This is a genomic window from Microbacterium panaciterrae, from assembly GCF_039541635.1.
In the GTDB taxonomy this organism is placed as follows: Bacteria; Actinomycetota; Actinomycetes; order Actinomycetales; family Microbacteriaceae; genus Microbacterium; species Microbacterium panaciterrae.
On record NZ_BAABGP010000008.1, the window covers coordinates 449,111 to 560,528 of the forward strand.

Consider the following 111,418-nt stretch of genomic DNA (forward strand, 5'->3'; position numbering starts at 1 on the left):
GAGTCGCTCACGGACGCCCGCACGTCCAGACCCAGAGCCGCGCTGGTCGCGGAGCGCTCCGCCGCCGTGGCGAGGGGTTGCGCGCCGAGCGCCAGCGTCACGGAGGCGGAGGCGAGGGCGAGGCACAGGATCGCGACGGCCACGAGCTCCGCCCGCCGCGCGATCCGTCGCAGCGGAAGCACGGGCATGATCCCGCGGCTGCCCCGCGCGGCGCGTTCGGCGATCGCGGCCAGGATCACGGCGAGCACCGGCACGGCGAGGGCCGCCGCGAGCATCGCCGCCGCGCCGGCGGAGGATGCCACGGGGTCGGCCGACCCGTCCGGCGCGAGCACTCCGTGCTGCGCGACGAGCTGCCACACGGCGAGACCTGCGATCACGAGCGCGATCGCGAGCGGCACGAGCAGCACGGCGAGGATCCCCCGACCCGCGTCGGACCGTCCGGCGCCGCGCGGATCCGATGCGCGCACCGCCGTGACACCGGCGGCTCCCCCGGCCACGCAGACCAGGACGCCCGCGGCGAGGAACGCCGCCGTCCCTCCGGCGCGCGCGGACACCAACAGGAGCAGGGCCAGCGCCGCCCCCGCACCGACGAAGCTCGCCGCCTCCCCGGCTGCTGCCGTGGCGATCTGCGTGCCGGACGAGCCCCGCGCGCGCCGCAGCGCCAGCTCCTCCCGGCGGGCACCGGTGAGCGCGGCGAGGATCACCGTCACCGCGATCGCACCGAGCGTCAGGATGATCGCGGCCGGAACGATGAGGGTCCCGCGGGCGATGGTGACGGTGCGGGTGAGCCGATCGAGCAGACCGTCCAGGCCACCCCCGATCCGGGTGCTCGACCGGCTGTCCGGGTCGACCTTCTCCGGGAGGTCCGTGAGAGCTCCGACCCCGGCCCGGTAGGCGTCGAGCGTGCGGGCGCTCAGCCCGGCCGGCTCGATCGTCCAGGTCACGGTCGCCGTGGTGCCCAGACGCGCCATGTCCGCATCGCGGATCAGCACCGGGCCCGCGGCGCCCTGCGAGTCGCCGGATCCCACCGCGGGGTTTCCCGCCCAGACCGGATCGGCAGGATCCTTCGCACGCCAGATGCCGACGACCGTCACGACCACGTCCCCGCCAGCGGTTGCGGAGCCGAGGCGGATCCGGTCGCCGATGTGCCAGCCGCGACGCGCGGCGGCCGCCGCCAGCACCGCGGCGTCCCCGGCCCTCGTCGGCCACGCGCCGTCCTCCAGGGCCCCGGCGTCGTGCGCGGCGCGCCCGGCGATCGCCTGCACCGCCTCGGGGGTGCCCAGGGAGATCTCGCTGACCGCGATGCGTCCGACCTCGATGGGCGCGCGCCCGAACGCACGCCCGATCGCCGCGCGCACCGCCTCCTCCTGAGCCGCCGGATCCGCGGCGCTGAGCGCGCTGACGGTCGCGGCCCGCGAGGCCGGATCCGCTGCTGTCGCGATCCGATGCAGGCCGTCGTCCACGAGACGTCCGGAAAGCGCCGCCGTCCCGCCGACGCCGGCGACCACGAGCAGGCCGGCGAGCAGGACGAGCAGAAGCCTCGCGATCTGCTGTCGCGCCCGCTTCACCGCAAACGTCATCGTCCTCATCCCACCGGTCACTGCGGCTCGCCTGCGGAATCGTCACCGATCCGAACAAACGCACCGCTCCCCATCCTGAACGGCCGCACCCCTCGGGCGCAACGTCCGCCGCGGATGCCCGCTCACCGGGCGTCGGGCGCGGGCGCGACCTCGTTCTGCACGCCGTTCGCCACCGCGGGCACCCGGCGTTCGAGCACGAGGGCGAGCAGGCAGATCAGCACCGGTCCCGCCACCATCGCGACGATGAACCAGATCTGGCGCCCCTCTCCGAGCAGCAGCCCGGCCGCGATCGGGCCGGCGATCGCGCCGCCCTGGAAGGCGGCGGAGTTGATCGCGTTGTAGCGGCCGCGGTTGCGCTCCGAAGCGAGATCGTTGTAGATCGCCGGCACGGTCGGCTGCAGCATGGTCTCGCCGAACGCGAAGACGCCCATGAAGGCGAGCACGCCGATCGCTGCGGCCAGGCTGCGCGGCAGCAGCCCGGTGAGCCCCAGCAGCACCCAGGAAACGCCCCAGATGAGCGCCATCAGCTGCATCACCCTGGTGCGGCGCCGCCCCGCGATCAGCTTCAGCACCGCGAACTGCAGCAGCACGATGACGGCCGTGTTCACCGCGAAAGCGAAGCCGATCACCTGGGTCGACACTCCGGACACCTGGCGTGCGAAGGCGGGGAATCCCGCCTCCATCTGGCCGTAGCCGATGAAGACGGCGAGGAAGGTCAGCAGCGTGAGCCACAGCACGGCCGGCCGGCGCAGGATCGCCCGATATCCGTCGACCGGCGCGTCGCCCTCCTCGGGATCGGCATGCGTGCGCACGTGTCGCAGCGGACCGAGCAGCAGCGCCATCGGGATGAGCGAGCTCGCCGCGTCGATCAGGAAGATCGCCGTGAACGTCTCGGGCCGGTGCACGTCGACGAAGAAGCCGCCGAAGATGCCGCCGACCCCGATGCCGAGGTTGATCAGCGCGAAGTTCACCCCGAAATACTGCTGGCGCACCTCTCCGTCGACGATCGTCGCGATCAGGGCGTTGAACCCCGGCCAGGAGACGCCGAAGTTGACACCCATCAGCACGAGAGCGACAGCAGCGACGACCGGCGAGGTCGCGAACGCGAGCAGCGCGCAGCCCGCGATCATCGCCGCGAGGCCGACGAGCAGCACGCGCCGGGCGCCGTACCGGTCGATCAGCGTGCCGCCGGGGCCGGTCACGACCAGCCCCGTGATCGCGATGACGCTCATCAGCGCTCCGGCCAGCCCCAGGTCGAAGCCGCGCACCTCATGCAGGTAGATGATCGTGAACGGCAGCGTCATGCCGCGGCCGAGCGTCTGGATCGCAACGGTCGACAGCAGCCAGCGACCCGGGGTGGGCAGCGCTGTCCAGAAGGTTCTCATGCCGGTCACCGCACAAGTCTGTCTGAGGCCTCCGACATTCGTGTCCCGCTCCGCCGGGAGCAGCACGGGTCGTCCCGGTTCAGCGCACCGCCGCGGTCACCCGGCTCAGCGCCTGGGCGAGGTCGCCTATCAGATCGTCCGGATGCTCGAGCCCGATCGAGAGCCGCACGACGTCGGCGCCCGGGCGGGCCTCGGCCGCGACCGGCCGATGCGTGAGCGCGGCCGGGTGCTGCACCAGCGAGTCGACCCCGCCGAGCGACACGGCGTGGGTGAACAGCCGCACGGAGCCGGTGAGAGCCTCCGCGGCGGCGTATCCGTCACGGAGCCGGATCGCGATCATGGCCCCGCCCCCGCGCATCTGCCGCGGGATCAGGCCGCGTCGATCCGCGATGCCCGGGTAGAACACCTCGGCCACCTCGGGCTGCTCTGCGAGCCAGGCGACGATCCGCTCGGCCGACTGCTGCTGCCGCTCCAGCCGCACCGGCAGCGTCGCCAGTCCCCGGTGCAGCAGATAGGCGCCCAGGGGGTGCAGCAGGGCGCCGGTGATGGCGCGCACCCGGCGCAGCGCCTGCGCCGTCTCCTCGGAGCAGGCGATGACTCCGGCGATCACATCGCCGTGCCCTCCGATGTACTTCGTGGCGCTGTGCAACGACATGCGCGCGCCGAGATCCAGCGGGTTCTGCAGCAGCGGCGTCGCGAAGGTGTTGTCCACGAGCACGGGCACCTCCCCCGCCTGCGCGACCACGCCCGCGATGTCGACGAGGTCGAGTGTCGGGTTTCCCGGGGTCTCCACGACGACGAGCCCCGTGTCGGGGCGGATCGCGCCGTGCACCTCGTCCTCGGCGCAGAACGTGATCTCGGCGCCCAGCAGGCCCGAGTCGAGCAGGTGGTCGGTGCCGCCGTAGAGCGGGCGCACCGCGACGATGTGACGGAGGCTCATCGCGCTCGTGTGCGAGAGGATCGCGGCCGTCATCGCCGCCATGCCGGAGGAGAACGCGACCGCGGCCTCGGCGTGCTCCAGTTCCGCGAGCGCCTCCTCGAACCGGGCCACCGTCGGGTTCCAGAGCCGCGCGTACACGTTGCCGCCGTCTGGCAGCGGATGCCCGCCGGTCGCCATCGCCTCGTACGAGTCGCCGCCGTGCAGGATGTCCGGCAGCGGGTTCGTGGAGGACAGGTCGATCGGCGCGGCATGCACGCCCAGTGCGGCGAGGTCGGCGCGCCCGGCATGCACGGCGACCGTGTCGGTGTGCTGCGGCCGATCGGACAGCGGGACGTCGTGCGACGGGTCATCGATCATGGCTCCAGGATCCCTCGTCGCACAGGGGTTCGCAAGAGTTGTTGTTGCAAGGCTCGTTTGCACTTGCAATCATTGTTCCGTAACCAATTTGTCGCCCAGGAGAGGTGCACGACTTGACGCCCGCACAGAATCCCGTCGCCGACGCGCTCGATCTCCGGATCCTCGCCGCCCTCACGGACCACCCCGAGGCCTCGATCAAGGAGCTCGCCGCAGCGCTCGAAGTCCCCGCCTCGACCTGCGCGTTCCGGCTGCGTTCGATGCGCAACCGCGGCGTGATCGTCGGAACGCGGCTCGCCCTGGATCCGGCGGCGCTCGGCCGGCCGGTGCAGGCGGTGATCCGGGTGCGTCTCGGCAGTCACAGCAAGAGCGGCGTGGAGGCGCTGTTCGACGCGCTGCAGGCGACCCCTGGGGTGCTGCAGGTGTTCCACATCGCGGGCGCAGACGACTTCCTCGTGCACGTGGCGGTCGCCGACCCCGCGGCGCTGCGTGACATCGTGCTCGAGCGGATCACCGTGCACGCCGTGGTCAGGGCCACCGAGACCCAGCTCGTGTTCGAGCGTCGCGACGGCGCCGGCCTGCTGGCCGACGACTGACCTCGGGAGCCGCTACTCGTCGTGGCGGTTGTACTTGCCCTGCCGCTCGTGCGTCGAATGCTCCGCCGGTGCGCTGCCATCGGCATGCACGGCATCCGAATAGGTGCCTTCGGCGTCGGGATCCGGTCCGCCGCGTTCGGTGCGGGTGTACTGCCCGTGCACCGTCCGCTCCGGCTCCGGCTCCCCGTCGACCTCGGTGTACGTGCCCTCCAGCCCGTCACGCGGATCGCCAGTGCTCTCCGACTGCGGGCGCTCGTCTTCGTTCATGACCATTCCTCCCATCGGGAGATGACATCTCTCCTGTCCAGGATACGTCCGGGACGCACGGATGCGCAGGCCTGGCCGGATGTCGTCAGCGGGCCGAGGACTATAGTGCCCCGTAAACGCGCCGCGACACAGCGCCTCCCGGACAGGAGCTTCGATGACCTGGTTCTACAAGCTCAGTGTCATAGACGGCCCCCTGCCTCTGACGGTCTGGGGACTGACGATCGTCGGCGTCATCGTGCTGCTGATCCGGCGGCCCACTCCCGCCTGGCTGTGGCGCATCGTCATCGCCCTCGCGGTCGGCATCGGCGGAGGCGTCGCGGCCGTCGCGGTCGCGAACGCGACGGCCGCGTTCGGGCCTGCGCTGCCCTCCGCGTGCTGGCTCTGGGTTCCGGCGGGCTTCGGAGCGACCCTGCTCGGGATCGTGTCGCTGTGGGAGCGCGGGGTCTGGCGCAAGATCGTCGCGGTGCTGCTGGTGATCCTGGCACTGCTGTCGACCACTCTCGGCGTGAACGCCGCGTTCGGGATCAACCCGACCGTCGGCGCCCTGCTCGGCGCCTCCGCGCAGGACGACATCCACACGCTGCCGACGCCCGGCCCCACCCAGACCGCGTCCGGTCCGCTCTACAAGACGTGGAATCCCCCCGCCGACATGCCCGCGCACGGCACCGTCGGGCAGCTCGCCGGCGACAAGGCGATCCGATCGACCGCCGGGTTCGTTCCGCGCAGCGCCACGGTGTATCTGCCGCCCGCCGCACAGGTGAAGAACCCGCCGCGACTGCCGCTCGTCGTGATGATGATGGGCTTTCCGGGAAGCCCGGATCCGACCTTCATCGCCACGGCTCTGGACGCGCTGGCGGCGAAGAACAAGGGCCTCGCGCCGATCGTGATCGTGGCCGACCAGCTCGGCAGCGAGAGCCAGGATCCGGTGTGCGTCGACTCCCAGAAGTACGGCGGCGTCTCGACGTACTTCAACACCGACATCCCCGCGTACGCCACGAAGAACCTGAACGTCCTGCTCGACCACAGCGCCTGGACCATCATGGGCTATTCGAACGGCGGGGCGTGCGCGTTCACCTGGGCGACCCATCACCCCGACATCTGGGGCAACGTGATCGGCATCTCCCCGGACGAGTATCCCGGCGTGGAATGGCGCGCGGAGGCCACCAGGACGCTCTTCGACGGCGACGCCGCCGCGTTCGAGGCGAACATGCCCGCCGCCGGCGTCGCCGCCCACCCTGGCGCGTTCACCGGTCATCTGGCCGTGTTCACCGTGGGTGGGAACGACCCCGGATTCATCCCGGGAGCCCAGCGCAACACCACGCTCGCCGAAGAGGCGGGCTTCACGACGACCTTCCACGTGGTGCCGGGAGCCGATCACGTCGTCTCCGCCCTCAACGGGGGCATCCCGTTCGCCATGGACCTGCTGTACAAGCACCTGGGTCTTTCGGCACCCTGAACGCACACCCGAGCACCGACCGCGAATCGTCCCCGCAGAGAGAGCCAGCGTCATGACAGCCTCTGAGTCCCCCTCCTCCGCCCCCGCGTCGGCCCCGTCCACAGGGCCCGCGGCACCGCGCACGCCCCGGAAGGACGGCGCCGTGCTGAAGTACGTGCGCGCGAACCCGTTCAGCGTCGCGCTGGCCTTCGTCGTCCTGGTGACGGGGTTCGTGTTCGGCACGTTCTGGGGAGGATTCCCGCAGGAGCTCGCCGCCGGCATGATCACGACCGGGCAGCTCGCGTTCTGGTGGACGCCGTTCACCGCACTCGTCATCGTGGACTCCCTCATCGGCGGGATCATGGTCATCGCGCTCACGCTGACGGTCGGCGCCTACGCCGAGCGACGGCTGGGGACACTGCGCGCGATCGTGCTGTTCCTCGTGACGGGCGTCGTCGCGATCCTGCTCGGCGTCGGCCTGCAGGCGCTCCTGCTCACGTGGGGATCCGACTGGGGCGATCTGGCGAGCATCGACCTGGTGCTGGATCCCTCGGTCGGCGTCGTCGGGATGATCATGGCCGCGAGCGCCCTGGCCCCGGCGCTCTGGCAGCGCCGGATCCGCGTGATCGGGTTCACCCTGCTGCTCATGTTCGCGCTCTACGCCGGCGACAGCGACAGCATCTTCCGTCTCATCGCCGGGCTGCTCGGACTGCTGGCGGGCGCCGTCGTCTCCCGCGGAGCCGTGCTGGGCGCCTGGCATCGCAGCTCCTACCGGGAGGTCCGCGCGATCGTCGCGTCGATCGTCGCCGCGACCGGACTCGGGCCGATCATCGTGCTCATCTCCGGATCCGTGGCGGCGCCGCTGAGCGCGGTCGTCGCCGGATTCGCGCCGATCACCGAGACCGAACTGCCCGTGTCGTGCACCCAGCACTACACCGCCGACTGCCTGCGACAGGCCGACGCGATCCTCACCGCGGGCCCTGGTCCGTTCCTGGTCAGCATCGTGCCGCTGCTGCTGGCCCTGCTCGCCGCCTGGGGGCTGCGCACCGGGCGCCGTGCGGCGTGGATCCTCGGGATCGCGGTGAACGCCGCGATCGCGGTGCTCACCGCCGGGGTGCTCGGGGTCACGGAGCTGCTGGACGCGAAGACCCGCGACCTGCTGCGCGTCGAGGACGCGATCGCGATCGTTCTCGCCACGCTCGTGCCGATCCTGGTCGTCGGTCTCCTGCTCGTCACCCGGCGCCGCTTCCTGGTGCGGGCGCCGCATCGGGCGGGGCTGCAGTTCCTGATCACCGTTGCCGGCGCCTGGATCGTGCTGGCCGCGGTGTACGTGGTGATCGGCCTCGTCGACGGCGAGAACTACCTGGACGGACGACCCTCGCTCGGCGGTCTGCTCGGCGACATCCTGCGCCCCTTCGTGCCCGCGGGGTTCCTGCCGCCCGCGACCGAGGAGGCCATCCCCGTCGACGGCATGGCCCTGGTCGTCTATCAGTGGATCGGCGTGCTGTTCTGGGGCGTGTTCATCCTGGCGATGGTGCGGCTCTACCGCGCCACCCGGATCGAGCGGAACGCCGAGGAGGAGGAGCGCTTCCGCGCGCTGCTGCGCGCGGGGAACGGCGGCACTCTGGGCTTCATGGGCACCTGGCCCGGCAACAGCTACTGGTTCAGCGCCGACGGTCGCGGAGCTGTCGCCTACCGGGTCATCAACGGCGTCGCGCTGACGACGTCGGATCCGCTCTGCGCCGCGGGCGAGGAGCGGGCCACGATCGAGGAGTTCGTGCACCACTGCGAGACGCAGGGCTGGTCGGCCTGCTTCTACAGCTTCCACGAGCGCTTCCTGCCGGTGTTCCAGGAGTTCGGCTGGCAGTACCTGTCCGTGGGCGAGGAGACGGTGCTCGACCTGCCCGGCCTGGAGCTGACCGGGAAGGCCTGGCAGAAGGTGCGCCAGCCGCTGAACCGCGGTGAGCGCGAGGGCATCACCACGCTGTGGTCGACCTGGGCGGATCTTCCGCCGAAGTACACCGCGCAGATCGTCGCCGTGAGCGAGGAGTGGGTCGCGAACAAGAAGCTGCCGGAGATGGGGTTCACCCTCGGCAGCACCCAGGAGCTCAAGGATCCCGACGTCGGCGTCTTCCTCGCCATCGACAAGGAGGGCACCATCCAGGCCACCACGAGCTGGCTGCCGAGCTGGACGGACGGGAGGATCACCGGCTGGACCATCGACTTCATGCGTCGGGGAGACGGATCAATGCCCGGAATCATGGAGTTCGTGATCGCCTCCGCCGCGCTGCATATGAAAGAGCAGGGCGCGCAGGTGCTGAGCCTCTCCGGGGCCCCGCTCGCCACCAAGCCGGGCCAGGAGAGCGCCGAGCCGACTGTCATGGACCGGCTGCTCGAGTGGCTCGGCCAGATGCTCGAGCCTGCGTACGGGTTCACCTCGCTGTTCCGGTTCAAGAGCAAGTTCAATCCGCGCTACGAGACCATCTACATGGCCTACGCGGACCCCGCGAGGCTGGCGGCGATCGGCATGGCGCTCGGCAACGCCTACCTGCCCAACGCCTCGCCGAAGGAGTATCTCGCGCTCGTGGAGACGATCACGAAGCGTGACGGAGGAGCCTGAACCGGTGCCGTTCGTCGCTGTCGGATCCGGTCCGTGACGCGCCGAACGTCATCGAATGTATGGAACTCTCAGGATCTGTCCGTATTATTACGGAGTTGTAACACCCTCCGCTGCCCGAGGAGCACATCATCCCTTCGCGATCACCCGAAACCGCGCCCCCCTCTGCCCAGATGCCGACATCGCCCTCCGCCACCCCCGGAACCGTCGTTCCCCGGTCGCGTCGAGAGCTTCGGGAACAGGCGGCGCTGCGCGACCAGACGTCCTCCGCAGGCACGACCGCACACGTCACAGCACCGGACCACTCGGCTGCTCGGCGATCCGCGACGCACGCGCCGAAGGCCGGACCACGCAGAACAGGCCACACCGCGAAGACCGAGACGAGCGTCGCGCCGGGCAGCGCGCGACCCCGTCGTTCGGCCAAGCACCTCAGTCGCACCACAGGTGCAGCCCTCGCGATCACTGCACTCGTGGTCGGCACGGCCCTCCCGGCGATCGGGCTGGTCCGCGCGCAGGACGGCAACGCCGCGACGACGACCGCCGCCGACATCCGCGCGCAGTCGTTCACGGCGGCCAAGGGCGTCCTCCCCGACGTCCAGGTGCACGGCACCTTCACCGCGACGACCCCCACCGAGCTCACGGCGATGCAGGCCGCCACCGCCGCAGCGGCTCGGACCGGCGTCTCCTCGATCGCCAAGCCCGGTCAGGTCATCTACCCCATGGCCGCCGGCTCCTACACCCTCACCGACGGCTTCGGCGCGGCGCGGACCGGTCGCAGTCACATGGGACAGGACTTCGCGGCGCCGGTCGGAACCCCGATCTACGCCGCCGCCGACGGCTGCGTCACGATGTCACAGGAGAGCTACCAGGGCTACGGCGTGTCCATCGAGATCGCCCACCCGGCCCTCAGCGGCACCAACGCCGTGTCGACCCTGTACGCGCACATGACCTACGGCACCCGCGCGGTGCAGGTCGGCGAATGCGTCACGGCCGGCCAGTTCATCGGACGCGTCGGCAACACCGGCTGGACGGTCGGGAGCTGCCTGCACTTCGAGGTGCACATCAACGACAGCGCGATCGACCCGCTGGCCTGGCTCGAGGCCAACGTGTTCTGACGCGCCTACCCGGTGAGGATCTCGACGAAGGCCCCTGCTCGCGGGGGCCTTCGTCGTCCGCAGGCGCGAACGTGCGCGGCTACTCCGTGAGGGCCAAGGAGACCTGCTCGATGTGGAACGCCACCGCACGGCGTGCCGCCTCCGCGGACCCCGAGGCGATCGCATCGAGGATCCGATCATGCTCGAGATCGGATGCCACCCGACGATCTCGCGTGAGGTTCAGGAACTCCGACTGCGGATCGAGTGCCTGGCGCATCAGTGTCACGATCGCGGCCAGCACGGGGTTGCCACTCGCCTCCGCGATCGCACGATGGAAATGCCCGTCCAGCCGAACCCACGCGCGGAGATCGACTTCCTCGCGCATCTTCTTCGTGTGTTCTTGCAGCAGCGCGAGCTGTTCGGGCGTGCGGCGTTCTGCGGCGAACCCGGCCGCGGGGATCTCGACCTGCAGCCGCGCTTCGATGAGATCTTTCGCCGAATAGCCCCCGAACGTGAGCTGCGGATGTTCGGTCTTCGACAGCACGAAGGTGCCGCTGCCGGTACGCGTCTCGACGAGGCCGAGAGTGGCGCACGCACCGAGCGCCTCTCGCAGGATCGAACGGCTGACGCCGAAACGCCGCGCCAGCTCGATCTCACCGGGGAGCCGATCGCCGATGGCGACATCGTCACTGGCGATCAGCGTCCTGAGAGCCTTGAAGACTGCCTCCGCGGCACTGATTCGCGGTACAGGTGCGGGGTGAAAAGAACCAGACACGACCGACCTCTGTTCCCTCTAGCGTCCGGATCCACTCTATTCGACCCTTCGGACATCTCGGCCTTGTGCGATCCCGCATCTTCTCTTAATCTGTAGGACAGCCCGACAGCCGGACAGAACGCGCACAGTCGGCACGACGAAAGACAGGACATGGATCAGAACAACGAGGTTCGGGCCACGGATGTGGCCTCACCCGGCGTCGTCGATGCCGGCGACAGCGGGTACCGGAAGTCGCTCAAGCGGCGGCACATGAGCATGATCGCGATCGGCGGCTCGATCGGGACCGGACTCTTCCTCGGCGCCAGCGGGCGCATGGAGATCGCCGGCCCCTCACTCGCGGTGGTCTACATCGTGTGCGGGTTCTTCGCCTTCATCGTGGTGCGCGCGCTCGGCGAACTGGTGATGTACCGCCCCTCCTCCGGCGCGTTCGTCTCGTACGCACGCGAGTTCATGGGCGAAAAGGGCGCCTTCTCCGTCGGCTGGCTGTTCTTCCTCGACTGGGGAACGACCGTGATCGCCGACATCACCGCGATCGCGCTCTATGCGCATTTCTGGTCCTTCTTCACGCCGATCCCGCAATGGCTGCTGGCGCTCATCGCACTGGTCATCGTGATGGCGATGAACATCACCTCCGCGGTGCTGTTCGGCGAGCTCGAGTACTGGTTCGCGCTGATCAAGGTCGGAGCGATCGTCCTCTTCGGCATTCTCGGGATCTACTTCATCGTCACGCAGACCCCGATCGCCGGGCACACCCCCGGTCTCGCCATGATCGCCGACAACGGGGGCTTCTTCCCCAAGGGCATCGCCCCCATGTTCGTCATCGCACTCGGCGTCGTCTTCGCCTATGGCGGGACCGAGATGGTCGGAGTCGCCGCCGGCGAAGCGAAGGATGCCCGCGCGGTGGTTCCGCGCGCCGTCAACTCCATCATGTGGCGCATCATGCTGTTCTACGCGGGCTCGGTCGTCCTGTTCACCCTGCTCCTGCCGTGGACCTCCTACAAGGCCGGCCAGAGTCCGTTCGTGACGGTCATGAACTCGATCGGGATCCCCTACGCCGGCGACATCATGAACCTCGTGGTGCTCACCGCGGCGATGTCGAGCCTGAACGCGGGCCTGTACTCCACCGGTCGCACGCTCCGCTCTCTCGCCGCGGCGGGGACCGGACCGAAGTTCGCGAACCGGATGAACAAGGCCGGAGTCCCGTACGGCGGCATCCTCATCACGACCGGACTCGGCGTGATCGGCGTGATCCTCAATCTCATCGTCCCCGGTCAGGTGTTCGAGATCGTGCTCAACCTGGCGGGCCTGGGCATCGTCGGCGTGTGGGGCTCCATCATCGTGTGCCATTGGCTCTTCGTGCGCAGGATGAAGAGCCAGGGGCGCGAACGCCCGAAGTTCCGGTTGCCGTGGGCGCCGGTGACCAACGGCATCACCCTCGTCTTCCTCGCCGTGGTCGTGCTGCTGATGGCGTTGGACCCGGGCGTCGGCCGCATCACCCTCGCGGCGTTCGTCATCGTGGTCATCCTGATGGTCGTCGGCTGGTACCGGGTGCGCGGACGCATCAACCCCGAGGCGCTCACCTCTACGATCGACATCACGGGAGAAGCCCCGTCGCCGGTCGAGGCAGATCAGACCTGACCAAGGGAACCAGCGTGAGTGACGGAAGCGGGACGATCCGGCACCGGATCGGCATCATCGCCGGTTCGGGGCCGGAGGCAGGCATCGACATGTGGCGCAAGGTGCTCGAAGAGCATCGTGCGCTGCTCGGCGATCGTTATCGCGGCGACATCGATGCGCCGGAGACCGTCATCGTCTCGCTTCCCGAGCTCGGCTATTCGATGGACCTGGAGAACGAGGAGGATCGCGTCTGGATCGCCCTCAGGAACGCGGCCGAACGGATCGCGGAACAGGTCGATGTGTACGTCATCGCGTGCAACACGCTCAACTACTTCGCGGATCGGCTGGAGGCGCTCGGCCTCCCGGCAGTCCTGCTCACGCCGGCGGAGGCGGCGCTCACCGAGCTACGGGCGCGGGGGGCCGCGTCCGTGGCACTGCTCGGGTCACGCCAGACGATGGATCTCGGCGGCTGGTCATCGTATGCGCGCCTGAGCGAGCACGTCGCCGTCGAGCTCCCCGAGGATCAGGACCGCGTGCATCGCCTCATCTCCGAAGTGAAGCTCGCGGGCGGCTCGACACCGGAGATCGAGGCTGAGTTCGCGCGCATCCGGTCGCGTATGCACAGCGATACGGTGCTGCTCGCCTGCACCGAGCTGCCGTTGCTGGAGGGCGCCGCTGCCCAGGAGGAGTCGGGAGCGATCGACGTGTCCCGGCTGCTTGCGCGTGCGGCCGTGCGCTGGCATCCGTCGCCTCCGCCGGAGAGAAGCGTGAGCGGCGACGCCACCCGCCCGGTCGCGGTGCTCTACACCGGCGGCACTTTCGGGATGGTGCCCACGGAGCACGGCCTGGCTGCGAACCCGCATCTGCACGCGGAGGTCGCGGGGCTCGTCGCCGGACTCGATCCCGGCGGTCCCGTGGTTCCGTGGACCTACGCGCGATCCGAGCCGGCGATCGACAGTGCCGAGGTCTCCCCCGCGACCCTCGGTGTTCTCGCCGACCGGATCCGCGCCGTCGCCGCACAGGACCGTGCGCGCGCGGTGGTGGTGATCCACGGCACCGACAGCATGGCGTACAGCGCCGCGTACGTCGCGTTCGCGCTGGCGGACCTCGAGGTCCCCATCGTGTTCACGGGAGCGCAGCGACCGTTCGGCACGGGGGGCAGCGACGCTCCGGACAACTTCGCGCAGGCGTTCGGCGCGGCCTCGGGCCGACTCGCGACGGGCGTCTGGATCGCCTTCGCAGGCCGGATCCTCCCGGCCGTTCGCACCACGAAGCGCTCCAGTGAAAGCCTTGACGCGTTCATCGCCCATCTCGGGCTGGCCGGCTCGCCATCAGGCGTGGCGCCGTCAATGGCATCAGCGCTCCGCGGCGCCGTCGGGCGCGCCAACCCGCGCATAGGCCTCATGAAGGTGTCTCCCGGACTCAGCGGCCGCCAGCTCGATGCCATGCTCGACGACTGCCCGGCCGGCGTGGTCCTGGAGTGCTACGGCGCGGGGACCGCGCCGATGGCGGCCGGGGAGCTGGTCGGAGCGGTGCAGCGAGCCACTGCCCGGGGCAGCGTGGTGCTCGCGGTCACGCAATGCGCCGACGGCGGCGTGGAACTCGGACGCTACGCCGTGGGGTCCGTCCTCGCCCGGGCGGGTGCACTGTCCGCGGGCGACATGACGACCGAGGCGGCGCTGGGCAAGCTCGGCGCGCTCGCGCGCGCCGGCTACGTCGGCGACGAACTGCGGGCGCTTCTGGCACGGAACCTGATCGGCGAACAGCACCCGGCCGCATCGGCGGGCTGAGCGCCGATGCTCACCTCGGGGGATTCGCATCCCTGCATGCTCATATGCGCATCGCACGAAGAGTTCACGTGTCGTTGTTGTGGGCGTCCCCGAAGCATGGTTGCATCGGGCTTCATGACAGATGAAACACATCTCCACCGCCACGCCGACGCCCCACAGCCCCGCTGGTGCTCCTGCGCCGTCCCCGACGATGTCGAAGCGGAGCGTCGCTCAGGGCTGAGCCGACGCGGATTCCTCACCGGGGTCTCGGCCGCGAGCGCCCTCGCCGCGGCCGGCTGGGTCGCGACGAACCCCGAGCCTGCCGCGGCCGCCGCGGGCGGCATCGGCAAGTCCGTGACGATCACGATCATGGGATCCTCCGACATCCATTCGCACGCCGTCAACTGGGACTACTACACCGACGCGGCCTACAGCGACAAGGCGGGCAACGTGGTCGGGCTGTCCCGGGTGTCGAGCGTCGTGAACCAGATCCGCGCCGACCGCGGACGCGACCGCACCCTGCTGTTCGACGCGGGCGACACCATCCAGGGGACGCCGCTCGGCTTCTACTATGCGACGGTCGATCCCATCACGAAGACCGGTGCGATCCACCCGATGGCCGCGCAGATGAACGCGATCGGCTACGACGCCGTCGCTCTCGGCAACCACGAGTTCAACTACGGCCTCGACTTCCTCGACACCTGGATCAAGCAGATGAACGCGCCCGTCCTGGGCGCCAACGCGGTGCACGCCGGCACCACCGTGCCCGCGTACACGCCGTACACGATCAAGACGCTCAACCCGAAGGGCGCAAAGCCCATCCGGGTGGGCGTGCTGGGCCTGACCAACCCCGGCATCGTCATCTGGGACAAGGCCAACGTGAGCGGCAAGCTCGAGGTGCTCGACATCGTCGAGACCGCCCGACGCTGGGTGCCGGTGATCCGCGCTCAGGGCGTGGACGTGCTCGTCGTGAGCGTGCACTCCGGCGACAGCGGCACCTCCTCGTACGGCACCGATCTGCCGAACGAGAACGCCGCCGCGCTCCTCGCCGAGCAGGTCCCGGGGATCGACGCGATCCTGTTCGGGCATGCGCACAAGGACATCCCGCAGCGCTTCGTCACCAACGCCAGCACGGGCCAGCAGGTGGTGCTGAGCGAGCCGATGTGCTGGGGGCAGCGCCTCAGCGTGTTCGACATCGAGCTGCAGCAGGTCAAGGGCCAGTGGACCGTCGTGTCGAAGAAGGCGACGAACGTCAACACGAACACGGTGCAGGACGACCCGGCCCTCGTCTCGGTGGTCCAGGCGCAGCACGACGCCGTGGTGGCGTACGTGAACAAGCCGGTCGCGACCTCCACCGAGGAGCTCTCCGCGGCAGAGTCCTGCTGGAAGGACACCGCGATCCTCGACTACATCAACAAGGTGCAGGTCGACACCGTGACCGCGGCGATCGCGGGGACGCCGGAGGCATCCCTGCCGATCGTGTCCATCGCGGCGCCGTTCAACCGCGCCGCCACCTTCCCCGCGGGGCAGGTCACGATCCGCGATGTCGCCGGGCTGTACATCTACGACAACACGCTCATGGCGTCGGTGCTCACCGGAGCCCAGATCAAGGACTATCTGGAGTACTCCGCGAAGTACTTCCAGCAGGTGGCCCCTGGCGCCCCCGTGAACCCGGCCGCCTGGACCAACGCGGGCCTCACCCCGGACTACAACTACGACCAGTTCTCGGGCGTCAGCTACGACGTCGACATCTCGCAGCCGCAGGGATCTCGGATCGCCAACCTGTCGTGGGCCGGGGCGCCGATCGCGGCGGACCAGAAGTTCGTCGTCGCGGTCAACAACTACCGTCAGTCAGGCGGCGGCGGGTTCCCGCACATCGCCACGGCGCCGGTGATCTACAACGCCCAGGTCGCGATCCGCGAGGCGATCGTGGCCTACGCGTCCGCGGCAGGGAAGATCAATCCGGCGGACTTCCACGTCGTGAACTGGCAGCTCACGCGCGCCGGCGTCCCCGTCTTCTGATCCGCACGGCAGCGCCCCTTCCTCCGCCGTCCTGCGGAGGAAGGGGCGCTGTCGTGAACAGACGGGTCACTTCACGGTCGGCGGCGCAGGGATCGCGTACCCCGAGGGCGCCACGTTCGCGTCGAGGGACTTCTTCCACGCCCCCGAGGAGATGTACTCCTTCAGCGCCGCCCGCACCTGGTCGAGACGGTTGTCGCCCTGCTTCAGCCCGATGCCATAGTTCTCGTCGGTGAAGCCCTTGCCGATCACGCGCAGCACCCCCTTGTACTCAGGCACGGCGGCGAAACCGGCCAGGATGAGGTCGTCCGTGGAGACGGCGTCGACCGTGCCGGCGGCGAGGTCGCGCACGCACTCCGACCAGGACGGTACCTTCACGACGGTGATCTTGCCGCGGTAGTTCGCGGTCAGGTAGTCGATCGAGGTCGTTCCCGCGGCCGCGCACACCTTCTTGCCGTCCAGGGTCTCCGGGCCCGTGATGGTGTCGTCGTTTCGACGGATCAGCAGATCCTGATGCGCCACGAAGTACGGACCGGCGAAGGCGACATCCTTCTCCCGCTCCGGCGTGATCGAGAAGGTCGAGACGACCATGTCGACCTTGCCCGAGGTCAGCGCGCTCACCCGCTCCGACTGGTCGATGCGCTGCCAGGTGATGTTCTTGGTGGGGATGCCGAGCTTGCCCGCCACGAAGTTCGCGGTGTCGATGTCGAACCCTGCATAGCCGGCGTCGGTCTTCAGGCTCACCCCCGGCAGGTCGTCGGCGATGCCGATCGTGAGGGTGCCGGTTCCGGTCGCGGCGTTGTCGCCGGTGCTGTTCGGCGGCGTGGACGAGCATCCGGCGACGAGCAGGGACGCGGCCAGCAGTCCGAGCGCGGCGGTGGTCAGACGGCGCATGTCACACCCCCCTGTCCTTGTTCGTCGGATCGGGGTCGGGCGGATTCTTGTCCGGTTCGTCGAGGTTGTCCCATTCGTGCATCTCGACCTGGACGGTGCCGAGCGCCGCGATGTCCTCCTCGTCGTCCTCCTCATCGAGGTTGTCCCACTCGCGCGCGTCGAACTGCACCGTGCCGATCGCCGCGATCGACTCGGTGCGCGGCCCGGCGGGCTGCGGCGGGTAGCGCAGCCCCGTGTCGGTCCACTTGCTCAGCATCCGTCCGTCCGTGTGCGCGGCGACCCGGCCCTTCACGAAGAACCAGCCGAGCTCGAAGATGATCAGCAGCGCGGGGATCCCGATGACCACCACGACGAACCCGGTCTTGTGCCAGAAGTACGGCGACGCCTGCCAGCCCGAGATCGCCATCCCGACGATCACGAACACGAGGAAGCCGAGCCCGATATAGCTCGTCCACGGAGTTCCCGGCGCACGGAACGAACTCGGTGGGAGCACTCCCCTGTCGGTGAGTTGTCGTAGCCGCAGCTGGCACACGAAGATCGTTCCCCACGTGAACACGACGGCGATGGAGGCGGCCTCCAGCGCGATCTCGAACGCGTCGGGGCTCACCGCGTTCAGGATCGAGCCGAGCACGTAGATCACGGCCGTCATGACGATCCCCGCCCACGGCACACCGGATCCGCTCATCTTCAGGGTGAAGCCCGGCGCCTGCTTCGCCATGCCGAGGCTGCGCAGCACCCGGCCCGTGGTGTACAGCCCGGAGTTCAGCGACGACATCGCCGCGACGATCAGGATCGCCTGGATGACGTTGGCCATCCACGGCATGCCCATCCGCCCGAACACCGTCACGAACGGGCTGATGCCCGGAGTGAACTCGCTCGTCGGCAGGATGCACACGAGCAGCAGCAGCGCGCCGCAGTAGAACACGGCGATCCGCACGATGACCGCGTTCACGGCCTTCGGCACCTCGCGCTTCGGATCCTCCATCTCGCCCGCCGCGATGCCGACCATCTCGATCGCGGCGTACGCGAACACGACCCCCGACATCACGATGATCGGGCCGTACCAGGCGAATCCGCCCCCGGTCGGCCAGAACCCACCGGGATTGGACCACAGGTTCTGTATGCCTGCGCGGTGCCCGCCGACGTCGAAGCTGAACGCGACCACGATGATCCCGATGACGAGGAACACGATGATCGCGGTGACCTTGAGCACCGAGGCCCAGAACTCGAACTCGCCGAACGCCTTGGCGGACAGCAGGTTCACGATGAGCACGACAGCGAGAGCGATGAGCACCGTCGCCCAGGTCGGCATCTGCGGCCACCAATACTGGATGTACAGGCCCACCGCGCTCAGTTCGGCGATGCCGGTGAGCGCCCAGTTCGTCCAGTACATCCAGCCCGTGTAGAAGGCCGCCTTCTCACCGAAGAACTCGCGCATCCACGACACGAACGCACCGGAAGTCGTCCGGTACAGCACCAGTTCGCCCAGCGCGCGCATGAGGAAATAGGCGATCACGCCGACGAGGGCGTAGCTGAGCACGAGAGCCGGGCCGTTGCTGTGCAGCCGCGACGCGGATCCGAGGAAGAGTCCGGTTCCGATCGCACCGCCGATGGCGATCATCTGCACCTGCCGGCGGTTCAGGCTCTTCTTGTAGCCGGCCTGCTCGGCGTCGTGCTCCGTGCCGTGCCCCTCTTCGAACTGCGGGCTCTGCGTGACATCCGTCTGCGACATTCGTTCCCCCTCTTCACCGTTTCTCGCCGGTGAGGCGGGTCGCAGTACGGCTCGGAGCATCGGCGCTGACGTGGTACCGAGAATGGCACGGATCTCGCATCGAGGGCAATGCATTCCCCGCGCGTTCTCGAACCGCGTCCGGATATTCGTGCACGTGAGAACGCCGACCGTGCGCGCACGGCATGATGGAGTACCGGGAGCCGAGGAGGGCCAGATCGTGGACAGCGACATCCTGCAGCACTGGGCCCGCGCGCGCGCCGAGGAGCTGCCCGGAGCCTACGCCGACCAGCCCTTCGGCCCCGAGGTCGACGTGTTCCGCGTGCGGGAGCGGATGTTCATGGCTCTGTCGCTGTCGACCGGCGCGGCGACGGTGACGCTCAAGGCCGCGCCGGAGGACGCGGAGGCTCTGCGCGCCGCGTTCCCGGCGATCATCCCCGGCTACCACATGAACAAACGGCACTGGATCACGCTCCGCCCCGACGGAAGCCTCGAACAGGACCTCGTCCAGGAGCTGGTCACGGAGGCCTACAGGCTCGTGGTCGCCGGACTCCCCCGGACGCGCCGCCCGGTGGATCCGGAGATCTTCGGACGGATCTGATCCGCGGCGCTACCTCTACCGCCTCACCCCAGCCGCAGCTCCTCCGGTTCCAGGACCAGATCGATCAGAGCGCCGTTGCGCAGCACCACCATCTCCATCCGCCGTCCGATCGCCCCCTCGACCATGACGCGCTGCAGTCCGGTCGGATCGAACACCGCGGTGCCGTCGATCGAGAGCACGATGTCTCCCGGATGGGCCCCTGCGAGTGCCGCCGGGCTCCCCGGAACGGTCGACATGACCTGCATGCCGGTCGCGGATCCGACCTTCGCGGCGGCCTCCGGGGCGAGCGGCACCTTCGCGCCCGCCACGCCGAGCCAGGCCCGGCGCACCCGGCCTGCCGTCGCGAGCGTGTCGATGATCGCGAGGGTGGTGGTGTTGATCGGCACGGCGAGCCCCAGTCCGACCCCCGCGACTGCGGTGTTCACGCCGACCAGTCTGCCTGCGCTGTCGGCCAGCGCTCCCCCGCTGTTGCCGGGGTTCAGCGCCGCGTCCGTCTGGATCACCTCATCGATCACGCGCCCCGACGCCGTCGGCAGCGAGCGGCCGAGCGCGGACACGATGCCCGCAGTGACGCTGCCGGCGAGCCCCCGCGGGTTGCCGAGGGCGACGACCAGCTGCCCCACGCGCAGCCGCCCGGCATCGCCGACCGGCACCGGATCCGGCGTCCGCCCGTGGGCGCGGAGCACGGCCAGATCGCTCAGCACGTCGGATCCGACCACCTCCGCATCGACGGCGCTGCCGTCGGCGAACGCCAGGCCGACCTCGCGCGCACCCGCGACCACATGCGCACTCGTGAGCAGCAGTCCGGCGCGGATCACCGTGGCACTGCCCGCACCCGCGCCGTCGGCCGTGCGCACGTTCACCGCGGCGACCGCGGGGAGCACAGTCTCGGCGACGCGCACCACGATCGTGGAGTACGCGTCCAGAGCTTCACCGTCGTCCATGCCCAGCAGTCTCCGCCCGCGCGGACCGGCTCCGGCCCGCGTTCGCCGACGGCTGACGGCCCGGCGAGTCCGGCCCCCGCGACGGCGGCCCGCGATCAGCGGCCGACAGCATCCTCGTCGAGCCCGAGGTGCCTGCGCACCGCTGCGGAGATCGCTTCGACCTGTGCGAGCTGCTCGGGAGTCAGCGCGTCCAGAAACAGCTCCCGAACGGCCCGCAGATGCGGGACGGAGCCGGCCCGGAACTCCTCCCTCCCCTCTTCCGTCGCGATCACATCCACGCCATGCGCACCGTCCGCGCAGGGCTGGCGCCGGATGAGGCCGCGCTTCTGCATGCGGCCCAGATGGTGCGAGAGGCGACTGCGTTCCCAGCCGATCAGTGCGGCCAGCTCCGAGGAGCGCATCGAGTGCCGCGGCGCCTCGGTGAGAGCGAGCAGCACCTGGTAGTCGCCGGACGAGAGCGTCGACTCGCTGGAGAGGCGGCCGGCCAGCCGCGCGCGCAGCGCCTCGGTCGTCTCGATGTGGTCGCGCCAGATGCGCAGCTGCTCCCGCGTCGGCATCGTCCGGGAGTGGGTTCGATCCATCGCGCCTCCTCGGGAATTGATACGTCAAGTCTATCGTTGCATCGGTATTGACACGTCAATACGACGGTCAGGATCCTCGGAGGACGCACGATGAGCACCCAGAGCACCCCTCTCGAGTTGGGGCTGAACTCGTTCGGAGATGTGGCGACCGACGGCGGGCGGGTGATGAGCGACGCCGAATCGCTGCGCCTGCTGATCGACGAAGCCCAGCTGGCGGAGTCGGTCGGGCTCGACGTCTTCAGCGTGGGCGAGCACTACAAGGAGGACTCGGTCGACTCCGCGACGCCGGTGCTGCTGGCGGCCGCCGCGCAGGCGACCTCGACCATCGGCCTCGGCACGTCGGTGACCGTGCTCTCGACCCAGGATCCCGTGCGGCTGTACCAGGAGTTCGCGACCGTGGACGGCATCTCAAACGGCCGCACCCAGCTGGTGCTCGGCCGCGCCTCCGCGATCGAGTCGTTCCCGCTGTTCGGCTACGACATCGCCGAGTACGAGGAGCTCTTCGAGGAGAAGCTCGAGCTGTTCGTCCGGCTGATGCGCGAGGACCGCGTGACCTGGTCGGGCACGTACCGCGCACCCCTCGACGAGGTGCGGCTGCACCCACGCATGCCCGAGGGCGGCATCCCCGCCTGGATCGGCATCGGCGGCAGCCCGGACTCCGTGATCCGCGCCGCCCGCTACGGGCTGCCGCTGATGATGGCGATCATCGGCGGCCGGCCCGAGCGCTTCGCCGGCCACGCCGAGCTGTATCTGCGGGCGCTCGCCCAGTTCGGCCACGAGGAGCTGCCGATCGGGCAGCACTCGCTCGGGCTCATCGCCGAGACCGACGAGGAGGCGAAGAACCTGCACTGGCGGTACTGGGAGCCGGTCGTCGCCAAGATCAGCAAGGAGCGCGGGTTCTACCCGCCGACCGCCGAGCGCTACGCCGAAGAGGTGGACACCGGCGCGCTGTACGTCGGTTCCCCCGAGACGGTGGCCCGCAAGATCGCCGGCATCGTGCGCGCCAACCACCTGTCCCGCTTCGACCTGAAGTACGACCTCACCCACTTGCCGCGTGACGTGCGCGAGCAGAGCATCCGCCTCTTGGGCGAGAAGGTGGCGCCCCGCTTGCGCGAGCTGCTCGACGAAGATCCGGACGCCTGGCACCTCACCGGCCGAGACACCGCGCAGATCGTCAAGGGCGGCAAAGCCGTCCATGCCTGAGACCACCCAGGAGAACACCATGATCAGTCACCACGGCCCCACCATCGGCATCCTCGGCGCGGGGAAGGTCGGCACGACACTCGCCCGCCTCGCCATCGACGCCGGGTTCCGCGTGCTGATCGCGGGATCCGGTGATCCGCAGCACATCGCACTGACCGTCGATGTCATGGCGCCCGGGGCCATCGCGGTGCGGCCGGAGTATGCGGCAGGCACACCGGACATCGTCATCCTCGCCCTTCCGCTGGGCAAGTACCGGAGCGTTCCGGCGGAGGAACTCGACGGCAAGCTCGTGATCGACGCCATGAACTACTGGTGGGAGACCGACGGCATCCGCGACGACCTGAGCGACCCGCGCACCTCCACCAGCGAGATCGTGCAGGAGTTCCTGACCGGATCCCGTGTCGTGAAGGCCCTGGACCACATGGGTTACCACGATCTCGAAGACGAGGCGCGCCCGGCAGGATCGCCGGGCCGCAAGGCGATCGCGATCGCCGGGGACCGGGACGACGATGTCGCACGCGTCGCCGAGGTCGTGGACGCCCTCGGTTTCGACCCCGTGCGCGTGGGGTCCCTCGCCGACGGCGTCGTGCTCCAGCCCGGCCACGCCACTTTCGGCGCCGACCTGCCCGCCGACGAACTGCGCGCGGTGATCCGCGCCGCCGAGGCGGAACTCACCCCGACCGCTCTCGTCTCCTGACCCCGGTGCTGGTGTTCGAGCTCACCCTGGTCACGGTCCATTCGGTGCTGCTACGCACCGCCGGTTGCGCGGTTGTCAGCGCGCCGCCGCGAGCCGGTCGTGCTCGAGCGCGAGCAAGGACACCAGATCGTAGGCGACGTGCGATGCCGCGACGCCGGTGATCTCGGCGTGATCGTACGCCGGCGCGACTTCGACGACGTCGGCTCCGATCAGGTGCAGACCGTCCAGGCCGCGCAGGATCTCGAGCAGTTCGCGACTGGTGATCCCCCCGGCCTCGGGCGTTCCGGTGCCGGGGGCGTGAGCCGGATCCAGGACGTCGATGTCGATCGACACATACAGGGGCCGCCCGCCGATCCGGTCGCGCAGCTTCGCGACCACCTCGTCGACACCCTGCCGGTAGACGTCTGCGCTGGTGACGATGCCGAACCCGAACCGGCGGTCGTCCTCGAGATCCTTCTTGCCGTACAGCGGTCCGCGCGTGCCGACATGACTGAGCGCCTCGGTGTCGATGATCCCTTCTTCGACCGCGCGGCGGAACGGCGTGCCGTGCGTGTACTCGGCCCCGAAATACGTGTCCCAGGTGTCCAGATGCGCGTCGAAATGCAGCAGCGCGACCGGGCCGTGCCGCTTCGCCGCGGCGCGCAGCAGCGGCAGTGCGATCGTGTGGTCACCGCCGAGGGTGACCAGCCGGGTGCCCGCGGCGGTGAGGTCGAACGCCGCTTGCTCGACCCGGTCGATCGCCTCGCCGATGTCGAACGGATTCACGGCGATGTCGCCCGCGTCCGCGACCTGTGCGAGCTCGAACGGCGAGACGTCCAGAGCAGGGTTGTATGGACGCAGCAGTCGCGACGCCTCGCGGATGTGGTTCGGCCCGAACCGCGCTCCCGGGCGGTACGACACGCCGGAGTCGAAGGGCACGCCCGCGACGACGACGTCGGCGTGGTCGACCTGATCGAGACGCGGCAGGCGGGCGAATCCGTCGCGTCCGGAGAAGCGCGGCGTGCGGGAGCTGTCGACCGGGCCGATGCGCGCGGTCATGCGAAGACCCCAGCCGGAACGTGCACGAGGTTCACGCCGCGCGCGGCGACGGCATCGCGGATGGTCGCGGCCAGCGCCTCGACGGTCCGCACCCTCCAGCCCCGTCCGCCGAAGGCGTCCACGAGCGCGGCCCAGTCGGGCTGTGCGAGCCGCACACCGATCGGCGGGATCCCGCGATCGCCCTCGTTCTGCTGGATCTCGGCGTAACCGCCGTTGTCGTAGCAGACGACAGTCAGGTCGAGGCCCTGTTCCACGGCGGTCGCGAACTCCTGCACCGCGAACATCAACGCGCCGTCGCCGAGGACGCAGACCACGGGCTGCGCCCGGTCGCCATGCACGGACTCGCGCGATGCCGGGCGTCACCGAGGTCGCGGTGATGCTCTACGAGCGGATGCTGCGCAGCTTCTTCCTCGGCGAGGAGCCCCGGCTGTTCCCGCACTCGCTGGACGAGGTGGAGCTGCAGATCATGGAGCTCCTCCAGGTCGACGGACGGCTCGGTTACGCGGAGATGAGCGAGCAGGTCGGGCTGTCCATCAGCGGCTGCCGCACTCGCATCGCCCGACTGATAGAGGCCGGGGCGATGCAGATCGGCGCCGTGCTACGTCGTGACCAGGCCGACTCAGACGGCATCGCGTTCGGCTTCGGGATCGTCCTGAACGGCGACGACACCGCCGCGCTCGCACTGCTGCTCGCCGAATCGACGTTGGAGTTCCTGGCCGCCGGCGTCGGCCGCTTCGACCTGGTGGCGACGATCACGTTTCACACGCTCCCCGAGTTCACCGCGCTGCTGCGACGACTGCGCACGACAATCGGCGTGAGCATCGTCGAGGAGTGGATGCACGCGCACATCCACCAGGAGCGGTACCAGAACAGCCTCAACCGGATCCGGGCCGCCCGCGAGGCCGCACCCGCCTGAACACGGCGCCTAACGTCTCGTCGGAAAGGCCGCCCCTCGAGACGAATCGAACGCAGTCGCTCAAACGCTGCGAGCGTTGCTCGGAGGGTCTTGAAGCGCACGCCGTCACCTAGAACAGGTGATCGTGACCGCACCCGTCTTGCTGATCTTCATGTCTTCGACGACGCCGTGCTTACCGCGATGCGTACCGGCGACGACCTCACAGCGGTCCTCGTTCGCGAGCTTCGATTCTTCGGTCATCCCTCAAGTATGGACAAGCGCACCGGAGATGTCGGACGAAGTCGAGCCCGGGACGACAGAGGCCCGGATCACTGATTTTCCTCAGTGTTTCCGGGCCTTCCCTGTTGGCTGGGGTACCTGGACTCGAACCAAGAACAACGGTACCAGAAACCGCCGTGTTGCCAATTACACCATACCCCAAGGGCGAAACCAGGGCCTCGCACCGAGAGTCAAGCTTACCCGAGCTCGCCTGGGGATCCAAACCGGAACAGGATCCCGCGCGCGTCGTGTGCGCCCGAGCTCACGCCGACTGCACTGCCGGTTGCCGAGTGCACGGACAGTTCACGTGAACGAGCGGTGCACTCGGCAAGAAGCCGTGCACTCGGCGACGGCCGCCGATTGCGGTGCCCCGCGCGAGCTCAGCCCAGGAACGCCGCCAGCGCCCGCAGGCGCCGCAGCGTCTCGTCCTTGCCGAGCAGCTCCATCGACTCGAACAGCGGCGGCGACACGCGGCGGCCGGTCAGGGCCACGCGGGGCGGACCGTAGGCGACGCGCGGCTTGAGCCCGAGCTCGTCGACGAGCGCGGCGGCGAGAGCGTTCTGGATCGCCTCGGGCGTGAACGTCTCGAGTGGCTCGAGCGCGGCGGCCGAGGCCGTCACCACCTCGGCGGCGTTCGCGGGCAGACCCTTGAGCGCGTCCTCCTCGTAGGAGACCTCGGACGCGAACAGGAACCCGAGCATGCCCGGCACCTCGCCGAGCAGCTGCACGCGCTCCTGCACGAGCGGGGCGGCGCGGAACGCCAGGACCAGCTGCTCATGCGTCGGCTCGCCGTCGAAGACGTCCGCAGCGGCGAGGTACGGCAGGATCCGCTCCGCGAAGTCCTTGCCCTCCAGCAGACGGATGTGGTCGCCGTTGATCGACTCGGCCTTCTTCTGGTCGAAGCGGGCCGGGTTCGGGTTCACGTTCACGATGTCGAACGCCGCGGTGAACTCGTCGAGCGAGAACACGTCGCGGTCCGCGCCGATCGACCAGCCGAGCAGCGCCAGGTAGTTCAGCAGCCCCTCGGGGATGAAGCCGCGCTCGCGGTGCAGGAACAGGTCGGCCTGCGGGTCGCGCTTGGAAAGCTTCTTGTTGCCGGTCTCCCCCAGCACGAGCGGCATGTGCGCGAAGCGCGGTACGAAAGTGGTGACACCGGCGTCGATGAGCGCGCCGTAGAGGGCGAGCTGCCGCGCCGTGGACGGCATCAGATCCTCGCCGCGCAGCACGTGCGTGACACCCATGAGCGCGTCGTCGACCGGGTTCACGAGCGTGTACAGCGGGGCGCCGTTCGGGCGCACCACCACGAAGTCCGGGAAGGATCCGGCGGGGAAGGTCACCTCGCCGCGGATCAGGTCGACGTAGGTGACGTCTTCGTCGGGCACGCGCAGGCGCAGCGCCGGCTGGCGCCCCTCGGCGCGGAACGCGGCCCGCTGCTCCTCGGTGAGCCGGCGGTCGAAGTTGTCGTAGCCGAGCTGCTTGGCGCGGCCGTTCGCCTCGTTGCGGGCGTCGATCTCCTCCGCGTTCGAGTAGCTCTCGTAGACGGATCCCGCCGCGACGAGCTTGGCGATGACGTCACGATAGATGTCGCCGCGCTCGGACTGGCGGTATGGCCCATGCGGGCCGCCGACCTCGACGCCCTCGTCCCAGTCGATCTTGAGCCAGGTCAGCGCGTCGACGAGCTGGCGGAAGCTCTCCTCGCTGTCCCGGGCGGCATCGGTGTCCTCGATGCGGAACACCATCTTGCCGCCGGTGTGCCGGGCGTACGCCCAGTTGTACAGCGCGGTGCGGACCATGCCCACGTGCGGCAGGCCGGTCGGCGAGGGGCAGAAGCGGACGCGGACGTCGGATCCTGAGGCGGTCGTGGTGCGGGGATCGGGAGTAGCCATAGCCCTTCGATTCTAGGCGGGAGTGGATCCCGGCCCGCACACGGGTCCGGGGCCGGGCGGAGGTTCCCGCCCGGCCCCGGACCGTTCTCTCACTGCGCGACGAGCTGTGCGACGTAGCCCGGAAGCCGGGGCGCGCCCCATCCGGTCGTCAGGTCGTACCCGCCCGTGGTCGGGTAACCGGGAACGACATTCGGCGTGAGGGATCCGTCGGCCGCGATGTCCCACATCCGGTTGCTGTCCAGCATCCCGCTCGGCGTCGTGCCGTACTTCTGCGGCACGACGTCGTCGAACGCCGCGGACTTGTCGAACGACGCGCTGTACAGCACCTTGTTGAGATCGCCGATCGGCGCCTTGCCGGCGGCAGCGCGCGCCTGGTTTCCGATCGCGGTCGCCGCTGCGGCCTGCGGAGACGCCGCAGACGTTCCGCCGAAGACTCCCCACGCCGGAGCACCCTGCGTGCTCGGGAAGTAGGTGTGATAGACGAGCACTCCGCCGTTCACGGCCGCGTTCCACGCGAGATCTGGCACGCCGCGAGCACCGCCCACGACCCCGGAGACGCCGTCCTGGAACGCCGGCCTCTGGTACACCGTCGACAGGCCACCGCCGGTGCCGATCGCGAAGCCGCCTTCATTCCACACGGCCTCGCTGTCACCGCCGGCGTTCCAGCCCCAATAGTCGGGGTTCCGGCTGCCGTCGGCGAGGTAGGGCACGTCCTGGGTCGGGTTCCACGTCCAGCCCGACTGCACCTGCGTGCCGCCGACCGACGTGACGTACGGCGAGACGTTCGGATAGCTCACCTCTGGGGTCGAGCCGACCGTCGTGGCGCGGTGCGAACGGACGAAACCGGTCGACCCGTTGTCGCCGGACGACGAGAAGAAGGTGTCGCCCTTCGCCAGGCCGCGCTGGAAGGTCTGATCGAACTTCGTGAACTGCGCCTTCGCCGCCGCTCCGGATCCGAACGTCTGCTCGTCGGTGCCGAACGACATCGAGAACACCGTGCCCGACGGATACTTCGTGACTGCCCAGTCGATCGCCTTCATCAGGTTGGGCAGGCCCTGCACGCCCTGCGTCTCAGCCGGCGGGGTCGACAGCAGCACGATGTGCGCCTTCGGAGCCATCGCGTACGCCCACTGCACGTCGAGGTTCGCCTCGCCGGCCCAGCTCGCCGCCGCGTTAGGCCCGGACTGACCGATGCCCTTCCCCGTCGGGTTCGTGTAGTCGGGCGCGCCCAGGGGGGACACCGCCTCGAAGTCGGGCGTCGGTCCGCCGAACGTCTGCGCGAAGAAGTTCACGTCGTTCGCGGCAGTCGGGCTGCCGTAGGCGTCGACGAGCACGATCGTCTGGCCGGCGCCGTCGTTGCTCGTCGCGAGCGGGCCGAGCCCGTAGTGCGCGCGCAGCTCGTCGGGCTTGTAGCAGTGGATCGTGGTGGACACGCGGCCGTCGGGTGCGGGTCTCCTGCAGGCCACAGCGCCGGTCGCGTCCGCCTGCGTCGTGAACGCCGAATCGGGTGCCTGCGCGGCATAGGGCACCACGTCGGCGGCTGCCGGGGGCGGTGACGAGACCGGGGAGAGAGCGAGAGCGGTAGCTCCGGCCATCGCCGTGACGCCGAGCAGGGCGCCGAGGGTCCTCGTTCGTGACATGCCAACCTCCTTGTTGACGGATAACCCGGACCACCGGATCAGCGGGCCGGGACCGTCCACGACGCTAGCACCGTGAGGGCACCCGGACCCAGGACACTCAGCCGTCTCATAAGGGACGGATCCCCTGGACCGCCCCGCGACGCCGCTTCAGACGTGCGAGCGCCGCTCAGCGCTTCCCGAGGGGCGAGAGCGCGACGATCGCGACGACCACGACGAGCGCGGCGATCGCGAGGCCCGCATAGGAGAAGGACTGCAGGATCACGCCGGCCAGCACCGCACCACCGGCGGCGCTCAGGCTCATCAGCGAGTCGCTGCGGCCCTGCCGACGCGTGCGCAGCTCCGGAGCGGACGCTTCCGTGAGCAGTGCGGCGCCCGCGACCGTCGCCGCGCTCCAGCCGAGGCCGAGCAGGATCAGCGCGACCATGACGCCCGCGGCGCTCTCCCCGGCGAACATCGCGAAGCTCAGCGATCCGACCAGCAGCACCTGCCCGAGCAGCACGGTGCGCAGCCGCCCCCAGCGATCGGCGAGGATCCCGAACACCGGCGACAGCCCGTACATCCCCGCCACGTGCATCGCGATCGTGACGCCGACCAGCACCGTGACATCCATCTCCATCGACGCGCCGGACATCCCGCTCATACCGCCCGTGCCGCTCATGGCCATGTGCGAGAGGTGCACCGGGGTCATCGCCATCACGGACGCCATGGTCACGTGCGACCCTGCGATCGCGAAGATCGCGTAGCGGGCGGCCACGGGGCGATCCACGCGCTGCAGGCCGGCGGCGACGGATCCGGTCTCCGGGAGCGTTCGCGAGACGAGCAGCGGATCCGGCCGCAGCGCGATCAGATACAGCGCGAACGCGGCGATCTGCGCGACCAGCGAGAACAGGTACGAGCCGGTGTGCACGGGCATCCCGATCGCGTGGCCGAGCTGCTCCCCCGGGCCCAGCAGCAGCGGCCCGGCGACCCCGCCGATCGTGGTCGCCCAGACCACGACGGAAAGGTCGCGTCCGCGATGCTGGGGCTGGGCGAGATCGGTCGCCGCGAAGCGGGACTGCAGGTTGCCCGCGTTGCCCATGCCGATCATGATGATCCCGACCAGCAGCAGCGGGAACACACGCACCGCCGCCGCGGCGATCACGACGAGGATTCCGACGAGCGCGAGCAGGTTGCCCAGCGTCAGCGCGAGCCGGCGACCGCGGAGCCCGGCGAGGCGGGCGAGCGGAATGGCGGCGAGGGCGGCGCCGAGCGTGACCGACGCGGTGGCGAGACCGGAGAGGGCGTCGCTTCCGGAGATGTCGGCCGCGAGCAGCGCCCCCAGCGAGACGGTCGCGCCGAAGGCGATCCCGCCGAGCACCTGGCCGAGCGAGAGGATCCCGACGGTGCGGCGCTGGATCCTGGTGCGATCCAGCGCGCTCAGCGTCACGCCGCTCACCCGGCGGGCAGCGCGTCGCGCACGGAGTTGCGCAGCGTTCCGATGCCCGAGATCTCCACTTCGACGGTGTCGCCGGCCTCGAACGTCCCGACGCCGGCGGGGGTGCCGGTCATGATCACGTCACCGGGCAGCAGCGTGAAGACGGCGGAGGCGTAGGCGATGATGTCGGCGACGGAGTGGATCATATCGCTCAGCGGCGCGTGCTGACGCACCGCGCCGTTCACGCGCGTGGTGAGCTCCGCCTCGTCCAGGGCGACATCCGTCTCGATCCAGGGGCCCAGCGGGCAGAAGGTGTCGAAGCCCTTCGCGCGCGCCCACTGGCCGTCCTTGCGCTGCAGGTCGCGGGCGGTGACGTCGTTGCCGACCGTGTAGCCGAAGACGTACTGATGCGCTTTCTCGGCGGGGACGTTCTTCGCGATGCGCCCGATCACGACGACGAGTTCGCCCTCGTGCTCGGTGCGGTCCGAGAGCGCCGTCGGGCGCACGATCGTGTCGCCCGGGCCGATCACGGCGGTGTTCGGCTTCAGGAACAGCAGCGGCTCTGCGGGCGCCTCGCCGCCCATCTCGGCGGCGTGGTCGTGGTAGTTCTTGCCGACGCACACGACTTTGGAGCGCGGGATCACGGGCGCGAGCAGTGCCGCGTCGGCGAGCGGCACGCGCTCCCCCGTCGTCTCGTACCCGGCGAACATCGGATCCCCGGCCAGCACGACCAGCTCGCCCTCGTCGAGGATTCCGTACTTGATGCCGTCGTCATGGCTGAACCGCGCGATCTTCACGGGTTCAGCCTATCGAGCGAGCTACCCCACCGGGCCCTTCGACAGGCTCAGGGACCGGGCTCAGGGACCGGGCTCAGACGTGCTCGGCCTTGTTGCCGCCGGCCTCGAGCACGTCGCCCGCGGGCAGCTCCTTGTGCCCGCCGAACTGCAGGCGCATCGCGGAGAGCACCTGATTCGCGAAGCGATCCTCGTCGCGGGAGGCGAACCGCTCGAACAGCGACGCGGCCAGCACCGGCACGGGCACCCCCACGTCGACGGCGGCCTTGACCGTCCAGCGGCCTTCGCCCGAATCGGAGACCCGCCCGGCGAGCCCCTCGAGCGTCGGGTTGCCCTGGAGTGCGGCGGCGCTGAGGTCGAGCAGCCAGGACGAGATGACCGAGCCCCGTCGCCACAGCTCGGTGACCTTCGGGGTGTCGATGTCGAACTGGTAGTACTCGGGCTCTTCCAGGGGCGCGATCTCGGCCGAGTGCTCGGCCTCGCGGATCCCGGCGTCGGCGTTCTCCAGCAGGTTCAGGCCCTCGGCGAGCGCCGCCATGATGCCGTACTCGATGCCGTTGTGCACCATCTTGACGAAGTGCCCCGCGCCCGACGGACCGCAGTGCAGGAAGCCCAGCTCCTCCGGGGCCAGGTCGCCGGTGCGGCCGGGAGTGCGCTCGATGTCGCCGGCGCCCGGGGCGATGGTCTCCAGGATCGGAGTGATCGTCTGGAACGCCCTGTCCGGGCCTCCGACCATCAGGCAGTAGCCGCGCTCCAGGCCGAACACGCCGCCGCTCGTGCCGACGTCGACGTAGTCCAGGCCCTTCTCGTGCAGCGCCTTGGCCCGGCGCACATCGTCGCGGTAGTTCGAGTTGCCGCCGTCGATCAGGATGTCGCCCGGCTGCAGCACTGCCGACAGCTCGTCGACCACGCCGCCGGTGAGGCCGGCCGGAATCATCAGCCAGACGACACGCGGCCCCTCGAGCTTCGCCGCGATGTCCGCGTAGTCGGTCGCACCGATCGCGCCCTCCGCCACCAGCGCGGCGACGGCGTCCGGGTTGACGTCGTAGACGACGCACTCGTGCCCTCCGCGCATGAGACGGCGCACGATGTTCGCGCCCATTCGTCCGAGTCCGACCATGGCCAGCTTCATAGCGGGTCCTCTCTCAAGCTTTGCAGGAACGGGGCCGGGCCCTTCGACAGGCTCAGGGACCGACGGTGGTATCGGGGCTCAGGGTCCGGCGGTGGCGGGTCAGGCGTCCAGGCGCACGAGCCAGCCGTGCGTGTCCTCACGGCGGCCGTACTGGATGTCGGTGAGCTCCTGACGCAGCGACATCGCGAGTTCGGTCGATTCCGGACCGGAGTGCACGATCTCGAAGTCGTCGGCCATGAGCGTGCCGATCGGCACCACCACGGCGGCCGTGCCGCAGGCGAATGCGCCCACGATCTCGCCCGAGGCGGCACCGTCACGCCACTCCTGGATCGAGAGCTTGCGCTGCTCGACGGTGAGGCCGCGATCCTTCGCCAGCTCCAGGATCGAGGCCAGCGTGATGCCCTCGAGGATCGAGTCGGACGCCGGCGTCAGCAGCCGGCCGTCGCGGGTGACGAGCACGAGGTTCATGCCGCCGAGCTCCTCGATGTATTCCCCGTCGAGGAACAGCACCTGCTGGCAGCCCTTCTTGTACGCCTCCTCCTGCGGAAGCAGGCTCGAGGCGTAGTTGCCGCCGGTCTTCGCCGCACCCGTGCCGCCGTGGCCGGCGCGCGCGTAGTCGCGGGACAGCCAGATGTTCACCGGCTGCACGCCGCCCGGGAAGTACGCCCCGGCGGGGCTTGCGATCAGGTAGTAGCCGACCTTCTTCGCGGCACGAACGCCCAGGAACGCCTCCTTGGCGAACATGAACGGACGCAGATACAGGCTCTCCTCGGGGTTGCTGGGCACCCAGGAGGAGTCGACCGCGACGAGCTGCTTGAGCGATTCGATGAACAGCTCGGTGGGCAGCTCGGGCAGCGCGAGTCGGCGCGCGGAGCGCTGCAGGCGCGCGGCGTTGCGGTCGGGACGGAAGGTCCAGACGGATCCGTCGGCGTGCCGGTACGCCTTGAGGCCTTCGAAGATCTCCTGCGAGTAGTGCAGCACCGCTGCGGCGGGGTCCAGCGGGATCGGCCCGTACGGCGAGACCCGCGGACGGTGCCAGCCGCCCTTGTCCGACCAGCACAGGTCGACCATGTGGTCGGTGAAGTACTGCCCGAATCCGGGGTTCTGAAGAATCTCCTCGCGCTGGGCGTCGGGGACCGCCTCCTCGTTGCGCGTGACCCGCCAGATGAGGCCGGCGGGTGAGGGAGCCTGAAGGGGAAGTTCGATGGTCATGATTCGTGTCCTGACAGGTCGTGGCGTTGGCGACTGTGCCGGATCCCAGGTTACGCCTGGAGCCGGGCGATGATCGCCGCGCCGGTCTGCTCTGTGGTGCGGGCGCCGGTGCGCGCCGCGATGTCCTCCTCGACCGCGCGCTGCACACGCGCGCCCTCGGCGCCAAGTCCCAGGTGGTCCAGGAGCAGGGCGACGGAGAGGATCGCCGCGGTCGGGTCGGCCTTCTGCTGACCCGCGATGTCGGGTGCCGAGCCGTGCACCGGCTCGAACATCGACGGGAACGCGCCGTCGGGGTTGATGTTGCCCGAGGCGGCGAGGCCGATGCCACCGGTGACGGCGCCGGCCAGATCCGTGAGGATGTCCCCGAAGAGGTTGTCGGTGACGATGACGTCGAAGCGCGAAGGGTGGGTGACCAGGAAGATCGTGGCCGCGTCGACGTGCAGGTAGTCTACGGCGACGTAGGGGTACTCGAGCGCCACCTCGTCGACGATCCGCTTCCAGATCGCTCCGGCGTGCACCAGCACGTTGGTCTTGTGCACGAGGGTGAGCTTCTTCCGGCGCTTCTCCGCCAGCGCGAAGGCGTAGCGGACGACGCGTTCGACGCCGAACGCCGTGTTCACGCTGGTCTCGTTCGCGACCTCGTGCGGCGTGCCCTTCCGGATGGCACCGCCGTTGCCGACATACGGCCCCTCGGTGCCCTCTCGGACCACGACGAAGTCGATCTCGCCCGGGTCTGCCAGCGGCCCCGGCGCCCCCGGGTACAGCCGGGACGGGCGCAGGTTGACGTAGTGGTCGAGCTCGAAACGCAGCTTCAGCAGCAGTCCGCGCTCGATGTTCGCGTCCTTCAGACGCGGGTCTCCGGGGAGCCCTCCCACCGCGCCGAGCAGGATCGCGTCGTGCGCGCCGATCGCGTCGAGGTCCTCGTCGGTGAGCGTGTCGCCGGTCTCGAGGTACCGCGCGGCGCCGAGCGAGAAACGGGTCTTCTCGAAGGTCACGTCCGATCCGGCGGTGACGGCGTCGAGCACCTTCTCCGCCTCGGTGACGACCTCGGGACCGATGCCGTCACCGGGGATGACGGCCAGCTTCACGACACGCGACATGGTGCTCCTTGCGAATGGTGCGGGTGCAGGTTCCCAGGCTATCGGGAGCCGGGGAACCTGCATGCTCGCGTGTCGGGCCCTTCGACAGGCTCAGGAGCCGAGACGGCGACCCAGGGTGAGCGCCGCGATCACGGCGGCGCCGATCACGAGGACGCCGCCGATGAGCGACGTCACGGTGACGCCCGTGCCGAAGGCGTCGGCTGCGGCCTGCTGCAGCGCGTGCGCGACGGATGCCGGAAGCCCCTCTGCCGCGGAGAAGGCCCCCGCGAGGGTCTCGCGCGCCCGGTCCGCGGCCGCTGCGGGAACCCCGTCCGGGATGATGAGAGAGCTGCGGTAGAACGCGGTGATGATGCCGCCGAGGATGGTGGTGCCGAGCACCGCGCCCAGCTCGTACGCGGTCTCGGAGACCGCACTCGCGGCTCCCGCCTTCTCCGCGGGGGCGGCGGCCAGGATCAGCTCGTTCGACACGGTCTCCGCGGCGCCGATCCCGGTTCCGAGCAGGACGAACGCGACGATCAGGGGCGCGACGCCGTGTGCATGCGTGGTGAACGCCACGACGAGGTAGCCGGCCAGCGAGAACACGAGCGCGGACGGCACCAGGATCTCGGGCCGCACCCGGCGGGCGACCGGCACGACGGCGAGACCCGCGACGATCATCATGCCCATCCCGGGGATGAGGGCGAGCCCGGCGTCGATCGGCTTCAGCCCGAGCACGAGCTGAAGGTGCTGGGACACGTAGTAGAGGAAGCCGACCAGGGCGATCACGCTGAGCAGGTTCACCAGGATCGCGCCCGTGAACATGCCCCGGCGGAAGAGCGCCATGTCGAGCATCGGGATCTCGGCGCGCAGCTGTCGGCGCACGAACAGGAAGCCCATCCCGACGCCGAGCACGAGCAGGATCACCACGAGCGGCGTGACGCCCTCGACCGCGAACTCCTTGATCGCGTAGACCACCGGCACCGTCGTTACCATGGAGGTCAGGATGCTGAGCGGATCGATCCGGCCGGGGTTCGGGTCGCGGCTCTCGGGTACCAGGAGCGGCGCGAGGATCAGCAGCGGGATCAGCACGGGCACGGCCACGAGGAACACGGCGCCCCAGGCGAAGTGCTCGAGCAGCAGCCCGCCGACGATCGGGCCGAGGGCGGATCCTGCCGAGAACGCCGCCGCCCAGACGGCGATCGCGAGGCGGCGCTGCTCCCGATTGCGGAACACCGAGCGCAGCAGCGACAGCGTCGACGGCATCAGCATGGCGCCGAAGAGGCCGAGCAGCGCGCGGGCGGCGATGAGCAGGCCGGCCGTCGGGGCGAACGCGGCGAGCGCGGAGACCAGCGCGAAGCCCGTGGCTCCGATGAGCAGCATCCTGCGCCGGCCGAACCGGTCGCCGAGCGTGCCCATGGTGACGAGGAGGCCGGCGAGCACCAGCGGGTAGACGTCGATGATCCACAGCTGCTGGACGCCGGTGGGGCTCAGCGCCGTGGAGATCTCGGGCAGCGCGAAGGACAGCACCGTGTTGTCGACGGAGACCAGCAGCACGGGCAGCATGAGCACGACCAGCGCCGCCCAGCCGCGCGCGCCGACGCGGGGGCCATCGGTCTCCTGCAGGGAGATCGTCGCGGTGGTGGGCATGGTGCACCTCTCAGCTTTCCGAATTACTTAACCGTCCAGATGGTACAGTAACAGACATGGCCAGACCTCCGCACGCCCGAGAGCGCGTCCTCGACGCGTTCGAGGCGCTCCTCATCTCCGACGGCGAGCGCGCCGCGACTCTCGACGCCGTCGCCCGTGCCGCGGGCGTCTCGAAGGGCGGTCTGCTCTACCACTTCGGGTCGAAGGACGACCTGGCTGCGGCGATGATCGCGCGCCTGGACCGCCTCGGCGCCGAGGACGTCGAACGGATCCGCTCCGCCGCCGAGGGACCGGTCGAGTACTACCTGCGCACCTCGGTCATGATGGACGACGCGCTCGACCGGGCGATCATCGCCGCCACCCGTCTGGCGCAGGGCGGCAGCACGGCCGCCACCGATGCGCTGCACCGCATGCGGGAGGATTCCGCGGAAGTGATCCGTCCGCACGTGCAGGATCAGGCCGCGCTCGACCTCGTGATGCTGCTCAGCGACGGCCTGTTCTTCAACAACACGCTGGACGCGGACGGCTCCGACGGGGTGGTCCCCGCCGGAGCCGCACTGGAGGCGCTGATCGCGCTGGTCAGCAGCGCCACGCGCCCGCGTCGCTCTCGGGACCGTTGAGCCAGGACGGAGCGCCAGCGACGTCCGCCTCCCGGGGTCGCAAGAGCGGGGCTCAGACCTCGACGAGCTCGATCTGGCGGAACAGGTCGGCGTCGATGGCCACGCGCACCTCGTCCAGGAGCGCCTCCGGGATCGGCGAGTCGAGCGTGAGCACGGACAGCGCCTGGCCGCCCGCGGTCTCCCGCGCGATCTGCATGCCGGCGATGTTGATCCCGGCCTCGCCGAAGCGCTGGCCGTAGACCGCCACGATGCCGGGACGGTCGGTGTAGAGCATCACGACGTGGTGCTTCTCGATCGGCAGCTCGACCGCGTGGCCGTTGATCGCGACGAGCTTCTCGATCTGCTTCGGCCCGGTCAGCGTGCCAGAGACCGAGACCTGACTGCCGTCGGCGAGCGCACCGCGCAGCGTGATGACGTTGCGGTACTCCTCGCTGATCTCGTCCTGCACCAGGCGCACCGCGACACCGCGCTGCTCGGCCAGCAGCGGGGCGTTCACATACGAGACCGTCTCGCTCACGATCGGGGTGAACACGCCCTTGAGCGCGGCGAGGCGCAGCACGCTCACGTCGTAGGCGTTCAGCTCGCCGTGCACCTCGACATCGAGGCTGGTGAGCGGCGACTGGGCGAGGAAGGAGAGGATCTGGCCGAGCTTCTCGGTGAGCGGGATGCCGGGGCGCACGTACGGGTCGATGACCCCGCCGGCGACGTTGACCGCATCCGGGACGAGATCGCCCCCCAGTGCGAGGCGCACCGAGCGGGCGACCGAGACGCCAGCCTTCTCCTGCGCCTCGTCGGTGCTGGCGCCGAGGTGCGGGGTGACGACGACGTTCGGCAGTGCGGTGAGGGCACGGGCCGAGCCCCCCTCGACCGGCGGCTCCGACGTGAAGACGTCGAGGCCGGCGCCGGCGATCTCGCCGTTCTGCAGGGCGACCAGCAGCGCGTCCTCGTCGATCAGCCCACCGCGGGCGACGTTGACGACGTAGGAGGTCGGCTTCATGGCGCGGAACTGCTCGGCGCCGATCATGCCCGTGGTCTCCGGGGTCTTCGGCATGTGGATCGTGAGGAAGTCCGCCTCCGCGACCAGCTCGTCGAGGCTCACGAGCTGCACGCCGAGCTGCTGCGCGCGGGCACTGGTGACGTACGGATCGAAGGCGATGACGCGCATGTCGAACGCCGCGAGGCGGGCCGCGACGAGAGCGCCGATCCTGCCCAGCCCGACGATGCCGACGGTCTTCTCGAACAGCTCGACGCCGGTGTACGAGCTGCGCTTCCACGCCCCCGCAGACAGCGAGCCGTGCGCGGCCGGGATGCGCCGGGCGAGGCTGAGGATGTGACCGACCGTGAGCTCGGCGGCCGAGACGATGTTCGAGGTGGGCGCGTTCACCACCATGACGCCGGCGGCCGTGGCGGCCTTGATGTCGACGTTGTCCAGGCCTACTCCCGCGCGAGCGACGACCTTCAGGACCGGAGCGTGCGAGAGCGCCTCCGCATCGATCTTCGTGGCGGAGCGGATCAGCACCGCGTCGGCATCGGCGAGGGCGGCGAACAGGGCCTCCCGGTCGGTGCCGTCGACCGAACGGACGTCGAAGTCGGGCCCGAGTGCATCCACCGTGGCGGGAGAGAGCGTCTCCGCGAGCAGGACGACGGGCTTCTTGGCGGACGTGTTCACGGCGTTCTCGGGCACAGAGATCCTTCGGGAGGGGAGGGGGCCGATGCGCCGCACCGTCGGGGCGCGAATGTGCGAACACTCTACCCGAGCGGCACAGGCGCCTCCTGCCGTGTGACGGCGTGCGACGTCAGCGCGGCGTCGCTCAGTGCCCGCCGCTCAGCGTGTAGCCCACGACGTCGAGCCAGAACACGGCGACGAGCCCGAGGCCGGCGACCAGCACGAGCGCCACGGTGCCGAGCCTGCGCCGCCGGGTCAGTGCGATCGCGGCCCCGTAGACCACCGCGGGCAGCACGATGGACAGGATCAGCGCCACCCACGTCGTCGCTCCGACCGGGAGGCCCACCAGCGGGACCATGTATGCGATCGCATTCCAGATCGCGTAGGCGTACAGGAGGCCGGTGAGGCCGAGGATCCCGTAGAGCACCCAGCGCGGGCGGCGCGGGTCGCCCTCCCCCGTCTCCGGTGTCGTCTCGTCGAGGCTCATGCTCCCACCGTCCCGAACATCACGAACGGCCACGGCACGAGCAGCACCACGCCGGCGATCAGCGCGACGATGCGGATCCAGGTCGCCCTGCCGCGGGTGAGCACCCAGGCCGCGGCGAACCACAGCACCGGCGCGAGCACGGCAAGCCACATCCACGGTAGATACATCCAGTCCGCCACGAGCAGCGAGGCGCGAGGGCGCAGGCGGAGGCCGCCGACCGCCCAGCCCACCGCGAAGAGCAGGTATGCGCCGCCGACGATGCCGTAGAACACCAGCGCGACGTTGCCGATCCCCGCGGGCTCCTCGTCCGCGTCGCGCACGGCGGCCGCGGCCGCTGTCGGTCCGGCCGGCGCCTCGGGCGACGCCGCGAACTCAGGAGCGGGAGACGGCTCCTTCGGCTCGGGTCCTGAGGGCGGGGTGGACGAGGGATCGGGATCGTCGCCGTCCCAGCGCAGAGCTTCATCCGGATCGGAGGTCATGTCACCAGCGTAGCGATCGGAAATCCCTGATCCCGCGGCCCCGCCCCACTATGCTCGGTGCCAGCATCAGCCGAAAGGACCACCGTGTCTGAGAACAGCAGCAAGAAGCCCGCGGCACGAGCGGCCTCCAAGCCGGCCGCGAATCCGGCGTCCGGCAGCGGGGACGCCCCGGCGGATCCTCCCGCCGGGTGGACGCCGACCCCCGAGTCGAAGAGCAGCGCCACGCGGCTCCGTTGGATCGCCGGGGTGCTCTGGGCCGTCGCGATCGCCGCCGAGGCCGTCGGCATCTTCTGGCTGCTGCGTCAGCGCCAGTTCGTCGGCAAGGACGGCCAGCTCGTCCGCAACCCCGACACGGGTCTGCTCGAGCAGCAGGGCGCGACCGCGACCTTCCCGCAGTGGGCGTTCATCACGCTGATCGTGCTGTTCGTCGTGATCGCGGCGCTGTCGATCACCGGATCCTTCCTGTGGAAGAAGGCGAACCGGCTGGATCCCGCCCGCCGCTCCGACACCGTGCGGTTCTTCGTGCAGAACCAGCTCGGCGCGATCATCGCGGTCATCGCGTTCGTGCCGCTCATCATCATGGTGTTCCTGAACAAGGACATGAGCAAGGGCCAGAAGACGACGGCCGGCATCGTCGGCATCGTCCTCGCCGCGCTCGCCGTCGTGCTGGGCATCGACTTCAACCCGCCGTCCGTCGAGCAGTACACCGCCGATCAGTCCACGGTCATCCAGCTCCTCGGCCAGGACAAGGTCGTGTGGGTCAACGGCGGGACGGTCTACCACGTCTGCGAGCAGGTGTCGGCGATCCAGACCGGCAGCAACAAGCTCACCGGCACCACCGCCGAGGCCGTCGCGGCCGGCAAGACCCGCCTGACGCTCGAGTTCGCCTCCGAGCTGCGCAAGTGCGGCCTCCCCGTGCCCGACAACGCCACCGCGATCGCGGATGCGCTGCGTGCGATCCGCGACGGCAAGACCGGCACCGCGCTCCCCGCCCCCGTGTGGGCTTCCGGAACCCAGGCGCCGATCACGATCCCGGACGCGTCCTCGTCGGGCTCGACGCCGGTGCCGACCACGACGCCTTAGCGGAGACGCCGTTGCTCGCTCAGCCCGCGTCGGCCACCATCAGCACAGCGACCGGCTCGCCCCGCAGCGCATCGGGGATCACGGCCTCCGCGGTGCCGTCCGCGCATCCGACCAGCGTCGCGGCGGATCCGTCGGCCCAGCGCGCCTCGCCCGCCATCGCCAGTTCGACGGGCAGCTCCAGCGTCCCCGTCGCGGGGTCGAGGGCGTGCACGTGCACGAGGCCCTCGGCGCGCGTGTAGGCGCGTGGTGCGCCGGTCCGCTCCCCCGCACGGATCCACGGCCGCGTGCCGTAGACCGCGTCGCCGTTGTCCTGAAGCCACGTGCCCAGCTCGCGCATGGCCCGGCGCTGCAGTTCCGGGATCTCCCCGGTCGCCGTCGGGCCGACGTTGATGAGCAGGTTGCCGTTCTTCGCCACGACGTCGACGAGCAGGCGGATCAGCGCCGCGCCGGAGAGCGACTGCCGCTCGTCCTCGGCCTGGTTGTACCCGAACGAGTAGCCGAGGCCGCGGGTGGACTCCCAGGGCGCGTCGATGATGTCCGGGATGTGCGTGTACTCCCGCGTCAGGAAGCCGTGGTAGGGCACCCCCCAGCGATCGTTCACCACACCGTCGGGCACCTGTGCGAAATAGCGGCGCAGCAGCGCCGCGACCGCGAAGTCGTCCGGGCCCTTGCCGCGATCCGGCCACTCGATGTCGTTCCAGAGCAGGTCCGGGGAGAACCGCTGCATGAGCTCGTCGAGCTGGGCGGCGGCGTAGCGGGAGAAGTGCTCGTCGTTGCGGCGGAACCGGAACAGATCCGTGTCCGACTCGATCGCCGGGAAGTCGCTCGCGTGCCAGTCCAGCGCCCCGGAGAAGTAGACCCCGAAGCGCGCACCGGCGCGCCGCGTGGCGTCGTGGAACTCGGCGATGAGGTCGCGGCGCGGTCCGCGGGCGACGGCGTTGAAGCCGGTCGTCTCGGTGCCCCAGAGGCAGAATCCCTCGTGGTGCTTGGTGGTCGGCACGATGTAGCGGGCGCCGGCACCCACGAGCTCGCTCACGAACGCGTCGGCGTCGAACGCCGAGGCGTCCCAGAGGTCGGCGAGGTCCTCGTACGAGGTGCCGGGACCGTAGAGCTCCTGGTGCCGCTGCCAGGTCGGGCTGCCGGCGATCCTCACGGTGTTGCCGTACCACTCCGCGTACTGGTGCCAGGCGTAGGCGTCCTCGGTGGGGATGTGCACGCCCGCGCCGTGCTGCACCGCCCAGGCCGGCACCGAGTACAGCCCCCAGTGCACGAAGAAGCCGAGCTTGGCGTCGCGGTACCAGTCCGGCACGCCCTGGGTCGGATAGACCGGCGCCGCAGTCCCGAAGTCGGGTCCGGTGCGCTTCTCGAAGTTCATCATGCGGGGATCCCCTCTCCGCGGCGGCTGACGTGCGCCGTGAGCGCCGGAGTGCCGGTGGTGTCGAACGGGTACACGCCGGGTGCGAGCCGGTGGTGGCCAAGGCGCAGCAGATCCTGGTCCACGCCGCCCGGAGTGAGCGCGAGCGTCCAGTCCGCGGCGAGGTCGTACAGCTCGGGCTCGAGATAGCCGATCTTCACGATCACCACATCGGCGCGGGCGGGATCGATCCCCAGCATGCGGAAGTCGTGGAGATGGTGGAACGGCTTGCGGCGCTCCGTGAGGATCGCGTGCACGCTGCCGGCGCGGATCACGACCTGGGTGCCGGCGGCAGGATCGCCCTCGGTGATGGAGAACACCTCGCCGGCGATCCGGACCGGGCCGCGCGGGCCGGGATCCACGCGCCCGCCGACGTCGAGCGTCACGATCGCGCCGACACCCGCGGCGACGGCCTGCGCCACCGCGTCCCGGTCGAACACGGACGCGTGCACGACGACCCGGCCGGCAGCGGCGAGGTCCTCGCGCGCGAGCAGCTCGCCCAGCGTCCACGAGACATCGCCCGCACCGCCGGCTGTGGGGTTGTCGCCCGAGTCCGAGATCACGTACGGGCGGGCGGCGCCCGCTGCGAGCGCACGATCGAGCGCCGCTCCGAGAGGCGCGGTCGGCCCCACGAAGACGAAGTCGCCGCGCGCGTCCCAGTACTGCCGGGCCAGGCGCTCCGCCTCGCGGGCGATGACCTCGCGGTCGTCGCCGGTGACCATCACGATCGCCATGTTGCGGGGCTCATCGGCCCATGCGTAGCCGACCCAGATCGCGGCGTCCATGACGCCGTCGAGCTCCTCGACGGCGGGGACCTCTGCGTAGATGCCCCGGGCGGGCTCCAGCCGGGTGCTGGTCTTCTCGCCCGGCAGCAGCACCGGCACCGGCACCCACGCCTTGTACGGGCGGCGGCGCAGCACATCGGATCCGTGCGGGCCGCGGAGCCGCACGAGCAGGTTCCACACCGCGCGCTCCTTGGTGTTCATCCAGTCCTCGTGCGGTGCCATCCGGTAGCAGGTGAGCAGGTCGAGCGCGTCGCGGAGCACCTCGGAGACATTGCCGTGCAGGTCCATCGAGGTCGACACCAGCACGTCGTCGCCGAGCGCCTCCCGCACCGCGGTGGCGAGGTCGCCCTCCGCGTCCTGCATGCCGACGACGCTCATCGCGCCGTGGATGTCGAAGAAGAACCCGTCGAACGGTCCTCCGGCAGCGATCTCGGCGCGGATCCCGCGCACGATCGCGTCCTTCATCCGCTGATAGGTCGCGGGGGCGACCGCTCCGCCGGGAAGCGAGCGCCCGTGGTGGATCGGCACCCACTCGACCGCGTCCCGCAGCTCGCGCCCCGCGTCCAGGAACGGGTAGTAGCCGAGGAGGTCCGCGCCCTCCCGGATCGTGAACGCCTCATCGCCGGAGATGTGCGGCGAGAATGTGCTCGACTCGATCGAGATCCCGGCGATCCCGATCCGCGGACGGGCGAGTCCGCCCTCGGCCAGCGGCGGAAGCGGGCCCATCCAGACGGTGTCGGCGTCGGGGCGGGCGGCAGGGGCTGCGGGCTCGGTCATGAAGCTTCGTTCCTTCTCAGACGGTGATGAGGGAGGTGGGCGCGGCGGCAGGATCCGCGACGCGCGCGGCGGCGAGCGCGGCCGCGCCCAGCGCGACGGCGTCGGCGGAGATCTCGGCTTGCACGACCCGGAGCGGGAATCCCGAGACCGGGGCGTCGGTGCGCAGCGTGTCGAGGATGCCGGGTTCGAGCAGATCCCAGGCGCCGTGCACGCCGCCGCCGACCACGACCATGCCGAGATCGAGCAGGGACGCCGTGGTGGAGGCGGCGAGCGCGGTCGCCCGTGCGGCGTCGGCGAACACCTGCCGCGCCTCGTCCTGCCCGGCGCGGGCGCGCTCGGCGATCTCGGGGGCTCCCGCGGTGATGCCGGTCGCCGCCTCGTAGCGCTTCGCGATGGAGGTCCCCGAGGCGAGCGTCTCCAGATGGCCGACCTGCCCGCACGTGCACATCAGGTCGCTGAAGCCCGGGGTGTGCCCGATCTCGCCCGCCGCGCCGTGCACGCCGTGATGCAGCGCGCCGCCCAGGGCGATGGCGCCGCCGACCCCGGTGCCGAGCATGATGCCGAGCACGTCGCTCTCGCCGCGCGCGGCGCCCCAGCGCAGCTCGCCGAGGAGGAACGCGTTCACGTCGTTCTCCACCCACACGGGCACGTCGAGGCGCGCGGACAGCTCCGCGGCGAGCGGGAAACCGCTCCAGTTCGCGAAGGTGGCCGAGGCGGCGACGACGACGCCGCGCTCCTGGTCGATCACGCCGGCGGCTCCGACACCGGCGCCGGCGAGGCGCACGCCGTGCTCGGCGCACAGCCGGCGCACGAGTGCGGCGGCGGCGTCCGCCATCGCGGGACCGCCCTCCCGTGCCGGTGCCGGCACGACGCCCCGGGCCAGAACGGATCCGTCCGCGTCGGTGAGCACGGCGGAGATCTTCGTCCCGCCGATGTCGATCCCGGCGATCGCGGGCGCGCTGGTCTCCCGGCGCTCGTCAGCGCCGGCTCCTGCGTGGTCGTTCATCGTCCGCCGAGTCCCGCCATCGCGATGCCCTTGACCAGGTGCTTCTGCAGCACGATCACCAGGACCGTGGTCGGCACCATGGAGATGATCGCCGCCGCCATCTGCAGATCCCATCGGGTTCCGGTGAGCCCGGAGAAGGTCGCGAGACCCACGGGGAGCGTGCCATGCGCGTTGTAGTCGACGGTCACGATGAGCGGCCACAGGTAACTGTTCCAGAACGAGAGGAAGGTGAAGACCGACAGCACGGCCACGGCCGACTTCGCGAGCGGCAGGATGATCTGCAGAAAGGATCGCACGGGTCCCGCGCCGTCGACGCGGGCCGCCTCTTCGAGCTCGTACGGGATCCCGCGGAAGAACTGCCGCATCAGGAAGGTGCCGAACGCGGTGAACGCGAACGGGAAGATGAGCGCCTGATAGGTGTCGACCCAGTTCAGCCACTGCATCACCTGGAACATCGGGATGACCAGCACTTCGGCCGGCACCATCAGCGTCGCCAGGAAGAGCACGAACACGGCGTCACGGCCCTTCCAGCGCAGCCGGCCGAACGCGTAGCCCGCCGTGGTCGACACGAACAGCACGACCAGGGTGCCCGCGATCGCGACGAAGAACGAGTTGCCGATGTACGTCAGGAACGGCCCGTAGGCGAACACGTCGGCGAAGTTCGACCAGCGCAGCTCCGAGCCGACCAGTTTCGGCGGCATCGAGAACATCTCGTTGTTCGGCTTCAGGGCCGAGAAGAACGAGTACACCAGCGGCGAGACGAAGATCAGCGCCGCGGCGTAGACGAACACGTGCGCGATGATCAGGCGGGTCCGCTCGCCCGCGGACAGCGGCGCCTTCGGGCGCCCCTTCCGATCTTCGAGCGGGGTCTCCTCGGCGGCCTCGGCGGTGACGGTCCCCGGCAGCAGGTCAGTGCTCATAGTGCACCCACTTCTTCTGCGCGCCGAACTGCAGCGCGGTGATGATGATGATGAGCGCGAACAGGATCCAGGCGCCGGCTGCGGCGATGCCGAGATCCTGGAACTTGAACCCCTGGTTGTAGATGAACTGCACGAGCGGCTGGGTGGCGTTGCCCGGGCCGCCGCCGGTGAGCAGCTGCGGCTGCGCGAAGACCTGGAGGGAGGTGATCATCGTCATGATCGTCGCGAAGAAGATCGACGGCGAGATCATCGGGACGACGATGCTCCACTGCATCCGCAGCCCCGAGGCGCCGTCGATGCGGGCGGCCTCGACGACCGACTCCGGCAGCTGCTCGAGGGCGGCCGAGAAGATGAGCATGTTGTAGCCGAGCCCCTGCCAGACGCTCATGATGATGACCATCGCCATCGCCCAGAACGGGTCGGCCAGGAAGTTCGGCAGCTTCATCCCGAACCAGCCCTGCGCGATCCCGTTGAACAGGCCCTGAGGTTGCAGCATCATCTTCCACACCAGCACGCTGGCGACCATCGGGGTCACGACGGGGATGAAGAACAGCACGCGCAGCGCCCCGCGTCCGCGGATCCGCGGTCCGAGCGACATCGCCAGCACCAGCGAGCAGACGATGCTGAGCGGCACGTAAACGAGCGTGAAGACGGCGGTGTTGCGCATGGCCGGCCAGAAGTCCGGGCTCGCGGTGAACAGCTTGACGTAGTTGTCGAAGCCGTTGAACGTCTTGTCTCCGAACGTGGGCCAGTTGTAGAAGCTCATCACGATCGAGAGCACCACGGGAACGACCGTGAAGACGGCGAGGCCGATCAGTGCGGGGCTCGCGAAGCCGAGCGCCTGACGGCCCTCGGCACGCGCCAGCGACCGCCGACGGCTCTGGGTACCGCGGCGGGGCTGGAGCCCGCGGCGGGATGCGGCGATGGTCACCGTTCCTCCTTCTGCTGCATGGATCCCCGGTCCGGCGGAGCGATCCGCCGGACCGGGGAGGTGATCACTTGCCGAACTGCTGCTGCGCGCTCTGCAGCACGTCGGCCATCTTCGCCTGGCCGTTGTACACGCTCACCAGCTGCGGCTGGACGTAGGTGCCGACCTTCGACCAGTTGTCGGTGACGTACTGGCCCTGCACGTGCGAGAACGCGGCCTTGAAGACCTCCTCGACCTGCGGGCGGAACTTCTCGTCGATGGACTGGAAGTACAGCGGCTGGCTCTCGGTGCGCGCGGGGTAGCTGCGGCCCGAGGAAGCGATGTAGTCCTGCGAGTCCTTGCTGAGCAGGGATCCGAGCACCTTGAGCGCCGCGTCCTTGTTCTTGCAGGTCTTCGAGATGCCGTAGCCCGAGCCGAGGATGAGGCTCAGCGATCCGTTGCCGTTGCTGGGCAGCGGCGCCATGCCCGCGGTGAAGCCGGCCTGGTTCTTCAGGTAGCTGACCGCGTTCCAGGTGCCGTCGACCGCCATCGCGGCGTTGCCGTTCGAGTACTGGTCCTCGCCCCAGCCGCCGTCCGAGGCGCTCGCGACGGGCAGCGCGACCTTCTGGTCGGTGACGAGGCTCGCGTACCAGGACGACGCGTCCTCGAACTTCTTGTCGGTGAGCTGCAGCTTGCCGTCCTGCGTGGCGGGCTGCACGCCGGCCTTCGCGATCGGCAGCGCCTGCCACTGGAAGTCGCCCATGCCGACGGCGAAGCCCTGCTTGCCGTCGCGGGTGGCCGCCTTGGCGGTCTTCTCGAAGTCGTCGAAGGTCCAGCCCGGCTTCGGGTCTGCGGCGCCCGCCGCCTTCAGCTGGTCCGCGTTGTAGTAGACGAGCATCGTGGCGGTGTCGAACGGCAGGCCGTACAGGTCGCCCTTGTTCTTCAGGATCTCTGTGGTGCCGGCGGCGAAGTCGCCCTCCTTGAGCCCCGCGGCCGTCAGGTCGGCGGCGGCGAGCTTCTGGAAGCCGGCCGTGTAGCTCGAGAGCATTCCGCTGTTCATGCCGGTGACACAGGCCATGTTGCCCGAGGCCATGTTGGTGGTGAGCTTCGTGAAGAAGTCGTTCCACGGCGACGTGCGCAGCTCGATCTTCAGGTCGGGGTTCTGCTTCTTCGCGATGTCGACCTGCGCCTGGAGCGCCTTGGTGTCATCGGCGGAACCCGCCCACATGTCGACCACGACGGTCTTGCTGTCGGCGCCGGCGCTGCTGCTCCCGGCACCGCATCCGGTGAGGACGAGCGCGGCGCCCACCGTGAACGCCGCCGCGGGGACGAGGTGAATCTTCTTCATTGAAATGCCTCCTCAGGCACGGAGAGAGATTCTTCGTTTGATGTCGAACGAAGAAGTTCGGGGTATGTGCGTTCATCCTGCCAGAAGTCGGATGAAGATGCCACACGAACATCCGATGTCTCCGTAGGATTGTGAGATTTCCGTGACAATGCCACACGAAACCGCCCGTGGCCGCTAGTGTTGTCTTCATTCGATCTCAAAGGAAGTGTCATGACGCCCTTGACTGACGGCGCGCCCTCCCCCGCTGACTCGCACGTCTCCGGTGACCACTCCCGGCAGATCGTCGAGTTCGTCGCCCGCGGCGAGGCGGCATCGCGCTCCGATCTCGCCCGGCTGCTCGGCGTCGCCCCGTCCACGGTGTCGCTGCGCGTGCAGGAGCTCGTGGAGGCCGGGATCCTGCGCGAAGACGGACAGGGGCAGTCCTCAGGAGGACGCCGCCCCCGGCGCCTCTCGCTCGGCCGCACGCAGCGCCGCGTGCTTGCCGCGGAACTCGGCGGGGAGCACGCGCGTCTCGGGATCCTCGATCTCGGCGGCCACCTGCACCGCACGAAGACGATCCCGATCACCATCGCGGACGGCCCCGACGCGACTCTCGCCCTGCTGGAGGCCGGCTTCCGCGAGCTCGCCGAGGGGGCAGACATCAGAGCGGTGGGCGTCGCTCTGCCGGGCCCCGTCCACTTCGAGACCGGCAGCGTCGATCAGCCGTCACGCATGCCGGGCTGGCCGGGCTTCCGGTTCGGCGACGCCCTCGCCGAACGCTTCGGCGTCCCGTCCGCGGTCGACAACGATGCGAACCTGATGGCGCTCGGCGAGCACCACCGCAGCCTCTCCCGCACCCAGCACAGCATCACGGTCAAGGCCGGAACCGCGATCGGCAGCGGGATCATCGTGGCCGGATCCGTGCATCGCGGCGCCACCGCCGCCGCCGGAGACATCACGCACACCCGCATCGCCGAGGCTGCGGACATCCCCTGCTCCTGCGGCAATCACGGCTGCCTCGAGACGATCGCCAGCGGCGCGGGACTCGTCCGGCAGATGCGTGAGCGCGGGATCGCCGTGACGGGTGCCGCCGACGTGCTGGACCGTGCGCGCAACGGCGATCCGATCGCGACCACGCTCGTCCGCACGGCGGGCACCCACCTCGGCCAGGTGCTGTCCGGCGTCGTCAACTTCTTCAATCCGCACGCCGTGTTCCTCACCGGCAGCATGAGCACGAGCGAGCCGTTCCTCGCCGCGGTGCGCAGCCGGGTCTACGAGGCGTGCCATCCGCTGGCGACCCAGACGCTGCGGATCGAGTCCGCACGCACCGGTCCGGACGCAGCGCTCTACGGCGCCGCCCGGATCGCTCTCGAGCGGATCGACCCGGTGGCCTGACCCCGGCCGCCGCGTCGCCCGGCCTCAGCCTGCGTCAGCCTGCGTCGGCGAGTGTCAGCTCGATGACGGGGATCAGCACGTCGGGCCGCCGCACGGGCAGGTGCACTGTCAGCGTCCCGGCGGCCTCTCCCGCCGGCGTCATCAGCGTCGCCGCCTGATCCGGGTCTGTCACGGACGTCCGCAGCCAGGATCCGTCGTTCAGGAGGCGCGCATACGTGACCCGCCCCGCCAGGCCCTCCAGGTGCAGGTGGCCGAGCGGCCAGGAGAACAGGTGCACGTAGAGCCGGTCGCCGCCCCGGGTGTACACGCCCTCGCGCGGTGCCGGGAACCCGGCATGGCCCGCCCCGACGATCGCACCGCGGTGCAGGCGCATCCATTCGCCGAGCTCCGCGAGCACGGCCTCGTCACGTGCGGCGATGCTCCCCCGCCCGTCCGGGCCGATGTTGAGCAGCATGTTGCCGTCCATGGACACCGAGTCGGCGAGCATCTGGGCGAGCAGCACGGCGGACTTCTGGTCGTGGTTGTCGCGGTGGTATCCCCAGGATCCGTTGATCGTCTGGCACGCCTCCCACACCTGCGGCACGCCGTCGACGACGATCGGCGACGTGGGCTGGTACTGCTCGGGGGTGACGAAGTCCGCCGGAATACCCAGGCGGTCGTTCACCAGCATCTGCGGCTGCAGTTCGCGGCACAGCGCGAGGAGCGCCTCCGCGTCCCAGTCCGCCGGTCCCTTGCCCTCCCAGCCGCCGTGGGACACGGGGTAGGTGAAGTCGAAGAACAGGTAGTCGATGTCGCCGTACCGCGTGAGCAGCTCGCGCACCTGGCCGTGCAGATAGGCACGATACCGGCCCATGTCGCGCTCGGCGTTGCGCGCCCGCTCCGCGTCGTCACCGCGCAGCGGATGGTTCGCGTCGACCGTGAAATCCGGGTGATGCCAGTCGATCAGCGAGTGGTAGAGGCCGACCCGCAGGCCCTCGGCGCGCAGCGCGTCCACGTACTCGCGGACCAGATCCCGCCCGCACGCCTGCACCGATGTGTAGTCGGTGAGCGCCGAGTCCCACAGGCAGAATCCGTCGTGATGCTTCGTGGTGAGCACGACGTAGCCCATGCCCGTGGCCTTGGCCCGCCGCGCGAGCGCTGCGGCGTCGAAGAGGTCGGGATCGAAGTGATCGAAGTACGTCCGGTAGTCCTCCGCGGACAGCCGCTCGTAGTTCTGCACCCACTCGTGCCGCGCCGCCCCGCTGTACAGACCGAAATGCACGAACATCCCGAACCGTGCCTCGTCGAACCACTGCTGCCGCATCGCGTCGCCTCTCTCTCCGTCGGAATCCATCCTGGCATAGACATCGGATGTCTGCCCGAGCGGGTATCGCGTGACAGCTCTGTGACGTTCTCGATTCGCATCTAAGGGTTGCCTTACCTATATTGGTGGTGTCCCCACTCCTGAACCGAAGGATCCCTCGTGAAGCGCCGCCTCCGTCTGATCTCCGCCGTCGCGGCCACCGCCGCCGCCGCTCTGACCCTCGCCGCCTGCAGCGGCTCCGGATCCCCCGCTCCGAGCGGCAGCGCCGGCGGCGACAGCCTTGCCGGCCAGACCATCACGGTCTACAACGCTCAGCACGAAGAGCTCACCAAGAGCTGGACCGACGCCTTCACCAAGGCGACCGGGATCAAGGTCCAGGTGCGCAACGGCGACGACACCGAGATGTCGCAGCAGCTGATCCAGGAGGGCAAGCGCTCCCCCGCCGATGTGTTCCTCACGGAGAACTCCCCCTCGATGTCCGCGGTCGAGAAGGCGGGCCTGTTCACCTCCCCCGGTGCCGAGGCGCTGAAGAACGTCCCGACCGAGTACCGCCCGTCCTCGGGCAAGTGGGTCGGCATCGCGGCGCGCTCGACCGTGTTCGCGTACAACACCGCCAAGCTCACCGAGGCGCAGCTGCCGAAGTCGATGATGGACCTGGCCGATCCGTCCTGGAAGGGCCGCTGGGCCGCATCGCCGTCCGGCGCCGACTTCCAGGCGATCGTCTCCGCCCTCGTGCAGCTGAAGGGCGCGACCGCGGCCGAAGACTGGCTCAAGGCCATGAAGACCAACTCGGTCGCCTACAAGGGCAACTCGACGGCGATGAAGGCCGTCAACGCCGGTGAGATCGACGGCGCGATCATCTACCACTACTACTGGTTCGGCGACCAGGCGCAGACCGCGGAGAACTCGAAGAACGTCGCTCTGCACTACTTCAAGAACCAGGATCCCGGCGCGTTCGTGTCGATCTCCGGCGGCGGGGTGCTCGCATCCAGCACGCACCAGGCCGCCGCGCAGAAGTTCCTCGCGTTCGTCACGGGCACCGAGGGCCAGAAGATCCTGCAGACCGGCACCTCGTTCGAGTACCCGGTCGGATCCGGCGTCGCCGCGAACCCGAAGCTCGTGCCGCTGAAGGATCTGCAGGCGCCCACCATCGACCCGGCTACGCTGAACTCGAAGCAGGTCACCGACCTGATGACTCAGGCCGGATTGCTGTAGGACGACGAAATCACCACCACAGCCACCACGCGAGGGGCGGACGGAGCTCGACCGCTCCGGTCGCCCTTCGCGGTATCCTCCTGGGGCGTGGTGGCCGCCGCCGTGGTCGTCGCCGCGCTCTCCCTGCTGCCGCTGCTGTTCGTCGCCGGCACGGCCGCCCAGATCGGATGGGAGCAGTCCGCGGCGCTGATCTTCCGCCCTCGCGTCGGCGAACTGCTGACGAACACCGTGCTGCTCGTGGTGATCACGGTGCCGCTGTGCGCGGTGCTCGGCGTCGGCGGCGCGTGGCTGGTCGAGCGCACCTCGCTCGCCGGCGCGGGCGCGTGGGGTGCGGTGCTGGCGATGCCCCTGGCGATCCCGGCTTTCGTGAACTCCTACGCCTGGGTGTCGGCGATCCCGTCGCTCGCCGGGCTCGGATCCGGGGTGCTGCTCGCGACGCTGTCGTACTTCCCCCTGGTCTACCTGCCCGTGCGCGCCGCGCTGGCCCGGCTGGATCCCGGGCTCGAGCAGGCCGCCGCAAGCCTCGGCCGGGGACCCGTGCGGGTGTTCTTCGGCACGGTGCTGCCGCAGCTGCGGCTGGCCCTGCTCGGCGGGGCGCTGCTGGTCGGGCTGCACCTGCTCAGCGAGTACGGCGCGTTCGCGCTGATCCGCTTCGACACGTTCACGACCGCGATCATGGACCAGTACCGCTCCACCTTCAACGGCGCGGCCGGCAGCATGCTGTCCGGGGTGCTGATGCTGCTCTGCTTCGCGCTGCTGCTGTTCGAGGGCAGGGCGCGCGGGCGGGCGCGATACGCGCGGATCGGATCCGGCACCGCCGCGCCGCCGCGCCGGATCCGCCTGCGGGTGTGGCAGGTCCCCGCCCAGCTGGCCCTGCTGGCGCTCGGGATCGCCGCCCTCGGCGTCCCGGCCGTCGTGATCGGCGGCTGGCTCGCGCACGGCGGCGCCGCGGTGTGGGAGGCGTCCGAACTGGCGTCCACGCTGCTGCAAACCCTCGGCCTCGCGCTCGGCGGCGGCCTCGTCACCGTGGTCGCCGCGTTCCCGCTCTCCTGGCTCGCGGTGCGCCATCCCGGGCCGCTCAGCCGCGTGCTGGAGCGGACGAACTACATCACCAGCTCGATGCCGGGCATCGTGCTCGCGCTCGCCCTGGTCACGGTGTCGCTGTTCTTCGTGCCGGCGGTCTACCAGACCACGGCGCTGCTGCTCATCGCCTACGCGCTGCTCTTCCTCCCCCGCGCGCTGGTGCCCCTGCAGGCCGGGATCGCGCAGGCTCCCGAGGCCCTGGAGGAGGCAGCGCAGGCGCTCGGGCGAAGTCCGCTGCGGGCCTTCGTCGGCGTCACCCTGCGCCTCGTGGCGCCCGCCACCGCGGCCGCCCTGGCGATGGTGTTCCTCGCCGTGGCCGGAGAGCTCACCGCGACGCTGCTGCTCTCACCCATCGGCGTGCAGACCCTCGCCACCCGGTTCTGGAGCCTGTCCAGCGAGATCGACTTCGCCGGCGCGGCTCCCTACGCGACGCTGCTGATCCTGCTCTCCGCGCCGATGACGTATCTCCTGTTCCGGCAGTCCACAAGAGCCTCCACGGCCACGGCCGCGCCCGCAGACGCTCTGGAATCGAAGGCGGAGTCCTCATGACCGCACGCAACCTCGGATCCTTCGGGGCTGTGCCCGCTCCCGGCACCGGTCCGCTTCCCACGGCCCATCTGCAGGTCGCCGGGGTGACCGCCTCGTACGGCGGCCGGCAGGTGCTGCACGGGGTCGATCTGGCCGTGCAGACCGGCGGCATCACCGCCGTCGTCGGCGCCTCCGGGTCGGGCAAGACCACGCTGCTGCGGATCATCGCCGGGTTCGAGCGCCCCGACAGCGGCGAGGTCGTGCTGGGATCCGCCACCGTCGCGGGGCCGGACGCCTGGGTGCCGGTGCACCGCCGCGACATCGGCTACGTCACGCAGGACGGCGGGCTGTTCCCGCACCTGTCCGTGGCGCGCAACATCGCCTTCGGACTGGACGGCACCCGGCGGGGCGCCCGCGAGCGCCGGATCTCCGATCTCCTGGATCTCGTCTCGCTCCCGCATGACGTCGCTGACCGGCGGCCCGACCAGCTCTCCGGCGGCCAGCAGCAGCGCGTCGCGATCGCCCGGGCCCTCGCGCGGGAGCCGGAGCTGATGCTCCTGGACGAGCCGTTCTCCGCCCTCGACACGGGCCTGCGCGCCGCGACCCGTGAAGCCGTCGCGCAGATCCTCACGGACGCCGGCACGACGACGATCCTGGTCACCCACGACCAGTCCGAGGCGCTCAGCTTCGCCGACCAGGTCGCCGTCATGCGCGACGGCCGCCTGGTGCAGACCGGGCACCCGTTCGTCGTCTACACGCGCCCGATCGATCGCGGCGTGGCGGAGTTCCTCGGCGACGCGATCGTCCTGGACGCGTGGCTGGACGGATCCCTCGCCTCCTGCGCACTCGGGTACGTGCCGGTGCGCAACCCGCCCGTGCAGGGCCGTGTGCGGCTCATGCTGCGGCCGGAGCAGGTGCGGCTCGTCACCGAATCGTCGATCCACGCGATCATCGAGGAGGGCGTGCACTTCGGCGCGGAGTCGTCGGTGCGGATCCGGCTGGAGCCGCGCGCCGACGCGGATCCGCGCCTGCCCGGCGATCCCCCCGCGATCACGATCCGGCACTGGAACGCCGCCCTCACCCGCCCCGGCCAGCGCATCGCGCTCCGCGTCGTCGGCGAAGGCGTGGTCTTCCCGGCGTGACACGACGCAGAACGGGCGCCCCTCGAAAGGGACGCCCGTTCTGCGTGCGGAAGAGGATCAGCGCGCGGCAGAGCCCTCGACGTAGTCCTCGTCGGACTGCTTCCACGCGAACAGGGCGCGCAACTCCTTACCGGTGACCTCGATCGGGTGCCCCTGCTCCTTCTCGCGGAGGGCGAGGAACTCGGTCGCGCCGTTGTCCTGGTCCTCGATGAAGCGGGTCGCGAACGCGCCGGACTGGATGTCCGTGAGGACGTCCTTCATGCGCGCCTTGACACCGGAATCGATGATGCGCGGGCCCGACACGTAGTCGCCGAACTCGGCCGTATCGGAGATCGACCAGCGCTGCTTGGCGATGCCGCCCTCCCACATCAGGTCGACGATGAGCTTGAGCTCGTGCAGCACCTCGAAGTAGGCGATCTGCGGCTGGTAGCCCGCCTCGGTGAGGGTCTCGAAGCCGGCCTGCACGAGGTGGCTCATGCCACCGCAGAGCACGGCCTGCTCGCCGAACAGGTCGGTCTCGGTCTCCTCGGTGAAGGTCGTCTTGATGACGCCGGCCCGGGTGCCGCCGATCGCCTTCGCGTAGGAGAGCGCGGTGGCCCAGGCGGTGCCGGACGCGTCGCGCTCGACGGCGATGATGTCCGGGATGCCGCGGCCCGCGACGAACTCGCGGCGCACGGTGTGGCCGGGGGCCTTCGGCGCGATCAGGATCACGTCGACGCCCTCGGGCGCGTCGATGTAGCCGAAGCGGATGTTGAACCCATGTGCGAACGCGAGGGTCTTGCCCTCGGCGAGGTTCGGCGCGATCGAGTCGCGGTAGATGCCGCGCTGGTGCTGGTCCGGCGCGAGGATCATGATCAGATCGGCCCACTGGGTCGCCTCGGCGACGGTCTTGACCTCGAAGCCCGCCTCGGTCGCCTTCGCGATCGACGCGGAGCCCTCCTTGAGGGCGATCGTGACCTCGACGCCGGAATCGCGCAGGTTCATCGCGTGCGCGTGGCCCTGCGAGCCGTAGCCGACGATGGCGACCTTCTTGTTCTGGATGATCGACAGATCCGCGTCTGCGTCGTAGAAGATCTCGGTGCTCACTTGTGTTTCTCCTTGTTGGGGTATGTGGAAATCTGAGGGTTCAGCTGCGCAGGACGCGCTCGGTGATGCTCTTGCCGCCACGGCCGATCGCGAGCAGGCCCGACTGGGCGAGCTCTTTGATCCCGAACGGCTCGAGAGCCTTCAGCAACGCCTCGACCTTGCCCTTGTCGCCGGTGACCTCGACCACCAGCGCCTCGGGGGCGTAGTCGACGACGGACGCGCGGAAGAGGTTCACGACCTCCAGCACGTTTGAGCGCGTGTTGTTGTCGGTGCGCACCTTGACGAGCATGTGCTCGCGCTGCACCGAGGCGTTCTGCTCCAGCTCGACGATCTTGATGACGTTGATCAGCTTGTTCAGCTGCTTGGTCACCTGCTCGAGCGGGAACTCCTCGACGTCGACGACGACGGTGATCCGGGAGACCCCCGGGACCTCGGTCACGCCCACGGCGAGGGACTCGATGTTGAAGCCGCGGCGCGCGAACAGGCCGGCGACGCGGGTCAGCAGACCAGGGGTGTCCTCCACGAGGAGGCTCAGGACATGCGTGGACATGGATCAGTCCTCCTCGTCGAAAGCGGGCGCGTGCTCGAGCGCGTACTGGATGTAGCTGTTGCTGACGCCCTGCGGCACCATCGGCCACACCATGGCGTCCGCGCTCACGACGAAGTCGATCACCACGGGGCGGTCGTTCGTCTCCAGTGCGAGCGTGATCGCGGCGTCGATCTCCTCTTCCTTCTCCACTCGGATCCCGAGGCAGCCGTAGGCCTCGGCGAGTTTGACGAAGTCGGGGATCCGGATCGTCCCGTGTCCGGTGTTCAGGTCGGTGTTCGAATGCCGGCCCTCGTAGAACAGGGTCTGCCACTGGCGGACCATGCCGAGGGAGGAGTTGTTGATGATCGCGACCTTGATCGGGATGTTGTTGATGACGCAGGTCGCGAGCTCCTGGTTGGTCATCTGGAAGCAGCCGTCACCGTCGATCGCCCACACCACGCGCTCGGGTTCGGCGACCTTGGCGCCCATGGCCGCGGGGACCGCGTAGCCCATGGTGCCGGCGCCGCCGGAGTTGAGCCAGGAGTTGGGTCGTTCGTACTTGATGAACTGCGCCGCCCACATCTGGTGCTGCCCCACGCCGGCCGCGTACACGGCCTCGGGGCCGGTCAGCTCGCCGATGCGCTGGATGACGTGCTGCGGGGAGAGCAGGCCGTCCTCGGGCTCGGAGTAGCCGAGCGGGAACTCTGCACGGAGGCCGTCGAGGTACGCCCACCACTCCTCGATGTCGCCCTTCGCGCCACCGAGGAGGCCGCGGAACGCCGCCTCCAGGTCGGTGATGACCTCCCGGACGCCGCCCACGATCGGCACGTCCGCGATGCGGATCTTGGAGATCTCGGCGGGGTCGATGTCGACGTGCACGACCTTGGCGTCCGGCGCGAACAGCTCCGCCTTGCCGGTCACCCGGTCATCGAACCGGGTGCCGAGGGCGATCAGCAGGTCGGCCTCCTGCAGCGCCAGCACCGCGGGCACCGTGCCGTGCATGCCGGGCATGCCGACGTGCTGCGGATGCGAGTCGGGGAAGGCGCCGCGCGCCATCAGCGTGGTCACGACAGGCGCGCCGGTCAGCTCGGCGAGCGAGAGCAGCTCCGCCGACGCGCGGCCGCGGATGATCCCGCCGCCGACGTAGAGCACCGGCTTCTTCGCCTCGGCGAGCAGGGTCGCGGCGGCCTGGATCTGCTTGCCGTGCGCCTTGGTCACCGGCCGGTACCCCGGCAGGTCGTACTTGGGCGGCCAGACGAACGGCGCGGTGGCCTTCTGCGCGTCCTTGGTGATGTCCACGAGGACGGGGCCGGGACGGCCGGTGCTCGCGATCTCGAAGGCCGCTGCGATCGCCCCCGGAATGTCCTCGGGGCGCTTGACCAGGATGGAGTGCTTCGTGATCGGCATGGTGATGCCGACGATGTCGGCCTCCTGGAACGCGTCCGTGCCCATGAGGGTGGAGAACACCTGGCCGGTGATCGCGACGATCGGGATCGAGTCCATGTACGCGTCGGCGATCGCGGTCACGAGGTTGGTGGCGCCGGGACCGGAGGTCGCGATCGTGACGCCGACTCGGCCGGACGCGGTCGCGTAGCCCTCCGCGGCGTGCCCGCCACCCTGCTCGTGCCGCACCAGGATGTGCCGGAGCTCGGTCGAGCTCATCAGCGGGTCGTAGACCTCCATGATCGCGCCGCCCGGGATCCCGAACACGTCGGTGACTCCGAGGAGCTCGAGGGAGCGGACGACGGCCTGGGCGCCCGTGAGGACGGGTGCCGACGCCGGACGGGCAGGCGGGCGGGGGACGGCTGGAGCGGTGTCAGCGGTCATGAAGGTTCCTTGCGATGATGAACGATCGGCGGAGACGGCGGGACAGCGCCCCGTCGTGGAAGACAGTCCGGCGGGGGCCGCGGGGTGCGGACCGTGCGAGCCGGAGATGCAGGGCTGGAACGCCTCGGGTGCAGCGCGGAGAGGTCGGCTCGCTGCGTCGAGAACGCCCTCGACGGCACAAGCCCGGCTCTGGCTCATCGACGAGTGGGTCGAGAGCGCGAGCCGCGATATCGACCCGAATCAGATCACCATCGCGCCCGGCGGTCATGGCGACGGCCGGAGCTCTGCGTCCGATCCGGGATCCGGTTGTGCCGATCACGGTGCGAACGTGCATCCAGCCTAACGCATCTTCCGGCACATCCCCGCCGTCCGCGCGCGCGGACGGCGGACGGTCGGATCCGTGCTGGGCGCGCATGCAAGCAGTCTATTGCCCGGCCGTGCGCAGGTCGGCGAGCCGGTCCAGGAGCACGGCGAAGGCCGCAGGATCCGGCACCCGCAGCCCGGCGGCGGTCTCCCCCGTGCCGATCCGCACCCCCAGATCCGCGCCCGACAGCGTGTGCATGCCGTCCTCGTCGGTGACGTCGTCGCCGGCGAACAGCACGGCAGAGGCCCCGACGTGCGCGCGCAGCCGGGCAAGGGCGACGTCCTTGCCCTCGGCCCGCCAGGAGAACTCGCGCAGGTGGTGCCCGGTGCGCCGCCGCCAGGACGGGATACGCTCCGGCGCCCACTTCTCCACGCGGACGAAGGCGAGCTCTTCCTGGCCGGGGGCCGCCGTGCGGGTGTGCACCCCGAAGCCGAACGTCTTCGGCTCGTAGACGACCCCGTCGAGGTCGGCGATCAGCGCGCGCAGCTCGTCGATCACCTCGGTGCGGTCAGCCGGTTCGGTGGACAGGTCGGTCTCCTCGCCGGAGTCGGGGAACCAGTACTGCGCGCCATGCGAGCCGGCGAGCAGGATCCGCGAGGTGTCGTCGTGCTCCGTGATCTCGCGCAGGTGGTCCAGGCTCCGACCCGAGACGTAGGCGACGAACGTGTCCGGCAGCGCGGCGAGCCGGGCGACCGCGGCGGCGGCTGCGGGGAGCGCCCGCGAGGCCATCGGGTCGTCGGTGTGCGGGGAGACCGTGCCGTCGAAGTCGAGCGCGACCAGCAGGCGCGGCTCCCGGGCGAGGGCGGCGAGCGCGGGGTCGTCGCCCGCTGGGGTCCAGGTGCGGGTCATCGATTGCTCCGTACATCGTCGAGGGCCGCGAGGAAGTCCCGCGACCAGGCGTTCACGTCGTTCTCCAGCACCCGCCTGCGCAGCGCCCGCATCCGCCGGGTCTGCTCGCGCGGCGGCATCTCGACCGCCTGCATGATGGCGTCCTTGAGTCCCTCGATGTCGTGCGGGTTCACCAGCACGGCCTGACGCAGTTCGTCGGCCGCGCCGGTGAACTCGCTGAGCACGAGCACGCCGCGGTGATCGTCCCGGGTCGCGACATACTCCTTCGCGACGAGGTTCATGCCGTCGCGCAGCGCAGTGACCAACATCGCGTCGGCCGCGAGGTACAGCGCGACCATCTCCTCGCGCGGGAAACCCTGATGCAGGTAGCGGATGGCGGTGTGGTCCATGGTGTCGTGGTCGCCGTTGATGCGGGCGACGGCGAGCTCGATCTCCTCGCGCAGCTGCACGTAGGCGTCGACGCGTTCGCGGCTCGGACTCGCGACCTGCACCAGGGTCACGTCCTCCACGGAGAGGCGGCCCTCCGCGAGCAGCTCTCCGAACGCCTTGATGCGATGCCCGATGCCCTTGGTGTAGTCGAGCCGGTCCACGCCGAGCAGGATCTTCTTCGGGTTGCCGAGGCCGGCGCGGATCTCGGCCGCCCTGGCGCGCACGTCGGGCCGCGCCGCGAGCTCGACGTACGGCACGGTGTCGATCGAGATCGGGAAGGCGCGCGCCGTCACCGTCCGCGGGCCGCCGTACGGCGCGACGACGGTGGAGCCCTTGACCTCCAGACGCAGCCGCCGGCGCACCGCGGCGAGGAAGTTCGTCGCATCCTGCGCGCGCTGGAATCCGACCACGTCGGCGCCCAGCAGCCCCTGCAGCACCTGATCCCGCCAGGGCAGCTGGGCGTACAGCCCGTGCGCGGGGAACGGGATGTGATGGAAGTAGCCGATCGTCACGTCGGGGCGCAGCTCGCGCAGCAGCGCCGGGACGAGCTGCAGCTGATAGTCGTGCACCCAGACCGTGCCGCCCTGGGCCACCGCGTCGGCCGCGCGCTCCGCGAAGCGCCGGTTCACCCGCACGTACGCGTCCCACCACTCGCGGTGATACTGCGGCGACGAGATCACGTCGTGATAGAGCGGCCAGATCGTGTCGTTCGAGAAGCCCTCGTAGTACTCCTCGACATCCGCGTCCGACAGGGTCACCGGAAGCAGCCGGATGCCGTCCTCACGGAAGGGCGCGAGTTCCAGGCCGGCCTGACCCGCCCAGCCGACCCAGGCGCCGTCGACGGCCTGCATGACGGGTTCCAGGGCCGCGACCAGCCCACCCGGCGAGCGCCGCCAGATCTCTTCGCCGTCGGGGCCCTGCACACGATCGACGGGTAGCCGGTTGGCGACGATGACGAAAGAGGCGGGAGGTGATGCTGCGGACATGGGGTGCTCCTCACTGCAGCGGGGGATGGCTCCTCCAGGCTAACGAACCTGTCGGCTCGCTATCGCACCACGTCGGCCCGCGGCTCCTGGGCCGGCCCCCTGCGCCCGGCCAGGGCGAGCACGGCGTTGCCCGCGCCTGCGAGGAGCACGAACCCCGCCGCCAGCACGGGCAGCACGAGGGCGGGCTGCGCCCCCGCGACCTGGGCGAGCTGACCCGTGGCCACGGCGCCGACCGCCTGGCCGACGATCAGCGCAGAGCCGAGCATCGTCATCACCGTGGCGGTGCGGTCGAGGGGGCCGAACGCGGCGCCGAGGCTGAACTGCGTCACCAGGGTCGGCCCGATCCCGAACCCCATCAGCGTCAGCGCGACGAGCATCGCCATCGCGTCGTGCACCGAGAGCAGCAGCAGGCTGCCACCGAAGAGCACGCCGGCGAACACGAGCCACCGCGCAGGCAGGGTGAACCGCGCAGGAAGGAAGGCGACGGCCAGCGCGAGCAGCGCGGATCCGACTCCCATCGCGCCGTACAGCAGGCCCGCCTCCTCGGCACGGCCGTGCTCGGTCATGAACGCCGTGAGCGCGGTGAGCATGGTGCCGAAGAACAGGCCCACTCCGAACATGCCGGCCACCACGATCAGCAGACGCGGCCGGAACAGCTCGGCGACGTTCGAGGCGGCGCGCCCGTCAGCGCCGCGCCGGGCCGACACGTGCGCGGCGCTCGGGTGCAGGGCGAAGGCGCCCACGAACACCAGGATCAGCGCGGCAGCGATCACCAGCGGCATCCACGGCGCGATCGCGGTGGCCAGCACGCCGACCAGGAACGGACCGAACACGAACACGGTCTCGTCTGCCGCCGACTCGTACGACATCGTCGACGAGACCGTGCGGGCCCGGCGCTCCGCAGGGATGCGCTCGGCGATGATCGTGACCAGCCGGGATCGCGACATGGGCGAGACCTGAGGTGCGGTGGCGCCGATCGCGAAGGCGCTGAGCAGCACGAGCGGCTCCGCCGCCGCCGAGTAGACCACCAGCGCGAAGCCGATCAGCGCTGCCGTGTTCGCCACCGCCAGCACGCCGAGCACCACGCGCTGCCCGTACCGGTCGGCCGCGGCTCCCAGCAGCGGGCCGAAGCACGCCGTGCCGATGCCGACGGCGGCCGAGGTGAGCCCGCCGAGCGAGAGCGACCCGCGGGCCGCGACCGCCACGGTGAGCACGCCGACCACCATCATCGCGAACGGGAGCCGTGCCACGAACGCGATCACGAAGTAGGGCAGCCCCGCCAGGCGGAACAGGCTCGGACCCGAGCCGGAGAAGGTGTGCGATGTCATAGCGGTTCGAGTCGCGCTTCTGCCGCGTACACGGACGCGGTTCGGGTGCCGCCGCTGTCCGCCGGAAGAGCCGACGGCCGGTAGGTGCACTGCTGTTCGGCCCATTCTACTGAGATGCCGTCTTCCGAGTAGCGTGGAGCCATGCGCAACTACGTCTTCGCCAGCGGTCTGTTCAGCGCTGTCACGAGCGGGATCGCGTTGCTGCGCGGCACGCGCGACGCGCCCATCACGTGGCGGGCGCTGCTGGCCTGGCTGAGCTGGGGGATCACGATCGCGCTCGCGATCGGAGCCATCACCGACATGCGCAAGGACGAGCGGGGCGAACTCGTCGCGCACGACTCCCCCGTCGCGCGCACCCAGCTCAAGCGCACGAAGAAGGAGCTGAAGGCGGTTCAGAAGGCCGAGCGCAAGGCGCAGAAGGCCTGAAGCCCGCCGGCCGGGATCAGGCTCCCTCGAGCCCGATCTCGTAGTGGATGAACCCGGTCCGCGTCGCCACCCGGTCGTAGAGCGCCCGCGCGGTCGTGTTCGTCTCGGCCGTGAGCCAGTACACCTTGTCGCTGCCGACGGCCCGGGCCGCCTCCGTCACGTGCGCGATCAGGGCCCGCCCGACACCGCCGCCGCGCACCGACGGATCCACGAACAGATCCTCGAGATAGGTGTACCCGCCCTTCGACCAGGTCGCGTGGTGCTCGAGCCAGTGCACGAACCCCACCGCCCGACCGGCGTCGTCCCGCGCGAGAGCGCCGTGCATCGGGACGGCGGTGTCCAGGAACCGCGCGAACGTCGACGCGGTGACATCGTCGGCGACCTCTGACTCGTAGAACTCGATGTAGGCGGCCCAGAGCGGCAGCCACTCGTCGCGGTCATCAGCGGTGAGCGCACGGATCGTCGTCATCCGCCGATCCTACGTGCGAAGCCGCCGCCGGGACCGCACTTCACCGTGTGAGGATCAGCGCTTCGCCCTGTCCTCCCCCGCCGCACAGGGCGGCGACGGCCGTTCCCGCGCCGCGTCGCGCCAGCTCGTGCGCCAGGTGCACGACGAGCCTGTTGCCGCTCGCGCCGATCGGGTGCCCGATCGCAATGCCGCCGCCGTGGATGTTGACGATCGCCGGATCCAGTCCGAGCTCGGTCGATGACCGGGCCACGACCGCGCCGAACGCCTCGTTGATCTCCACGAGGTCGAGGTCGGCGACGGTGATGCCCTGCTTCTGCAGCGCCCGCTCGATCGCCCGCGCCGGCTGGGCCTGCAGCGAGTTGTCCGGGCCGGCGGTCTGTCCGCTCGCACCGATCGCGGCGAGCACGGGCCACCCCTTCGCCTCGGCGTTCGCGCGCGTGGTGACGATGACCGCCGACGCGCCGTCGGAGATCTGCGACGAGTTGCCCGCGGTGATCGTGCCGCCTTCCGCGAAGGCGGGGCGGAGGGCCGCAAGCGTCTCGACCGTCGTCTCGGGACGGATCCCCTCGTCCGCCGTCAGCACGACGGGCTCCTGTCGCTTCTGCGGCACGCTGACCGGCACGATCTCTGCGTCGAACACGCCGGCGTCGCGCGCGGCGGCGGCGCGCTGATGCGAGCGGGCGGCGACTTCGTCCTGCGCCTCGCGGGTGAGCCCGAAACGCGGGTTGTGGCGTTCGGTCGACGCCCCCATGCTCTCCCTGTCGTAGGCGTCGGTGAGCCCGTCGTAGGCCATGTGGTCGAGCACGTCGACCGATCCGTACGCCCAGCCGTCGCGGGAGCCCATCAGCAGGTGCGGGGCGCGGGTCATCGACTCCATGCCGGCGGTGACGACCGTGAGCGCATCGCCCGTGCGGATCATCCGCGCCGCGTCGATCACGGCGGTGAGCCCGGACAGGCACACCTTGTTGACGGAGTGGGAGGGCACGTCCCAGCCGATGCCCGCACCGATCGCGGCCTGACGCGCCGCGTTCTGGCCGGATCCGGCGGCGAGCACCTGCCCGACGATGACGGCGTCGACCTCGGCCGGGTCGATCCCGCCCTGCTCCAGCGCGCCGCGGATCGCGAAGGAGCCCAGCTCGGGTGCCGTGAACGGCGCCAGCTGTCCCTTCAGCCGGCCCTGCGGCGTGCGCGCCGCCGCGACGATGACGATGTCTTCCGCAGCCATGTTCACTCCAGTCCCTCCGCGACGAGCAGCTCCGGCTCCGTCGCCTCCTTCACGTCCTGCACGCTCACGCCGGGCGCGAGCTCGACCAGCAGCAGTCCCTCCGGCGTCACATCGATGACTGCCAGATCAGTGATGATCCGGTGCACGACCCCGCGGCCGGTCAGCGGCAGCGAGCACTCGGCGACGATCTTCGCGGAGCCGTCCTTCGCGACATGCTCCATGAGTACGATCACCCGCCCCGCGCCGTGCACCAGGTCCATCGCGCCGCCCGGCCCCTTGACCATCTTCCCGGGGATCATCCAGTTCGCGAGATCGCCCCTGGCGCTCACCTGCATCGCGCCCAGGATCGCCGCGTCGATCTTGCCGCCGCGGATCATGCCGAAGCTCAGGCCGGAGTCGAAGAACGCCGCCCCGGGCAACGTGGTCACCGTCTCCTTGCCGGCGTTGATGAGGTCGGGGTCGACAGCGTCCTGGGTCGGATAGGGGCCGACGCCGAGGATCCCGTTCTCGGACTGCAGCACGACCGTCACGCCGTCCGGCACGTGGTTGGGCACCAGCGTGGGCAGGCCGATCCCGAGATTCACGTACGACCCGTCTGCGAGTTCCGCCGCCGCGCGTGCGGCCATCTCGTCCCGTGTCAGCGCCATGTCAGGCCTCCCCCGCCTCTGCATCGGCCGACGGGCGGACCGTGCGCCGTTCGATCCGCTTCTCGATGCCGGATCCGACCTCGACGATCCGGTGCACGTAGACGCCGGGCAGGTGCACCTGATCCGGATCCAGCTCCCCCGGCTCCACGAGTCGCTCGACCTGGGCGATGCAGACCCGCCCCGCCATCGCGGCGAGCGGGTTGAAGTTGCGCGCGGCCTTGTTGAAGACGAGGTTGCCGTGCCGGTCGCCGAGCGCCGCGTGCACGAGCGAGAAGTCGGTGGTGATCGCCTCCTCGAGCACGAACTCACGCGGCGCACCTTTCACGTCGAACGTGCGGACGTCTTTCGGCGGCGAGGCCACGGCGATGGTGCCGTCGGGTGCGTAGCGGCGGGGCAGGCCGCCCTCGGCGACCTGCGTGCCGACGCCGGTCTGGGTGTAGAACGCGGCGATCCCGGATCCCCCGGCGCGGAGCTTCTCCGCGAGCGTCCCCTGCGGCGTCAGCTCGAGTTCGAGATCGCCTTCGAGGAACTGCCGCTCGAACTCCTTGTTCTCGCCGACGTACGACGAGGTCATCTTGCGGATCCGCTGCGCGCCGAGCAGGATGCCGAGGCCCCAGTCGTCCACCCCGCAGTTGTTGCTCACCACGCTGAGCTCGGTGGTGCCCTGGGCGAGCAGCGCCTCGATCAGGGCGATGGGGTTGCCGGAGAGGCCGAACCCGCCGACCGCGAGCGATGCGCCGTCGGGGATGTCGGCCACCGCGTCGGCGGCCGAGGGCCATTGCTTGTCGATCACTCGCTGCTCCTTCGCATGGGACTCGATTCCAGGATGCGCCCGGCGGCCGTCGCGCTCAAGCACGGGCTTGCCATGTGGGCGCGGCGTCGGATAGCGTCCACATCATGGAACAAGCGGTTCCGAATCGACGCACGGTGCCCGGTGCGCAGGCGATCGCCCGGGCGTCCGCGCTGCTGCGCCTGGTGACGGCCTCCCCCGAGGGCGCCGCGCTGCACGAACTCGCCACGCGTGCCGGGCTCAGCCGCTCCACCGTGCACCGGCTGCTCTCGGCGCTGCGCATGGAGGGCCTGGTGGATCAGGATCCGCAGACCGCGCGATGGATGCCTGGCCCGGAGCTCTATCTCATGGGAACAGTGGCCGCGGCGCGCTATGACATCACCGAGCTCGCGAAAGACGTGGTGCGGTCGCTGGCCGTCAAGACCGAGGAGAGCGCGTTCCTCTCCGTCCGCCGCGCGGATGAGACCGTGTGCCTGCTGCGCGAGGAGGGCGCGTTCCCGATCCGCTCCTTCGTGCTCAGCGAGGGAGTGCGCTTCCCTCTCGGCGTGGCCAGCGCCGGGCTCGCGATCCTGTCCTTCCTTCCCGACCACGATGTGGATGCCTATCTGGCGCGGCACCCCGACCTCGGCGAGCGCTGGGGGCGGGTGCACGGGGAGAAGCCGCTGCGCCGCCGGCTCGCCGAGACCAAGGCCCGCGGCTATGCGGTCAATCCGGGGCTCATCGTCGAGGGCAGCTGGGGCATGGGCGCCGCGGTGTTCGATCGGGACGGGAGGGCGGAGTGGGCGCTGAGTCTCACCGGCGTCGAGTTCCGGTTCGGGCCGGATCGGCTGCCCGTGCTCGGACGCACCCTGCTCGCCCACGCGCATCAGCTCTCGGCACGGATCGCCGGGGCACGCCGCTAGACGGCTCGGCGCAGCGCCGAGCCGTCCGCGGAACCGGCCGGGGCCGACGGGGTCAGCGCATGCCGGGGCGGGTCGCGGGCACGAGCTCGGGGCCGGTCGGCTGCACGAATCGCACGGTGACCGTCCCGGAGACCGAGGAGTCGGCGAGTCCGTAGTCCATGACGACGCGGTTCCGGTTGACCTTGCCGCCGTCGGGCGTGATGGTGAGGTGCAGCGGCCGCAGCAGGTCGAGGAACTCGCGGGTCGCCTGCTCTCGTCCCGGCGCCCTGTCCGCCCACGCGTGGAACAGCCGTGCGGGCACCGTGCCCTCGCGGCGCAGTCCGTCCGCGATGGTCTGCCGGGCGAGGTCGTCGTGGAAGTCCAGGGCCTCGAGCGCGATGTCGACCTTGTCGATCACGCCCTGGTCGAGGCGATCCGGGAAGTCGATCTCGAGGCGCAGCGGCACTTCCACACCGCGCAGGGGCACGACCGCGTCCATGCGGCCGCCGCCGCTTCCGCCGTCGAGCTCGATCGGACCGAGGTGGCGGCTCTCGAGCGGGCCTCCGAGCGAGGTCGGCGCTGTTCCGGATCCGGGAAGCTGCGGCATCTTCGGCATCATCGCGGTCACCACTGGGTCGAGAGGGCTTCGCTGGCAGCGAGCTGGGCGACCTTCTTCGTCGCGTCCGCGTCGGTCTGGAAGTAGTCGGCGACCGTCGCGTTGAACAGCTCCCTTCCGAGGGTGTATTCGCTCGTGGTGTACGTCAGGCAGGTGGCCACGGTGGCGTACAGCGCGGCCGCGGAGCCGTGGGTGCCGTCTGCGCCCACGCCGACGCGACCGTCGCGGGGAGTCGGGCTCGACGCCGGCGCGGCGCCGAGCGAGGTCTGCGCGCCGCCGAGCGCGGTGATGATCCGCTGCATGTTGGTGGAGATCAGGTCGGCGTTGGCCTGCTGCATGCTGATCGTGCCGTCCGATCCGGGGTAGCGCCCGAGTGCGAACGCGTCGAGATCGAAGTCCGGCTTGTTGTCCAGGATGTACGTGTTGCTCTTGTCCATCATGTCGGTCAGCGACTGCTCCTGCTTCCGGATCCCGTCGCCGAGCATCATCAGCCCGTCCGCCAGCGACTGGAAGATCTCGAGATAGCTCCCGCCCGAGATCGACGCGCTCGCGGCGATCCCTGCGACGCCCGCGGTCGCGAGCGTGGAGATGCCGATGAGGGCCGCCACCGCCGGAGCCGCGGCGCCGGCCGTGGCGATCGTGGCGAAAGCGCCCACCACGGCTCCGACCACCGTCAGGGTGACGGTGCCGTAGGCGTCGGCGTCGAGGTCGGCCTGCTTCTTCCACGCGTTGGTCGCGTTCACGCAGAGATTCGTCACGTCGTCGCGCACCTTGTCCCACATGGTGTTCTCGACGTTGTAATTCACCTGGAGAATCGCAGTCGCCGCGCCCAGCCCGTATCCGACCATGGAGAACTGCGTGTAGTACTTGTCGTGGAACGGCGTGACGAATGAGCCCTTGATGTTGCTGATCAGGACGTCGCTGACGGTGTGGTTCGCGGTGGAGATCTCGCCGTTGTCCTGCACGGAGGGGCCGGAGCCGGACGCCCCGAACGCGGCGGCCGTCGTGGTCGTCGCCTGCAGCGGAGCTGTGCACGCCGAACCGTCGGGCAGTCCCTTCCACTGTGCGGTCCAGTCGTCCACATAGCCGCGGATCTCGTCGAACCGGGGTGCCCGGGATGGGTGGTTCCAGCTGATCCACCCGGTGAACTCGCCGCCGCCCTGGCCATCCGCTCCCGGACGTGAGTAGCTGTTGGCCGCGACGTATCCCCAGAGCGCATACGTGTCGTCGTAGGCGAAATGCACGCAGTAGTCGTCGTCGGCCATCCAGCAGTCGATCGCAGCCCGCTTCATCTCCCCGATGATCGTCGGGAACTCGTCGTAGGTGCGCATGATCCTCCTCGGTCGTGGGAGCCGGTGAACCGAATGGCCTTCCCCCCGGGCTTCCCTCTCCATCCTGGCTCACGGTAGGCGTGCGGGTAAGACCTGCGCAACGGGCAGAACTACCCATGCCGCGCACCGGTCCGGCGGCACCGCCGCGGGCTATGCTCTGACGCGTCGCCTTCCTTCACGGGGGTCGAGGATCGAGGAGATGACATGACGCACGCAGACGGATCCGCCCCAGCCGACCGGCTGGGCGCTCCTGATCCGCACCGGGCGCCCGGTCGCCGCGTCGGCACCACCGCGCTCTGGCTCGGGATCGCCGCGCTCGTGGTCGCCGCCGCGCTCGTGCCGTTCTTCCCCGGATTCGGACTGCTCGCGGTGCTCGTGCTCGCGGCGCTTGCCGGCCTCGCCGCTCTCGTGCTGGGCATCCGAGCTCGCCGGATCGGCGCCGGCGGAGGCGTCGCCCGCTGGGCTCTCGCCCTCGGCATCATCGGCATCGTGCTCGACGTCGTGATCATCGCCGTGCTCGCGGTGGGCGCCCTCGCCCACCTGCGGCGCGCCGATGTCGAGGTCAGGGCGCAGGGCGCCCCCACCTTCTCCGTGACGTACGCCGACGACTCGCAGTCGTACACCGAGGACTGGCTCGGCAGCGGCTGGAAGCGGTTCACCACGACGAAGTCGACAGCCGAGATCACCGTCACGCTGCCGAAGGACGCACCCTCGACCACGCTCAGCTGCCAGATCCTCTGGAACGGGACGGTCGTCGTGGACGAGAAGTCCGATTCCGGGTCCGTGACCTGCCGCTACGGCGCCCGCTGACGGAGCCCGTCGCTGCCGCGCCTCCGCGGCGTTGCATTTAGATACCAACAGTTATATACTTTTGGTATGAATCGCGGTGAGGTGCTCCAATCGATCATCTTCTCGACGCACACCCTCACCCGGATCGCGGCCCAGGAGGCCGGCAACGACGCCCCCGCGGCGCAGTGGCGGGCGCTCAGCCTGCTGGACGGCGCCCTCGGAGATCGTTCCTCCGGCGCGCCCCGGGGACGGCGCGTCGGCGAGCTGGCCAAGGCCAGCCGCACCACCCAGCCGGGCATGACCCGGCTGATCGGCCAGCTCGAGCACGAGGGGCTGGTGCGCCGCACGCCCGATCCGGACGACTCTCGCGCCACCGTCGTGATGATCACGGATGAGGGCACGAAGGCGCTGCAGGCGTGGCGGCAGGAGCTGCAGCGGATCCTCGCCCCCCGATTCTCGGATCTCGACGACGCAGACTGGGCGCATCTCGCCCGGGCCGCGGAGATCCTGCACACCCACTCTCTTCTGGAAAGGACAGCACGTTGAGCAGCATCGGTTCCGCACCATCCGTCTGGAGGCAGCCCGCGCAAGTCTGGGCCGTGGCTTTCGCCTGCGTCGTCGCCTTCATGGGCATCGGCCTGGTCGACCCGATCCTGCCCGCGATCGCGGACTCGCTCAAGGCGACGCCGGTGCAGACCGAGCTGCTGTTCACGAGCTACCTGCTCGTCACCGGCGTGGCGATGCTGTTCACCAGCTGGATCTCGAGCCGCATCGGCCCGAAGGCGACCCTGCTGCTCGGCCTCGCGCTCATCATCGTGTTCGCGCTGTTCTGCGCCCTGAGCGGCAGCGTCGACGCCATCATCGGCTTCCGCGCGGGATGGGGACTCGGCAACGCGCTGTTCATCTCCACCGCGCTCGCCACGATCGTGGGCGCTGCCAGCGGCGGATCGAGTTCGGCGATCATCCTGTACGAGGCCGCGCTGGGCCTCGGCATCGCGATCGGCCCGCTGCTCGGCGGCATCCTCGGCGAGATGAGCTGGCGCGGCCCGTTCTTCGGTGTCGTGGTGCTCATGGCGATCGGCTTCCTCGCCGTCCTCACGCTGCTGCGCGGGCCGTTCGGCAAGCGCGAACCTGTGGCGTTCTCCGCCCCGTTCCGCGCCCTGCGCCGCCCGGCGCTCGGAGTGCTCGCCGTCACCGCCCTGTTCTACAACATCGGCTTCTTCGTGCTGCTCGCGTTCTCGCCGTTCCCCCTCAAGTTCAGCGCGATCGGGATCGGCCTGACCTTCTTCGGGTGGGGCATCGCCCTGGCCGTGACCAGCGTCTGGGTCGCCCCGGTGCTGCTGCGCCGCTTGCCGATCACCCGCATCATCGTGATCGTGCTGCCCCTGCTCGCCATCGTCCTGTTCGTGGCCGGCATCCTGGTGGCGATCCCGGCGGCCCTCGTGGTGTGCATCATCGTCGGCGGTCTGCTGCTCGGCGTCATGAACACGGTGCTCACCGAGGCCGTCATGGAAGCGACGGATCTCCCCCGCTCCGTCGCGTCCTCGGCGTACTCGGCTGTGCGCTTCATCGGCGGCGCCGTGGCCCCGCCGCTCGCCGCGCTGCTCTCGCACCTGTGGGGCGACACCGTCCCTTACGTGTTCGCCGGAGTGTCCGTGCTGATCGCCGCGCTGGTGGTGCTGCTCGGGCGCAAGGCGCTCGCCCACATCGGCACCGGTTCGCACGACGCCGCGGAGGACGCGGAGGCGATCCTCATCGGCGACGCCGCCTGAGGGTCTGCGTCCGGCCCGAGGGCGCAACAGACGGCTCGTCCCGCACAACGGTGCGCGGGGCGGGCTTCGTCGGTGAAGCGCTCTACGCTGGAGGCATGCTGATCGGTATCGTCCGTCCCGTGGAATCGAAGACCGCCACCGTGCAGGCGGAGGAGCTGGACGAGATCCAGGATCTGCTGGCCGCACAGACCCCTCCCGGCTGGGAGCTCGCGTCCGCGCCGGTCGCGATGGCGAAGAAGGACACGGTCCTCACCGCCGAGGGCACGATCGTGCGCCGAGACGGGGTCGAGGAGATCGAAGCCGACGACATGGCCGCCCTGGAGGCGAAGGTGCCCGAAGGCTACCGTCTGCTCTCGGTGCGCACCGTCTGAGCCACCGACCCCGCACGTCACCAGGAGCGGTCACTCCGCGTCTGTCGGCGCGATCCTCGTGTAGCGCAGCAGGAGTTCGTCTCCTGCGCGCAGAGCGGACGCGAGCCGCATCTGCTGCGCCGCATCTCCTGCGCCGTGGGCGATGCGGCCGGACGACCCGCTCTCGAGCGTGGGGGCGAGCGTGAGACACAGCTCGTCGACGACGCCCTCCTCCAGGAAGGATCCGAACAGGCTCGGACCGCCCTCGGAGTGGATGCGCGTGAGCCCGCGCTCGACGAGGATCTCGCGCACCCGCCTCGGGTCGACGTCGTCGACGCCGGCGTCGATGACGGTCGCGACCTTGGCGAGCGCCTCGCGTCTCTGCGGCGACGCGGAAGCGACGGTGAACACGATCGGCCGCACCGGCGCATCGACGAAGATCGGCGAGGAAGGGTCGAGGTCGAGGCGCCGTGTCACGAGCGCCAGAGCAGGGTGCGGCGGCATGCCGCTCGCCACCCGCCATGCGGCGGCATCGTCGCCCAGGCGCATCCCGCCGTACTCCTCGATCCGGGCGGTGCCGGCGCCGAGGAGCACCACATCGGCCCAGCGCCGGAGCAGGTCGAACATCCGGCGGTCCGCGTCATCGCCCAGGCCACCGGATCGGCCCGCGCGGGTCGCCGCTCCGTCGAGGCTCGCGATGAAGTTCATCCTCAGCCAAGGCAGCGCCGGCGACTCGAGCCGCGCCAGCAGGGCCTCGTCGTCGAGATCGGAGGCGGGATCCGGCCAGAGCTCGTCGATGCGGGTCATACGTTCCTCGTCGGGTGCATGTTGTGCTCGAGCCGGACAGGATCCCGCCAGCCGAGGATGGCCTCCGTCATGCGCACCGCATCGACGGTCTCGACCACGTCGTGCATGCGCACGATGCGGGCGCCGTTCAGGATGCACGCCACCATGGCCGCGAGCGAGCCTGGCAGGCGCTCGCCGCGTGGCCGGTCCAGCGTCTCGCCCACGAAGTCCTTGTTCGATACCGCCACGAGCAGGGGCAGGCCGAGATCGGCGAACTCGCCGAGGCGCCGCGTGAGCTCGAGCGAGTGCAGCGTGTTCTTGTCGAGGTCGTGCCCCGGATCGATGATGATCCGATCACGCGCGATCCCGGCGCTCTCCGCGCGCGCGATCCGCTCAGCAAGGAACGCGTGCACGTCCGCGACCACATCGTCGAAGCGCGCGGGCGGCTTCTCCTCGCGCGGCGGTCCGACGCTGTGCGTGATGACGACGTGGGCATCGCTCCCGGCGATGACGCCTGCCATGTCCGGATCGCCGAGACCGCTCGTGTCGTTGATCACGGCGGCACCGGCGGCGATCGCGGCACGGGCGACGTCGGCCTTGTTGGTGTCGACGGAGATCACGACGTCGGACGCCGCCGCGATGGCCTCGATGACCGGGACCACGCGGTCGATCTCCTCCACGGTCGACACGACGGGTCCGCGGCCGAACGGCACCCCGCCGATGTCCACCCAGTCCGCGCCGAGATCCGCGGCGCGCACCGATGCCGCCACGGCGCGCTCCAGCGCGAACGTCGCGCCGCGGTCGTGGAACGAGTCCGGGGTGCGATTGACGACGGCCATCACCGCGACGCGCCGATCGAAGTCGAACTCGCGGCGCCCGATCCGGCGCAGGGGCGTGGAAGCTGTCATCTCTGTCCCCGATTCAATATCCGTAGCTGGTGAACACGCTCAACCGGCCCGAGGCGAGCCCGTCCAGCACGAGACGCTCATGCGGCGGGACAAGGTCGGGAAGGTCTGTGAGCCGGAACCAGGCGAGATCGGCGCACTTGAGCGGCTCCTTGATGGTGGGGCGCCCGTCCCAGACCCTCGCCGTGAAGAACCAGTCGACGCGCTGCTCCCGCGGGTCCGCGGTGCCGTCCGTGCGCTGCATCGCGGTGACCGGCGTGAGAGCTCCGGGGTGGAGCATGATCCCGAGCTCCTCGACCGCTTCGCGGCACGCCGTGGCGAGCGCGGTCTCACCGAGCTCGACATGACCGGCGATGGCGGCGGCCCACCGGCCGTCCATGAAGCCGGTGTTCTGCCTCAGCTGCAGCAGCACCCGATCCTCGTGGCGAAGGTAGACGTAGGCGGCGGGAACCACCGCGAAGGATCGCGCGTTCATGAGACCCCATCCTGCTCCGTCGCCGGACCGGTCAGATCTCCGCCGGGTGCGGACGGCACCGGGTGCACGACGACGCAGCAGTGACCGGCCCGGGGGCAGAGCTCCGCGCGACCCGGATCCTCTCCGGCTCCGGCGAGAGCGCCCTGCACGAAGGCGTGATTGAGAGAGCACACCAGGGCGGTGTGCTCCTGCACGACGCTGTGGAACGGGCAGTTGCGCAGCACGATGTCGCCCGCAGGATCGGTGACGGGCTCGTAGCCGGCGACGGTCAGCGCATCGGGCACCGTGTGCGACCGGCACCCCAGCGCCTCGCCCTCCTCCGCTGCGGCGCCCCGCAGCGCTGCGCCGACGCGGTCCGAGGCCGATCCTTCGACAGCCGTCGCCAGGATCCGCGCGAGGAGCGCGTAATCGCGCGGCGGGAGGGTGACCGAGAGCTCCCGGGAGCTGCGCGAGTACTGCTTCGCCGGCCGGCCAGATCCTGGTCCGGTGCGTCCCGGAGTGCGCGCGAACCCGACCTCGATGAGCCCCGCCTCGGCGAGCCGATCGAGGTGATATGCGGCCAGGGCGCGACCGACACCCGCCGCAGCGGCGGCCTGTTCGCGGGTGATCGCCTCGCTCTGCGCGACCACGACGTCGTAGAGGCGGCGCCGGACATCGTCTGCGAGCAGGCTCACCTCGTGAAGGTCCTGGTTCGATCCGGCAGTGCTCACGCGCGCCTCCTTCTAAAACAAATATATCTTGACGAAAGGTCGCGAGAGTGCCATTCTAAAAAACACAGAGGAAATTTATAGAAAGGTGCGGTCATGTCCGAGACGTTCTCGCTGCCGATGCTCGAGGCAGGCCCGGATCTGGCCCCGCCCCGGCGAACCGCTCCCCTGCGCGTGGGCGGTGGCGGCGCCGAACCTGATCTGGCACGGGCGGAGCTGGCGGCCGAAGACTTCCTGGACGCGCTGGGGGTCTCACTGGAGTCCGAGCACCTGCGCGCCACCCCCGCGCGGATGGCGCGCGCCTGGGCGGAGCTGCTCAGCCCCCGGCCCTTCGACCTCACGACCTTCCCGAACGAGGAGGGGTACGACGAACTGGTGATCGTGAAGGATGTGCCGGTGCGCTCGATATGCGAGCACCACCTGCTGCCGTTCACCGGCCGGGCCACGGTCGGTTACCTGCCGGGAGAGCGGATCGTCGGCCTGTCGAAACTCGCCCGGATCGTGGAGCACTTCGCGTGCCGCCCGCAGACCCAGGAGCGACTGACCAAGCAGATCGCCGACTGGCTGCAGGAGAACCTCGCGCCGCGCGCCGTCGGAGTGGTGATCACCGCCACGCACTCGTGCATGACCCTGCGCGGCGCGCAGGCGACCGGTTCGAGCACCGTCACCTCGACGCTGCTCGGACAGCTGCGCGAGGATCCGCGCTCCCGGCAGGAGTTCCTCGCCCTGTCCGGCATCACCGCATCATGACCGATCACACAGAGCATCAGGAGAGCCGCATGAGCACCACGGAGAACATCGTCATCATCGGCGGGGGCCTCGCCGGGGCCAAGACCGCGGAAGCGCTCCGCGACGGCGGGCACGCCGGCAGGGTCACCCTGATCGCCGCGGAGGATCACCTGCCCTATGAGCGCCCGCCGATGTCCAAGGACTACCTCGCCGGCAAGGCAGCTTTCGACAGCGCGGTCGTGCACCCGCAGAGCTGGTACGACGGTCACGACGTGACCCTGCGCCAGGGCGTGCGCGCGACCGCGATCGACACGGCCGCGCACCAGGTGACCCTCGACGACGGCACGACGCTCCCCTACGACAAGCTCGTGCTGGCCACGGGATCCACAGTCCGGAAGCTGCCGCTGGACGGAGCGGATGCCGACAACGTGCACTACCTGCGCACCGTGGAGGATGCCGACGCGATCCGCGCCGCATTCGGACCCGGCAGGCGACTGGTGATCATCGGCGGCGGGTGGATCGGCCTGGAGGTCACGGCCGCGGCGCGCGCCTCCGACACGACGGTCACCATCCTGGAGGGCGCTGAGCTGCCGCTGCTGCGCGTGCTCGGTCCGACCATCGCTCAGGTGTTCGCCGACCTGCACACCGCGCACGGGGTGGAGGTGCGCACCGGCGTGCAGATCGCGGGGATCGACACGGTCGACGGCCACGCCACCGGTGTGCGGCTGCAGGACGGCGAGGTCGTCCCGGCCGACGCGATCGTCATCGGCATCGGCGTGAGGCCCGTCACCGATCTCGCCGAGGCGGCCGGGATCGCGGTCGACAACGGCGTCCTCGTCGATGCCAGCCTGCGCACCAGCGACCCCGACGTGTACGCCGTCGGCGACATCGCGAACCACGACCACCCCGTTCTCGGTCACCGGGTGCGGGTCGAGCACTGGGCCACGGCGCTGAACCAGCCGGCGGCGGCGGTCGCCGCACTGCTCGGCGGGAGCACGCCGTACACGGAACTCCCGTACTTCTACACCGACCAGTACGACCTCGGCAGCGAGTACATCGGACACGCCTCCTCAGACGATCGCGTCGTCGTGCGGGGAGATCTGGCGACGCGCGAGTTCGTCGCCTTCTGGCTGGATGAGGAGGATCGGATCCTCGCGGCGATGAACGTGAACGTGTGGGACGTGATCGACCAGATCAAGCCCCTCATCGCGGAGCACCGCGTCGTCGATCCGGTGCTGCTCGCGGACCCCGCCGTGCCCTACGACCAGCTCTGAGGCACCCGCGCCGCCAGCGCCGCCGCGCACGAAAAAACCCCCGATCTGGCGAGAGATCGGGGGTTTGTGCACCCCCTGGGACTCGAACCCAGAACCCACTGATTAAGAGTCAGTTGCTCTGCCGATTGAGCTAGAGGTGCGCGGCAGACCGGTTGCCCGGCCGAGGAATCACATTACCAGCGGATCCGACGGATGTGAAATCCGGGCGGGGTGCCCGCGCATCCCTGGCGTGTCGTGCGTTCCAAGTGCGCCGCGAGCCCTCTCGCCCCAGAACCGACGGGTCCGGCACCGTATCCTTGGAGGCGTGACTGAGACCCGCGCCGAAGCCGAATTCCAGAGCGACCTCGACCTCGCCCTCCGCCTTGCCGATGCCGCCGATGCGCAGTCGCTGCCGCGTTTCGACGCCGCGGATCTGAGCGTCTCGCTGAAGGCCGACCACTCCCATGTCACCGACGCCGACCTCGCCACCGAGCGCGCGATCCGCGACATGCTGCAGTCCGAACGCCCGGAGGACGGCATCCTCGGCGAGGAGTTCGGGACCACCGGCGATGCGCAGCGGCAGTGGATCATCGACCCGATCGACGGGACAGCCAATTTCCTCCGCGGCGTTCCGCTCTGGGGCACCATGATCAGCCTGGCGGTCGACGGCGTCGCCCGGGTCGGCGTCGTGAGCATGCCCGCGCTCGGCCGCCGCTGGTGGGCGGCCCCCGGACTCGGCGCCTGGGCGTCGACCGACGCGGAGCCGCGGGCGATCCGGGTCTCCGACGTCTCCTCGCTCGACGATGCGAGCATCAGCTTCCAGAGCATCGCGCAGTGGGACGAGGCAGGGCACCTCGACCGGCTCGTGGCGCTGTCCCGCCGGGTGTGGCGCGACCGCGCCTACGGCGACGTGTTCGCGTACATGATGCTCGCCGAAGGCCGTCTCGACATGGTCGCCGAGTTCGGCGTCAAGGAGTATGACATCGCCGCGGCGTTCGCGATCGTGGCCGAGGCCGGCGGGACCGCGACGGCGTTCGATGGCAGCCCGACCCTGTCGGCGCGCTCGGCGCTCGCCACGAACGGCGTGCTGCACACGGCATTCCTGGAGCAGGTGCAGACGGCGGGGTGAGATGTGACGGACGATGCGCTCGCATCCGCCTGGGCGGACGTCGGCAGCGAGGATCGGGAGCGCATCGGCCGAGCCCTCGACGCCTTCCGGGCCCTGATCCCGCGGGCCGTGATGACCGAGGGCGAGGGCGGACCCACTCACCGCAGCGCTCTGCGCGGGCTCGCCTACGGACTCGATGAGCTGGAGCGGACCGCGGAGGCCCGCGAGATGTACCGCACACTCGCCGAGGTCTGCGAAACCGCACTGGCCGACCGTGCGCACCTCGACGCGTCACGCGAACAGCTGATCGACGATCGTCTGTACGCCCGTGCCGCGGAGCGCATCGTGGGGCAGGATCCGGACACCGTCCCGCCCGCGGTGATCGCGGACCTGGACGCGCTGATCGCGGAGGGCGAGCAGCAGCTCGGCGTGGCGCACGGCCGCGTGCTGTGGCTGCTGGAACGCCGGGCGCTCTGGCTGACCCGCCGGGACACCGACGAGGGCCTGCGGGCGTACGACCTGCTGATCGCCCGCGCGGCGGCGGACCAGGAGGGCGGCGGCAACCATCTCATGGCGCTCGCGGCGAAAGCCAGGGAGCTGTCGCGCCTCGATGAAGACGACGTCTCCGCCCTGCTGTGGGGGCACGTGCTGGACGGTCGACGCGTACTGCTCGGCCTGGACCATCCCGCGACGCTGGACGCCTGGTGGTGGCGCGCCAGGACGCGGTTCTGGTCCTCGGACGCGATCGGCGCGGAGGCGGACCTCGCCCTGCTGGTCCCGGCCCTGGGCCGGGTGCGCGGGGAGGACGATCCGCTCACTCTCGAGACGATGCGGTTCCGCGTCTCCGTGCTGCGCCTGCTGGCCCGCTCCGGGGCGCCTGCCGAGGATCCGCTGCCGCTGCTGCGCCGCATCACCGTCCTGGAGACGGCCCGGTTCGGCCCGACCAGCCGTCAGGTGCTGAACACCCGCATGGTCGCCGTCGAGGTGCAGCTGGACGGATCCGACCGCGCCGGCCGTCGAGGACTCGTCGACGAGGCCCGCGCGATCGTCGATGACGCCGCCGAGCATGGTCCGCTCGATCGGGTGGCGCTGAGGTCGCGGAACCTCGAGGCACGGGTTCTCCTGGACGCCTCCGCGGCGGACAGATCCGCCGCCCTGGCCGACCTGGCACGAGCACGGGCTGCGGAGCGCTGCGCGGCGATCGACGACGCCTGCGCGCAGCGCGCATCGGCCCGGGCGGACGACGGTCACGGCGGGGAGGGCGCACGGGCGTCGGATGACGAGCTGTTCGGCGAGCTGCGACGCGCCTGGGCGGATCGCGCCTCCGGGTTCGACCCGCTCTCCGCGGACGCCCTCGATCTCCTGCGTGCGGGTGCGGATCGCCTCCGCTCCTACGGAGGCGACGCCCGGCGTCACGAGATCGGTGTGCGCGACGAGCTGGGCGCGCGGCTGCGCGACGCGGGGCGGGGCGAGGAGGCGCTGGCCGACTACCAGCGCTCACTGGAACTGGAGCACGCACTGGCAGACGAGTCAGAGACGCCGGACGAACGCCGCGGTGCAGCGACACGGATCGCGCAATCCCGGCAGGCGATCGGCGTCACCCTGCGCGGCCTCGGGCGCACCGCGGAGGGCGAGGAGACGCTGAGCCGGGCGATCGCCGACGCGGAGCGCGACGGCGCGACCCGCTCCGCGATCGACGGCCTGCGCAACTCTCGCGCCCTGGCCCTGCAGGAGCTCGGCCGCACCGACGAGGCGTGCGCCGAGATGCGCGCACTGTACGACGCGTCCGGTGATGTGCACCGCGCGATCGACCTCGCCGCCGTGTATCTGAACAGCGACCGGCCCGCTGAGGCGGAGGCGCTGCTGCGACCGGTGCTGGAGGCGCTGGAGGCAGAGGGAGCGGGCGAGAGCGTGCCGGCGCTGCGCGTGCTCGGCAATCTCGCGCTCGCCGCCTGCCAGCTCGATCGCGACGCCGAAGCCGCGGCGTCCTACGACCGCCTGTACGAGGTGCAGGTCCGCGTGCTGGGGCCGGAGCATCGCGACACCCTGATCACGCTGCACAACCGGGCCCTCGAGGAGCGCCATCTCGGCCGGCCCGCGGAGAGCGCCCGGCGGTTCGAACACGCACTGGAGCACCGCACCGCGGCCCTCGGCGCCCGGGATCCGCACACGCTGAGCACCCTGGCGGCCCTGGCCGGTGCGGTGCAGGACGGCGGAGACCTCCCCCGCGCCCGTCTGCTCGCCGAACAGGCGGTCACGCTGTCCACCGAGGTGCTCGGCCCGACGCACCCGCTGACCCTGCACCGGATCCGCGACCTGGACGGGATCCTCGCCGCACTCGGCAGAGAAGAGGGCGAGCGCGAGACGCTCGCCTCCGCGACAAGGGCCGACTTCGCCGCCGAGGCCCCCTCGGGCGCAGAGGGCGAGACAGCGGGTCGGCAGAATTCGCTGAGGGCACGGGCCTCGAAGACCCGCTCCGCCCTCATCGGCGGGGTCGTCGTCGCCCTGATCATCGGCTACCTGATCTGGTCTCGGATGAGCTGACGCTCCGGATCCCCGGAGAACCCTATGAAACGCCGCGGGGCTCTTCTGCCGGGAGCCCGGACGCGGGATCCTCTGTGTGTGCCGCCACGATTCCGGCGGCGATCCGAACGCATCACCCGAGCACGAGGAGCATCCCATGACCAACTACCTGCTGATCTACCGCGCCGATCCGGCCGCGATGGCCGCGATGCCGGAGCCCACCCCGGAGCAGGGCGCCGAGATGATGAACGCCTGGAACGCGTGGGCCGAACGCGCCGGCGACGCGATCGTCAACTTCGGCGACCCCACAGCCCCGGTCTCCCCCGGCGCCGATCCGACCGTCGGCGGATACTCGCTGCTGCAGGCGGACTCATACGACGAGATCGCCGCGCTGCTCGACGGCCACCCGCACACCGCGATGGGCGGCACCATCGACGTGTACGAGACCCAGCCGGTGGTCATGGGCTGAATCCGCCCTGACACGACGAAGCCCTCGGGATCCTGCACAGGTGCGGGATCCCGAGGGCTTCTCGGCGACAGCGGCTTGGTTCTGACGAGCGGAGCTCGTGGTGGAGCTGGGGGGAATCGAACCCCCGTCCAACGCTGAGTCTCCACGCCTTCTCCGGGCGCATTCTGTGCAGACGTTCTACTCGGCTCCGACCTTTGTCACAGACACCTAAGTCGACAAGCCCAGCCTGGGAAGAGTCCCGCGTGACGTCCAGACGCCGTCACACAGCAAGATTCCTAGATGACGCCAGGATCCGTATCGGAATCACATACGGCCTGACGGACTATCGGGCTCGCTTACGCAGCGAGGGCGAAGTCAGTGCGCTTTGTGTTGGCACTTATTGTTTTGCAGGGAGCGTTCACGAGATAACCCTGCATCCTCGGCCCGCTTCTCGTGGATTCACAGGCGCTGTCGAAACCGATCAGCCCCGTGGTCCTTCTCTCGAAGGAGCCGCTGTCGCACTGTGGAATTGTCACCGGGTGCCGAAACACCCGAGCATCACAGACTACAACGGTTCGACGCCGCCCGCCATTCCGCGGCGCATCGGACCCGCCTCGTCGCGATGGCGGCGTGCCGTAGAGTCGCGACATGAGCGAGGTCATGATCACCGTCCGCGGCGAGCACGAGGTGCGTGTCGCGCCCGAGCGCGCCATCGTGAGCCTGTCCGTCTCATGGGAGGGACCGGACCGGGCGGACGTCGTCGAGCGCACGCTCGCGCTCGCCGCTCCGGTGCGTGAAGGGATCCAGACCCGCGAAGAAGAGGGTGCCGTCACGACCTGGTCCAGCAAGCGGCTGGCCGTGCGCTCGGAACGCCCGTGGAGCGGAGACGGCACCCGACTCGCGCTCGTCTACCATGCCGCGGTCGACTTCACCGCGACGTTCGTCCACTTCGCGGAGCTCTCCGGCTGGGTGGCCGAGATCTCCTCCTGGGACGGCGTATCGCTCTCCGCCACCGACTGGACGCTCACGCCGGAGACCCGCGCGCGCGTCGAGCAGGAGGTCGCCGCGGAGGCCGTGCGCACCGCGCTCACCCGCGCGGGCGCGTACGCCGCCGCCCTCGGACTCGCTCGGGTGGTGCCGGTCGAGATCGCCGACGCCGGCCTGCTCGCGGACAGCACTGCGACGCCGGGTCTGCAGGCGAAGGCGATGCGCGCCTTTGCCGCGCCCCCGGAGGCGGTCGGCGTGGAACTGCAGGGAGACGACATCGCGATCGCGGCGACCGTCGAAGCGCGGTTCCTGGCCGGCTGAGCCGGGAACCGCGCTCGGACCCTTTCGGGTGATCAAGCCCCGGTGACCGTCATTTCCCGATCATCGGCGGTGGGAAGGAACCGCGAATCAGCGCGTTCCGCTCGGGTTGCATGCCATCCCCGGTGACGGCACGACGTCCTTCAGTCCGGCCTTGACGAAGGACCCATAGGACTGCACCCCGTGGTACCGATCGACGCCGCCGGGGCTCTGGCTGCCCCGCACCGCGATCGCGTCGTCGTTGAACCCCGGAGGGTTGTTCTCGATCGAATCCGCGATGTCGAGGCCCGAATAGGCGCACTCGGACGCGGCGTGGGCGGGTCCTGAGGTCGGATCCCCATTTCCGGTGTATTCGCCCGCATAGGCTGCGGTGGATCCTGCTGCAACGAGCCCCAGCGCGATCGCACATCCGATCGCCAGTCGTTTCATCTGATGGTCCTCCTTCACGCATCAATCCTCGCCGAGGCGCGGAAATGCGCCGCGGTGCGCGAATTCTACGCGCGCGCCCGCGGCTGCGGGAAGAGCGGGCCGTCAGATCGCGAACGGGGTGAGCTCGGCGGCCAGACGCTCCGACACGTGCGCATGGATCCGGGTGCCGGCCTCCTCGTGCACGACGTCGAGCAGCAGCCCGCTCTCGTGCACGGCTGCCACCAGGTCGCCCCGGTCGTACGGAACCACGGCCACGATCTCCACGGCGGGCTTGGGCAGGATCGCGTCGATCGCCGCCCGCAGCTCCTCGATGCCCTCGCCGCTCCGCGAGGAGACGAAATACGCCCCGGGGACGAGCCCGCGCAGCACCATCCGCTCGTCCTCGTCGATCAGGTCGGCCTTGTTGAAGACCACGATCTCGGGAACCTCGCGCGCTCCGACATCGCCCATGACGTCGCGGACGGTCTTGATCTGCCCGGCCGGATCCGGGTGGGATCCGTCCACCACGTGCACGATGACGTCGGCGTCGCCGACCTCCTCGAGCGTGGAGCGGAAGGCCTCGACCAGCTGGTGCGGCAGGTTGCGGACGAATCCGACCGTGTCGGTGAGCGTGTAGACCCGGCCGTCGGCGGTTTCGGAGCGGCGAACCGTCGCATCCAGGGTGGCGAACAGGGCGTTCTCGACCAGCACACCCGCGCTCGTGAGCGCGTTCAGCAGGCTGGACTTGCCGGCGTTCGTGTACCCGGCGATCGCGACCGACGGGATCGTGTGCCGCTTGCGCTCGGCGCGCTTGGCCTCACGTGCGGGCTTGAAGTCACGGATCTGCTTGCGCAGCATGGCCATCCGGGTGCGGATCCGTCGCCGGTCCAGCTCGATCTTCGTCTCACCCGGTCCGCGCGATCCCATGCCCGCGCCGCCCGCGCCGACCTGGCCACCGGCCTGACGGCTCATCGACTCGCCCCACCCGCGCAGACGCGGAAGCAGGTACTCGAGCTGCGCGAGCTCGACCTGCGCCCGACCTTCCCGGCTCTTGGCGTGCTGGCTGAAGATGTCCAGGATCACGGTGGTGCGGTCGATCACCTTGACCTTGACCACGTCCTCCAGGGCGCGACGCTGAGACGAGCCGAGCTCGGCATCGGCGATCACGGTGTCGGCGCCGACGGCCGCGACGATGTCCTTGAGCTCCTGCGCCTTGCCGCGACCGAGATAGGTCGCGGGATCCGGATGCGGGCGGCGCTGCAGCAGCCCGTCCAGCACCACGGCGCCGGCGGTCTCCGCGAGGGCGGCGAGTTCGCGCAGCGAGTTCTCCGCATCGTCCTGCGCACCCTGCGGGTACACGCCGACGAGGACGACGTTCTCCAGCCGCAGCTGGCGGTATTCGACCTCGGTGACGTCCTCGAGTTCGGTGGAGAGACCGCCGACGCGCCGCAGCGCGTGCCGTTCCTCGAGATCCCACTGCTCGCCGTCGCCCGAGCCGTAACCGGCCGTCGCCGTGTCCTGCAGCGCCTGGGCGGCTCCGAACACGTGCGATTCTGCGCGCCGCTCCGCTGCTGCCAGAACGCGCTCGACCGCGTCGCCGTGCTCGTCATGTGTCGTGGACTGCGTCATCCGCACCTTTCTCGCACCCACCGAAATCGGTCGGGCGCCTTAACTTTAGCTGTGCGTGTCCGGTACGCTCGCTGCATGGGGTCGGACCACTACTTCACTGCGGCTCCCGCAAGCCCCGAGAACCTCCGCAGGATCAGGGTCACTCTTGCGGGCCGAGAGGTCGAACTCACCACCGCAGCCGGTGTCTTCAGCCCCGAACATCTGGACGTCGGCACCTCCGTGCTCCTCGCGAACACGCCGCCTCCCCCGCCCGGCGGTCACATTCTCGATCTCGGCTGCGGCTGGGGACCGATCTCGCTGTCCCTCGCCCTCGCCGCCCCGCACGCCACCGTCTGGGCGGTCGACGTGAACGAGCGGGCGCTCGACCTCGTACGCCGCAACGCCGCCGAACTCGGCCTCGACAATGTCAACGCCGTGACGCCGGGCGATGTTCCCGCGGACGTGTCGTTCCGGACGATCCGTTCGAATCCGCCCATCCGGGTCGGCAAGAGCGAGCTGCACGATCTGCTGGAGCAGTGGATCCCGCGGCTCGACGAACGCGCGGACGGCTGGTTCGTGGTGAGCCGCAACCTCGGCGCCGATTCCCTGCAGCGCTGGCTGGCGTCCACCTTCGATGACGGCTACAGCATCTGGCGCGCGACGACCGCCCGCGGCTTCCGGGTGCTCAAGGTGCGCCGGCACGGAACTCCGCGCACCGAGGTCATCGAACTGCCCTGAGCGCCCCTGAGAGGCAGTGACCGACCCCGCCCGTCAGGCCTCGCCCGTCAGGCGAGTTCGATCTCGCCCGAGAACGCGAGCTGGGCGGGACCGGACAGGAAGGCGTGCTCGCCATCGGCTCCGGGAGCCATGGTCACCCGCAGCGTGCCGCCAGGAACCTCGACGAGCCACTCGTCCGGGGCGCTCGCGCCCGCCCAGTGCCGCACGGCGAGCGCCGTGGCCACGACGCCGGTGCCGCAGCTGAGCGTCTCGCCCACGCCGCGTTCGAACACGCGCATGCGCACGCGGCCGATGCCGTCCTGCACGAGCGGTTCGGCGGGCACGACGAACTCGACGTTCGCGCCGTGCTCGGGCATCGGGGCGAGCTCGGGTCCCCGCGTCAGTTCGAGGCCGTCGAGCTCGGCATCCGAGGCGATCGCGACCACGACGTGCGGATTGCCGACGTCGATGCCGAGCCCCGGCCGGGGCACGCTCAGCCCGCCGGTCCGCGCGAGCGGGTCGTGACCGGACAGGCGCCAGGTGCCGATGTCGACGCGATATCCGTCGTCGCTGCGCGTGACTTCGCGCACGCCCGCTCGAGTGCCGATCGCCAGCGATGCACCCTCGTCGAGCGCGGCGAGCCCTGTGCGCAGCAGGTAGTGCGCGAACACCCGGACGCCGTTGCCGCACATCTCGGCGACGGATCCGTCCGCGTTGCGGTAGTCCATGAACCACTCGGCCGCGGGGTTCTCAGCGAGGGCGACGGCTCCTTCGGGGAGCGCGGCCGAACGGACCACGCGCAGCAGACCGTCCCCGCCGATGCCGAAGTGCCGATCGCAGAGCGCGGCGACCTGCTCCGCGCTGAACTCCTGCGCGCCGTCGGGGTCGGCGATGATGACGAAATCGTTGCCGGTGCCGTGCCCCTTGGTGAATGCGACCATGCGTCGATTCTACGGGCGCGGCCCGTCGCCGGGCTCAGGGGTCGAGCGCGCGGCTCTGCCCTGGGCGGATCCGCCGGGGGCAGATCCGCTCGCGGGACGCGCACCGAGGTCGCACGCTGAGGACATGACCGAAGATGCGCCTCGCAACCTGTTCGACGCCGACACCCGCCGCATGCTGTTCGCCCGCCGGGTCCTCGTCCTCGACGGGGTCCTTGACGACGACAACGGCGTCCTGCTCATGGCGCAGCTGCTCGCCCTCGCCGCGGAGGATCCCGCCGCCGAGATCACGCTGTGGATCCACTCCCCCGGCGGATCCGTCCCGGCGATGCTCGCGATCCGCGATCTCATGCGCACCGTCCCCTGCGACGTCGCGACGGTCGCGTTCGGGCTGGCCTGCAGCGCCGGCCAATTCCTGCTGTCGGCGGGGACGAAAGGCAAGCGACGCGCACTGCCGCACAGCCGCATCCTGCTGCACCAGGGATCGGCCGGGATCGGCGGCACGGCGGTCGACGTCGCCCTGCAGGCGGCGGACCTGAGGCACACCCGCGACACCGTGCTCGGGCTCATCTCCGAGGACACCGGCCAGCCGATCGAGCGGGTCTTCGAGGACTCGCTGCACGACCGCTGGTACAGCGCCGAGGAGGCACGGGAGTACGGCTTCATCGACGAGATCACCGCCGACTTCGCGGCGATCCTGCCCCCGCTCACCCGCCGCAGCATCGGCCTGACCGCAGAAGGAGCATGACATGGCCTCATTCCTCGTCCCCAACGTGATCGCGACCTCCCCGCGCGGGGATCGCGTGCTCGACGTGTACTCGCACCTGCTGTCCGAGCGGGTGATCTATCTCGGCACCCCGCTGGATGCGGATGTCGCCAACGTGCTCGTCGCCCAGCTGCTGCATCTGGACGCCACCAGCGCGGACCGCGACATCCAGCTGTACATCAACTGCTCCGGCGGCGATCCCAGCGCCATGCTCGCCGTGTACGACACGATGCGGTTCATCCGCTCCGACGTGGCGACGTTCTGCATCGGGCAGGCGGTGTCGGTCGGCGCGGTGGTGCTCGCCGCGGGCGCGCCGGGCAAACGCGCGGCGCTGCCGCACGCGCGTGTGATCCTGCATCAGCCGGCTGCGCAGGGGCGCGGCACGATCCCCGATCTCATCCTGCAGGCCGACGAGGTGGTGCGGGTGCGGGACGATCTGGAGCGGATCCTGGTCGCGCACAGCGGGCAGACGGCCGAGCGCCTGCGAACCGACACGGACCGTGATCTCGTGCTGACCGCCGAGGGAGCGCGCGACTACGGGCTGGTCGATCAGGTCGTCGTGCAGGTCCCCCCGGAGCACACATCGCCTGCCGGCACGAGCTCGTCGGGCGTTGTTCAGGCAGCCAGCGCGTAGGTTCCGCGGGCGGGCTGAGCGGCCTGCCGGATCGGCGCGGCGGAGCCCATCGTGATCCGCTCGGCGACACCGAGGGTCAGATCGAGCAGCGTCAGTTCGAGCGCGCCGGAGACTGCGGCCAGCATCTCACTGGACGCTTCTTTCCTGCCGCGCTCCATCTCGGACAGATACTGCGGGGAGACGCCGGCACGGCGTGCCGTCTCCGCGAGCGTCTCGCCGCGCCCGATGCGGGCATCCCGCAGCAGTTCGCCGACCATTTCGCGCCAGAGCCGCTCGGGCTCTGCCGTGGGGTGTTCCGTACCGGGGGTCTCGCGCGTCGAGGTCATGGCGCCATGCTAGGCAGGCCGTTCACGACGACGCGAGCGGATCCGCTCTGAGCAGAATCACCCGCCCCACGGTCGAGATGCCGAGAATCCGTCGTGGGGATCAGACGTCGTGGATGAGCCGTTTGCCGGTGTTGCCCACCTCGAAGCGCTCGTAGCCGAGAGCGTCGTAGAAGCCGAGCACCTGCTCGTTGCCGGTGCGGACCATGAGCTGCACCTTGGGGCATCCCATCGCCTGAAGCAGCCGCTCCGCCTCGGCGACGAGCGCGCGTCCGATGCCGGCGCCCCGGCGATCGGACGCGCTGGCGAGGTAGTACAGCCAACCCCGGTGCCCGTCGTAGCCGCCCATCACGGATCCGACGATCCGGCCGGAGGGATCACCGTCGGCCGGTTCCTCCGCGACGAGGAACAGCTCGGGCTGCACACGCAGCTTGCGTTCGATGTCGGCGCGGGGGTCGTTCCACGGACGGGTCAGGCCCGCGTCCTCCCAGAGCGCGATGACCGCGTCGGTGTCGCGGCGCTGGAACGCCCTGATCTCGAATGCGGCGGTCATTCGCTCTCCTCCACGATCCCGTGCACGTCGATCGGACTCCGCGCGTCGATCCACTCCGCTTCCGCGTAGCGGCGGAACCAGGACACCTGGCGTCGGGCGTACCGACGGGTGAGCGCCTGGGTCTCGGCGATCGCCTCGTCCTGGGTGAGCGTCCCCTCGAGCTGGGCGAGCGCCTGGGCGTAGCCGATCGCCCGGCGTGCCGTGGTCCCCCGTTCGAGACCGTGGGCGCGCAGCTGCGCGACCTCGTCCAGCAGGCCCGCCGCCCACATCCGCTCGACGCGGCAGTCCAGCCGCTCGACCAGCACGGCGCGTTCGACGCCGAGTGCGAGCACCCGGGTCCGCGGGGCCCAGAGCACGGGGCGCTCCGGAAGGGCGGCGCCGTGCGTCCGCTCCCCCTGCGCGAGCACTTCGAGCGCTCGGACGAGGCGGCGGCCGTTCTTCGGATCGACCCTGGCCGCCGTCGCCGGATCCTGCTCCTTCAGGCGTGCCAGCAGCGGCACGGGGCCGTGCTCCGTCAGCTCGGCCTCGAGCCGGGTGCGCAGCGCGTCGTCCCGCGGCGGGAAGCGGAAGTCGTACAGCACACTCGACACGTACAGGCCGGATCCCCCGACCAGGATCGCATCCGCGCCGCGGGCATGGATCGCCTCGATCGCTGCGCGCGCCCGCGGCTGGTACCCGGCGACCGCCGCATCCTCGCTCACGTCGAGCTCGTCGAAGAGGTGATGCGGGATGCCGCGGCGCTCTGCGACGGGGAGCTTGGCGGTGCCGATGTCCATACCGCGGTAGAGCTGCATGGCGTCGGCGTTCACGATCTCCGCGCCGCGGCCCACCGCGGTCAGTGCCTCAGCGAGGTCGAGCGAGAGAGCGCTCTTGCCCGTGCCCGTCGCGCCGACGACGGCCCACAGGCGCGCGGCGGCGTCTGTGGGCGGCGTCTCGCTCACACCCCGATGCGCAGGGTCGGCAGGCCCAGCGACACCGCCCGGGGTGCGCCATCAACGGCCGGCGCTGCGGGTACCGCGCAGGACTCGGATTGCGAGCGGTCCCAGGCGTCGCCGCCGCGCGTGCGCCGGATCTTCAGCGGAGCGCCGTCGGCCGAGTCAGCCAGCAGGTGGAACGGTGCCGCATGTGTGACCGTGACCGTGACGACGTCGCCGGGGCGCGGCCGGTCCGATCCTTCGGGCAGTTCGAAGTGCACGAGGCGGTTGTCCTCAGCGCGGCCAGTGAGGCGGTGGGTCTCGGCGTCCTTCTTGCCTTCTCCGACGGAGACGAGCACCTCGACCTCGCGACCGAGCTGACGCTGGTTCTCCTCGAGGGAGATGCGCTCCTGCAGGGCGATGAGCCGGTCGTAACGCGCCTGCACGACCGCCTTCGGGACCTGATCCGCCATGGTCGCGGCCGGGGTGCCCTCGCGGATCGAGTACTGGAACGTGAATGCGCTGGCGAAGCGAGCCTGCTCCACCACCCGCATCGTGTCCTCGAAGTCCTCTTCGGTCTCGCCGGGGAAGCCGACGATGATGTCGGTGGAGATCGCCGCGTTCGGGATCTTCGCGCGCACCCGGTCGAGGATCCCGAGGAACTTCTCGCTGCGGTAGGAGCGGCGCATGGCACGCAGGATCCGGTCACTGCCGGACTGCAGCGGCATGTGCAGCTGCGGCATCACGCTCGGAGTCTCGGCCATGGCATCGATGACATCGTCGGTGAAGGCCGCCGGGTGCGGGCTGGTGAACCGGATCCGCTCGAGTCCCTCGATCTCCCCCGCCGCGCGCAGCAGCTTGCCGAACGCCTGACGGTCGCCGAACTCGACGCCGTAGGAGTTGACGTTCTGGCCGAGCAGGGTGACCTCGATCGCACCGTCGTCGACCAGCAGGCGGAGCTCGTTCAGGATGTCACCGGGGCGACGATCCTTCTCCTTGCCGCGCAGGCTCGGCACGATGCAGAACGTGCAGGTGTTGTTGCAGCCGACGGAGATCGAGACCCAGCCGCTGTGCGCGGAATCACGCCGTGTGGGCAGCGTGGACGGGAAGACCTCGAGCGACTCCAGGATCTCCAGCTCGGCCTCGCCGTTGTGGCGCGCGCGCTCGAGCAGTCCCGGGAGGGAGCCCATGTTGTGAGTTCCGAAGACGACGTCGACCCAAGGTGCCTTGTCGAGCACGGCCTGCTTGTCCATCTGCGCCAGGCAGCCGCCGACGGCGATCTGCATGCCGGCGTGCTTGTCTTTACGGCTCTTCAGGTGGCCCAGCGTGCCGTAGAGCTTGCCGGCGGCGTTGTCGCGCACGGCGCAGGTGTTGATGATGACGATGTCGGCTTCGGCGTCCGCGTCGACGCGGACGTAGCCGGCGCTCTCCAGCGAGCCGGAGAGCCGCTCCGAGTCGTGCACGTTCATCTGGCAGCCGAACGTGCGCACCTCGTACGTGCGCGGACGTCCCGCATCATCGAGCGCCGCATCGGAGGCCGCGATGATCGTGGGTTCGCTGAGGGGAATGGTCATGATGTCAGCCATTCTACTTTCGGCGCACGGCCACCGGCCCCATCGGGCCTCACCGTCAGTCGGAGTCCTCGAACCGCACCCGGCCCCTGCCTGCACCCGACGGCGTCTCCCGCCACGCGGTACGCGCGGCGTTCATCGCGACCCCGCCACCGTAGCCGCGCCGGGAGAGCTGGCCCACGAGCCGGCGGATCGCGGTGTCTTCGTCGTACCTGCGGAGACCGGCGACCTTGGACCGCGCGTATTCCAGCGCGCGTTGCGCGTCGTCGTCCTCAAGGGCGGACAGCGCCTCATCCGCGATCTCCCGCGGGATGCCGCGCTGCGCGAGTGCACGGGAGATGGCGACTCGCCCCTGTCCCTTCCGCTCCGAGCCCGAGGTGACGAGGTACTCGGCCAGCGCCGTGTCGTCGAGGTAGCCCCGCTGCTCGAACTCGTCCACGATGAGCGCTCGGTCGTCGGCCGCAACGGAGAGTTCACGGAGGACGTCCGCCGCCTCCCGGCTCGTCAGCTGCTTCGTGCGGAGCTTGCGCACCAGCACTTCTCGCGCCTGATCGAGCGGATCACCCTCGTCCTGCTCGGCCACGCTGTGACGACCGACCGCACGGAGCCGGGACGGCCCGGCACCCGCGGCGCCCCTGCCGGATCGCTCCGGCCGCGGTGGCGCCGCCCCTTCTCGAGGCAGCGCCGCCGCGGCGGGGTGGCGCGAGCTCGGGCCGCGGAACAGCGGGGTCACGGGGGCGAGGCGTCCGCCTTCCGACGACACCCCGCCCTCGCTGTCGCCCGTCATGATCAGGCCGGACGCCGCTGCGTCAGCTCGTCGACCGCCTCAGCGGGGACCGACGCACCGCCGATGCCGAGCTTCTGCTTGATCTGAGTCTCGATCGTCGCAGCGATGTCGGGGTTCTTGAGCAGGAAGTTGCGGGCGTTCTCCTTGCCCTGGCCGAGCTGGTCGCCGTCGTAGGTGTACCAGGCCCCCGACTTCTTCACGATGCCGTGCTCGACGCCGAAGTCGATCAGGCTGCCCTCGCGGGAGATGCCGATGCCGTACAGGATGTCGAACTCGGCCTGCTTGAACGGCGGCGCCATCTTGTTCTTGACGACCTTCACGCGGGTGCGGTTTCCCACCGCCTCCGCGCCGTCCTTCAGGGTCTCGATACGGCGGATGTCGAGACGGACCGAGGCGTAGAACTTCAGCGCCTTGCCGCCGGCGGTGGTCTCGGGGGATCCGAAGAACACTCCGATCTTCTCGCGCAGCTGGTTGATGAAGATCATGGTGGTGTTGGTCTGGTTCAGACCGCCCGTGAGCTTGCGCAGCGCCTGCGACATCAGGCGGGCCTGCAGACCCACGTGAGAGTCGCCCATCTCCCCTTCGATCTCCGCGCGCGGCACCAGCGCCGCCACGGAGTCGATGACGATGAGGTCGATGGCACCCGAGCGCACCAGCATGTCGGCGATCTCGAGCGCCTGCTCACCGGTGTCCGGCTGGGAGACGAGCAGTGCGTCGATGTCGACGCCGAGCTTCGCGGCGTAGTCGGGGTCGAGCGCGTGCTCGGCGTCGATGAACGCCGCGATGCCGCCGGCGCGCTGCGCGTTGGCGATCGCGTGCAGGGTCAGCGTCGTCTTTCCCGAGGACTCAGGACCGTAGATCTCGACGATGCGGCCGCGCGGCAGTCCGCCCACGCCGAGGGCGACATCGAGGGCGATGGATCCGGTGGGGATCACGGCGACGGGGGCGCGCTCGTCGCTGCCCAGTCGCATGACCGAGCCCTTGCCGAACTGCTTGTCGATCTGAGCGAGTGCGGTCTCGAGGGACTTCTCGCGGTCTGCGGGTGAGGGCATGACGTGCTCCTTCGTGCTCGTGAACTGCCGCCTGTAGGCTGTCGCGACTGCTCCGGCTGGAGCGAGCTCTCCGACAAGGCGAATGACCTCGTGGTCATGTCGAACACGCTAGAAGGGGCCACCGACATTGTGGCGTCGGCCCCAGGAACCGTGGACGATCCGATCAGGAAACCATCTGTGCAGGACGATACCCGCTCATCGAACATGTCTTCGACGACACGCCGAGGATGTTCACGCACCGATCGAACACGAGCCGATCCACGCACCAGCGCGAAGCCCGCGCTCAGGCCCGCTTGGGCTCCATCCGGCCCGCGCCGTGCCAGCGCCCCTCGGGGACGTCCATCTCGGCGCAGAGCGCGAACCAGACCTCACGCGCCGGGACTCCGTCCGCCATCGCCTGCGCCGCGGTGCGGCCGCCCACCGTGCTCAGCACCAGATCCGCGACCAGCGCATCTCCGCGCACGCCGAACTCCGCATCCACCGCACGGAGGAACTCGCTTCGCCGCATCCGATCAGCGCAGCGACAGTTCGGACTCGACCGAGGCCACCAATTCGTCCGGGACCATGTCCGGGATGGGCTGCAGACCCTCGAGCTCCGCGATCCGATCGCCGACTTCGCGCATGATGGTCGAGATGGGCACGTCGAGCGCCTCGGCCACTGAGGCGAGGATCTCGCTGGACGCCTCTTTCTGACCGCGCTCCACCTCGCTGAGGTACCCGAGCGCGACGGACGCCTTGCCGGCGACCTGACGAAGCGTCCGGCCCTTCTGCAGACGGAAGTCCCGCAGCACGTCGCCGATCTCCTGTCGTACGAGAATCATCGGGACCTCCTCTCCCCTGTCGAACTGTTCGAGACGGCCGACCGGATGGTCAGTCTAACTCGCCCCCGTGGGTTCGACGCTAGTATTTCGATCTGTGCATTGAATGTGAGCACACACGACTCAACTTCGGGATCAAGCCTACTATTCCCGGGCTGAGGAAGCGCCGTCAGCGTCCGTCGTCGCGATCACATCCCCGACCAGGGCGAGCGCAGCCTCGACGGTCGACAAACGGATCGCGGCGCGGTCACCAGTGAACCGGAACGTGCGGCTCACCGTCGCCGCAGCAGTGCTCACGCCGATGTGCACGGTGCCCACAGGCCGGCCGCCCTGCGCGGTGGGCCCCGCGACACCGGTGGTGGAGACGCCGACATCGGCCGCGCGTCCGTCGACGGCGAGGGCGCGGCGAACGCCGTCCGCCATCTGCTCCGCCACCTCGGGATCGACCGGTCCACGCGCGGCGAGCAAAGCCGGATCCACTCCGAGCACGCTCGCCTTGACGGGAGTGGCGTAGGCGACGATCGCGCCGTTGAGCACCGCGGATGCGCCGGGGATCGAGACGATGTCGGCCGAGAGCGCGCCGCCGGTGAGGGACTCCGCGACGGCGAGCGTGAGACCGCGAGCCCGAAGAACATCGACCAGGGCCGCGGCGTCCGTCGGCGGCGGTGTCATCCGGCGGAGTTCCGGTCGGCGCGGGCCCCGCGGATCTGGGCGGCGATGTAGTCGATGCCGCTCGCGATCGTGAGGATCAGCGCCACGACCATCAGCACGGTCGTCGTGATGGCCCAGACGGGAAGCCCGATCCACACGTGCAGCGGCAGCAGCGCCCAGGACAGCGCCACGGCCTGCACCGTGGTCTTGATCTTCCCCATCCACGCCGCGGCGACGATGTGCTCCTTGGCGACGATGAAGCGGTGCACCGTGATGCCCCACTCACGCACCAGGATGATCAGCACGAGCCACCACCACACCTCGCCCAGGATGGCGAGGCCGATGAAGCCCGCTCCGGTCAGCAGCTTGTCGGCGATCGGATCCCACAGCTTGCCGAAGTCGCTCACCAGGTCGTACTTGCGCGCCAGATACCCGTCGACCCAGTCGGTCGAGATCGCCAGGATGAACAGTCCCGCAGCGACCCAGCGCAGCACGGGCTGGCCTGCTCCGTTCGTTCCGCCGAGCAGCAGCGCCACGAAGAAGACGACAGCGAGCGGGATCCGTGCGACCGTGATCGCGTTGGGGAGCTGACGGGGAATCGCCATCAGTCGCGCCCGGTGAGGCCCCAGGCGTCCTCGTCCGGCTCCGCCTCGACCTCGGGAAGGGCGCGGTACTGGGCCTCCAGCGGATCCTCTCCGTAGCGATCGTCCGCATGCCCCGTGGCGGGCACGGGCGGGGCGGGAAGAGGCGGCGCCGTCGGAATCGGCGGGGTGGCGGGAACAGGCCCGGCGGGCGCGGCATGGCTCGACGGCGGATCCTCGCCGCGCAGCTTTGCGAGGACTCCGGGCAGCTGCTCGGTAGTCACCAGCACGTCTCGGGCCTTGGATCCTTCGGACGGGCCGACGATCTCGCGCGACTCGAGCAGGTCCATGAGCCGACCGGCCTTGGCGAAGCCGACACGCAGCTTGCGCTGCAGCATCGACGTCGAGCCGAACTGCGAGGAGACGATGAGCTCGGCCGCCGCCAGAAGCAGCTCGAGGTCGTCGCCGATGTCCTCGTCGACCTCCTTCTTCCTGCCCTCGACGGCTTCGGCGACGTCCGGCCGGTACTCCGGGCGCGCCTGCCCTGTGACGTGCTTGACGACGGCGTCGATCTCGCTCTCGTCGACCCAGGCGCCCTGCAGACGGAACGGCTTGGAAGAGCCCATCGGCGAGAACAGGGCGTCGCCCTGGCCGATCAGCTTGTCGGCGCCGGGGCTGTCCAGGATGACGCGGCTGTCGGTGACGCTGGTCACGGCGAAGGCCAGACGCGACGGCACGTTCGCCTTGATCAGGCCCGTGACGACGTCGACGCTCGGGCGCTGGGTCGCGAGCACCAGGTGGATGCCGCTCGCCCGCGCGAGCTGGGTGATCCGGACGATGGAGTCCTCGACGTCGCGCGGGGCGACCATCATCAGGTCGGCGAGCTCGTCGACGACGACCAGCAGGTACGGATAGGGCTTGAGCACGCGCTCACTGCCCGCGGGCAGCACGATCTCGCCGGCACGGACCGCGCGGTTGAAGTCGTCGATGTGGCGGAATCCGAACGACGCGAGGTCGTCGTACCGCATGTCCATCTCCTTGACGACCCACTGCAGCGCCTCTGCGGCCTTCTTCGGGTTCGTGATGATCGGAGTGATCAGGTGCGGCACTCCCGCATAGCTGGTGAGCTCGACCCGCTTCGGGTCGATCAGCACCATGCGCACGTCGGCGGGGCGCGCGCGCATCAGCAGGCTCGTGATCATCGAGTTGACGAAGCTGCTCTTGCCGGATCCGGTGGATCCGGCGACCAGCAGGTGGGGCATCTTGGCGAGATTCGCGACCACGAAGTTGCCGCCGACGTCCTTGCCGACGCCGATGGTCATCGGGTGCGTGCTCTTCTGAGCGACCGCGGAGCGCAGCACGTCGCCGAGCGCGACCGTCTCGCGGTCGGCGTTCGGGATCTCGATGCCGATCGCGCTCTTGCCGGGGATCGGCGAAAGGATCCGCACATCGTTCGAGGCGACCGCGTACGCGAAGTTGTTGCTCAGCTGCAGGATCTTCTCGACCTTGACGCCGTGGCCGACCTCGACCTCGTACTGGGTCACTGTCGGTCCGCGGGAGAAGCCGGTGACCTTCGCATCGACGTTGAACTGGGTGAGCACGTTGGTGATCTGCTCGACCACCCGGTCGTTCGCCTCGGAGCGCGCGACCGACGGCGGTCCCGCCTTGAGCGCTCCCGGTGACGGCAGGATGTAGGGCGCGACGGGCGCCTGCGGGCCCTTCTGCCCCGGGCCCGCGGTGCCGAAGCCGTCGAATCCGGCGAGCTCCACCTCACCGGTGTCGCCGTCGTCGAGGAGCGCCGTGGTCTGGTGCTCGGCGAGCGCGTCGGCGACGGAGCGCACATCGGTGAGCACCTCGGTCACGTCGTCGTAGGCGTCCGCGTCGGTGATGACGGCCTGGTCGTAGGCGGTCGCCTGCGCGAGGGTCGGGGTGTCATCCTGCGCGGTCAGCAGCTCGGTGAGGTCCTGAGAGCCCAGACCGCCGTCCGGATCCTCCTCGCGCCCCGTCTTGTTGCGGCGCCACCAGGGCAGCACGTCGGGGTCGTCGACCTTGTCCGCGTCATCGACCGCCGCCGGATCCTCGACCTTCGCCGGCTTCTCGGCGCGTTCGGCGTCGAACATCCAGGCGTACAGGTCGCCCAGGCGCTGCCCGATCCGGTTCGGCGGCGTCTTCGTGAGGATCAGGATGCTGAGCGCGGCCAGCAGCGCCAGCACGATGTAGGCGGGGATCGCGGTGAGGTAGCTGAGCGGCTGCCCCAGCATCCAGCCGAACAGACCGCCCGCGGCGCTCAGCGCCACCATCCCCTGCTTCGGCTGCGGCAGCCCGCCCGCGACATGGCAGAACCCGGCGAGCGTGACGACGAACAGGCCGAAGCCGATCCCGATCCGCCCGTTGTCGTGCACCGACGACGGGTGCCGGAACAGCCAGCCGGCGAGCAGGAGCAACAGCACCGGCATCACGAATGCGGCGCGGCCGATTAGACCGCCCACCGAATAGGCGCTGATGTTCGCGGCCACGGCGTTGCCGATGAAGAACCATTCGTCCACGGCGCCGGCGACGGCCAGCAGCACGAGCAGGAACGGGAAGCCGTCGCGGCGCTGCTCCTTCTCCAGGTTCTCCGGCCCGAAGGCGCGGAACAGCCCGCCGACGCCGTGCGCGATGCCCATCCAGGCGCGCGCGATCATCGGCGGCTTGTCCGGCTCGTCGACGTACTTGCGCGGGGCGGGCGCCGCCTTGGCGCGCGGCTTCGCCCCGGACGCGGCTCCGGAGCGGGCGCGCGCCGAAGGCTTCTCCGCCGCGCTCTTGGTCGCGCTGGGACTCCTGGCCATGTCTCCACGCTAGGGCCGGGCACCGACATCGGCCCGCAATGACGCGGCTTTCCGCGGGATCGCGGGCCGACCCTTCGATAGGCTCTGGGACCGGCGAGGCCCATGGACCGGCGGGCTCAGGGTCCGGCGAGGCCCCGGGACCGGCGGGCTCAGGCCTCGATGACGAGGGGGACGATCATCGGGCGCCGGCGCAGCTTCTGGTTCACCCAGCGGCCGATCGTGCGACGGACGATCTGCGAGAGCGCGTGACTGTCGCGCACGCCGTTGCCCGCCGCCTCCTTGAGCGCGGCGACGATCTTGGGCGCGACGTCGTCGAAGACCGAATCGTCCTCGGCCACGCCGCGCGCGTGGATCTCGGGGCCGGAGATGATCCGCCCGGTCGTGGAGTCGACGACGACGATCACGGACACGAATCCCTCTTCGCCCAGGATCCGACGATCCTTCAGATCCGCGTCCGTGATCTCGCCGACGGTGGCGCCGTCCACGTACACGAAGCCGATGTCATGCTGCCCTGCGACGCGGGCGACACCGTCCTTCAGGTCGATCACGGTGCCGTTGGAGCCGACGATGGTGCGCTCCGCGGGGATCCCGGTGTCCTGCGCGAGCTTCGCGTTCGCGATCAGATGGCGGTACTCGCCGTGCACCGGCAGGACGTTGCGCGGCTTCAGGATGTTGTAGCAGTACAGCAGCTCCCCCGCAGCGGCGTGGCCGGAGACGTGCACGCGGGCGTTGGCCTTGTGCACCACATCGGCGCCGAGCTTCGTCAGGCCGTCGATCACGCGGTAGACCGCGTTCTCGTTGCCGGGGATGAGGCTGGAAGCGAGGATCACGGTGTCGCCGGGCCCCGGCTCGATCGCGTGGTCGAGGTTGGCCATGCGACTGAGCACTGCCATCGGCTCGCCCTGGGATCCGGTCGACATGTAGACGATCTTGTCGTCCGGCAGGTCGCGCGCCTTGCGGTAGTCGATGAGCACGCCGTCCGGGACCTTCAGGTAGCCGAGCTGCTCGGCGATCGTCATGTTGCGCACCATCGAGCGCCCGAGGAACGCCACCCGGCGGCCGTGCGCGTGTGCGGCGTCGATGACCTGCTGCACGCGGTGCACGTGGCTGGAGAAGCTCGCCACGATGACGCGTCGCGGCGCCTTGCCGATGATCTGGTCGAGCACCGGGCCGATCGAGCGCTCCGTCGGGGTGAAGCCGGGCACATCGGCGTTGGTCGAGTCCACCAGGAACAGGTCGACGCCCTCTTCGCCCAGGCGCGAGAACGCGCGCAGGTCGGTGATCCGCCCGTCCAGCGGCAACTGGTCCATCTTGAAGTCGCCGGTCGCCAGGACCATACCCGCAGGCGTGCGGATCGCCACGGCGAGCGCGTCGGGGATGGAGTGGTTGACCGCGACGAACTCGAGATCGAACGGGCCGACCTGCTCGCGCTGACCTTCCTTCACCGTCAGGGTGAAGGGCTTGATCCGGTGCTCCTTGAGCTTCGCCTCGACGAGCGCCAGCGTGAGACCCGAGCCGATCACCGGGATGTCGCCCTTCAGGCGCAGCAGGTACGGGACGGCACCGATGTGGTCCTCGTGCCCGTGTGTGAGCACCACCCCGACGACGTCGTCCAGGCGGTGCCTGATCGGCTCGAAGTCGGGCAGGATCAGGTCGACGCCGGGCTGGTGCTCCTCGGGGAACAGCACCCCGCAGTCGACGATCAGGAGCTTGCCGTCGAATTCGAAGACGGTCATGTTGCGGCCGATCTCCCCGAGTCCGCCCAAGGGGGTGACGCGGAGAGTGCCGGGAGCGAGCGCTTCGGGCTCGGCGAGGGGAATGGTCATGGATGCCTCCTAGGCGGGGCGCACTGCGCGCCCTGTGGTCTTGGTTCCCCGTGCCTGCCGAGCGGCACGACGTGCGGATACGCGCTCAGGTCGCATCGATCCGCACCAGCCCGGCATCAGCCACACCTCAGCGGGTCGTGCCGTGCACCTTGGGGAGTGCGCCGCCGGCGGCGGCATTGCGGTCGGGACGGAAGTCGGAGAAGTCCGCACCGGGGATGTTCGTGACGAGCGCGAGCTCGTCCTCGATCGCGGCGGCCTCCCACTCCTCCGGCCCCACCAGGGGCAGGCGGACGCGCGGGCTGTCGATGCGGCCCAGGCCGTGCAGGATGTACTTCGCCGAGACCGTGCCGGGGACGTGGGTCATCGCGGCGCGCACCAGCGGCTCGAGGCGCTTGTGCTCGGCGGTGGCGGCGGCGAGGTCGCCGCGGTTCACGGCGTCGACGATCGCGCGGTAGGGCGCCGAGGTGATGTTCGCCGTGACGCCGATGAGGCCGGTCGCACCGATCGACAGGTGCGGGAGCACGTTCGAATCGTCACCGGAGAAATACATCAGGTCGGTCTGATTGAGCACCCGGCTGACCTCGGAGAAGTCGCCCTTGGCGTCCTTGACCGCGAGGATGTTCGGGTGCTTGGCCAGGCGCAGGATCGTCTCGTACTTGATCGGCACGCCGGTGCGGCCGGGGATGTCGTACAGGATCACGGGCAGGTCGGTGGCGTCCGCGACGAGCCGGAAGTGCGTGAGGATCCCGGACTGGGTCGGCTTGTTGTAGTACGGCGTGACGATCATGATGCCGTCGGCGCCGGCCTTCTCGCTCGCCTTGTAGAGCTCGATCGCGTGCGCAGTCTCGTTGGATCCGCCACCGGTGATGATCTTGGCGCGGCCCGCGGCCACGTCCTTGCCGACCTCGACCAGCCGCAGCTTCTCCGCATCGGTGAGGGTCGAGGTCTCGCCCGTGGTGCCGGTGACGACGATGCCGTCGGCGCCATCGGCGATCACCCGGTCCATGTGCTTCTCGACGGAGGGCCAGTCGACCTCGCCGTCGGCCGTCATCGGAGTGATGAGGGCGACGAGCACCTGTCCGAAGGGATTGCCCGTATGCGTCATGCTCCCAGCGTATCGGTTCGGATGGTGCGCACGCTGTGCCCGATTAGGCTCGCGCCATGGCCTGGCAGACCCACGACTCCCGCACCGTGTACGACAACCGCTGGATCTCGGTCCGCGAGGACAGGATCACGGGTCCCTTCGGTGACGGGATCTACGGGGTCGTCTCGATGATGCACCCTGCGGTGTTCGTCGTGGCACTGGACGATGAGGAGCGCGTCTGCCTGATCACCCTGGACCGCTACACGACGGGCGTCTCTGTCGAGGTTCCGGCCGGCGGCAGCGACGGGGAGGATCCGCTGCGGGCAGCACAGAGCGAGCTCCTTGAGGAGACCGGGTTCGAGGCGGACGAGTGGACGTCTATCGGGCGCATGAATGCGTTGAACGGGATCGCGGTCGCCCCCGAGCACGTGTTTCTCGCCCGTGCCCTTCACCCCGTCGCCGACAGCGCGCACTCGAAGGCCGAGGAGGGCATCGACCGGGTGGACTGGGTGCCGTTCCCCGAGGCCCTCGAGATGGTCGCGGACGGGCGCATCACCGACGGCGAGACCGTCGCGGCCCTCGCCTACGCGGGCATCCACGTGGGGCGGTTCGGCTGAATCGCGCTGCTGAGGTCGAGCGGAGTCTCGGCCAATGTGCAGGGCGCGCCCGTGTTGTGCAGGGTGCGGCTCGTTCGATTCGGTCCGCTACCGACGGGAGCCCCGTGTTTCCGGCGCCCCTCTGCCGGACTCGGGTCACCCGCCCTGCAGAACGGCCGTGGCGCCCTGCGCAATAGCGCCGAGCGCGGTGAGGCGGCCCTGGATGGCGGCCAGCACGCGTGGCCAATCGTGCAGAATCATCGCGTAGTCGAAACGCAGCGTCTCGTAGCCCTGTGCGGCCGCGGCGGCATCGCGCATCAGATCCTTGTGCCTCATCGATGGGCCGTCGTGGTTGAGCCGACCGTCGACCTCGAGGATGATCCGCCCGCCGAGCACGAAATCGACTCGCCCGACACCGTCGATCTGCACCTGCGCGGACAGACTGATCCCGCAGAGGTGCAGACGGAACCGCAGCAGAGACTCCAGTCCGCTTTCGGACTGGTCGTCAGCGAACGCCAGCACCTCACGCAGCGCGAAGGACACACGCTCCGACAACCACCGCATCCCGGACGCGCCGATGAGGCCGAGGTGCAGGGCCGACTCGACGGCCACGAAGAATGCCTCGGTGGATGCACAGGCGGCGTAATGGAGCAGGGCGAGAAGCACGTCCGCGAACCCGAACCCCACTCCTCGGCTCCACCGATCATGGTGAACGCGGCACTGGCAGCCGGCGTGCGGATGCTGACGTCCGGACGGGCCGATCCACACGTGCGGCCCCGGGGACTCTTCGTGGTCGGAACGCCCAGACCCGTCCATCTCGTGACCCTGATCCCGCACGTCGTCCTCGTCGTGCACCCAGACACCGTGGTGACGAAGTGCTGCCGCGCACGTGACCTCGCCCCCATGTCTCGCCGCGGTGAGAACGTCCGAGTCCGCCCCGGGGACGGCATAGACGCCTTTGCGTACCAGGATGATCGCGCCGTGCACGAGAGCATCCTGGATGGCGGCTCGGCGGATCCCTCGTCGCTCCAGTTCGTTCCGGCGCGCCACTCCGCCGCGCTCGATCAGGAATCGTTCGATCGGTGACATGCATCGAGCCTGGTGAGGTCGAAGGGATCCGCGCCCTCGATTCACGGAACCGGTGCAGAACTCGGGCCGGCGGGTGACTGTGCGGGGTGATGGCATCCGGCGCCGGTCGAGCCGTTGTGCAGGGAGGCCGAGCCGTTATGCAGGGTCAAACGCGTCCCCGCGCGGCCGTAGGCCTCAGTTTGCCCCGAACCCGTGCCCGACGATCGCCCCCGGCCCTGCAGAACGGCGGCCCCGCCCTGCAGAACAGCCTGCGACCGGGCTCAGAGCCGTTGCGACGGGGCTCAGACCCGTTGCGACCGGGCTTAGACCCGTCCGCGCCGGGCCACCCCGGCGGTGAGCGAACGCGGCAGGACGCGGGAGACGGCGACGATGAGCTTGTAGCGCAGCGAGGGGATCGACACGGCCTTGCCGTGCGCGGCGTCGCGCAGGCCGACCCGGACCACGTCCGGCGCGTTCAGCCACAGGAACCGGGGCACGCCTTCGTCTCCGGACGCGAGCCCCATCCGTGCGTGGAACGTGGTGTGCACGAAGCCCGGGCAGACGGCGGTGACGGTCACTCCGTCGCGCGCGTACTCGGCGTTCGCCCAGCGGCTGAAGCCGATCAGCCACGCCTTGCAGGCCGAGTAGGTCGACCGCGAGATGAAGCCGGCGACGGAGGCGACGTTGATGATGCGACCGCCGCGGCCGCGCATCACGCCGAGCGCGGCGTGCATGAGCCGCATCGACGCTTCGACGTGCACCCTCAGATGGCGCACCTCGTCCTCGATCGGGTTGTCGGCGAACTGCAGCGGCAGGCCGAAGCCGGCGTTGTTCACGAGGACGTCGATCGGGCCCCGGGCGATGCGCGCCGCGACGCGGTCCACGTCGGCCTCGACCGCGAGATCCGCGGTCAGCACCTCGACCTCGATGCCCTGGCTCGCGCGGAGCTCCGCTGCGAGCGACTCCAGCGCGTCCCGGGAGCGGGCGACCAGCACCAGATCCGCGCCCTGGCCCGCGAGCTGGCGGGCGAACTCGGCGCCGAGCCCGGCGCTGGCACCCGTGATGAGAGCGGTCGGCATCAGCGCTCGTACCCCAGGAAGCGGTAGCGGATCCCGGTGCGGCTCGTCAGCCACTCCCCCGTGGACGCGAGGCGGAAGCCGTCGCGCGGCGGGGCGAACGCGTCGCCGGCGACGTCCAGATCGAGCTCGGTGACCTCCAGTCGGTCGGCGTCGCCGATCACCTCGCGGAAGATCTCCGCGCCGCCGATGATCCAGGCCGCGTCCAGCCCGCCGAGCCCGGCATCGATCGAGCCGACCCTGCGTGCGCCCTCGGCGGCCCAGTCGTCTTGGCGGGTGATCACGATGTTCTCCCGGCCGGGCAGGGGGCGGAATCGCTCCGGAAGCGAATCCCAGGTGCGCCTCCCCATCATGACGGGCGCGCCGAGCGTCACCTCCTTGAAGTGCGCAAGGTCTTCAGGCACGTGCCACGGCATCGTCCCGGACGCGCCGATCACGCCGCCGTGCGCCTCGGCCCAGATCAGCCCGAGACGGGTCATACGGCGACCGCGGCCCGGATCGCCGGGTGGTGCTGGTAGTCCTCGACCGAGAAGTCCGAGAACTCGTAGTCGAAGATCGACGCGGGCTCGCGAGTGATCCGCAGCGTCGGATACGGATACGGATCCCGCGTGAGCTGCTCGCGCACCTGGTCGAGGTGATTGTCGTAGATGTGGCAGTCGCCACCGGTCCACACGAAGTCGCCCGGCTCGAGTCCGGTCTGCTGCGCCACCATGAGCGTCAGCAGCGCATACGAGGCGATGTTGAACGGCACGCCGAGGAACAGATCGGCGCTGCGCTGGTAGAGCTGGCAGGACAGCTTGCCGTCGGCGACGTAGAACTGGAACAGCGCGTGGCAGGGCGCCAACGCCATGTCGGGGATGTCGGCCGGGTTCCACGCCGACACGATGATGCGGCGAGAGTCCGGGGAGTTCCGGATCTGGTCGATCACCTGCTGCAGCTGGTCGATGTGACCACCGTCCGGCGTGGGCCAGGAGCGCCACTGCACGCCGTAGACCGGCCCGAGGTCGCCATCGGCATCGGCCCACTCATCCCAGATGGTGACGCCGTGCTCCTGCAGCCAGCGCACGTTCGAGTCGCCCCGGAGGAACCAGAGCAGCTCGTAGGCGATGGATTTGAAGTGCACCCGCTTGGTCGTGATGAGCGGGAAGCCCTGCGAGAGGTCGAAGCGGATCTGCCGCCCGAACACGCTCGTGGTGCCGGTGCCGGTGCGATCGTCCTTGTGGGTGCCCGTGGCGAGGACGTCGCGGAGCAGGTCTTCGTACGGCGTGGGGATCGCGGCGCTCATGCGCTTCACGATACCGGGCGACGCCGACACCGAGGCCGGGACATCGTGACTTGATCCGTCATATCCGCCCGGTCGGGCGCACCACGGACGTAGCCTCTCACCATGCCCCTGCCGCTCGCGCTCCTCGCCGCCGCCGTGCTGCTCGCCGTCGCGACGCTGGCCGGAGTGCTGCTGCGCCGCCGCGACGGCCGCCGTGTCGCGGTGCATGGGGACCACGTGGTGGATCCGGCCGACCTCATGCAGCCCCTGGGCGCGCACGCGACCCTCGTACAGTTCAGCACCGAATTCTGCGCGCGGTGCCCGCAGGTGCGCCGCATGCTCGGAACCGTCGCCGCGGAGCGCGAGGGCGTCGTGCACGCCGAGGTCGATCTCACCTCCCGTGCCGATCTGGCCGCGCGCTACAAGGTGCTCTCCACGCCGACCACGCTGCTCGTCGACGCAGGCGGCCGGATCCGCTCGCGCTTCACCGGTGTTCCCACCCGTGCCGATGTCCTCAGCGCACTCGACACCACACTGCCCCTGGAGGCCCGCTCATGACCGCTCCCGCCGGCATCGATCCCCGAGGTCCCCGCTTCGCCGCCTGGATCACGTCCGTCCTGCTGCTTGTCGCGACCGTGCTGGGGATGGTCGGGATATCCACGCATCGCGGACAGCTCTGGTTCGAACCCGGCGGGGTGATCGTCGATCCGAACACGTGGACGCTGCCGACGACGACCGTGTGGCTGCGTCTGTTCGACCCCGCGTTCCTGCTCACGCTTCTGATCGCGCTCCTCTTCCTGTGGGGCGTGCTGTCCTCGCGCACGCAGCCGTGGAGCGTGCTGTTCCGCACGCTGGTGCGCCCGCGCCTCGCCCCGCCGAGCGAACTCGAAGATCCGCGTCCGCCCCGGTTCGCGCAGGGTGTCGGCCTGTTCGTCGTGACGGTCGGGCTGATCCTGCACCTGGCCGGCGTGCCCTGGGCGCTGCCGATCGCGACCGGGATGGCCTTCATCGCCGCGTTCCTGAACGCCGCGTTCGGGCTCTGCCTGGGCTGCCAGCTGTACCTGCTGCTGCAGCGCGCGGGCGTGCTGGGGCGCACGCCGCGACTTCCCTGAAAAGGGCGGCTCCGCCGCGGGCCGATCGATAGGCTGGCACTCACACCTACCCATCGGAGGATCCCATGTCCGTCACGAGCGAAGCCGCTGCCACCTGGACCGGAAGTCTCATCGAGGGCGAGGGATCCGTCTCCCTGTCCTCCTCGCACCTCGGCACCTTCCCGCTGAACTGGAAGGCGCGCTCGGAGGGATCCGAGACGACGACCACCCCCGAGGAGCTCATCGCCGCCGCGCACTCGTCCTGCTTCAGCATGGCGCTCTCGCACGCCCTCGCCGGCAACGGCACCCCCGCCGAGCGCGTGGACACCACCGCCTCGGTGACCTTCAAGCCCGGCACCGGAATCACCGGCAGCCACCTGAACGTGAACGCCAGCGTGCCGGGCCTGGACCCGGAGACGTTCCAGCGCCTCGCGCAGGAGGCCAAGGTCGGCTGCCCCGTGTCGGCGGCGCTCGCCGGCATCGAGATCACCCTCGAGGCGACGCTCGCCTGACCCGCACGTCAGCGCGATTTCGTCTTCGCAAGACGGATCGCCTCACGAATCGCGGCCCGGGCGTCTTTGCGGTGCCCGGCCGCGTCCTGCACCACGCCGAGCCGGTATCGCGCCCGCCAGTCATCCGGCGAGGCCGTCGCGACAGAGCCGTAATGCTCGAGCAGCCGGGTCGCGTCGTCCGGAAGCAGCCGCCCGTTCGAGCGCATCGTCTCGGGCGCCTCGGGCATCCCGCCCTCGGCGTCGAGCGTCCGCCCGAGCCGATCGGCGGCGACGCCGAACTGCAGCTCGCGCACGAGCGCCCAGGCGCCGATCAGCGCCAGCGCGATGAGTGCGACCCCCATCGTGACGGCGAGGGGCTGCCCGCCCGTGAACAGCGCGATCGCGTACCATCCGGCGACCGCGACGTAGAGGAGGAGAAGCGCCCCCATGACGATGACGCCGACGCGTGAGCCCATCCCTCCATCCTAGATCGACCCCGCGATGTGCCCGCTCGCAGGCCCGGGCCGACTCGGACAGCACGCGACAGCAGCACGACAGTGCCGTGACAGTGCCCGGGGTGACGATCGTGTCATGACGAACCCCACCACTGACTGGGCCCTCGAGGCCGACGGACTCGTGAAGGTGTTCGGCGCGAACCGCGCGGTCGACGGCGTCGACCTGCAGGTGCGCACCGGCACCGTCTACGGCGTGCTCGGCCCCAACGGCGCCGGCAAGACGACCACCATCAACATGCTTGCGACGCTGCTGCGGCCGGACGGCGGCACGGGCCGCGTGTTCGGCCACGACGTGGTCCGCGAACCGCACGTCGTACGTCAGCTCATCGGAGTGACGGGGCAGTTCGCCTCCGTCGACGAGACGCTGTCCGCGACCGAGAACCTCATGATCTTCTCCCGCCTGCTCGGCCTGAGCCGCAGTCGGGCGAAGGCGAAGTCCGCCGACCTGCTGGAGCGCTTCGGCCTCAGCGAGGCCGCGAAGCGACCACTGAAGGACTTCTCCGGCGGAATGCGGCGGCGCCTCGACCTGGCCGCCTCCCTGATCGCGCAGCCCCCGCTGATCTTCCTCGACGAGCCGACCACGGGGCTCGATCCCCGCACGCGCGGCCAGATGTGGGACACGATCCGCGAGCTCGTGCGCACCGGCTCGACCGTCCTGCTCACCACGCAGTACCTCGATGAAGCCGATCAGCTGGCCGACCGGATCGCGGTCATCGACCGCGGACGGGTCGCCGCCGAGGGCACCGCCGACGAGCTGAAGGCCTCCGTGGGCACGTCCTCGCTGCAGCTGCGCCTGCAGGACGCCGCCGACACCGAGGACGCACTGCGCGCCGTCGAGCAGGTGCTGGGCGTGCGCGGGACGCTCTCGCCCGAGGCCTCCCGGATCACCGCACCCATGGCGGATCCCGACCGGGTCGCGGATCTGCTCATCACGCTGCGCGAGGCGGGCATCCACCTCTCCGAGATGAGCGTGCAGAAGCCCACCCTCGACGAGGTGTTCCTCACCATCACCGGGCATGCCGCCGAGGGCGACGAGCCCGAACCCGCATCCGCCGCACAGAAGGAGGAGGTGCGCGCATGAGCGCTCTCGCCCCGACCACCACCCGCATCATCCCCGCCTCCGAGCGCGTCCTGCACGGTCGCGCCGGCCTCGGCCTCACGCTGCGCAACACGCTCACCATGGCGGGGCGCGGGCTCATCAAGATCCGCCGCACGCCCGAGCAGCTCATGGACGTCACGCTGCAGCCGATCCTGTTCACCCTGATGTTCACGTACATCTTCGGCGGGGCGATCTCCGGCGACGTCGCGAGCTACCTCCCGGTGATCATCCCGGGGATCCTCGTGCAGACGGTCATCACGACGTCCATCGTGACCGGCGTGCAGCTGCGCGAGGACATGGACAAGGGCGTGTTCGACCGGTTCCGGTCATTGCCGATCGCGCGCATCGCGCCCCTCTCCGGTGCGCTCCTGGCCGACACGATCCGCTACGGGATCGCGACCGTGCTCACCTTCACGATGGGCTGGATCATGGGGTTTCGCCCCGCCGGAGGGCTCGGCGCCGTGATCGTCGCGGGTGTGCTGGTCATCGTCTGCTCGTGGGCACTGAGCTGGATCTTCGCGTTCTTCGGCGTGATCGCGCGCACCGCGTCGAGCGTGCAGGGCATCTCGATGATCGTGCTGTTCCCGTTGACTTTCCTGTCCAACGCGTTCGTGCCGGTCAACACGATGCCCGGCTGGATGCAGTGGTTCGTGAACATCAACCCGGTGTCGCATCTGGTCTCGGCGGTGCGCGATCTGGCCAACGCCGGGGTCTTCGGCGCGGACGCCTGGATCTCCCTGCTCGGAGCCGCGGTCGTGGTGGCCGTCTTCGCACCGCTCACGGTGCGGGCGTACATGCGCAAGGCGTGATCCTCCGGTCGATGCGGGGTGTCTGCGAGGCGCAGGCACCCCGCATCGGCGTACCGGGCGCGAGGCATCCGCTGTACGTCCGCCCTTCCGGGATCAGTCAGGCGGGCAGGTGGCCGAGGGCCGCGAGCCCCCGCGTCACTCGCTCACCCGCACCACTCCGCGCTGCGTCCGCCCTCGCCCGGGCGACCGCATCCGCCCCGGCGATGCGCTCCGCGTCAGCGACGTGGCGGGCGAGGTTGAGCGTCGGCATGTTCTGCCGCCCGCCGAGCGCCTCGGCGAACGCAACCGCATCGACGCCGCGATCCTGCAGTCCTGCGGTGCGCAGTGCCCAGGCGGACCAGCCCAGCAGCGCCGTCCCGAGCACCGGCCGGTCCACGCCTTCGCGGCGCTGACGGCACACCGCGATCGTGCGGGTCCGGAGCCGCCGCTCCCAGATGCCGAGCTCCGCCACGGGCAGACCCAGCGACCGCGTGGCGGCGGAGAGGTAGCCGGAGAGCGCCATCAGATACCAGGGTGAGCGGCGCTGTACCGGATCGGCGAAAGACTGCATGGCGCGCGCGTACGAGGCCGCGGCGCCCGCGATGTCGCCGTCGAGCAGATCCGCCTCGGCGAGGCCGTACGCGCCGATCGAGGAGAGCTCGAGCCCGTCCTGACTCATCCCGCCGTCGTCGGCGAGGCGCTGGAAGAGCGTTCTCGCCTCCGCGGAACGGCCGAGGCACAGCAGCGCGCCGCCGCGCACCCACTCCTGCTGGCTGATCTGATCCTGCGCGTCGAACTCCTCGAAGACAGTCGTGGCACGCGCCATCCACGTCATCGCCTCGCCCGGACGATCCGACTGGGCGGCGAGCTGCGCGGCCAGATCCGCGGCCATCCCCTCGGCCCATCGCTCATCGAGAACGCGCGCCCGCTCCCATGCGGTGCGGGCCGCCTCCGCGGCGGTGTCGACCTCGCCGTCGTTCTCCGCGGCGTGAGACAGCAGGATGTCTGACGCGAGGAGTGCGCGGGGATCCGATCCCTCGGGTGCGGACGCGAAGGAGGCGCCGGTCGCGACGCCGCGTCCGGACGAGATCAGCGCGCCTGTGAGCACCTGCCAGGCGGGCGCGAGCAGATCGCCGACGGTCTCCGCGCGGATCCGCACCAGGGCGAGGCCGCGCGCGGCGATCGGATCTCCGCTGATCATGCAGCCGAGGGCGCCCATGGCGAGAGCGATGATCACGATGTCGACGTCCAGCGCGCCGTCCGGCACCGCCTCCGTGACCTCGATCATGGGCCGCGCGTATCCGATGAACTCCGTGAACGATCCGCGGATGAACCAGGACTGCCCGAGGACGGTGAACAGTCGCACCGCATCGGCATTCCGCCCGTCGGCGATCAGGTGGCGCATCACGTGAACCAGGTTGTCGTGCTCCTCGGTGATCGCCCGGTGGGCGTGGGAGGTCAGCCCGGCTGGGAAGGTCCTCGCCCCGAATCCGTGCCGGGTCGCGAACGCGACCGCCCACGCGATCACGGCCTCCCACGCCGCATCGACGCCGGCCGAGTCCTGAAGCCGGTCGTAGCCGAACTCGCGCACCGTCTCGAGCATCCGGAAGCGCATCTCCGAATCGTCGGCCGACGCGATCACGGTGAGGAGGGAATGCCCGGCGAGCCGGTCGAGGATGTCATCCGCGGCGGATCCTCCGAGGATCGCCGCCGCCGTCGCCGCTGAGAAGCCGCCGGGCAGGACGGAGAGCATCGCCAGCGCCCGCTGGGTGTCGGACGCCAGGAGATCCCAGCTCCACTCGATCACCGCCTCGAGCGTGCGATGGCGTGCCGGGGCGGATCGATCGCCCGTCGTCAGCAGCGCGAACCGGTTCTCCAGGCGCGCTTCGATCTGCGCCGGGGTCATGGTGCGCACCCGAGCAGCGGCGAGTTCGATGGCCAGAGGCAGCCCGTCCAGGCGTTCGCACAGCCGGGCCACCACGTCGAGGTCCAGACGTGCCCCGGGCCGCGCGGCGTGCGCCCGCTCCAGGAACAGCCGCACGGCGGGAGCCTCCGTGGTCGCGTCGATCCCGAGCGGGTCCAGCGCGAGCACGCGCTCGGCCGCGATCGACAGAGCGGTGCGACTGGTCGTCAGGATCCGTAGCGACGGCACGGCGGCGAGAAGCTCGGCCGCCCACTGCGCTGCACCGTCGATGACCTGCTCGCAGTTGTCCAGCACCAGGAGCGTGGCGCGGTCGCTCAAGGCGCCCGCGATCCGTGCACCGAGATCGGGGCGAGGCCGGGTGTCGCCCAGGCGCCGGCTCGCGGTGTTCTCGCTGATGCCGAGCGCAGCAGCGATCGCGACGGGGACGCCGGCGTCCGCGCGCACGCCTGCCAGCGCGACCACGATCACGACGGGAGCGTCGGACTCCCCCGCGAGAGCCTGCGCCACGCGGGTCTTGCCGAGGCCGCCCGCACCGACGATCGTCAGCAGCCGCGTCCTGCCCAGCAGCGCTCTGGCCTCCGCGAGCGCCTCGTCCCGGCCGATGAGCGCATTCGGCGCGGCCTGCACGCCGATCCGCACGCGCGGTCCGTCGTCCTGTGCGCGCAGCAGTCGGGCGTTGCGTTCGGTGATCGCTGATCCCGGCGAACTGCCCAGTGTCTCGCGCAGGGTCGTGCGCAGCCGGGCGAAGACCGCGAGGGCATCGGACGAGCGCCCGGCGGCGTCGAACGCTTCCATCAGCGCCAGATGGATGCCCTCGTCGATCGGATGCCCGGCCGCCAGCGCATCGAGCACGCTCGCCGCGCCCTGCGCATCCCCGATCGCGGTCAGCGCCTCCGCGCGACGCAGGTCGATGTCCGTGCGGAGAGCGGCCGCCGCGTGGGCGAGGTCCTCGGCGATGGGTGCCGCACCGAGATCCGCTCCCGGGTCGCCCCGCCACAGGTCTGCCGCGGCCGCGAGCATCTCGCAGCGCCGCGGATCCGTCTCCGCCAGAGTCGACGCGCGAGCCAGCATTCCTCGCGCATCGGCGAGGTCTGTGTCGTCCGTCCCGAGCGCATAGCCGCCCGGGACGCTCAGGATCGCATCAGCGCCGGCGAGCGCCCGCGCCCGGGACACGAGCGTCTGCAGCGCAGCCTTCGGGTGCTGCGGCCCGTCTTCCCCCCAGATGTCGTCGGCGAGGGTCGCCACCGAACGGGTCGCGCCTCGGCCCGCGATCACCAGTGCCGCGAGAAGCGCACGCATCGGCGCACCGCCCGCGTCGCGGTCCGCGATGCGGACCGGGCCGAGCACGCCGATGCGCGCCGTCATGCGCGCGGCCGGATCCCCAGATCGATCACGTTCTCCAGGCCCACGACCACACCGCGGAGGTCTCGCGCGAACGGCAGCGCGAGACGGATCCCGGGCGCGTAGGCGGACGCCGGCTCGACCGTGTCGTGCACGATCGAGAGCGTCTCTCCGGGCCCGGAGAGGATCACCTCCTGCTTGGCGATCACGCCCGGCCGGCGCAACGAATGCACGGGGACGCTCGCGACCTGCTGGCCGCGGGCGCGCTGATCGACGTGCGGCGCATCGACGGGCCCCTGCTCAGAGCGGGCGGCGGCGATGAGTTCGGCCGTGCGCACGGCGGTGCCGCTGGGCGAGTCGATCTTGGTGTGCTGGTGGGCCTCGATGATCTCCACGGATCCGAAGAACGGCGCGGCCAGGGTTGCGAGAGCGGTGCCGAGCACGGATCCGAGCGAGAAGTTCGGCACGAACAGCGCGCCGGTGCCTGCCTCGTCGATGACCGGCCGGATCTGCGCGATCCGCTCCGATGACCAACCGGACGTGCCGACGAGCAGGTTGATGCCGCGATCCGCCGCGGCGCGCACGACCTCCGCGCTGGATCCGGGGGTCGAGGCGTCCACGACGAGGCCGGCGCCGTCGAGCTCGTCCATGCTGCTGGAGGATCCGAGCATCGCTCCGACCTCGAAGCCGTCGAGCTGCTCGATCACGCGCCCGATGATGGTGCCGAGCTTGCCGGAGGCGCCCACCAGGGCCACGCGCGTCGTCATGGCTCCAGTCTATTCAGCGGGCGCGACGCGCTCCTCCGCGTGCCAGCCGGATCTGCACCACGGCGGGGCGTAGCGTCGGAGCGTGCCCACGTTTCGGATCGCGTCCCCGGAGGACGCCGACGCCCACGCCATGCTCGTCGACTACTTCACGCTCCG

108 protein-coding genes, 2 tRNA genes and 1 other RNA gene (2 of these 111 cut by a window edge) are annotated in these 111,418 nt (G+C 70.1%); 39 read left to right on the top strand and 72 right to left on the bottom strand.

The features are described 5' to 3' along the window. From ABD882_RS07130 to ABD882_RS07140, 3 genes are all read right to left on the bottom strand, one after another. Nucleotides 1-1,580, bottom strand: partial view of a hypothetical protein gene (locus ABD882_RS07130; RefSeq protein ID WP_345185593.1) — the 5' portion only. Its footprint begins 790 nt before the window's first position; only the first 1,580 of its 2,370 coding nucleotides appear in the window; its start codon is at nt 1,578-1,580; the stop codon falls past the left edge of the window. A 122-nt stretch (nt 1,581-1,702) separates the two neighbouring features. After that, entirely contained in the window at nt 1,703-2,965 is a 1,263-nt protein-coding gene (locus tag ABD882_RS07135; RefSeq protein ID WP_345185868.1) for an MFS transporter, read from the bottom strand. Between the two features lie 79 nt (nt 2,966-3,044). Then, nucleotides 3,045-4,262 carry a trans-sulfuration enzyme family protein gene (locus ABD882_RS07140; protein WP_345185594.1) on the bottom strand — a complete coding sequence of 406 codons (1,218 nt, stop codon included), beginning with the start codon at nt 4,260-4,262 and terminating at the stop codon, nt 3,045-3,047. Nucleotides 4,263-4,375: 113 nt separating this feature from the next. Here ABD882_RS07140 and ABD882_RS07145 point away from each other — a divergent pair, with 113 nt between their 5' ends. Next, on the top strand, nt 4,376-4,855 hold the full coding sequence (locus tag ABD882_RS07145) for an Lrp/AsnC family transcriptional regulator (RefSeq protein ID WP_345185595.1): 480 nt from the start codon (nt 4,376-4,378) through the stop codon (nt 4,853-4,855). Nucleotides 4,856-4,867: 12 nt separating this feature from the next. On the opposite strand, the gene ABD882_RS07150 is transcribed toward ABD882_RS07145, so the two are convergent. Further along, on the bottom strand, nt 4,868-5,122 hold the full coding sequence (locus ABD882_RS07150; protein WP_345185597.1) for a hypothetical protein: 255 nt from the start codon (nt 5,120-5,122) through the stop codon (nt 4,868-4,870). Between the two features lie 154 nt (nt 5,123-5,276). Between ABD882_RS07150 and ABD882_RS07155 the strand changes: the two genes are divergently transcribed. From ABD882_RS07155 to ABD882_RS07165, 3 genes are all read left to right on the top strand, one after another. Beyond that, the gene (locus tag ABD882_RS07155) at nt 5,277-6,578 is read left to right on the top strand and encodes an alpha/beta hydrolase (RefSeq protein ID WP_345185598.1); all 1,302 of its coding nucleotides are present in this window, start codon (nt 5,277-5,279) and stop codon (nt 6,576-6,578) included. Between the two features lie 52 nt (nt 6,579-6,630). Further along, nucleotides 6,631-9,177: a bifunctional lysylphosphatidylglycerol flippase/synthetase MprF gene (locus tag ABD882_RS07160; RefSeq protein ID WP_345185600.1), complete on the top strand. Its 2,547-nt coding sequence runs from the start codon at nt 6,631-6,633 to the stop codon at nt 9,175-9,177. A 170-nt stretch (nt 9,178-9,347) separates the two neighbouring features. Then, nucleotides 9,348-10,289, top strand: a complete 942-nt coding sequence (locus ABD882_RS07165; RefSeq protein WP_345185601.1) for a M23 family metallopeptidase — start codon at nt 9,348-9,350, stop codon at nt 10,287-10,289. A gap of 79 nt (nt 10,290-10,368) precedes the next feature. On the opposite strand, the gene ABD882_RS07170 is transcribed toward ABD882_RS07165, so the two are convergent. Then, the gene (locus ABD882_RS07170; RefSeq protein WP_345185602.1) at nt 10,369-11,043 is read right to left on the bottom strand and encodes a FadR/GntR family transcriptional regulator; all 675 of its coding nucleotides are present in this window, start codon (nt 11,041-11,043) and stop codon (nt 10,369-10,371) included. A 150-nt stretch (nt 11,044-11,193) separates the two neighbouring features. On the opposite strand from ABD882_RS07170, the gene ABD882_RS07175 reads away from it, so the two are divergent. The 3 genes from ABD882_RS07175 to ABD882_RS07185 all read left to right on the top strand — a co-directional run bounded on the left by ABD882_RS07175 (nt 11,194) and on the right by ABD882_RS07185 (nt 16,451). Then, nucleotides 11,194-12,681, top strand: a complete 1,488-nt coding sequence (locus ABD882_RS07175) for an amino acid permease (protein ID WP_345185604.1) — start codon at nt 11,194-11,196, stop codon at nt 12,679-12,681. A 14-nt stretch (nt 12,682-12,695) separates the two neighbouring features. Next, the gene (locus ABD882_RS07180; RefSeq protein WP_345185607.1) at nt 12,696-14,450 is read left to right on the top strand and encodes an asparaginase domain-containing protein; all 1,755 of its coding nucleotides are present in this window, start codon (nt 12,696-12,698) and stop codon (nt 14,448-14,450) included. A 114-nt stretch (nt 14,451-14,564) separates the two neighbouring features. Then, a complete protein-coding gene (locus ABD882_RS07185; protein WP_345185608.1) occupies nt 14,565-16,451 on the top strand; it encodes a bifunctional metallophosphatase/5'-nucleotidase in 1,887 nt (628 codons plus the stop codon). Nucleotides 16,452-16,517: 66 nt separating this feature from the next. Here ABD882_RS07185 and ABD882_RS07190 read toward each other — a convergent pair whose 3' ends face one another. Together ABD882_RS07190 and ABD882_RS07195 are read right to left on the bottom strand one after the other, a co-directional pair. Further along, a complete protein-coding gene (locus ABD882_RS07190; RefSeq protein WP_345185610.1) occupies nt 16,518-17,342 on the bottom strand; it encodes a glutamate ABC transporter substrate-binding protein in 825 nt (274 codons plus the stop codon). A 1-nt stretch (nt 17,343) separates the two neighbouring features. Beyond that, entirely contained in the window at nt 17,344-19,074 is a 1,731-nt protein-coding gene (locus tag ABD882_RS07195) for an amino acid permease (RefSeq protein ID WP_345185611.1), read from the bottom strand. 154 nt (nt 19,075-19,228) lie between these two features. On the opposite strand from ABD882_RS07195, the gene ABD882_RS07200 reads away from it, so the two are divergent. After that, nucleotides 19,229-19,672 carry an MmcQ/YjbR family DNA-binding protein gene (locus tag ABD882_RS07200; protein ID WP_345185613.1) on the top strand — a complete coding sequence of 148 codons (444 nt, stop codon included), beginning with the start codon at nt 19,229-19,231 and terminating at the stop codon, nt 19,670-19,672. 23 nt (nt 19,673-19,695) lie between these two features. Here ABD882_RS07200 and ABD882_RS07205 read toward each other — a convergent pair whose 3' ends face one another. Together ABD882_RS07205 and ABD882_RS07210 are read right to left on the bottom strand one after the other, a co-directional pair. Beyond that, the gene (locus ABD882_RS07205; RefSeq protein ID WP_345185614.1) at nt 19,696-20,616 is read right to left on the bottom strand and encodes a S1C family serine protease; all 921 of its coding nucleotides are present in this window, start codon (nt 20,614-20,616) and stop codon (nt 19,696-19,698) included. Between the two features lie 95 nt (nt 20,617-20,711). After that, entirely contained in the window at nt 20,712-21,197 is a 486-nt protein-coding gene (locus ABD882_RS07210) for a MarR family winged helix-turn-helix transcriptional regulator (RefSeq protein ID WP_345185616.1), read from the bottom strand. Nucleotides 21,198-21,287: 90 nt separating this feature from the next. Here ABD882_RS07210 and ABD882_RS07215 point away from each other — a divergent pair, with 90 nt between their 5' ends. Continuing rightward, on the top strand, nt 21,288-22,400 hold the full coding sequence (locus tag ABD882_RS07215; RefSeq protein WP_345185617.1) for an LLM class flavin-dependent oxidoreductase: 1,113 nt from the start codon (nt 21,288-21,290) through the stop codon (nt 22,398-22,400). Continuing rightward, the gene (locus ABD882_RS07220; RefSeq protein ID WP_345185619.1) at nt 22,393-23,097 is read left to right on the top strand and encodes an NADPH-dependent F420 reductase; all 705 of its coding nucleotides are present in this window, start codon (nt 22,393-22,395) and stop codon (nt 23,095-23,097) included. Before ABD882_RS07215 ends, ABD882_RS07220 begins: the two co-directional genes overlap by 8 nt. 75 nt (nt 23,098-23,172) lie before the next feature. Here the strand turns inward: ABD882_RS07220 and speB are convergent, their stop codons facing one another. Both speB and ABD882_RS07230 read right to left on the bottom strand, forming a co-directional pair. Continuing rightward, entirely contained in the window at nt 23,173-24,135 is a 963-nt protein-coding gene (speB, locus tag ABD882_RS07225) for an agmatinase (protein WP_345185620.1), read from the bottom strand. Continuing rightward, on the bottom strand, nt 24,132-24,473 hold the full coding sequence (locus tag ABD882_RS07230) for a thiamine pyrophosphate-dependent enzyme (RefSeq protein ID WP_345185622.1): 342 nt from the start codon (nt 24,471-24,473) through the stop codon (nt 24,132-24,134). Before ABD882_RS07230 ends, speB begins: the two co-directional genes overlap by 4 nt. 11 nt (nt 24,474-24,484) lie before the next feature. Between ABD882_RS07230 and ABD882_RS07235 the strand changes: the two genes are divergently transcribed. Further along, nucleotides 24,485-25,051 (top strand): Lrp/AsnC family transcriptional regulator, encoded by a 567-nt coding sequence (locus ABD882_RS07235; RefSeq protein ID WP_345185623.1) that lies wholly within the window; start codon nt 24,485-24,487, stop codon nt 25,049-25,051. Between the two features lie 105 nt (nt 25,052-25,156). Here ABD882_RS07235 and ABD882_RS07240 read toward each other — a convergent pair whose 3' ends face one another. The 10 genes from ABD882_RS07240 to ABD882_RS07285 all read right to left on the bottom strand — a co-directional run bounded on the left by ABD882_RS07240 (nt 25,157) and on the right by ABD882_RS07285 (nt 36,113). Next, nucleotides 25,157-25,291 (bottom strand): hypothetical protein, encoded by a 135-nt coding sequence (locus tag ABD882_RS07240; protein WP_345185624.1) that lies wholly within the window; start codon nt 25,289-25,291, stop codon nt 25,157-25,159. A 105-nt stretch (nt 25,292-25,396) separates the two neighbouring features. Continuing rightward, a tRNA-Gln gene (locus ABD882_RS07245) sits at nt 25,397-25,471 on the bottom strand. 218 nt (nt 25,472-25,689) lie between these two features. Then, nucleotides 25,690-27,195: a glutamate--tRNA ligase gene (gene gltX, locus ABD882_RS07250; protein WP_345185626.1), complete on the bottom strand. Its 1,506-nt coding sequence runs from the start codon at nt 27,193-27,195 to the stop codon at nt 25,690-25,692. 89 nt (nt 27,196-27,284) lie between these two features. Further along, nucleotides 27,285-28,835: a S53 family peptidase gene (locus ABD882_RS07255; protein WP_345185627.1), complete on the bottom strand. Its 1,551-nt coding sequence runs from the start codon at nt 28,833-28,835 to the stop codon at nt 27,285-27,287. A 166-nt stretch (nt 28,836-29,001) separates the two neighbouring features. Continuing rightward, complete coding sequence (locus ABD882_RS07260) at nt 29,002-30,255, bottom strand: MFS transporter (protein ID WP_425563342.1); 1,254 nt, start codon at nt 30,253-30,255, stop codon at nt 29,002-29,004. 11 nt (nt 30,256-30,266) lie between these two features. Continuing rightward, the gene (locus tag ABD882_RS07265) at nt 30,267-31,046 is read right to left on the bottom strand and encodes a fumarylacetoacetate hydrolase family protein (protein ID WP_345185630.1); all 780 of its coding nucleotides are present in this window, start codon (nt 31,044-31,046) and stop codon (nt 30,267-30,269) included. 73 nt (nt 31,047-31,119) lie between these two features. Then, nucleotides 31,120-32,175 carry a phosphogluconate dehydrogenase (NAD(+)-dependent, decarboxylating) gene (gene gnd / locus ABD882_RS07270; RefSeq protein ID WP_345185632.1) on the bottom strand — a complete coding sequence of 352 codons (1,056 nt, stop codon included), beginning with the start codon at nt 32,173-32,175 and terminating at the stop codon, nt 31,120-31,122. Nucleotides 32,176-32,274: 99 nt separating this feature from the next. Beyond that, nucleotides 32,275-33,387, bottom strand: coding sequence for a branched-chain amino acid aminotransferase (locus tag ABD882_RS07275; RefSeq protein ID WP_345185633.1), 1,113 nt, complete (start codon nt 33,385-33,387; stop codon nt 32,275-32,277). 50 nt (nt 33,388-33,437) lie between these two features. Further along, a complete protein-coding gene (locus tag ABD882_RS07280; RefSeq protein WP_345185635.1) occupies nt 33,438-34,487 on the bottom strand; it encodes a 3-isopropylmalate dehydrogenase in 1,050 nt (349 codons plus the stop codon). A 90-nt stretch (nt 34,488-34,577) separates the two neighbouring features. Continuing rightward, nucleotides 34,578-36,113 (bottom strand): MFS transporter, encoded by a 1,536-nt coding sequence (locus ABD882_RS07285; protein WP_345185636.1) that lies wholly within the window; start codon nt 36,111-36,113, stop codon nt 34,578-34,580. 56 nt (nt 36,114-36,169) lie between these two features. On the opposite strand from ABD882_RS07285, the gene ABD882_RS07290 reads away from it, so the two are divergent. Continuing rightward, nucleotides 36,170-36,733: a TetR family transcriptional regulator gene (locus ABD882_RS07290; RefSeq protein ID WP_345185639.1), complete on the top strand. Its 564-nt coding sequence runs from the start codon at nt 36,170-36,172 to the stop codon at nt 36,731-36,733. A 52-nt stretch (nt 36,734-36,785) separates the two neighbouring features. On the opposite strand, the gene serA is transcribed toward ABD882_RS07290, so the two are convergent. From serA to ABD882_RS07305, 3 genes are all read right to left on the bottom strand, one after another. Continuing rightward, nucleotides 36,786-38,417, bottom strand: a complete 1,632-nt coding sequence (gene serA, locus ABD882_RS07295; protein ID WP_345185640.1) for a phosphoglycerate dehydrogenase — start codon at nt 38,415-38,417, stop codon at nt 36,786-36,788. A gap of 127 nt (nt 38,418-38,544) precedes the next feature. Then, a complete protein-coding gene (locus ABD882_RS07300) occupies nt 38,545-38,886 on the bottom strand; it encodes a hypothetical protein (protein WP_345185642.1) in 342 nt (113 codons plus the stop codon). Next, complete coding sequence (locus tag ABD882_RS07305) at nt 38,883-39,365, bottom strand: hypothetical protein (protein ID WP_345185644.1); 483 nt, start codon at nt 39,363-39,365, stop codon at nt 38,883-38,885. Before ABD882_RS07305 ends, ABD882_RS07300 begins: the two co-directional genes overlap by 4 nt. Nucleotides 39,366-39,449: 84 nt before the next feature. Between ABD882_RS07305 and ABD882_RS07310 the strand changes: the two genes are divergently transcribed. Next, nucleotides 39,450-40,448 (top strand): hypothetical protein, encoded by a 999-nt coding sequence (locus ABD882_RS07310; RefSeq protein WP_345185646.1) that lies wholly within the window; start codon nt 39,450-39,452, stop codon nt 40,446-40,448. Between the two features lie 19 nt (nt 40,449-40,467). Here ABD882_RS07310 and ABD882_RS07315 read toward each other — a convergent pair whose 3' ends face one another. The 6 genes from ABD882_RS07315 to ABD882_RS07340 all read right to left on the bottom strand — a co-directional run bounded on the left by ABD882_RS07315 (nt 40,468) and on the right by ABD882_RS07340 (nt 47,605). Next, on the bottom strand, nt 40,468-41,826 hold the full coding sequence (locus tag ABD882_RS07315) for an alpha-L-fucosidase (protein ID WP_345185648.1): 1,359 nt from the start codon (nt 41,824-41,826) through the stop codon (nt 40,468-40,470). Beyond that, nucleotides 41,823-43,373 (bottom strand): M81 family metallopeptidase, encoded by a 1,551-nt coding sequence (locus tag ABD882_RS07320; RefSeq protein WP_345185870.1) that lies wholly within the window; start codon nt 43,371-43,373, stop codon nt 41,823-41,825. The genes ABD882_RS07315 and ABD882_RS07320 overlap by 4 nt, the downstream gene beginning before the upstream one ends. A 67-nt stretch (nt 43,374-43,440) precedes the next feature. Next, entirely contained in the window at nt 43,441-44,430 is a 990-nt protein-coding gene (locus tag ABD882_RS07325) for an ROK family protein (RefSeq protein ID WP_345185649.1), read from the bottom strand. Next, nucleotides 44,427-45,350 (bottom strand): carbohydrate ABC transporter permease, encoded by a 924-nt coding sequence (locus ABD882_RS07330; protein ID WP_345185651.1) that lies wholly within the window; start codon nt 45,348-45,350, stop codon nt 44,427-44,429. The genes ABD882_RS07325 and ABD882_RS07330 overlap by 4 nt, the downstream gene beginning before the upstream one ends. Further along, entirely contained in the window at nt 45,340-46,281 is a 942-nt protein-coding gene (locus tag ABD882_RS07335) for a carbohydrate ABC transporter permease (protein ID WP_345185653.1), read from the bottom strand. The genes ABD882_RS07330 and ABD882_RS07335 overlap by 11 nt, the downstream gene beginning before the upstream one ends. A 64-nt stretch (nt 46,282-46,345) precedes the next feature. Continuing rightward, on the bottom strand, nt 46,346-47,605 hold the full coding sequence (locus ABD882_RS07340) for an ABC transporter substrate-binding protein (RefSeq protein WP_345185655.1): 1,260 nt from the start codon (nt 47,603-47,605) through the stop codon (nt 46,346-46,348). Between the two features lie 210 nt (nt 47,606-47,815). Here ABD882_RS07340 and ABD882_RS07345 point away from each other — a divergent pair, with 210 nt between their 5' ends. Further along, a complete protein-coding gene (locus ABD882_RS07345) occupies nt 47,816-48,979 on the top strand; it encodes an ROK family transcriptional regulator (RefSeq protein WP_345185656.1) in 1,164 nt (387 codons plus the stop codon). A gap of 34 nt (nt 48,980-49,013) precedes the next feature. Here the strand turns inward: ABD882_RS07345 and ABD882_RS07350 are convergent, their stop codons facing one another. Continuing rightward, the gene (locus ABD882_RS07350) at nt 49,014-50,282 is read right to left on the bottom strand and encodes an alpha-L-fucosidase (RefSeq protein ID WP_345185658.1); all 1,269 of its coding nucleotides are present in this window, start codon (nt 50,280-50,282) and stop codon (nt 49,014-49,016) included. Nucleotides 50,283-50,441: 159 nt separating this feature from the next. Here ABD882_RS07350 and ABD882_RS07355 point away from each other — a divergent pair, with 159 nt between their 5' ends. The 3 genes from ABD882_RS07355 to ABD882_RS07365 are packed head-to-tail and all read left to right on the top strand — an operon-like array spanning nt 50,442 to nt 54,250. Continuing rightward, a complete protein-coding gene (locus ABD882_RS07355) occupies nt 50,442-51,497 on the top strand; it encodes an iron ABC transporter substrate-binding protein (RefSeq protein WP_345185659.1) in 1,056 nt (351 codons plus the stop codon). Nucleotides 51,498-51,506: 9 nt separating this feature from the next. Beyond that, entirely contained in the window at nt 51,507-53,129 is a 1,623-nt protein-coding gene (locus tag ABD882_RS07360) for an ABC transporter permease (protein ID WP_425563343.1), read from the top strand. After that, nucleotides 53,126-54,250 carry an ABC transporter ATP-binding protein gene (locus ABD882_RS07365; RefSeq protein ID WP_345185663.1) on the top strand — a complete coding sequence of 375 codons (1,125 nt, stop codon included), beginning with the start codon at nt 53,126-53,128 and terminating at the stop codon, nt 54,248-54,250. The genes ABD882_RS07360 and ABD882_RS07365 overlap by 4 nt, the downstream gene beginning before the upstream one ends. Nucleotides 54,251-54,307: 57 nt before the next feature. Here the strand turns inward: ABD882_RS07365 and ilvC are convergent, their stop codons facing one another. From ilvC to ABD882_RS07400, 6 genes are all read right to left on the bottom strand, one after another. Beyond that, nucleotides 54,308-55,336 carry a ketol-acid reductoisomerase gene (gene ilvC / locus ABD882_RS07370; protein WP_345185664.1) on the bottom strand — a complete coding sequence of 343 codons (1,029 nt, stop codon included), beginning with the start codon at nt 55,334-55,336 and terminating at the stop codon, nt 54,308-54,310. A gap of 40 nt (nt 55,337-55,376) precedes the next feature. After that, nucleotides 55,377-55,886: an acetolactate synthase small subunit gene (gene ilvN, locus ABD882_RS07375; protein ID WP_345185665.1), complete on the bottom strand. Its 510-nt coding sequence runs from the start codon at nt 55,884-55,886 to the stop codon at nt 55,377-55,379. A 3-nt stretch (nt 55,887-55,889) separates the two neighbouring features. After that, nucleotides 55,890-57,692 carry an acetolactate synthase large subunit gene (locus tag ABD882_RS07380; protein WP_345185668.1) on the bottom strand — a complete coding sequence of 601 codons (1,803 nt, stop codon included), beginning with the start codon at nt 57,690-57,692 and terminating at the stop codon, nt 55,890-55,892. Between the two features lie 424 nt (nt 57,693-58,116). After that, nucleotides 58,117-58,905, bottom strand: a complete 789-nt coding sequence (gene otsB / locus ABD882_RS07390; protein WP_345185669.1) for a trehalose-phosphatase — start codon at nt 58,903-58,905, stop codon at nt 58,117-58,119. Continuing rightward, a complete protein-coding gene (locus tag ABD882_RS07395; protein WP_345185671.1) occupies nt 58,902-60,320 on the bottom strand; it encodes an alpha,alpha-trehalose-phosphate synthase (UDP-forming) in 1,419 nt (472 codons plus the stop codon). The genes otsB and ABD882_RS07395 overlap by 4 nt, the downstream gene beginning before the upstream one ends. Nucleotides 60,321-60,379: 59 nt before the next feature. Next, the gene (locus ABD882_RS07400) at nt 60,380-61,648 is read right to left on the bottom strand and encodes an MFS transporter (RefSeq protein WP_345185672.1); all 1,269 of its coding nucleotides are present in this window, start codon (nt 61,646-61,648) and stop codon (nt 60,380-60,382) included. A gap of 141 nt (nt 61,649-61,789) precedes the next feature. Here ABD882_RS07400 and ABD882_RS07405 point away from each other — a divergent pair, with 141 nt between their 5' ends. Continuing rightward, on the top strand, nt 61,790-62,074 hold the full coding sequence (locus tag ABD882_RS07405; protein WP_345185674.1) for a hypothetical protein: 285 nt from the start codon (nt 61,790-61,792) through the stop codon (nt 62,072-62,074). Nucleotides 62,075-62,090: 16 nt separating this feature from the next. Here the strand turns inward: ABD882_RS07405 and ABD882_RS07410 are convergent, their stop codons facing one another. Genes ABD882_RS07410 through ABD882_RS07425 form a run of 4 tightly spaced genes read right to left on the bottom strand, consistent with a single transcriptional unit; the run spans nt 62,091 to nt 65,208 of the window. Further along, nucleotides 62,091-62,543, bottom strand: coding sequence for a GNAT family N-acetyltransferase (locus ABD882_RS07410; protein WP_345185675.1), 453 nt, complete (start codon nt 62,541-62,543; stop codon nt 62,091-62,093). 40 nt (nt 62,544-62,583) lie between these two features. After that, entirely contained in the window at nt 62,584-63,768 is a 1,185-nt protein-coding gene (locus ABD882_RS07415; RefSeq protein WP_345185678.1) for an acetyl-CoA C-acetyltransferase, read from the bottom strand. 2 nt (nt 63,769-63,770) lie between these two features. Further along, entirely contained in the window at nt 63,771-64,415 is a 645-nt protein-coding gene (locus ABD882_RS07420; protein ID WP_345185679.1) for a 3-oxoacid CoA-transferase subunit B, read from the bottom strand. 1 nt (nt 64,416) lies between these two features. Next, nucleotides 64,417-65,208, bottom strand: coding sequence for a CoA transferase subunit A (locus ABD882_RS07425; protein WP_345185681.1), 792 nt, complete (start codon nt 65,206-65,208; stop codon nt 64,417-64,419). Nucleotides 65,209-65,312: 104 nt separating this feature from the next. On the opposite strand from ABD882_RS07425, the gene ABD882_RS07430 reads away from it, so the two are divergent. After that, a complete protein-coding gene (locus ABD882_RS07430; protein WP_345185682.1) occupies nt 65,313-66,107 on the top strand; it encodes an IclR family transcriptional regulator in 795 nt (264 codons plus the stop codon). A 52-nt stretch (nt 66,108-66,159) separates the two neighbouring features. Here ABD882_RS07430 and ABD882_RS07435 read toward each other — a convergent pair whose 3' ends face one another. Together ABD882_RS07435 and ABD882_RS07440 are read right to left on the bottom strand one after the other, a co-directional pair. Then, complete coding sequence (locus ABD882_RS07435; protein ID WP_345185684.1) at nt 66,160-66,693, bottom strand: hypothetical protein; 534 nt, start codon at nt 66,691-66,693, stop codon at nt 66,160-66,162. 17 nt (nt 66,694-66,710) lie between these two features. After that, nucleotides 66,711-68,033 (bottom strand): hypothetical protein, encoded by a 1,323-nt coding sequence (locus ABD882_RS07440; RefSeq protein ID WP_345185686.1) that lies wholly within the window; start codon nt 68,031-68,033, stop codon nt 66,711-66,713. Between the two features lie 204 nt (nt 68,034-68,237). Between ABD882_RS07440 and ABD882_RS07445 the strand changes: the two genes are divergently transcribed. The 4 genes from ABD882_RS07445 (at nt 68,238) to ABD882_RS07460 (ending at nt 70,965) form a co-directional block, all read left to right on the top strand. Then, nucleotides 68,238-68,843, top strand: coding sequence for a hypothetical protein (locus tag ABD882_RS07445; protein WP_345185688.1), 606 nt, complete (start codon nt 68,238-68,240; stop codon nt 68,841-68,843). Between the two features lie 66 nt (nt 68,844-68,909). Continuing rightward, nucleotides 68,910-69,368: a MarR family winged helix-turn-helix transcriptional regulator gene (locus ABD882_RS07450; protein WP_345185690.1), complete on the top strand. Its 459-nt coding sequence runs from the start codon at nt 68,910-68,912 to the stop codon at nt 69,366-69,368. Next, the gene (locus ABD882_RS07455) at nt 69,365-70,594 is read left to right on the top strand and encodes an MFS transporter (protein ID WP_345185691.1); all 1,230 of its coding nucleotides are present in this window, start codon (nt 69,365-69,367) and stop codon (nt 70,592-70,594) included. Before ABD882_RS07450 ends, ABD882_RS07455 begins: the two co-directional genes overlap by 4 nt. Nucleotides 70,595-70,689: 95 nt before the next feature. Next, entirely contained in the window at nt 70,690-70,965 is a 276-nt protein-coding gene (locus ABD882_RS07460) for a hypothetical protein (protein WP_345185692.1), read from the top strand. 30 nt (nt 70,966-70,995) lie between these two features. Here the strand turns inward: ABD882_RS07460 and ABD882_RS07465 are convergent, their stop codons facing one another. Genes ABD882_RS07465 through ABD882_RS07480 form a run of 4 tightly spaced genes read right to left on the bottom strand, consistent with a single transcriptional unit; the run spans nt 70,996 to nt 73,820 of the window. Further along, nucleotides 70,996-71,751 (bottom strand): pyrimidine reductase family protein, encoded by a 756-nt coding sequence (locus ABD882_RS07465; protein WP_345185695.1) that lies wholly within the window; start codon nt 71,749-71,751, stop codon nt 70,996-70,998. Beyond that, nucleotides 71,748-72,638 (bottom strand): dihydropteroate synthase, encoded by an 891-nt coding sequence (gene folP / locus ABD882_RS07470; protein WP_345185696.1) that lies wholly within the window; start codon nt 72,636-72,638, stop codon nt 71,748-71,750. The genes ABD882_RS07465 and folP overlap by 4 nt, the downstream gene beginning before the upstream one ends. Nucleotides 72,639-72,651: 13 nt before the next feature. Then, nucleotides 72,652-73,110: an NUDIX hydrolase gene (locus ABD882_RS07475; protein ID WP_345185698.1), complete on the bottom strand. Its 459-nt coding sequence runs from the start codon at nt 73,108-73,110 to the stop codon at nt 72,652-72,654. Next, a complete protein-coding gene (locus ABD882_RS07480) occupies nt 73,107-73,820 on the bottom strand; it encodes a helix-turn-helix transcriptional regulator (RefSeq protein WP_345185700.1) in 714 nt (237 codons plus the stop codon). Before ABD882_RS07480 ends, ABD882_RS07475 begins: the two co-directional genes overlap by 4 nt. A gap of 93 nt (nt 73,821-73,913) precedes the next feature. Between ABD882_RS07480 and folE the strand changes: the two genes are divergently transcribed. Continuing rightward, the gene (gene folE, locus ABD882_RS07485) at nt 73,914-74,567 is read left to right on the top strand and encodes a GTP cyclohydrolase I FolE (RefSeq protein ID WP_345185701.1); all 654 of its coding nucleotides are present in this window, start codon (nt 73,914-73,916) and stop codon (nt 74,565-74,567) included. A gap of 29 nt (nt 74,568-74,596) precedes the next feature. After that, nucleotides 74,597-75,820: an NAD(P)/FAD-dependent oxidoreductase gene (locus tag ABD882_RS07490; RefSeq protein WP_345185704.1), complete on the top strand. Its 1,224-nt coding sequence runs from the start codon at nt 74,597-74,599 to the stop codon at nt 75,818-75,820. 67 nt (nt 75,821-75,887) lie between these two features. On the opposite strand, the gene ABD882_RS07495 is transcribed toward ABD882_RS07490, so the two are convergent. Then, nucleotides 75,888-75,960, bottom strand: a tRNA-Lys gene (locus ABD882_RS07495). Between the two features lie 164 nt (nt 75,961-76,124). On the opposite strand from ABD882_RS07495, the gene ABD882_RS07500 reads away from it, so the two are divergent. The 3 genes from ABD882_RS07500 to ABD882_RS07510 all read left to right on the top strand — a co-directional run bounded on the left by ABD882_RS07500 (nt 76,125) and on the right by ABD882_RS07510 (nt 79,899). After that, nucleotides 76,125-76,928 (top strand): inositol monophosphatase family protein, encoded by an 804-nt coding sequence (locus ABD882_RS07500; RefSeq protein WP_345185705.1) that lies wholly within the window; start codon nt 76,125-76,127, stop codon nt 76,926-76,928. A 3-nt stretch (nt 76,929-76,931) separates the two neighbouring features. Next, nucleotides 76,932-79,451: a tetratricopeptide repeat protein gene (locus ABD882_RS07505; RefSeq protein ID WP_345185707.1), complete on the top strand. Its 2,520-nt coding sequence runs from the start codon at nt 76,932-76,934 to the stop codon at nt 79,449-79,451. Between the two features lie 136 nt (nt 79,452-79,587). After that, complete coding sequence (locus ABD882_RS07510) at nt 79,588-79,899, top strand: YciI family protein (RefSeq protein ID WP_345185709.1); 312 nt, start codon at nt 79,588-79,590, stop codon at nt 79,897-79,899. A gap of 98 nt (nt 79,900-79,997) precedes the next feature. Here ABD882_RS07510 and ssrA read toward each other — a convergent pair. Continuing rightward, nucleotides 79,998-80,367, bottom strand: a transfer-messenger RNA (tmRNA) gene (gene ssrA / locus ABD882_RS07515). Between the two features lie 159 nt (nt 80,368-80,526). Between ssrA and ABD882_RS07520 the strand changes: the two genes are divergently transcribed. Next, nucleotides 80,527-81,186, top strand: coding sequence for an SIMPL domain-containing protein (locus ABD882_RS07520; protein WP_345185711.1), 660 nt, complete (start codon nt 80,527-80,529; stop codon nt 81,184-81,186). An 87-nt stretch (nt 81,187-81,273) separates the two neighbouring features. Here the strand turns inward: ABD882_RS07520 and ABD882_RS07525 are convergent, their stop codons facing one another. Together ABD882_RS07525 and hflX are read right to left on the bottom strand one after the other, a co-directional pair. After that, nucleotides 81,274-81,630, bottom strand: a complete 357-nt coding sequence (locus tag ABD882_RS07525) for a hypothetical protein (RefSeq protein WP_345185712.1) — start codon at nt 81,628-81,630, stop codon at nt 81,274-81,276. An 84-nt stretch (nt 81,631-81,714) separates the two neighbouring features. Next, the gene (gene hflX, locus ABD882_RS07530; RefSeq protein WP_345185713.1) at nt 81,715-83,220 is read right to left on the bottom strand and encodes a GTPase HflX; all 1,506 of its coding nucleotides are present in this window, start codon (nt 83,218-83,220) and stop codon (nt 81,715-81,717) included. 75 nt (nt 83,221-83,295) lie between these two features. On the opposite strand from hflX, the gene ABD882_RS07535 reads away from it, so the two are divergent. Then, nucleotides 83,296-83,937 (top strand): class I SAM-dependent methyltransferase, encoded by a 642-nt coding sequence (locus ABD882_RS07535; RefSeq protein ID WP_345185716.1) that lies wholly within the window; start codon nt 83,296-83,298, stop codon nt 83,935-83,937. Nucleotides 83,938-83,984: 47 nt separating this feature from the next. Here the strand turns inward: ABD882_RS07535 and dapF are convergent, their stop codons facing one another. Continuing rightward, entirely contained in the window at nt 83,985-84,857 is an 873-nt protein-coding gene (gene dapF / locus ABD882_RS07540; protein ID WP_345185717.1) for a diaminopimelate epimerase, read from the bottom strand. 124 nt (nt 84,858-84,981) lie between these two features. On the opposite strand from dapF, the gene ABD882_RS07545 reads away from it, so the two are divergent. Both ABD882_RS07545 and ABD882_RS07550 read left to right on the top strand, forming a co-directional pair. After that, nucleotides 84,982-85,602, top strand: a complete 621-nt coding sequence (locus ABD882_RS07545; RefSeq protein ID WP_345185718.1) for a ClpP family protease — start codon at nt 84,982-84,984, stop codon at nt 85,600-85,602. A 1-nt stretch (nt 85,603) separates the two neighbouring features. After that, nucleotides 85,604-86,254: a ClpP family protease gene (locus ABD882_RS07550; protein ID WP_345185720.1), complete on the top strand. Its 651-nt coding sequence runs from the start codon at nt 85,604-85,606 to the stop codon at nt 86,252-86,254. Here the strand turns inward: ABD882_RS07550 and ABD882_RS07555 are convergent. From ABD882_RS07555 to dapA, 13 genes are all read right to left on the bottom strand, one after another. Next, nucleotides 86,236-86,580: a helix-turn-helix domain-containing protein gene (locus ABD882_RS07555; protein WP_345185721.1), complete on the bottom strand. Its 345-nt coding sequence runs from the start codon at nt 86,578-86,580 to the stop codon at nt 86,236-86,238. The genes ABD882_RS07550 and ABD882_RS07555 overlap by 19 nt on opposite strands. Nucleotides 86,581-86,680: 100 nt before the next feature. Further along, a complete protein-coding gene (locus ABD882_RS07560) occupies nt 86,681-87,130 on the bottom strand; it encodes a GNAT family acetyltransferase (protein ID WP_345185724.1) in 450 nt (149 codons plus the stop codon). After that, nucleotides 87,127-88,071 carry a tRNA (adenosine(37)-N6)-dimethylallyltransferase MiaA gene (gene miaA / locus ABD882_RS07565; RefSeq protein ID WP_345185726.1) on the bottom strand — a complete coding sequence of 315 codons (945 nt, stop codon included), beginning with the start codon at nt 88,069-88,071 and terminating at the stop codon, nt 87,127-87,129. Before miaA ends, ABD882_RS07560 begins: the two co-directional genes overlap by 4 nt. Then, the gene (gene miaB / locus ABD882_RS07570) at nt 88,068-89,618 is read right to left on the bottom strand and encodes a tRNA (N6-isopentenyl adenosine(37)-C2)-methylthiotransferase MiaB (protein ID WP_345185727.1); all 1,551 of its coding nucleotides are present in this window, start codon (nt 89,616-89,618) and stop codon (nt 88,068-88,070) included. Before miaB ends, miaA begins: the two co-directional genes overlap by 4 nt. Before the next feature lie 55 nt (nt 89,619-89,673). Further along, entirely contained in the window at nt 89,674-90,402 is a 729-nt protein-coding gene (locus tag ABD882_RS07575; protein WP_345185729.1) for a regulatory protein RecX, read from the bottom strand. A gap of 2 nt (nt 90,403-90,404) precedes the next feature. After that, nucleotides 90,405-91,454: a recombinase RecA gene (gene recA / locus ABD882_RS07580; protein WP_345185731.1), complete on the bottom strand. Its 1,050-nt coding sequence runs from the start codon at nt 91,452-91,454 to the stop codon at nt 90,405-90,407. Between the two features lie 283 nt (nt 91,455-91,737). Continuing rightward, nucleotides 91,738-91,962 carry a DUF3046 domain-containing protein gene (locus ABD882_RS07585; RefSeq protein ID WP_345185732.1) on the bottom strand — a complete coding sequence of 75 codons (225 nt, stop codon included), beginning with the start codon at nt 91,960-91,962 and terminating at the stop codon, nt 91,738-91,740. A 4-nt stretch (nt 91,963-91,966) separates the two neighbouring features. Further along, nucleotides 91,967-92,275, bottom strand: a complete 309-nt coding sequence (locus ABD882_RS07590) for a helix-turn-helix domain-containing protein (RefSeq protein WP_345185734.1) — start codon at nt 92,273-92,275, stop codon at nt 91,967-91,969. Nucleotides 92,276-92,416: 141 nt separating this feature from the next. Continuing rightward, entirely contained in the window at nt 92,417-92,944 is a 528-nt protein-coding gene (locus ABD882_RS07595) for a CinA family protein (RefSeq protein WP_345185735.1), read from the bottom strand. Next, nucleotides 92,941-93,528 (bottom strand): CDP-diacylglycerol--glycerol-3-phosphate 3-phosphatidyltransferase, encoded by a 588-nt coding sequence (pgsA, locus tag ABD882_RS07600; RefSeq protein ID WP_345185737.1) that lies wholly within the window; start codon nt 93,526-93,528, stop codon nt 92,941-92,943. Before pgsA ends, ABD882_RS07595 begins: the two co-directional genes overlap by 4 nt. After that, entirely contained in the window at nt 93,528-96,332 is a 2,805-nt protein-coding gene (locus ABD882_RS07605; RefSeq protein WP_345185740.1) for a DNA translocase FtsK, read from the bottom strand. Before ABD882_RS07605 ends, pgsA begins: the two co-directional genes overlap by 1 nt. A 149-nt stretch (nt 96,333-96,481) precedes the next feature. Continuing rightward, nucleotides 96,482-98,158 carry a ribonuclease J gene (locus ABD882_RS07610; protein ID WP_345185742.1) on the bottom strand — a complete coding sequence of 559 codons (1,677 nt, stop codon included), beginning with the start codon at nt 98,156-98,158 and terminating at the stop codon, nt 96,482-96,484. Nucleotides 98,159-98,285: 127 nt separating this feature from the next. Beyond that, complete coding sequence (gene dapA, locus ABD882_RS07615; protein ID WP_345185743.1) at nt 98,286-99,263, bottom strand: 4-hydroxy-tetrahydrodipicolinate synthase; 978 nt, start codon at nt 99,261-99,263, stop codon at nt 98,286-98,288. Nucleotides 99,264-99,319: 56 nt separating this feature from the next. Between dapA and ABD882_RS07620 the strand changes: the two genes are divergently transcribed. Beyond that, nucleotides 99,320-99,859 carry an NUDIX domain-containing protein gene (locus tag ABD882_RS07620; RefSeq protein WP_345185745.1) on the top strand — a complete coding sequence of 180 codons (540 nt, stop codon included), beginning with the start codon at nt 99,320-99,322 and terminating at the stop codon, nt 99,857-99,859. A gap of 135 nt (nt 99,860-99,994) precedes the next feature. Here ABD882_RS07620 and ABD882_RS07625 read toward each other — a convergent pair whose 3' ends face one another. The 4 genes from ABD882_RS07625 to ABD882_RS07640 all read right to left on the bottom strand — a co-directional run bounded on the left by ABD882_RS07625 (nt 99,995) and on the right by ABD882_RS07640 (nt 103,267). After that, nucleotides 99,995-100,927 carry a DUF559 domain-containing protein gene (locus tag ABD882_RS07625; protein ID WP_345185746.1) on the bottom strand — a complete coding sequence of 311 codons (933 nt, stop codon included), beginning with the start codon at nt 100,925-100,927 and terminating at the stop codon, nt 99,995-99,997. A 302-nt stretch (nt 100,928-101,229) separates the two neighbouring features. Continuing rightward, nucleotides 101,230-101,985: an SDR family NAD(P)-dependent oxidoreductase gene (locus tag ABD882_RS07630; RefSeq protein WP_345185749.1), complete on the bottom strand. Its 756-nt coding sequence runs from the start codon at nt 101,983-101,985 to the stop codon at nt 101,230-101,232. After that, entirely contained in the window at nt 101,985-102,461 is a 477-nt protein-coding gene (locus ABD882_RS07635) for a dihydrofolate reductase (RefSeq protein ID WP_345185751.1), read from the bottom strand. The genes ABD882_RS07630 and ABD882_RS07635 overlap by 1 nt, the downstream gene beginning before the upstream one ends. Further along, nucleotides 102,458-103,267, bottom strand: coding sequence for a thymidylate synthase (locus ABD882_RS07640; RefSeq protein WP_345185752.1), 810 nt, complete (start codon nt 103,265-103,267; stop codon nt 102,458-102,460). Before ABD882_RS07640 ends, ABD882_RS07635 begins: the two co-directional genes overlap by 4 nt. A gap of 102 nt (nt 103,268-103,369) precedes the next feature. On the opposite strand from ABD882_RS07640, the gene ABD882_RS07645 reads away from it, so the two are divergent. The 3 genes from ABD882_RS07645 to ABD882_RS07655 all read left to right on the top strand — a co-directional run bounded on the left by ABD882_RS07645 (nt 103,370) and on the right by ABD882_RS07655 (nt 104,849). Then, nucleotides 103,370-103,804 carry a thioredoxin family protein gene (locus tag ABD882_RS07645; protein WP_345185755.1) on the top strand — a complete coding sequence of 145 codons (435 nt, stop codon included), beginning with the start codon at nt 103,370-103,372 and terminating at the stop codon, nt 103,802-103,804. Next, the gene (locus tag ABD882_RS07650) at nt 103,801-104,358 is read left to right on the top strand and encodes a DUF4395 domain-containing protein (RefSeq protein WP_345185757.1); all 558 of its coding nucleotides are present in this window, start codon (nt 103,801-103,803) and stop codon (nt 104,356-104,358) included. The genes ABD882_RS07645 and ABD882_RS07650 overlap by 4 nt, the downstream gene beginning before the upstream one ends. Before the next feature lie 65 nt (nt 104,359-104,423). Further along, on the top strand, nt 104,424-104,849 hold the full coding sequence (locus ABD882_RS07655; RefSeq protein ID WP_345185760.1) for an OsmC family peroxiredoxin: 426 nt from the start codon (nt 104,424-104,426) through the stop codon (nt 104,847-104,849). A gap of 8 nt (nt 104,850-104,857) precedes the next feature. Here the strand turns inward: ABD882_RS07655 and ABD882_RS07660 are convergent, their stop codons facing one another. Continuing rightward, a complete protein-coding gene (locus tag ABD882_RS07660; protein WP_345185761.1) occupies nt 104,858-105,304 on the bottom strand; it encodes a hypothetical protein in 447 nt (148 codons plus the stop codon). Nucleotides 105,305-105,419: 115 nt separating this feature from the next. On the opposite strand from ABD882_RS07660, the gene ABD882_RS07665 reads away from it, so the two are divergent. Together ABD882_RS07665 and ABD882_RS07670 are read left to right on the top strand one after the other, a co-directional pair. After that, nucleotides 105,420-106,424 carry an ATP-binding cassette domain-containing protein gene (locus tag ABD882_RS07665; protein ID WP_345185762.1) on the top strand — a complete coding sequence of 335 codons (1,005 nt, stop codon included), beginning with the start codon at nt 105,420-105,422 and terminating at the stop codon, nt 106,422-106,424. After that, nucleotides 106,421-107,251, top strand: a complete 831-nt coding sequence (locus ABD882_RS07670) for an ABC transporter permease (RefSeq protein ID WP_345185764.1) — start codon at nt 106,421-106,423, stop codon at nt 107,249-107,251. The genes ABD882_RS07665 and ABD882_RS07670 overlap by 4 nt, the downstream gene beginning before the upstream one ends. Nucleotides 107,252-107,348: 97 nt before the next feature. Here ABD882_RS07670 and ABD882_RS07675 read toward each other — a convergent pair whose 3' ends face one another. Beyond that, complete coding sequence (locus ABD882_RS07675; protein WP_345185765.1) at nt 107,349-110,519, bottom strand: ATP-binding protein; 3,171 nt, start codon at nt 110,517-110,519, stop codon at nt 107,349-107,351. After that, nucleotides 110,516-111,262, bottom strand: coding sequence for a 4-hydroxy-tetrahydrodipicolinate reductase (dapB, locus tag ABD882_RS07680; protein ID WP_345185767.1), 747 nt, complete (start codon nt 111,260-111,262; stop codon nt 110,516-110,518). The genes ABD882_RS07675 and dapB overlap by 4 nt, the downstream gene beginning before the upstream one ends. Nucleotides 111,263-111,344: 82 nt before the next feature. Here dapB and ABD882_RS07685 point away from each other — a divergent pair, with 82 nt between their 5' ends. After that, nucleotides 111,345-111,418, top strand: the start of a protein-coding gene (locus ABD882_RS07685) for a GNAT family N-acetyltransferase (RefSeq protein WP_345185769.1). The gene runs 409 nt beyond the window's last position; 74 of the gene's 483 nt are visible here — the first part of the coding sequence; its start codon is at nt 111,345-111,347; its stop codon lies beyond the right edge, outside the window.

Bases quoted from the DNA above. Each gene is read 5' to 3' on its own strand.
- ABD882_RS07520 (WP_345185711.1), top strand. From the start codon at position 80,527: ATGAGCGAGGTCATGATCACCGTCCGCGGCGAGCACGAGGTGCGTGTC.
- ABD882_RS07305 (WP_345185644.1), bottom strand. From the start codon at position 39,365: ATGACCTCCGATCCGGATGAAGCTCTGCGCTGGGACGGCGACGATCCC.
- ABD882_RS07430 (WP_345185682.1), top strand. From the start codon at position 65,313: ATGGAACAAGCGGTTCCGAATCGACGCACGGTGCCCGGTGCGCAGGCG.
- ABD882_RS07590 (WP_345185734.1), bottom strand. From the start codon at position 92,275: ATGATTCTCGTACGACAGGAGATCGGCGACGTGCTGCGGGACTTCCGT.
- ABD882_RS07175 (WP_345185604.1), top strand. From the start codon at position 11,194: ATGGATCAGAACAACGAGGTTCGGGCCACGGATGTGGCCTCACCCGGC.
- ABD882_RS07575 (WP_345185729.1), bottom strand. From the start codon at position 90,402: ATGACGGGCGACAGCGAGGGCGGGGTGTCGTCGGAAGGCGGACGCCTC.
- ABD882_RS07330 (WP_345185651.1), bottom strand. From the start codon at position 45,350: ATGAGCACTGACCTGCTGCCGGGGACCGTCACCGCCGAGGCCGCCGAG.
- ABD882_RS07595 (WP_345185735.1), bottom strand. From the start codon at position 92,944: ATGACACCGCCGCCGACGGACGCCGCGGCCCTGGTCGATGTTCTTCGG.
- ABD882_RS07365 (WP_345185663.1), top strand. From the start codon at position 53,126: ATGACCGCACGCAACCTCGGATCCTTCGGGGCTGTGCCCGCTCCCGGC.
- ABD882_RS07240 (WP_345185624.1), bottom strand. From the start codon at position 25,291: ATGACCGAAGAATCGAAGCTCGCGAACGAGGACCGCTGTGAGGTCGTC.
- ABD882_RS07340 (WP_345185655.1), bottom strand. From the start codon at position 47,605: ATGAAGAAGATTCACCTCGTCCCCGCGGCGGCGTTCACGGTGGGCGCC.
- ABD882_RS07165 (WP_345185601.1), top strand. From the start codon at position 9,348: ATGCCGACATCGCCCTCCGCCACCCCCGGAACCGTCGTTCCCCGGTCG.
- folE (WP_345185701.1), top strand. From the start codon at position 73,914: ATGTCCGAGACGTTCTCGCTGCCGATGCTCGAGGCAGGCCCGGATCTG.
- ABD882_RS07475 (WP_345185698.1), bottom strand. From the start codon at position 73,110: ATGAACGCGCGATCCTTCGCGGTGGTTCCCGCCGCCTACGTCTACCTT.
- ABD882_RS07345 (WP_345185656.1), top strand. From the start codon at position 47,816: ATGACGCCCTTGACTGACGGCGCGCCCTCCCCCGCTGACTCGCACGTC.
- ABD882_RS07490 (WP_345185704.1), top strand. From the start codon at position 74,597: ATGAGCACCACGGAGAACATCGTCATCATCGGCGGGGGCCTCGCCGGG.
- ABD882_RS07545 (WP_345185718.1), top strand. From the start codon at position 84,982: ATGACCGAAGATGCGCCTCGCAACCTGTTCGACGCCGACACCCGCCGC.
- ABD882_RS07555 (WP_345185721.1), bottom strand. From the start codon at position 86,580: ATGACCTCGACGCGCGAGACCCCCGGTACGGAACACCCCACGGCAGAG.
- gnd (WP_345185632.1), bottom strand. From the start codon at position 32,175: ATGAAGCTGGCCATGGTCGGACTCGGACGAATGGGCGCGAACATCGTG.
- ABD882_RS07320 (WP_345185870.1), bottom strand. From the start codon at position 43,373: ATGGGCCCGCTTCCGCCGCTGGCCGAGGGCGGACTCGCCCGTCCGCGG.
- dapB (WP_345185767.1), bottom strand. From the start codon at position 111,262: ATGACGACGCGCGTGGCCCTGGTGGGCGCCTCCGGCAAGCTCGGCACC.
- ilvN (WP_345185665.1), bottom strand. From the start codon at position 55,886: ATGTCCACGCATGTCCTGAGCCTCCTCGTGGAGGACACCCCTGGTCTG.
- ABD882_RS07210 (WP_345185616.1), bottom strand. From the start codon at position 21,197: ATGGATCGAACCCACTCCCGGACGATGCCGACGCGGGAGCAGCTGCGC.
- ABD882_RS07155 (WP_345185598.1), top strand. From the start codon at position 5,277: ATGACCTGGTTCTACAAGCTCAGTGTCATAGACGGCCCCCTGCCTCTG.
- ABD882_RS07150 (WP_345185597.1), bottom strand. From the start codon at position 5,122: ATGAACGAAGACGAGCGCCCGCAGTCGGAGAGCACTGGCGATCCGCGT.
- ABD882_RS07350 (WP_345185658.1), bottom strand. From the start codon at position 50,282: ATGCGGCAGCAGTGGTTCGACGAGGCACGGTTCGGGATGTTCGTGCAT.
- ABD882_RS07280 (WP_345185635.1), bottom strand. From the start codon at position 34,487: ATGTCGCGTGTCGTGAAGCTGGCCGTCATCCCCGGTGACGGCATCGGT.
- miaB (WP_345185727.1), bottom strand. From the start codon at position 89,618: ATGACCATTCCCCTCAGCGAACCCACGATCATCGCGGCCTCCGATGCG.
- ABD882_RS07255 (WP_345185627.1), bottom strand. From the start codon at position 28,835: ATGTCACGAACGAGGACCCTCGGCGCCCTGCTCGGCGTCACGGCGATG.
- ABD882_RS07415 (WP_345185678.1), bottom strand. From the start codon at position 63,768: ATGGCTGCGGAAGACATCGTCATCGTCGCGGCGGCGCGCACGCCGCAG.
- ABD882_RS07215 (WP_345185617.1), top strand. From the start codon at position 21,288: ATGAGCACCCAGAGCACCCCTCTCGAGTTGGGGCTGAACTCGTTCGGA.
- ABD882_RS07675 (WP_345185765.1), bottom strand. From the start codon at position 110,519: ATGACGGCGCGCATCGGCGTGCTCGGCCCGGTCCGCATCGCGGACCGC.
- ABD882_RS07220 (WP_345185619.1), top strand. From the start codon at position 22,393: ATGCCTGAGACCACCCAGGAGAACACCATGATCAGTCACCACGGCCCC.
- pgsA (WP_345185737.1), bottom strand. From the start codon at position 93,528: ATGGCGATTCCCCGTCAGCTCCCCAACGCGATCACGGTCGCACGGATC.
- ABD882_RS07610 (WP_345185742.1), bottom strand. From the start codon at position 98,158: ATGACCATTCCCCTCGCCGAGCCCGAAGCGCTCGCTCCCGGCACTCTC.
- ABD882_RS07665 (WP_345185762.1), top strand. From the start codon at position 105,420: ATGACGAACCCCACCACTGACTGGGCCCTCGAGGCCGACGGACTCGTG.
- ABD882_RS07560 (WP_345185724.1), bottom strand. From the start codon at position 87,130: ATGACCGCCGCATTCGAGATCAGGGCGTTCCAGCGCCGCGACACCGAC.
- ABD882_RS07670 (WP_345185764.1), top strand. From the start codon at position 106,421: ATGAGCGCTCTCGCCCCGACCACCACCCGCATCATCCCCGCCTCCGAG.
- ABD882_RS07140 (WP_345185594.1), bottom strand. From the start codon at position 4,262: ATGATCGATGACCCGTCGCACGACGTCCCGCTGTCCGATCGGCCGCAG.
- ABD882_RS07550 (WP_345185720.1), top strand. From the start codon at position 85,604: ATGGCCTCATTCCTCGTCCCCAACGTGATCGCGACCTCCCCGCGCGGG.
- ABD882_RS07185 (WP_345185608.1), top strand. From the start codon at position 14,565: ATGACAGATGAAACACATCTCCACCGCCACGCCGACGCCCCACAGCCC.
- recA (WP_345185731.1), bottom strand. From the start codon at position 91,454: ATGCCCTCACCCGCAGACCGCGAGAAGTCCCTCGAGACCGCACTCGCT.
- ABD882_RS07635 (WP_345185751.1), bottom strand. From the start codon at position 102,461: ATGACCCGTCTCGGGCTGATCTGGGCCGAGGCGCACGGCGGCGTGATC.
- ABD882_RS07275 (WP_345185633.1), bottom strand. From the start codon at position 33,387: ATGACCATCGAACTTCCCCTTCAGGCTCCCTCACCCGCCGGCCTCATC.
- ABD882_RS07300 (WP_345185642.1), bottom strand. From the start codon at position 38,886: ATGAGCCTCGACGAGACGACACCGGAGACGGGGGAGGGCGACCCGCGC.
- dapF (WP_345185717.1), bottom strand. From the start codon at position 84,857: ATGGTCGCATTCACCAAGGGGCACGGCACCGGCAACGATTTCGTCATC.
- ABD882_RS07400 (WP_345185672.1), bottom strand. From the start codon at position 61,648: ATGACATCGCACACCTTCTCCGGCTCGGGTCCGAGCCTGTTCCGCCTG.
- ABD882_RS07235 (WP_345185623.1), top strand. From the start codon at position 24,485: ATGCCGGGCGTCACCGAGGTCGCGGTGATGCTCTACGAGCGGATGCTG.
- ABD882_RS07650 (WP_345185757.1), top strand. From the start codon at position 103,801: ATGACCGCTCCCGCCGGCATCGATCCCCGAGGTCCCCGCTTCGCCGCC.
- ABD882_RS07285 (WP_345185636.1), bottom strand. From the start codon at position 36,113: ATGCCCACCACCGCGACGATCTCCCTGCAGGAGACCGATGGCCCCCGC.
- ABD882_RS07160 (WP_345185600.1), top strand. From the start codon at position 6,631: ATGACAGCCTCTGAGTCCCCCTCCTCCGCCCCCGCGTCGGCCCCGTCC.
- hflX (WP_345185713.1), bottom strand. From the start codon at position 83,220: ATGACGCAGTCCACGACACATGACGAGCACGGCGACGCGGTCGAGCGC.
- gltX (WP_345185626.1), bottom strand. From the start codon at position 27,195: ATGGCTACTCCCGATCCCCGCACCACGACCGCCTCAGGATCCGACGTC.
- ABD882_RS07605 (WP_345185740.1), bottom strand. From the start codon at position 96,332: ATGGCCAGGAGTCCCAGCGCGACCAAGAGCGCGGCGGAGAAGCCTTCG.
- ABD882_RS07655 (WP_345185760.1), top strand. From the start codon at position 104,424: ATGTCCGTCACGAGCGAAGCCGCTGCCACCTGGACCGGAAGTCTCATC.
- ABD882_RS07440 (WP_345185686.1), bottom strand. From the start codon at position 68,033: ATGCGCACCTACGACGAGTTCCCGACGATCATCGGGGAGATGAAGCGG.
- ABD882_RS07535 (WP_345185716.1), top strand. From the start codon at position 83,296: ATGGGGTCGGACCACTACTTCACTGCGGCTCCCGCAAGCCCCGAGAAC.
- ABD882_RS07205 (WP_345185614.1), bottom strand. From the start codon at position 20,616: ATGGACGACGGTGAAGCTCTGGACGCGTACTCCACGATCGTGGTGCGC.
- ABD882_RS07585 (WP_345185732.1), bottom strand. From the start codon at position 91,962: ATGCGGCGAAGCGAGTTCCTCCGTGCGGTGGATGCGGAGTTCGGCGTG.
- ABD882_RS07410 (WP_345185675.1), bottom strand. From the start codon at position 62,543: ATGACGACGATCCGTGCGCTCACCGCTGATGACCGCGACGAGTGGCTG.
- speB (WP_345185620.1), bottom strand. From the start codon at position 24,135: ATGACCGCGCGCATCGGCCCGGTCGACAGCTCCCGCACGCCGCGCTTC.
- ABD882_RS07660 (WP_345185761.1), bottom strand. From the start codon at position 105,304: ATGGGCTCACGCGTCGGCGTCATCGTCATGGGGGCGCTTCTCCTCCTC.
- ABD882_RS07465 (WP_345185695.1), bottom strand. From the start codon at position 71,751: ATGACCCGCATCGACGAGCTCTGGCCGGATCCCGCCTCCGATCTCGAC.
- ABD882_RS07380 (WP_345185668.1), bottom strand. From the start codon at position 57,692: ATGACCGCTGACACCGCTCCAGCCGTCCCCCGCCCGCCTGCCCGTCCG.
- ABD882_RS07290 (WP_345185639.1), top strand. From the start codon at position 36,170: ATGGCCAGACCTCCGCACGCCCGAGAGCGCGTCCTCGACGCGTTCGAG.
- ABD882_RS07630 (WP_345185749.1), bottom strand. From the start codon at position 101,985: ATGCCGACCGCTCTCATCACGGGTGCCAGCGCCGGGCTCGGCGCCGAG.
- ABD882_RS07445 (WP_345185688.1), top strand. From the start codon at position 68,238: ATGACGCACGCAGACGGATCCGCCCCAGCCGACCGGCTGGGCGCTCCT.
- dapA (WP_345185743.1), bottom strand. From the start codon at position 99,263: ATGACGCATACGGGCAATCCCTTCGGACAGGTGCTCGTCGCCCTCATC.
- ABD882_RS07510 (WP_345185709.1), top strand. From the start codon at position 79,588: ATGACCAACTACCTGCTGATCTACCGCGCCGATCCGGCCGCGATGGCC.
- ABD882_RS07450 (WP_345185690.1), top strand. From the start codon at position 68,910: ATGAATCGCGGTGAGGTGCTCCAATCGATCATCTTCTCGACGCACACC.
- ABD882_RS07135 (WP_345185868.1), bottom strand. From the start codon at position 2,965: ATGAGAACCTTCTGGACAGCGCTGCCCACCCCGGGTCGCTGGCTGCTG.
- ABD882_RS07405 (WP_345185674.1), top strand. From the start codon at position 61,790: ATGCGCAACTACGTCTTCGCCAGCGGTCTGTTCAGCGCTGTCACGAGC.
- otsB (WP_345185669.1), bottom strand. From the start codon at position 58,905: ATGACCCGCACCTGGACCCCAGCGGGCGACGACCCCGCGCTCGCCGCC.
- ABD882_RS07435 (WP_345185684.1), bottom strand. From the start codon at position 66,693: ATGCCGCAGCTTCCCGGATCCGGAACAGCGCCGACCTCGCTCGGAGGC.
- ABD882_RS07620 (WP_345185745.1), top strand. From the start codon at position 99,320: ATGGCCTGGCAGACCCACGACTCCCGCACCGTGTACGACAACCGCTGG.
- ABD882_RS07460 (WP_345185692.1), top strand. From the start codon at position 70,690: ATGCTGATCGGTATCGTCCGTCCCGTGGAATCGAAGACCGCCACCGTG.
- ABD882_RS07420 (WP_345185679.1), bottom strand. From the start codon at position 64,415: ATGGCGCTGACACGGGACGAGATGGCCGCACGCGCGGCGGCGGAACTC.
- folP (WP_345185696.1), bottom strand. From the start codon at position 72,638: ATGACAGCTTCCACGCCCCTGCGCCGGATCGGGCGCCGCGAGTTCGAC.
- ABD882_RS07395 (WP_345185671.1), bottom strand. From the start codon at position 60,320: ATGTCCGCAGCATCACCTCCCGCCTCTTTCGTCATCGTCGCCAACCGG.
- ABD882_RS07190 (WP_345185610.1), bottom strand. From the start codon at position 17,342: ATGCGCCGTCTGACCACCGCCGCGCTCGGACTGCTGGCCGCGTCCCTG.
- ABD882_RS07195 (WP_345185611.1), bottom strand. From the start codon at position 19,074: ATGTCGCAGACGGATGTCACGCAGAGCCCGCAGTTCGAAGAGGGGCAC.
- ABD882_RS07645 (WP_345185755.1), top strand. From the start codon at position 103,370: ATGCCCCTGCCGCTCGCGCTCCTCGCCGCCGCCGTGCTGCTCGCCGTC.
- ABD882_RS07640 (WP_345185752.1), bottom strand. From the start codon at position 103,267: ATGAGCGCCGCGATCCCCACGCCGTACGAAGACCTGCTCCGCGACGTC.
- ABD882_RS07625 (WP_345185746.1), bottom strand. From the start codon at position 100,927: ATGTCACCGATCGAACGATTCCTGATCGAGCGCGGCGGAGTGGCGCGC.
- ABD882_RS07315 (WP_345185648.1), bottom strand. From the start codon at position 41,826: ATGATGAACTTCGAGAAGCGCACCGGACCCGACTTCGGGACTGCGGCG.
- ABD882_RS07325 (WP_345185649.1), bottom strand. From the start codon at position 44,430: ATGAACGACCACGCAGGAGCCGGCGCTGACGAGCGCCGGGAGACCAGC.